Origin of the sequence: Mycobacterium sp. SMC-4 (assembly GCF_050205565.1) — a bacterium.
Taxonomy (GTDB): domain Bacteria; phylum Actinomycetota; class Actinomycetes; order Mycobacteriales; family Mycobacteriaceae; genus Mycobacterium.
Genome location: NZ_JBNMQU010000013.1, coordinates 1 through 115343, shown reverse-complemented (window position 1 = coordinate 115343; position 115343 = coordinate 1). Strand labels below are relative to the sequence as shown.

Here is a 115343-nt window from a genome sequence, read left to right as displayed (position 1 = left end):
AATCGTCTGTAGCAGTCATTTCGTCACATCCCGTCGTGAGATCTGGTATGACCTTATGTGCTCGCTGGATTCATTCCAGCGAATTTTGGGTTGCTCGCTAATTTGGACTGGCTCATTCGGGTTTAACAGCCAGAAAACCCATGTCAAACAGTATTGCCACCATGATAAGCGGGTGTTACTGTCGGCTTGTCTCACGGCTGGAGGGTCGCCAGCGGTCAGGCTAGCTAATAGTGAGGCATTCACTGTAGTAACAAATCTCTACTCGTCGGGGGAAACGACATGGCAGAGCACCCAACGTCTGACGGATCGGGCCTCGCGCCCCCGCCCGCGCAAATCGCGAACGGTTCTGTTCAGGTTGTCGATGCGGTTCCGCGTGCGGCCATGCGGGGCAAACGCGGCGTCGCGACCCGGCCGGCCTTGACGGTCAGCTTGGTCATTCCCGTCAAGAACGAGGCGCGGAACATCGCCTGGGTGCTCGAGCAGATTCCCGACGACATCAGCGAGGTCATCCTCGTCGACGGGAACTCGACCGACGCCACTCTGATCACCGCTCGCAGCTGCCGCCCCGACATCAAGGTGGTGGACCAGGAGGGCGCCGGGAAAGGCAGCGCCCTCCGAACGGGGTTCATGGCCGCTACCGGCGACGTCATCGTGATGATGGATGCCGACGGCAGCATGACTCCGGACGAGATCACCCACTACGTCCACTTCCTCGCCAACGGTTATGACTTCGTGAAGGGGTCCCGCTTCATCCCTGGCGGGGGATCGTTGGACATCACGAAGTTCCGGCGGTTCGGCAACCGCTTCCTCCTGGGTGTGTTCAACACTCTGTATCGCGCCGAACTCACCGACCTCTGCTACGGGTTCTGTGCCTTCCACCGCCGCTATCTCGATCTGCTCGCCCTCTCGGCCACGGGTTTCGAGATCGAGGCCGAAATGGTTGTGCGCTCGATGCAGGCGGGTCTACGCGTGGCGGAGGTCCCCAGTCTCGAACTGCCGCGACGGGCCGGTAGCTCCAACCTCAAATCCGTTCGCGACGGAATCCGGGTACTTCGTACGGTGCTCCGTGGGCACCGCAACGGAGTCAGCGGACGCGTCGTCCAGTCGATTCGCAAGCAGGTTCACGCCGGAGAGCGGCTCAGGGGCACTTTGTGACGGAGGAGCACGTCCGGGGGGACGACGGCTCACTGCCCGGACCTTTAGTTCTCGTTGTCGGCCCTGGGGACAGATTCCTCTCCGGTGTCAGTTACTACACGGCCTTGCTGAGTGCCGCACTCGTCGAGCGCGGCCCGGTTGCCATGCTGCTCCTGCGGCGGCTTTGTCCCCGTGTTTTCTATCCGGGCCGGTCCCGGGTCGGCGCCACCGACGGAGTCCTGTTTCTGCCGAGGGTCCCGGTGTTCAACGGCTTGGACTGGTTTTGGGGCCGTTCGGCGTGGGACGCCCTGCAGTTCTGGCGGCGTACTCGCCCCAGCGTGGTCGTGCTGCAGTGGTGGACGGGCACGGTGCTGCACAGCTACCTGGCCCTGGCATGGCTGGCCCGGCGATCGGGAGCGCGACTGGTTGTCGAGTTTCATGAGCTGCAAGACGTGGGCGAGGCCGGGTTGCCACTGGTGAGCCGCTACACCCGGGCAGCGATGCGGGTACTGCTGAGCCGAGCGGACGCGGCCGTGGTTCACTCCGAATTCGACAAGCGTGAATTCCAGAACACGTATCCACAGCTGAGAAATCTGCCGATCGCCGTGATCCCGCACGGGCCCTACGCGCACCACGCTCGGCTCGGTGAGCCGATTCTCGCCAATCTCGAGGTTCAGGGGCGACGGCACTGCCCGCCTGGATCGGTCGAGCCGATCCGCGTCCTGATCTTCGGAGTGGTGCGGCCGTACAAGGGGCATGCAGAACTCGCCGCTGCTGTCCGTCTGTTGCAAACCGCCGGGATCGACCTTCACGTGAGCGTGGTCGGTGAGGTCTGGCAGGGTTACCGCGAACCGTTGGACGAGTTGACGCGGATCCTGCCGGCCGACCGGCTGACCATCGTCGACCGCTACGTGTCCGACGACGAGGTTTCGGCGCATTTCGCCGCCGCCGATCTCGTCGTACTTCCGTATCGCCGTTCGTCGGCGTCCGGACCACTGCACATCGCGATGAGCCGTGGTCTGCCGGTAGTCACCACAGCGGTCGGAGGTTTGGTCGAAGCCGCCGCCGACTACACCGGTGCGGTCCTGGTGCCGCCATCGGATCCCGTTGCGCTCGCCGAAGGGATCAAGACGGCAATTCCGTTGATCGGCATCGCCCACCTGGACCCGCAGTCCTGGCGCCGCAGTGCCGCGCGATACGCAGATCTGTTGGGACGCATCAACATCGAGTGGGGGCAGGAGGTCGCGGCACCCCACGTTCATGCGGAACGCCCCAGTTTCCCGCTCGAGGTCGTATGAGGCACTCGACCCTTCGAATCGGGGTCCTCGCACCGCGTTTCGCACCATTTCGTGGGGGCCTGGAGACCTACGTGGCCGCGGCGGCTGCTGCGCTGAGCGCTCAGGGAATCGACTTGACCATCATCACCCAGGTCCCCCGGTCCACGGCGCTACCGCGCCGCGAAGCATGTGCCGGGTACACCGTCGAGCGCCACCTTCTGCCGGTCGGCGAGGTGTTCGACGTACCGTCACCGGCGGCAGTGCGTGCGGCCACCCGGCCTGGTCGTTTTGATGTGCTGTGGGTCCACAGCTACCACACCCCGCTGGCGTGGCTGGCGGCCGAAAAGGCGACCGTCCCAGTGGTGTTCACCCCGCACTATCACGGAGTCGGTCACACGCCCGTCCGCCGGATCCTGCACCGGGCCTATCGGCCTCTTGGCCGGCGCCTGATGGCGGCCAGCAGCCGAATCATCGTGGACACCGACGCCGAGGCAGAACTCGTGCTGCGTGACTTCCCCCGTGAAGTACAGCCCGACGACGTGGTGGTTGTTCCTCCGGTGATCAATGTTCAGCAGCGAGAGCAGCTGTGTACCACCGGCAACGCCGGTTTGGTCTTGACCGTGGCCCGCCAGGAAACGTACAAGCGCGGTGATCTGCTGGTGCGTGCCGCTGCCGCGCTGAAGGAACGCGGGGCCAGCGTCCAGCTCGCTGTTGTCGGAGACGGGCCTGCCCTGGCCGGGCATCGGGAATTGGCTGCGCAACTGGGAGTCGAGAGCACAGTCACATTCACCGGAGCTGTCGACGACGAGACGCTCGACCGCTTCTGGGCCAGCGCCGCGGTATACGCGACTGCGAGCCTGCAGGAGGCATACGGCATCGGACTCGCCGAGGCGTTGCTGACCGGATTGCCGGTCATCGCAAGCGATATCCCGGCACACCGGGAGGTCGTCCGTCGGGCCGGAGCCGACGCAGCGGCGCAGCTGTGTGACGTGCGAGGCACCGACGGCGAGGTGGCTGCCCGCTTCGCCGACGCCATCACCAAATCGCTTGCCGCGTCAGGATCCCGGGAAGAGCGCGCGGGGCGCTGTGCGCTTCCGAAAGCGGCGGAAGTGGCACGGCAGCTCGACGCAACGTTGGTCGCCGCGAGCAGGAACAAGGTGCGGACATGACCTCCGTTACCGACGCAGGGGTGCTCGACGACAGTGTCGATGAGAGCCACCTGCAATCTCCGGACTCGAACCTGCCGGCACCGCCACGCCGCCGCAACCCGAAGGTGATTCTGGCTTGTGTGTTGCCGCCCATCGGCGGTGCCCTGATCGTGCTGTCGCACCACCACGCCGCCGGGCTGGACGAACCCGACAATTTCCAGTTCGCGATCTACTGGATCGGTTTCCTGAGCGCGATGTTCTCGCTGGTGGCGCTTGCCTGCAGCCGCCAGATCGACGGTCTGACACGAGCCTGCGCACTGGCAGGTATCGGCCTGTTCGGGATGCTTCCCAGGCTGTTGCACCACAGCCCGACCGGCAGTGACGAATTTGTCCACCTGCGCCAGGCGATGGAGACATTCCTGGCCGGCGATGTCGGCCATACATTGCACCTGCTACCGATCACCAAAGAGTTCTTCGGGCTGCACCAGGTGATCAGCGCCGTTGCCCACCTATCCGGGTTTCCGCTCTGGCTGACCGGTTTGGCTGTCGTCGCGTTCGCCCACATCCTCTCCGTCCTGGCCGTGTATCAGCTGTGCCGCGCGGTGGGGATGCCCGCGGCAGGGGCGGCAGCCGGTGCGGTGCTGTACACCATGAACCCGTCCTGGATGTACTTCAACGTGGCGGTTTCCTACGAGAGCCTGGCCCTGCCGTTGGTGTTGTGGTGCCTGGCGGCCACGTTGGCCACGGGCCGCGCGACGGGACGGCCGCCCGTCCGCGCGTTGGCCGCAGCCCTGCTATGCGTGTTGGTACTGCCGACGATCCACCACCTCAGCACCATCATGCTGACCCTCATCCTGACGCTGATCATCGTTGTCCGCCTGGGTTTCTGGTTCCCGCGGGCGGCAGCCGGTCGACTCAGCAGCCATGACGAGCGCATATGGCCGATGGCGCTGATCTGGTTCGGTCTGCTCGGCTCCATCCATCTCTGGTGGCGGGAGAAGTATGACTGGTTACTCAACTACCTTGGCCCGGCATTGGCCGAAGGATTCGCGCAACTGGACAAGATCCTCAACGGCGTCGGACGCACGGGAGGACAGCGTTCGCTGTTCGCCAACTCGGCCAACCCGGTCTACGAACTCGTCTCGGGCTATCTGTTCCCTTTCGTGAACTTGGGCATCTACCTGTGGGCCGTCCTCATGTTGTGGCGCAACCGCGGCCGAATCGGTTCCGCTTCCTGGGCGTTCGCAGTGCTCGGCGGCATGTTCTTCGCGAGTATGCCGATGCTCTTGACCAGCGGAGGAGCCGAGGGGGCGCACCGGTCGTGGGGCTACAGCTTCATCGGACTGGCCGTCACGTTCGGTATGGCGTGGTCGCTGGCCCGAACTTCGCCTTCCGCCAAGCGTTCTCGCCTGCGGCCATTGTCGGCCCTGTTCGCCCGACCTGCTGTTCGGATGGCCGCCATCGGCACCATCTTCGCCGTACTGGCGTGCGGAAGCGCGGCACTCGGAGTCAATGTCTCACACCGTTTCCCGGGTAGTGCACATGTCGGTGACGATGCGCGATCGATGTCGTATGGCGGGGAGAAGGTGGCCGAGTGGCTGGCGGCCCATGCGCCGGTCGACACCCCGGTGATGGCGGACCGCTATGTGTCTTCTCAAGTGGGCTCGCTGGGGCGGATGTCCGCTCTGCGGCCGAGCCAGCGGTTCCCGATCTGGGAGATCTACATGAACGCTGAACCCGTGCGCCCTGAAGTGCTCAAGCAAATCTGGGATTCCCGGATCAGCTACTTTGTCGTCGATTCACGGATGGCGCTCACCCGGCCGAAAATGGGAACGTGGTTCACGCGAGAAGAGCCCGGCCGCGGCGGCACGAAACTCATTCCGCAAGCTGCGCTCGACCGCTTCAACTGCCTGCCGTGGCTGAGCGCCGTCTACGCGGCGGGTCCGCTGACCGTTTACCAGGTTGACCGTGAGGCCCTCGCCCGTACCGCGGCCGGCAGTTGCGAAGTGTCGACGCCATGACCGATTTCAAGAATCCCTCTGCCGCACCGGCTTTCGCCGATGGCTACGACGAGCGTCCCGACCCGGACGTCCCAGCTGGAGCATCGGCATCCGACGTCCCCGAAGTCGTCGGCAAGAACGCGCGTCATCGCCGGCCGTCCCTTCTCGAACGGTGGTTGGAACCGCTCCATCAGGCCGAACCGATCACGGCGCACTCGCAGACAGCCAGGAGCCAGGTGCTGGCCGGTTCAGTGCTCGGAGTCGGCTGCCTTCTGCTGGCACATTGGACCCAACCCGAACCGGGAGCCTTGTTCAGCCTGCCGACGAACCCGGTGGCGTGGCTGACGCTGGCTTGCGGGATCATCGGAATCTGGCTTGTCCCCGGACTGTGGCTGTGCGCACTGCTTGTTCGCACCGGTGGCGGTCCCGCTGCGTGGCTGGGATCCCGGATCGCGACGACGCTGGCCTGGTATGCCATGGCGGGACCCGCCATCCACTTCATGGGTGAGGGAGCACGGGTCACCGCCACCGGAATCATCATCGCGACAGTGGCAGCGACGTCCGCAGTGTGCGCTGGTGTGGTGCTTGGCCTTTCGCGTCGGCCGAGGCGTCTGTGGCAACGAGCTCTGGTATCGGCGATCATCGGTGCCATCTGCACTCAGGCGGCGATCTCAGCCTGGATGCACATCTTCAGCTTCGGGATGAACTACTCGCACATCCGGCGCCTCGATTGGATACTCGTGGTCGGATGCGCGCTACTGACGATGTTGGGTGCACTAAGCCGGCCGCGACTACCTCGAGTGTTCGTGCGCCGCAACGTAGGCAAACTGGCAGTAGCAGTCGCCGTGCTCGTGAGCACATTCGTGGTGGTGGCGGCGACCGGCGCAAAGTGGTCGCCGTCGCAACAAATGCCCTCGGCGTTCGGGATCGAGCAAGTGGCCACGCGTCCCGGATACGACCTGGCGTTCGGCATGACTGCCATCGGTCCCGGCGGTGCTCAACTGGTTCGCGACGCGGAATTCAAGGCTGCCGACAGCATCGGGCGAGCCATCTCGATCGACAGCCGGTTGGACGTCGCCGAAAGCGGTGAACGGGCAACGCTGTTGGTGACGGTGCACGACGAAAGTCGGCCGGCGCTCTGTGAACGGCATGCGGTCGCCACCGGGACGGACATCCCTCTGCGAGTGACCGTGCGTGACCAGCTGACCGGTGTGCTCGTGCAGGGCATCCTTCCTACCGGGTGGTGTGCGCAATGACCCTGTCTCCACCCCCCAAGGCGCGCGGTCTGGTAGGCAACAGCATGGCGCTGTTGGCGCTGTCGTACGCCACATCCTTTCTGGGATACGTGTTCTGGGTGATCTGCGCGCGCAGTGTGCCCCCCGGCGCGATCGGCATGGCCAACACCGTGATCTCGGCGATGACCCTCGTGGCGATCCTCGCGGTGGCCGGCTTCATTCCGCTGCTGACCCGCTTGCTTCCCGGCGCCGGCCCGGAAAAGCGCAACGGCCTGTTCAGCACCGCGTTGCTCGTCACGATCGTTGCGTCAGGAACGTTTGCCGTCGTTGGTGCGCAGCTGCTTCCGAGCCGTCTGCACGACAACATCGGCACCGGTTGGCTGTTGACACTGCTGACGCTGGGCACCGTGGGTACCGCGATCATGTTCGTCACCAACGCGGCACTGCTCGGTGTGCGCCGCGCCGACTTCTCCCTGCTCGGCACCATGGTGGGAAGCGTGTCGCGACTCGTCGCCATTGCGGCACTGCTGCTCTTGGGAGCAGCCACCGTAGGCGCCGATGCCTCCGCCACCCACACCATCCTCATCGTGTGGGTCGCCTCGCTGGCCATCACACTGACCCTGTCGATCCGTCTGCTGGCGCGCGCGACACCGAACTTCGCATTCCGACCCAGGCTGATCTGGTTGACGCAGCTGCGCCGATCAGTCGGCTGGGACCACATCGCCACCCTCGCGATGCGGGCACCGACATTCGTCATACCGATTCTCGCGGCCGCGGTATTCCCGACCGACGAACTCGGCTACATCACCGTCACCGTCATGGTGGCCACCGTGTTCTTCGCGATCGCGGCGTCGATATCCAATTCGCTGCTGGCCGATTGCGCCGATGATCCCACCCGCTTGCGAGCGCAGGCCAAGCGTGCCGCGCGAATGATCGCACTGTTGCTGTCGGTGCCGGTGACGATCACCTGCCTGTTCGCCAAACAGATCCTGAGCATCTTCGGGCCCGGCTACGCCGACTACAGCTTCCTGCTCATCATGCTCTTGCTGGCGACATTCCCCGACGCGCTGATCAACGTGGCGATGACGATCCTGCGGGTCCAGCAACGGCTCGCGGTCATCGCGCTGTTCACCGTGACGGGAGCGACCATCAGCATCGGCGGTTCCTGGCTCCTGATGCCGCATTTCGGGGCGCTCGGCGCCGGCGTCGCGGTGCTGACCGCACAGGTGGTCACCGCCATCTTGTTCACGGTAGGAGGCCTGTACCGGTTCCGTGCCGCACAGGGTGCCGACAAGTCGGCAGCACACACCGGCATCGGCCAGGGCACGACCGAAGCGGCGCGCTCATGACGGCCTCGACGCGTGATCGGTTGCATGGCTTGCGGATACTCCACGCCATCGACAGCTTCCTGCCGAACGTAGGTGGCCTGGAGCTCTCAGTGGGATCGCTGGCCCGTGCCCAGCGGAGACAGGGACGGACGGTAGCGGTAGCAACGGCACAGCATCCCGACGCCCCCAACCGCGAGAACATGGACGGAGTCGAGGTCCACCGGCTGCCGATGGCGATGGCCCACGTACCGGGTGCGTACGAATCGCAAACCCACTTGTTCTTCCCTCCCGTGCCGGACCCGTTGTTCGTGCGCGCGTTTGACGACCTGATCCGCAGCTTCCGTCCCGACGTCATCAACGTACGCGGCTGGATTCTCTACAGCGTGCTCGGTGCCGCTCGACGGCACGGCGTGCCGGTGGTCGCCAGCGCCCACGACCACAGTCAGGTCTGCGCGACCAAGGTGATGCTGCACCGTGGTCGCAATGTCTGCTCCGGCCCCGAGTTGGGCAAGTGTGTGGCGTGCGCGTACTCCCAATATGGCCTCAAAGGGATTCCGTTGGCGGCCGGCCTGCATCAAGTGGGTTCACGACGCCACCGCGACGTCGCCCAGTGGACGGCCACCTCCACAGCACTCGCAGCCCGTGGCTCGGCACCGCGACCGGCCGATCGCAGCGCGATCTCGGTGATACCGACGTTCATCGACGACGATCTGTTGGCTCTGGCCCGTGATGAGAGAACCGCCACCCGTCCGGACTTCGTGCCTGCCGAGGGACCCTACGTCTTCTACGCGGGCGCACTGGGCGTTCACAAGGGCGTCGATGTCCTGCTCGACGCTCACACCCGGCTCCGCGATGTCGGCATCGACGTTCCGCTGGTCCTCGCAGGTCTGCCTCGCGACGACTTTCCGATCAGTGACCGACCCGGTGTGGTTGTCGTGACCAACGTGCCACAGGCGTCGGTGGTGGCAGCGTGGCGCCACGCTGCCATAGGTGTCGTGCCGAGCGTGGTGCCCGAGGGATTCGGCCGCGTTGCCGTGGAATGTCTTGCGGCATCGACTCCTTGCGTGGTCTCGGCGCTCGGCGGTCTGCTGGATGTGGTGACCGACGGTGTGGAGGGATTGCACGTCCAGCCCGGTGACTCCGGACAGCTCACCGCAGCGATGCGCCGTCTCCTCGAGGACGAGCAGCTGAGGTCTCGCCTGGGTGCCGCCGGACCCGCCAAAGCAGCCCGATTCACGCTTTCGCAGGTGATGCCACAGCTCGACGCGGTCTACCTCCAGGTACTCGAAGACGCAGCTCGCGGAAGCACATCAGTTCCGCCGCAGCAGCGCATGACGAAAGAAGGGGTGTGGCCATGACGTCATCGACCTCCGAAGAGTCTTCGAAGGCTCATGAACTGGCGTCCATCCCACTGGTCTGGATGTATCACTCGATCGCACCGTACGACGAGGATCCCTACGAGGTGACGATGACTCCTCAGCGGTTCGAGAAGCAGATGCGCTGGCTGCGCCGCCGAGGTCTGCGGGGTGTGTCGATGAGCGAGTTGCTGGAAGCCAAGTCTGAGGGCCGGGCGCGCCGGATGGTCGGGCTGACCTTCGACGACGGCTACCAGGACTTCGTCACCAACGCGATGCCTGTCCTCCAGCGACATGGCTTCACCGCCACGTTGTTCGTGCTGGCAGGACGACTCGGAGGCGACAACGAGTGGAGTCGGCCCGGCCCGAGTAAGGCCCTGGTGACCTCTGACCACGTTCGCGAGATCGCACGGTCCGGAATCGAAATCGGGTCACACGGACTCAAACACGTCTCCCTGTTGAAGACCGATGATGCCCAGCTGGCCGAGGAGACGGTACGCAGCCGGGAAATCTTGGAGGACTTGCTCGGCGAACGGGTACGCGGGTTCTGCTACCCCTATGGATATCTCGATGAACGCGTCGTAGCGGCCTCGCGAGGGGCTGGGTACGACTATGCCTGTGCCGTAACGGCTTCCAAATCAATTGGACGTCAGGCAATTCCGCGAACATTGGTGCACGAGCGGGATACCTCCTGGCGGTTGGAAGCCAAGAGGGTCGTCTCCACGCTCACCGTCGGCAACCGCCTTGGTGTCCAGCGCTACCGGAAGGGTCAATGATGCGCGTCGTCGTCGTCGGTCAAGGGTATGTGGGCCTACCGCTTTCGGTCCGAGCAGCACAGGTCGGTCACCATGTGATCGCCTACGACATCGACGAAACCCGGGTGAAACGGCTGCTGGTCGGGGAGTCCTACATCGAGGACATCGCCGACGCCGAATTGAATGCGATCCTGGCCGACGGAACGTTTCATCCGTCGTCGGAGGCGCGTGCTTGTGCGGCCTTCGATGTCGCGGTCATCGCCGTGCCGACACCGCTGCGCGAGGGCGCCCCCGACCTTCGTTACATCGAGGAGTCAGCCCACACGTTGGCCCGATTCCTCCGCCCCGGAGCCACCGTCATCGTGGAATCCACGACCTACCCGGGAACCACACAGGAACTGGTGGCGCCGATCCTGGAAGACGTGTCAGGGTTGCTGGCAGGAACCGACTTTCACCTCGGTTACAGCCCGGAGCGCATTGACCCGGGCAATGTCACATGGACACTGGTCAATACGCCCAAGATCGTGTCGGGCGTCGACGAGGCTTCACTGGCCGCGGTGCGCGCGTTCTACGACTCCATCGTGGAGAAGACGATCCCCGTGGCCTCGCCGCGTGAGGCGGAACTGGCCAAGCTGTTGGAGAACACCTTCAGGCACGTCAACATCGCGTTGGTCAACGAGATCGCCATCTTCGCCCATGAGCTCGGCATCGACGTCTGGGACGCCATCGACGCAGCATCGACGAAACCGTTCGGGTTCATGCGGTTCACGCCCGGTCCCGGCGTCGGCGGGCACTGCCTGCCGATCGATCCGTCCTATCTGTCGTGGTGTGTGGAACGAACGCTGGGCCACAATTTCCGGTTCGTCGAGCTGGCCAATGACATCAACGAACACATGCCCGACCACGTGGTACGCCGAGTCACCATGGGACTCAACGAGCAGAAGCGATCGGTCAACGGATCCCGCATCCTGCTGCTGGGCCTGTCCTACAAGAAAAACACCGGTGACGCACGAGAGTCGCCGTCGGTGCGCGTCGCCCAGCTGCTTGCGGCGATGGGCGCCGAGGTATTGGGGGCCGACCCGCACATCGTCGAGACAACTCCGATAGACAGCCTGCTTCAGCGCGTCGACGTCACCCCAGAGGTACTGGCCTCCGCGGATGCGGTCGTGTTGTTGACCGACCACGACATCTTCGACTACGACGAAGTCGTCGCTCATTCGAAGTTTCTCCTCGACTGTCGTCACCGTGTGAAGGCACATCATGTCGAGCACCTGTGACGCAACCTCACGGGCGGACATCTGATGCCGGTACGTGCCGAGGACCGACGACCGCCTCTCCGCCGCGGGCGGTCGGGAAGCAACCGAACGCTCGGCCGGCCGGATGGGGCACGCCGTAGGGCGCTTTCGATCCGCTGCATCGCGTTTCTCGCGGTGTTCGCGGCGGCGGTCGGAGTGCGGTACTTCGACTCTGGACCCGCCACCGGGGTCGGGCACGCCGACACGTCCGTCCAGATACGGGGATTCGCCTTACCGAGCTGGGAAGTACATGGCTACGACGGTCCCGACGTCGAACAGTCCTTGCGCGAGGTCAAGGCGCTGGGCGCCAACTGGGTGCAGTTCACGCCCACCTGGTATCAGGAGACGCGAACATCGTCTGAGATCTACCGGACAGAGAAGTCGGTGAGCGACGCCGGCCAGGAGCGGGCGATCCAGATAGCCCACGGGCTGGGTCTGAAGGTCCTCTTGAAGCCGCACCTCAACTTGGCGGTACACGGCAGCAACAAGATTCGCCCTGACGATCGACCGGCGTGGTTTCGGTCCTACACCGACTTCATCACCCACTACGCGGCCATGGCGCAGCGATTGGGAGCCGAACAGTTCGCCGTAGCCACCGAGTTGTCCGGAACCACCGACGACCGACCGGGTTGGTTGGCGGTGATCCAGGCTGTTCGCGATCTCTACGACGGTGTGCTGACCTACGCGTCAGGCCCAGACTGGGAGCACGTCACCTTCTGGGACGCGCTCGACTACATCGGCGTGCACGCCTACGCCAAACTCAGCGATACCCCCACCACCGACGTCCAGGCGCTGAAGCGAGCGGCCGAGCCGTATGTGGAGCGTCTGGCCGCACTGTCGGCGACCTACAACCGCAAGATCGTGTTCACCGAGGCCGGGTACACCAGTCAGCGGGGAACGACGACGAATCCGTCGAGTTGGACCATCAGCAAGATCGAGGATCAAGCCGAACAGGCCGCCGGATACGAGACGTTGCTGAGCACCTTCGGTGACCAGCCTTGGTTCGGCGGCATGTTCTGGTGGGTGTGGATCAACCCTCCATACAGCGAACCGGACGTGTTCGACTTCTCGCCCAAGGGGAAGGCCGCCGAGGAGGTCATCCGTCGATGGTGGGGCGTGTGACGGTGACCAGATCGATCGAACTCAAGCCGGCGTCCGCGTTGCCGATGGCAAAAGGAGTGTGAATCCATGTCCGATCCGAAGTCCTCCTCAGGTGCGGCAGCGGGCACTGGTCGCATTCAGTGTGGTCATTCGGTCATGGTCGAACCGATCACCGCTGCGGACACCTGGTCGGTGGCAGAGTTCCTGCACGCGGAGTTCTCCCGGCAGGGACTCAGGCGAGCACGGGCAGCAGCGGAATGGCGACGAGCGATGTCCCCGCCATGGGATACCGAGCAGCCCAACCGTGGCTACTTCATGCACGACAACGGGCGCGTCGTCGGCGCCTACCTTGCGTTGTATTCGGAACGGAACATCGACGGTCAACTGCATCGCATCTGCAACCTCGGAGTGTGGTGTGTGGCCGAAGAACACCGGGCCACCGGCCTGAAAATGCTCAGAGCACTGCTTCGGCAACGTGGCTACACCTTCACCGACCTGACACCGAATCCTCACGTCAAGAATCTGAATACCCGTCTCGGATTCTCCGAGCTCGACACCACCACCTCGTTGGTGCCCAACGTTCCATGGCCGCTGTTGTCGCGGAAGGTGCGGGTCGTCGACGATCGCGACGACATTCTGAACTTGTTGTCCGGAAGTGACGCGCAGATATTTCGCGACCACTCTGCGACCACTGTGCACCATGCAGTGCTGACCGACGGCGAAAAGAGTTGTCATGTCATGTTCCGACGCGACAAGTACCGAGGGTTCCGTGTGTTCGGGACGGTCTTGTACGTCAGTTCGCATGAACTGTTCCGGCAGTTCCAGTCGCACTTCTACCGATACCTGTCGGTGCGGCTGGGCATTCCGGCAACCTTGGTCGAAACCAGAGTGGTGGGCCACCGTCCGGCCGGATCGGTCAGCGTACCGGGGCGACCCAAGATGTACATCAGCCACGATTTGGCGCCGGAGAACATCGACTATCTCTACAGCGAGTTGATGTGCCTCGATTGACCGGACTTCACATCGCAATGCTCATCGGAAAGGACTGATGTGGTCATGAAGACCAATCTGCACCACCTTGTCGAGGAGCGCGCCCTGTCCCACCCCGGTTCTCCTGCTTTGACGTTCAAGCAGCAGACACTGACCTATGCACAGCTGTGGAGGCAGGTCCGGCAGGCTGCAGCCGGGTTCGCCGAGATCGGTTTGGCTGCGGGACAACGAGTTGCGGTGTTTCTGGACAAGAGGATCGAGACCGTCGCTGCGATCTACGGCGCGACCGCCGCAGGAGGTGTCGCGGTGCCGTTGAACCCCCTGCTTCGGCCACACCAAGTCGCCCACATCCTGCGGGACTGTGGTGTGCGGGTACTGGTCACCACGGCGCAACGTCTGGAATTGCTGAGGAAGGAACTTGCATCGTGTCCTGCGCTGGAAGATGTCGTCCTCGTCGGTGTCCTGCCGGAGCGCGCGAATAGCTTTGCACCACTGCGGGTTCATGGCTGGGAGAAGCTGCTCGACGCGGACTGTTCGCGGCCGCTGCCCGCCACCGCCGCCACCGACGTCGCCGTCGTCATCTACACCTCGGGCAGCACCGGCCGGCCCAAGGGCGTGATGCTCAGCCATGCCAACGCGATCGCAACCAGCTTGCAACCCTATCTGGGCAACACCGAAAAGGACGTCATCCTCGTCGCGCTCCCGTTGAGCTTCGACGCCGGGTTCTGTCAGCTGACTCTGACCTTCGCCGTCGGTGCGCATGCCATCCTGATGAACTACCTGCTCCCCGGCGACGTACCCCGCCTGTGTGCCAAGCACCGCGTCACCGGCATCACGTGCGTGGCGCCGTTGTGGATTCAGATCGCCGAGCAGAAGTGGCCCGAGGAGTCGACAGCATCGCTGCGTTACTTCGCCACTACCGGCGGTCGCATGCCCAAGACCGTGCTGGAAAAGCTGCGGGAGGTATTCCCAGCGGCGACGCCCTTCCTGATGTACGGGATGACCGAGGCATTCCGGTCGACCTATCTCGACCCGGCAGAAATCGACAGGCGCCCGGATTCCATCGGCAAATCGGTACCCACTGCCGAAATCCTCGTCGTCCGGCCTGACGGATCACCGTGTGATCCCGGCGAGGAAGGCGAACTCGTCCATCGCGGCGGACCGCACATCTCCGTCGGCTACTGGAACGCTCCCGAACTGACCGCGCAACGCTTCCGGCCGGTGCCCGGGCGAGATCAACCGGGCGCTGCGCCCGAACTCGCGGTGTGGTCCGGAGACCGGGCCGTCACCGATGACGACGGCTTCATCTACTTCATCGGTCGACGCGACGAGATGATCAAGACATCCGGTTACCGGATCAGTCCGACGGAGGTCGAGGAAGCAGCGTACGCAACCAAACTCGTTCGAGACGCAGTGGCATTCGGCGTCGATGACGAGAAGCTCGGGCAGCGAATCCGTCTGGTGGTGGCACCAGCGGTGAACGACTTCGACACCGGCACGTTACTGGCGGAAATGAAGGCGAAAGTCCCGCAGTACATGATTCCGAGTGCCGTTGTGGTGCTGGATCAGCTACCGCGATCGCCCAACGGCAAATTCGACCGCACACTGCTACGCGAGGTGTACGCAACATGAATCAACGTTCCATGATCGCTGCATTCGGCAGCCTCGACGGCCAGCTTGCTGTCGGCGGTATGCCGTTGGATCGCTTGACAGCCCGAGTCGGTTCCACGCCGTACTTCGCCTACGATCGCCGTCTCCTGACAGAACGTGTCGGGCATCTGCGGGCCGTCCTTCCGCGGACGCTCAAGCTGAGCTACGCGGTGAAGGCCAACCCGATGCCGGCGGTGGTGCAGCACATTGCGGGCCTGGTGGATGCACTGGACGTTGCCTCGGCATTCGAAATGCAAACTGCGCTCGACACTCCGATGCCGGCGACACAAATATCTTTCGCAGGTCCCGGTAAGACCGAGGTGGAGATCTCGCAAGCTGTCGCGGCAGGGGTGACGATCGAGATGGAGTCGGCGACCGAAGCCCGTCGGGTGATCAGAGCCGGCGAAATTCTCGGAATACGTCCTCGGGTCGCGTTGCGCCTCAATCCCGACTTCCGAGTGAAGGGCTCGGGCATGAGGATGGGCGGCGGACCCCAGCAATTCGGTGTCGACGCCGAGGAGGCGCCTGACCTGCTCGCCGAGCTGGCCACCGCCGATCTGGACTTCGTGGGTTTCCACGTCTTCGCCGGAGCCCAGAACCTCAACGCCGAGATCTTGTGTGAAGCACAGCGCCAGACAGTGGAACTCATCCTCGCGCTCGCGGAGAAGGCGCCCGGCCCTGTTCGCTACGTCAACCTCGGTGGGGGATTCGGTATCCCGTACTTCGACAAAGACGTACCTCTCGATCTTGCGCCGATCGGGGAGAACCTGGCCGAATTGATGGAGACCACACTCGGGCCGACGCTCCCGGAGGCCGAGGTCATCATCGAGCTCGGCCGCTACATCGTGGGCGAGTGCGGCGTCTACGTGACCAGAATCGTCGACCGGAAGGTCTCGCGAGGCCGTACCTACCTGGTGGTCGACGGAGGTATGCACCACCAGTTGTCGGCGTCGGGGAATTTCGGTCAAGTCATCCGCCGCAACTATCCGATCGCGGTGGGCAATCGCATCACCGAGACCGCCGAATCATCGGCGACTGTCGTCGGCTGCCTCTGCACTCCGCTGGACCTGCTCGGTGATGACGTCCTACTGGCGGATGCACAGATCGGCGACTCGATCGTCTTGTTTCAGGCCGGCGCTTACGGCTTGACGGCCAGCCCAACGGCCTTTCTGGGACATCCCCAGCCTGTCGAGGTTCTGGTGTAGATGGCCGGAAACGTCAGTCAATCGGTGAACTTCGAACAGCGAGAGGAGTCGGGCTCGTGACAGGCTCTGGTACAAGGCGATTGTCGTCAATAGAACGCGTGCAGGGGACGCAGACCTACAAGTTCGCCGGCAGGATCTACCATGACTACCTTCTGGGGACCCTGGTCAGGATCCGATATCGCAGCATCAATCTGAGAAAGCGTCTGAGCGGTCAGAACCCGGTCAAGACGGTGCTCTTCTATCCTGACAAACCGGGCTACGCAGATGTGCTCTACAAGGTCTGCAACAGCATGGGTTACACGATGACTTCGGCCAGTGACTCACAGCCGGATCTCGTCATCGCCTACGAGGATGTGACCGAGCGGGCGCCCAGCCGTACTCTCACAGAACTCGCCGCCAGCCATTTCGTCCTGAATCGACGTTGCCACGATATTGGCAAAGTGAACGTGGAGCGCGCCTTCCAGGAGGTGTTCGGATACGGGACGTTCGTAGACCCCGCAACGCACCAGGGCCAATGCGTCGTGAAGTCGAACGAGAACGGCAGCCACGACGGTGAAATCATCGAGTGCCCTACACAATCGGAGAGAGAGGGTGCGGTTTTCCAACGGCTCATCAACAACGTCGTAGGTGACGAAGCGCTCGACATCCGAGTCCCCATCGTGGGCCAGGAGATACCTTTCGTGTATTTGAAGTACCGCAAATTGCGGTCGAGGTTCAGTAATCTGAATGCCCGGGTGTCCATGGATTCTGCGGCAGCCGTCTTCACCTCTGACGAGATCAAAGCCATCCACGGCTTCGTGGAAGAACTCGGCCTCGACTACGGCGAGCTCGACGTCCTCCGCGACCGCGACGATGGGCGAATTTACATCGTCGACGTCAACAACACCCCCTTCGGCCCGCCGAACCATCTACCAAAGGCAGATGGCAGAAGGGCGATCGGAATACTCAGCGAAGCCTTTGACAGGCAGTTCATGACCGACACCAACAAAGCCCGCGATGCCCGGTAGATCAAGAGGTCCGGTGTTCGCGCGGATCACGCAAACTCGTTGATAGAAGGAAGAATTAGTGAACTTCAGCCATGACACCTTCGAGCGTCTCAAGCTCATCCTCGTCAGGGTACTCGGTATCCAGGACCGAGCCCACAGCCTCGACGAGTCCACCGAATTGTTCGGGAGCCTACCCGAACTCGACTCCATGACGGTGGTGACGCTCGCGGTCAACCTGGAACGCGAGTTCGACTTCGAAATAGACGATGAGGACTTCACAGGTGAGGTCTTCGACACCATCGGAAGTCTCGCGGAGTTCGTCGAGAAGAATCGGCGGTGAACTCGTGATGACAAGGTCCTGCAGGATATTTCGTAGCGGAACCCGGCTATTGACGCCACTGACCTCGGGTAGGAACTGATGCGAGTTCGGGAAGGTGTCGAGGCGCTACGCACCACTCGTGGACGTCGCTGGCTGTACCAGAATGTGCGCAAAAGGCTTCGTTCGCGTCACGAGTCGGTCTGTCTGCGACGCGATCTGACCATCCCTTTCACGCCGCCACCGGCGAAGATTCCATTGGTCGTGCGTCAGCTGGAACCAGACGACGATCTGTCGTTCATCGCTGATGAGCCCGGATTGCCGATCGCCGTGGCGCAGGCCCGCGCGGACCAACGCTGGATGTTGGAGTCTGACCTACCGACACCGTGGGTGGCCATCGATCCTGATGGCGCTGTCTGCTTCATGGCGTATGTGTTCACTGCGCAGGACAATCCGCGTATCAAAGCACTATGGGGCGACTGGCTTCCGGAGCTGAAACCGGACGAGCTCATGTTGGAAGGACTCTTCACCTCGGCGAATCATCGAGGACTGGGAATAATGCCCGATGCAGGAACCCAGATGGTGGAACGAATGGTCGACAACGGTGTGCGGTACGGGATCGGCTTCATCCTCACTCGCAATACCTCATCCCTGAGAGCAGGGGAGAAGGGCGGCTGGATTCCCTACCTGAAACGCGAAGAGCGATGGTTCCTGTTCCGGCGTCGCGTCACCTTCACGCCGATTTCGGACAGTGACGATTGACCACCGACTCCCGACGATCCGCCACATGAGGTACGGCGCATGCGATATCGCGTGACCTGCGATCCCGATCTCCCGCCGATGGCGTGGTGTGTACGTCTACGGGAGGGCGCGGACATCGAGTTGTTGTGCGGAACCAGCGTGGAGCTTCGTGATGATGCCTTCTTCGAGGGCGCGTGGTCGGGAAGCATCGAAGCGTTCGACTTCGTCGACGCCACAGACGTGTTCGGCTCAGGCGGTCAAGTCTCAGGGGACGAGCTGATCATCGTGCCACCGAGTCACACGTTGGAGCGAATTCAGTTCATCCGCCGACAGGATGAGACGTTGATCTCGAACTCGCTGGTCTTCCTCTTGACAGCGGCGCGTGCTCAACTCGACCCGCGACATACCTCCTATGCGGCCGATTTCACGAACATCATCCACGACGGGCTGGCTTCTTTCGACACCGTGACCCCGATTCGGTTTGCCGACGCCGAGCTTCGGGGAGAAGCCCATATCGTCTATTACAAGAACGTGTGTTTTCACGCGGATGGTCGTATCTCGTTCATCGACAAACCAGTGGGTCCGCCGTTCGAGACGTTTGCGGACTATGTCGCACTGCTCGAGGAGTCTGTGTGTGCGACTGTCGCCAATGCCGGCTCGCCACATCGCGCTACGCAATACTCACCGCTGGCTTCCATTTCTTCAGGCTATGATTCGCCGGCTGTGGCGGCGCTCGCCCGAGACGTCGGTTGTACACGCGCTGTCACGTTCACTCACGCGCGCGGTCACGGGAGTGCCGAAGCCGAGGATGACTCGGGCACGCCCATCGCCGAACTTCTTGGCTGCCGGATCAAAGAGTTCCAAAGGGAGGCCTACCGCGACGTCCGCCCGTTTCCGGAGGCGGAGTTTCTCGCCACCGGCATGAGCGGCGAGGACCTCAACACGTTGCCTCTCGAGGACGACATCCACCACAGCGTCTTCTTCAGCGGGCACTACGGCGGGCGCGTGTGGGACGTCGACAGTGACCCAGACGATGCGCTACGTAGAAAGGACATGAGCGGTGCGTCGCTGAACGAGTTTCGCCTCCGGACCGACTTCGTGCATCTCGCGGTCCCGTTCATCGGGGCGCGTCGCCAGCCGAAGATCTTCGAAATCGGGACCAGCGACGCGATGAAGAACTGGTCCATCGGTACCGACTACGACCGTCCGGTTCCGCGGCGCATCGCCGAGGACGCCGGCGTGCCACGGCATCTCTTCGGTCAGAAGAAGCGTGCCACGTCCGCGCTGTTGCACACCGGCGGAGGCTCCGCATGGACAGAACAGACCCGCGCTGCTGTCGTCGAATATGCGAAACGGCTGCGGCTTTCGCCGCGGACGAGGCTGGCCTACGTGCTGGACAGCGGGACCGAGCTCTTGCGTGCTTTCGCCCAGCGCGTGTTACGAAGGCTGGGACTCCTTCGCTTCACCCCGGCCTTGGCGAAGCCCGTGGGGATTCATAGTCACACCCCGCTGGGCCCGTTACCGATATTCTGGGCGATCGAGAACATCAGCCCGCGCTATACAGAAGCGGTCAACGCATGGTCGCGGCCGGACCAGTAGCGGATCGACCGCAGGAAGCTGGCCGACAGATGCATCATCGTCGTCGTAGCCGAGGTGCTGATGGACGTGCGCTGATTGCTCTGACCATGTCGGGTCGGCATCTGTTGTTGATCCTCGTGTTGCTTCTGCCCTTGGTGGCAGTGAAGAACTTCGAGCCTCAGTTGCCGACGGCACCCGCACTGGCGCCGATCGTCATGCCGCTGCCCGATATCCCCGGCGATGTTTGGCAGCGGCGTGGAGAGGTCCTCCATCGCGAGGTATACGCCGATGCGCCGCTGGAAGACCGCGGTTCGGTGGTCGGAGAGGCCTGGCGTGCGGTGTACACGTCGGTGTCCGGAACCGACGGTCAGTCGCGAGAAGTGTCGGGTGCCTTCTTCGTACCCCGTGGAGTCCCTCCGGAGGCCGGTTGGCCGGTTATTTCCCTGGCCCATGGGACAACCGGCGTCGGGATCAACTGCGGTCCGACCCGCCAGCCAGACATGGAGGGCTACGGTCCGATAGTCGAATCTCTGCTCGCCAGCAAGTATGCCGTGGCCATGACCGACTACGAGGGCCTGGGTGACCAGGGGGTCCACCCGTACTTGGAACCGCGGACCGCGGCCTTCAACACCATCGATGCGGTGCGAGCGATGCGGGAGATCGCGCCGAATGTGTCCACCCGATGGATCGGTGTCGGCTACTCCCAAGGCGGGCAAGCCGTGTGGGCGGCAAACGAACTGAACGACTTCTACGGCGCCGATCTGGAATTGCAGGGCAGCGTGGCGCTGGCTCCGGCGGCCAACGTAACCGGCGCTGTCGATCTGGCGTTGTCCCGTTCCATGACCGACGAGCAACGAGCGCTCTTCCCGCTGATGATCGTTGGTCTGCTCAGGTACTCACCGGATCTGGATGAAGATGCCTTCCTGCGCGGAGATGCACAGTCCGAAGCGGCGGGACTGCGACAGTGTGGAGTCAGCACCGGTCAATCGCCATATGACAAACCCAGAATGTTCCCGTGGCAACGCTTCATCGATCGCATCCGGGAATCGAACGACGTACGACCAGAGACAGCCGAAGACGCCGACGCGTTACGTGAGGCTCTACGCAAAGTTGCTCTGCCCCAACGTCCCCTGCAGGCACCCATGTTGGTCGTCACCGGGCTGCTCGACGCCCTTCTGCTGGCGAGTTGGGTGGAAACGGCCGTCGAACAGAGTTGCGCATTGGGGGGAAGGATCGAGTACGTGGAAGTGCCGAACGCCGGCCACCAGGACATCTTGTGGAGGCGGTCGGACCTGGTTGCGCACTGGATCGCCGACAGGTTCGCAGGCCTTGCCGCGCCCACGAATTGCCCCGCCGACGACGAGTAGCCGCAGAGTCAGGACGTGGCCCCGAGACCGGATGGTTCGGCGTCAGAGGCCGTTGACCACCCTGCCGGTCCCCGGCGCAGCGGGCGCCGGCAGGCTGCTGTCACAGCGCAGTTGCAACACTCTCGAAGACGCCGTCGGGACTGCCCAGAACGACATCCCCGAGCCGATTGTCAGTCAAGGTGTTTCCGACGATCTCGTAATCGGTGACACCCGCGTTGGTCCATATCCCGTATCGGCCGTTGTCGCGAATGATGTTGTCCTCCAAGACCGCTTCGCTGACATCATGCAGAGTTATTCCATTGCCCTTGTTGTTGTAGATCTCGTTGCCTGAGATGTACAGATTTTTCAGCGGTGCCAGGTCGGCGAGGATCCCGCTTCCCCAGTTGTCGTAGAAGACGTTGTCCTCGATGTAGGTGTGGTTGCTGTTGTTCACCACCCGCACACCGCAGGCGCAGTTGTAGACCACGTTGTGGTGGATCCAGTTCATCGGCCCGGAGTTGTCGTGCTTGGTCGTGGAACCGATGACGCCGCTGAACTCGCCGACCTCGATTCCCGCTCCGTTCGGGCTGATGGACGTGCCATTGGGCACGCAATCGGAAATGGTGTTGTACCGGATCTCGTTGCTGTATTCGTCCTCACCGTGCAGGTCGATCGCGCCCGAGACGGCTCCGGTGATTCGGTTGTGCTCGATCAGATTGTGATGCGCGCTCTGCACCAGGATCGCGTGGCGGATGACAGGGCCGACCTCGTTGTTGCGGATCCAGTTGTTGCTCGACCGGCTCTGATCGATCATGATGCCGTAGCCCGAGCCACCGCCGCCCAGTGCCGTCGCGTTCCGGACCACGTTCCCGTCGACGAGCACCTGGTAGGCATTCTGCAGTTGGATGCCGAACCGCTGGAACTTCTCGACGAACAGATCCTTGACCACAATGCGCGAAACCAGGGCACCGTCGCCCTCCGAGCCCAGTCGAACGCCGGCCTTGAACGACATGCCCGACGCCTTGGTGATGGTGAACGACGAGATCGTCAGGTTGGTGACCCCAGGGGGCGCGTAGATCATCGCGTGCGGACTCGACCAGAGCGAGTTGCCGGCCAGGACCGTGTCCTCCCGGGATTCGCCGATGAGGGAGACTCCCGACTTGAGTTTGATCGTCGATCGAATGTGATAGGTGCCCTTGGGGATATACACGGTGTCGCCTGCCTGGGCGGCATTCACGGCTCGCTGGATGGCGCTGCCATCGTCGTCGGAAGACCTGCCGGACGTCGCCCCGTAGTCACGCACGTTCAACTTCTTGCCGGTGCTCGCATCCGGCAACTGGAACGGGTCCGACAGACCGGCGTCGTACTTGTTGGGCGGCGTGGCGCCCGGATCGCCGGGCGGCAGCGTCCCTGTGGGCGGATTCTGTTCCCCCTCACCGGGATTCGGCGTCACGACGTTGGTTGCCTTTGCGATCGTGACGGTGATCTTCTGCACCACTGTGCCGCTGTCGTCAGGTTTCCCCGCGGCACCGGTCAGTGACCGGACCATGGTGCTGAGCAGATCGTTGAGGCCGTGGTAATGCGAGTCGGCGTTCGTCTCACGGATGGTGACAGTGAATGTATCGGTGCCACCGGCGGCGGCCAGGTCGGCCGACGGGGTGTAGGTGTACGTGCCGTCGGGATTCACCTGAACGCTGCCCGCTTTGGGGCCCTCGGACAGTTCGACCTCCACTGGATCGTCGTCGGGGTCACGTGCACCCACCGTGCCGGTGACCGTTGACCCACTGGACTGGCCCGGGTTCTGAACAGGCTTGGCGGTAGGCGGTTTATTGAAGTAGGTGCGCTGAATCCGGAGCATGAACTCGCGCAATATGTCCGCCAACGTGCTCGGAGCCGCCGGCTCGAGAGCCACTGCCGCCGAGGCCAACTCGACTTCCTGGGTGGTGGTACCGGGCACGACCGTCGATGGTGCTGTCAGGTTTGTGGCGGCGGCACCGGTGGACGAGACGACCTCAGCACGCGCAGCAGCTGCTCGTGGTGTCGCGTCTGCCTCTACCGACTTGGGTGTGTCTGCGGCGAGGTCCTCGTCCGGCTCGGGGGTGTCGCGGATGGTCGCCGTCGCACGCTCTTTTGTACTCGAGGCGTCATCGATGTCGGCATCTTCGACTGAGGTGGCGTTCCGCGCGGCACGCGACGATTTGGCCTTGGAGCCATTCGCTGCTGCCGCAGTCGGTGCCTGGGGCGAGTCGACTGCATTCTCCGAGGCTGCTTCGTCCTCGGCCTTCACATCTTCATCGGCTTCGTCGACGGACTCGGCGCGATCGGAGGCATCGCCGACAACCTGCTCGGACTTGGGATCGTCGTCGGTTGTGACGCTGCCGGCGGCCTCGCCGTCATCGACGGTGCCACTGTCGGCGGTCGCGTCGCCTGCGGAGGTTCGTTGGGGACCCTTCGACGCATCGCTGGATTCACCCTCAGAAGACTTCGAGTCTCTGGCGGTAGCGGTGGTTGAAGTGCGATCCGCTGAAGCGCTACTGGTTGTTCTGGAACTGCCGACGGAGTCATCGGCATAAGCCACTCCAGAACCCGCCAGTGCAGCGGCGATTCCGACGCTGACCGCCCCTGCGGTCAGCCACGCATACGGTTCGATCCTGTGATGCTTCTTGCGCGAACCTCGCTTGGATCTGCGCGCCTCTGGGCGAGAAGCTTCGTCTGGTGTGCTTGCTGCGCCAATGGTGGATTCCATGTGCGACCCCCGGTCCTGACTGAGCCGGTCGATATCCGGCAGGTTCATGTTGGGGCATTCAGGTAATTGATGCAGCTATTTCTGGCGCGCCGCCCATACTCGCAATTATGGCAAATCTGTTACACATTGCTGTAAGCCACTTACCGTGCGGGCCCTGCTGTATCTCGCAAATCAGAACTCGTGGGACGATCACGTCGATTGCCTGGGTGAACGGGTAAGAATCTCATGGGGAGCCAGAGCGGTGGCCTGCCATAAGAATGCAGACATCTAAGCCGATGTGGCCTGTAGCAAACTCTACTCGGGCTCTTAAGGGTTGGATTAACATTCTGCAGCAATCGCTCGGAGTTGAACCGTACAAGCCGCGAACGGGGCGCGTTGACAGTCGAGCTTTCCGCGTCCATGCCCCAGAGGCCCGCGCCGACGGGGGGCATCAAAAAGTTGCTGTATTGGCTTCTTGTGCCGCTTTTCGGTGGTGCGTGGCGGAGGAAGCGGTGCGACTACTCGTAGCTGTGTTCACACAGCCGGGCGTAGGTGGGTGAGGTCCCCGGCGGACACCGTCACCGTGGCATTCCCATCGTCGATCAGCAGTCGCCCGCTGTCGTCGATTCCGAGTGCGGTTCCGACAATCTCCGAACCGCCGGGTAGCACGGCGCGTACTCGGGCGCCGATCGTGGCGCTCACCCTGCGGTAATCGCGGATCGTCGCGGCATCGGCGCCGCCGGCGTCACGCCATCGCATCAGGCGCCGGCTCAATGCGGTCAGCAGTGCGATTGCCAACGTCGTGCGTTCCGGTTTGATCCCGAGCATGCTCAAGGACACCGCTCGTGGATCGGGCAACTCTTCGGGTGTCAGGCTTACGTTCACCCCGACCCCGACGACGATTACGTGGCCGGACACCTCGGCCAGGATTCCCGCCAACTTCTCAGAACCCACCAACACGTCGTTGGGCCACTTCAAGACTGCCTCGACGCCGAGGTCGCGTACCGTCTCGACGACGGCCAGGCCGGTCAGCAGCGGCAGCCAGCCCCATGTCTCGGTCGCTACACCGGTCGCGTCGACGCCCGCCGACATCGCGATCTGGGAGCGAGGCGGCGCAGACCACGTTCTGCCGTGACGGCCGCGGCCGGCGGTCTGATGCTCGGCGAGCAGCACCGTCCCCGCGATGTCCTCACCGCGGCCCTTCCGTGCGATCAGATCGGCATTCGTCGATCCCGTTTCCGGTACGACATCGACGCGGTGCCATTCGGGCGGAAGCGACTGACGTAGTGCCTCAACATCGATGGGGGAGCGATCCACGCCCCTGAGTAGATCACGTCAGCGCGGTGTCCCACGCAGCCGCTGCGCGGCGGCGCGGACCCTGCACAACGCGATCCACGAGTACTCCAACGACAGTGCCTGTACGGTGCGCATCGGTGACGGTGGCGGGACACGTCGCCCGAGGCCTTCGTCCCGGGTGTAGCGGCACGGATTGCACCGACTACACGGCTCGCCACGCAGTGTCGGATTGAAGCAAAACCATGTTTCTTCCAGAACGTCAGCGAAGCCGCCTGCTTCTGCCGCACACTGCATTTCGCGCTTTGTGGTGTCGAAGAGCGGGAAGACGAACGGAGCAAAGACCGTCAGGTCACCGTTTGTGCCACTGGACAATCGGTACATACCGAGGTCATCGCGCTCGACGGCCTCCTCGAGGAAGCCGTGTGCTTTGTCGTCGCGATGAATGCACAGTTCCAGAGTGATCCCTTGCCACTGCGCAAACCGTGACAACCAATCGTACTGATTGCCAAGGAAACTGCGTTCGACCAGGCTTCTGTGTTTGCGTGTCACCTCGTCGTCCGCGGGAATGTCGGCCATCTCGAACACCTTGGTCGGTAAGAGCCGCTCACGCACCGACGCATCGCGCTGCTCCAGCAGCGACCGCAACGATTCCATCGTTCGCAGTTCGGTCTTGGTCGATCGGCGCCCTGAGTCCTTCACGTACCAGGGTTGAACGACGCAGCCTTCGGTCAGCACCAGCGTCGCGACGCGAAACGTGGAATCCCAACCGGACGTCCACAAGACATTCCGGGGCTGGGCGTCTCCCATCGACACAGATTACTTGCCGACCAGCGAGTGCGGTGGGTTGTCATCGCGCGGTCCGTCGTCGGCGTTCGACAGAATGGGCGCGGGACCCAGCGGGGCAGGCACGCCTAGAGGCTGGTGCTCGACCCCTCCAGGGACTCCATGGCCTGGGCCGCGACCGCATGCTCGACGGTGACGCGGTTGAGGGCACCGAACCCGGAGACGAACGCCATCATCGCGCCGAGCGCCCACAGATTGCCGACCATCCACTCCCACGTCGTCGCCGTCGGCGCGGTCTGCAGCCAGTACACAGCCATCGCAACCAGCGCATACCCGCAGTAGATGAAGAATCGGCCCTCTGAGCTGGCACGCCAGCCCGCGTGGCGACGGTTGAACACATGCCAGACAGCAAGCACGCTGACGACTGCGATGGCCGTGAAGGTCGACTCCATCGGCGCCCCTCCTCGAAGGTGGGGTCCTCTGCTTGCTGAAAGGGCCCAAACTTTGCCGAAACTGTAACAGGTAAGTATCTGAGAGTCTGCAACCCAAACCTGAGAACAGCGTATGACTACCGAAACAATAAGGTCACAGTATCGTCCGCGTCAATTTCTCTGTTTGACGTCGGCGTTCCAAACCATCGGGCGCGAAATTCGCCACCTGTACAAGTGAGGCGCCAATTACATAAACCGCGAGCAGCCGATCGACGATGTCCTCGGCGGTCTCCCACGGGAGGGCCGACAGCACCCGGTCGGCCGCAGTGAAGGCCTGCGCACTCGCCGAGGCACGCGCCGCGGCCAGCACCTCGTCGACCGACCGGCCCTCCAAAGCCGGACCGGGCGCCGTCTCCGGCACGATCTGATCGCCGTGCACCCGCACCGACGTCGCGTAATCGGTCACGCCGACCGGCAGATCCGGCACCGGCCTACCGAACGGATCCAGCGACAGCACCGCGACCTCGCCCACGCCGACCGCGGCGTCGGCCTCGTCGAGCCGGTCGATCGTGCACAGTGCCACGTCGGCGTCGCTGGAACCGCCACCGAGCACCACTTCACTGCCGATCCACCACGCCCCGAACAACACCGCCGCGGTCTGCCAATGCGCGGGCAGCAGAACCGCCACCCGGCTGCCCGGCCCGGCGCCCAACTCGTCGCGCAGCAGGTTGGCCGTCTTGGCCGCCCAGTTGGCCAGCGTCACCGTCGAGCACTCGATGCGCTCACCGGTGGCGTCGTCGTAGTACGTGATGCGCGGACCGGCGGGGTTGACCGCCAGCAGCGGATCCAGAATCGCCGAGCTGAGGTTCGTCACGTCAGTTCACACACTCGGGGTCATCCGACCCGGCGGTGATGATCGGCGACGCCGCCGGCAGCGCCTCACCGCCCGCCTGCGCGGTCACCGGCGCCGACAGCATCACGTCGGTGCCGTCCAGCCCCGAACCCGGACCGGTGTAGTCGTCGGCCAGGACCACCCGCACCACACCCTCGGGGACCGCGCCGTTCTCCACGATCTTCAACCCGCCGAGCTCGGTGGCGACCGCCTGCGCGCCCAGATCTTCGATCTTGGCGGCCTGCACCTGCGTCGTCGCGACCTTCGCACCCTCGTTGTTGCCGACCGGCCCGGGTTTGAAGCCCTTCGTGGTCACCACATGCGAAACCGCCGCGGCCAACCCGTTGACGTCGGTGTCGTTGACCACCTCGACGGTCGTCTTGTCCGGGCTGTAGGTGATCTCCTCGGTGTTGCCTTCTTCCTGCTCGTTGAGCAGGCCGTCCACCCACGCGCGCACCGCGCTCGGATCCACCCGCACCACGCTCTGCATACCGTCGTCGCTCCAGCCCGCCTCCTCGACGATCGGAATGGTCGCGAACGCGACATTCCCGCCGGCGAGCTTCTGCAGATGCTCGGCGAACTCCATGATGTTCCAGCCGTCCGACAGCACCACCGAACGCTGCACCGCTTCCTCGAGCCGGTTGAGCGTCGCGGGACTCGACAGCGTCTTGCTCGAGATCACCGCATGCGCCAGCGACGCCATGAACGCCTGCTGGCGGGTCACCCGGTCCAGATCGCCGCGCGGCAGATCATGGCGCTGACGCACGAAACTCAACGCCCGCGGACCGTCCAGCTTCTGCCACCCCGCGGGGAAGTCGGCACCCGAAAGCGGTTCGTAGACAGCCTGTTTCAAGCAGACATTCACGCCGCCCAGTGCGTCGGTGATCAACGCGAAACCGAGCAGGCCGATCTCGGCGTAATGGTCGACCGTCACCCCGGTCAGATTCGCGACGGTCTTGATGAGCTCTTCGCGACCCGCCTCGGCGGCTTCCTGCTGCGCGACGGCCGGATCCTCGCCCTGCTGCTCGACGAGGTCCTTCATCGTCTCCAGATGCACCGAGCCGTAGACGCCGTTGATCTTCATCTTGCCCAGGCCCGGCGCCTCCACATACGAGTCGCGGGGAATCGAGATGGCCGTCGCGGACTTCCCGTTGTTCGGGATGCGCACCAAGATGATGGTGTCGGTGTTGGTCGACACATCGTTGCCGGCGCGCAGCGTGGCGAGCTCGTGCTCGCTGAGCGGGTTGCCGTGCGCATCGGTGCGGCTGTCCATGCCGACGAGCAGAACGTCGATCGCGCCGTCGTCGCCGCCGTCGCCGAGCGCGACCGGGCTGATGTGGTTGATGCCCGACTCGAACGAGCGCAGCTTGCCCCACGCCACACCCGTGCCGATCACCACCACCAACGCCACGACCACCGACACGACACGGGCCATGTGAGCAGCAGGCATTGACTCAGGCTATCTGCGGGCAGCCTCGATGCGGGGTAGCCGAGACCGGCGTGCCAATATCGTGACGTGACCGGCCGAATGGTGATCACCGGCGCTGCCGGCCTGGTAGGACGCGTGTTGGCAGGTCAGGCCCGCCGGCACGGCTACGACGTTGTGACGCTCACCTCAGCGCAGTGGGACATCACCTCCTCCGATGCGGGCGCGTCCGAGGTGCGCGCCGGCGACGTCGTCGTCAACTGCGCCGCCTACACCCAGGTCGACGCCGCCGAAGCCGACGCGCAGCGCGCCCACCTGGTCAACGCCGTCGGCGCCGGCAACGTCGCACGCGTCTGCGCCGACGCCGGAGCCGCGCTGATCCATCTGTCCACCGACTACGTCTTCGACGGGACACTACGACGGCCCTACGACATCGACGACGCGGTCGGACCCGTCAGCGTCTACGGACGCACCAAACTCGCCGGCGAACAGGCCGTGCACGCCGCACTGCCCGACGCGTGCGTCGTCCGCACCGCCTGGATCTATGAAGGTCGCGACGGCACCGACTTCGCCGCCGCCATGCGGCGCGCCGCGCTCGGGGACGGGACCGTCGACGTCGTCGCCGACCAGATCGGCTCACCCACCTACGTCGAGGACCTGTGCGCGGCGCTGTTGCAGATCGCCGACGGCGACGTGCGCGCCCCGCTGCTGCACGCCGCCAACGTCGGCGCCGTCAGCCGGTACGAACAGGCCCAGGCCGTGTTCAGCTCGGTGGGCGCCGACCCGTCGCGCGTGAAGCCCGTCGACAGCTCCCGGCATCCGCGCCCCGCGCCGCGCCCGGCCTACTCCGCGTTGTCGCCCGCGAAGTCCGCCGCTGCAGGGCTGACCCCGCTGCGACCATGGCGGGAAGCGGTGGCGGCGGCGATGGCCGTTACCCTCTAGCCCGTGAGAAGGGCAGAGCGCCGGTGAGCGACGAACTGTTTGTCGTGACGGTGACGTACTCGCCCGGCCCGCACCTGGACCGTTTCCTCGCCTCCCTGGGACACGCCACCGAGCGGCCGGTCACCGTCGTGATGGCCGACAACGGCTCTGTCGACGGTTCGCCCGAGGAGGCCGTCGCGCGCTACCGCAACGTCCGTCTGCTGCGGACCGGCGCCAACCTCGGCTACGGCTCGGCGATCAACCGCGCCGTCGCCGAATACGACCTGACGTCGCGCGACATGTTCATCATCGCCAACCCCGACGTCCAGTGGGGGCCGCGCAGCATCGACCTGATGTTGGAGGCCGCCGCGCGCTGGCCGCGCGCCGGATCTCTGGGGCCATTGATTCGCGATGTGGATGGCTCGGTGTATCCGTCGGCGCGGCACCAGCCGTCGATCATCCGAGGCGGCATGCACGCCGTCGTCGGACCGGTGTGGCCGTCCAACCCGTGGACCGCGGTCTACCGCCAGGAACGCGAAGACCCCAGCGAACGCGCTGTCGGCTGGCTGTCCGGATCGTGCCTGCTGGTGCGCGGGGCGGCGTTCGCCGAGATCGCCGGATTCGACGAGCGCTACTTCATGTACATGGAAGACGTGGACCTCGGCGACCGGCTCGCCAAGGCCGGCTGGCAGAACATCTACGTGCCCTCGGCGGAGGTGCTGCACGCCAAGGGGCACTCCACCGGCCGCGACCCCGCCCGCAACCTGGCCGCCCACCACGTCAGCACCTACACTTTTCTCGCCGATCGCTACCCGCGGCGGTGGCAGGCACCGTTACGGTGGGCGTTCCGGGGGGCACTGGGGGCTCGGTCGCGGATTGTGGTGCGAAGTTCGTTGAAGTCCCGGGGTGCGCAAGCGAAAGGGCGACGTTGATGGTCAATCCAGCCGAAGTCGATGCAGTCATCCTGGTCGGTGGCATGGGGACACGGCTGCGGCCGCTGACACTGTCGGCGCCCAAACCGATGCTGCCCACCGCCGGACTTCCGTTCCTGACGCACCTGCTGTCGCGGATCGCCGAAGCCGGCATCGAGCACGTCATCATGGGCACGTCCTACAAGGCCGGCGTGTTCGAATCCGCCTTCGGCGACGGCTCGAAGTTCGGTCTGGAGATCGAATACGTCGTCGAGGACGAGCCATTGGGCACCGGCGGCGGCATCGCCAACGTTTCGTCCCGGCTGCGGCATGACACCGCGGTGGTGTTCAACGGCGACGTGCTGTCCGGATGCGACCTGCGTGCGCTGCTCGACTCGCACGGGGAAAACGATGCGGATGTCACGCTGCACCTGGTGCGCGTCGGCGATCCCCGCGCATTCGGTTGTGTGCCAACCGATTCCGACGGTCGGGTGACAGCGTTCCTGGAGAAGACCCAGGACCCGCCGACCGACCAGATCAACGCCGGCTGCTACGTGTTCAAGCGCTCGGTGATCGACTCGATTCCCAAGGGGCGAGCCCTGTCGGTGGAGCGTGAGGTGTTCCCGCGTCTGCTCACCGACGGCTTGAAGGTGTGCGGCTACGTCGACGCCACCTACTGGCGCGACATGGGCACGCCCGAGGACTTCGTGCGCGGCTCGGCGGATCTGGTGCGGGGCATCGCGCCCTCGCCGGCGCTGGGTGGCCAGCGCGGTGAATCGCTGGTGCACGACGGCGCGTCCGTGGCGCCGGGTGCGCTGCTGATCGGTGGCACGGTGATCGGCCGCGGTGCCGAAATCTCCGGTGGCGCAAGGCTTGACGGTGCGGTGATCTTCGACGGGGCGACCGTCGCGGCCGGTGCGGTGATCGAGCGTTCGATCATCGGCTTCGGTGCGCGCATCGGGCCGCGGGCGCTGATCCGTGACGGCGTGATCGGCGACGGTGCGGAGATCGGGGCGCGCTGCGAGCTACTGCGTGGCGCCCGCGTCTGGCCCGGTGTGGTGCTCCCGGATGGCGGAGTCCGTTTCTCGACAGACGTGTAGTTTCGCGGGGGTTCTTTCGGGGGTTTCGCGGGGTCTTCGCGAGCGCGTTTCGCGAGCGATTTTCGCGAGAGTGCCTTCACGGTAGTCGCGGCCGCGCCGCCACTACGCGGAGCGCACTTTCGGCTGGGTCGCTGTGGATAACCCATGTTCAGCGCGCGGACTTGTCGGTCGAACGTCGCACGCTTTGAGCGTGAAGATACTTGTGGGGACCGAAGCGATTGCCACTGGCGCAGCCACGCCCGGCGAGCTGCGCTACAGGTATCGTCGTCTGTTCCCGAACGTCTATGTCACGCGAGACAGGGAGCCGTCGCTCATCGAGCGCACTGTCGCCGCGACCTTGTGGAGCGGAAGACAAGGGATCATCACCGGAGAAGCCGCAGCAGCCTGGCACGGGTCGCGGTGGGTCGATGCGAACGTGCCCATCGAGCTGATCTACGACTGTAAGAGACCGCCGTCGGGAATCGTCACCCGCAACGAGCGGATCGCAGAGGACGAGTACGTCGTCCGGGGTGCGATGTCCATCGCCACCGTGGAGCGGACAGCCTTCGATCTGGGGCGGTTCCTGCCGCCGGACCGTGCGGTCGAGCAACTGGATGCTCTGGCCAACAGGACCGGGGTGACGGCGGAGGACGTCCGGCCGCTCGTCGAGCGTTACAAGGGAGCCCGAGGCACTCGACAGCTGCGGAAGGCGCTGGACCTGATGGACAGCGGGGCTCAATCGCCGAAGGAAACGTGGTTGCGACTGCTGCTGATCGGAGAGGGGTTCCCGCGCCCGGAAACCCAGATTCCCGTGCGCGACGAATCCGGCTGGCCCTTCGCCTACCTCGACATGGGGTGGGAAGATCTCATGATCGCGGTGGAGTATGACGGCGATCATCATCGCAATCGCACTCAGTATCAGCTGGACATCCAACGGCTGCGAGAAATCGAGCAGCGCAACTGGATGCACATCAAGGTGATCAACGAAGACAAAGACGACGAGATCATCGCGCGCGTAAAGCGGGCGTGGGAGTTGCGCGAGCGTGCGCTCAAGGTAGTGCGGCGCGCTGCCTGACTACCGTGAGGGCACTTTCGCGGGGCGGCGGGGGACTCTTCGCTGGATGGTATGGGCGCTTTTGCGTGGGAGTTGCGCGGGACGGTAGGGGGACCCCTTCGCTGGATGGCGGGGGCGTTTTCGCGTGGGAGTTGCGCGAGCGTGCACTCAGGGTAGTGCGGCGCGCTGCGTGACTACTGTGGGGGCACGTTCGCGGGGGAGTTGCGCGAGCGTGCACTCAGGGTAGTGGGCCGCGCTTCGTGACTACTGTGAGGGCACTTTCGCGGGAGCCAGGGCACTTTCGCGGACGCCCAGGGCACTTCGCGGACGCCCGAGGGCACTTCGCGGGAGCCGCGGGAGGCGCACCTCAAGTAAGCGCAACGGCGGCGCGGGCCAACTGCGCCAGACCGAAGTCGGTGTCGTCGGGCAGTTCGTCCAGCGGCCACCAGCGCAGGTCCAGAGACTCGTCGCTGCGTTCCATCTCGGCGCCCTCGGGTGCGTACACCACGAACTGCACATCGAGATGGCGCGTCGGCACGCCGAGCGAGCAGGTCACCGGATGCACGTGCACCGCCGCGGGCACCGGGTTGATCGTCAGACCGGAAATACCGGACTCTTCGGTGGCTTCCCGCAATGCCGCCGCGATCAGCGTCTCGTCGTCAGGCTCGCAATGGCCCCCGAGCTGCAGCCAGCGCCCGAACCGTGGATGCAACGTCAACAGCGCATGCCTGCGGGTGTGGTCGAGCACCAGCGCCGAGGCGGTGATGTGCCCGGGCTCGCACGCGCGCAGACACGCATCCCGCCGCGCATCGAGAAACGCCAACAACGCGTGGCGCATCGAATCCATCGCCGGGTCAGGCGGATTCCACCCGCTGAGCACGTCGATCGCCGACTGATGCAGCGTCATCGCCGCACCAACAGATCGTCCACAGACACCGGCTCCCGCGGTTCCAGCGGCTCTGCCGGATGCCCTATTGCGATCGCGCCCAACGGTTCCCAATCCTCGGCCAAGTCCAGCGCCGCGCGCACCAGATCCGGCGCGAAGATCGTCGACCCCACCCAGCAGCTACCCACACCGCGCACCGCCAAGGCCACCAGCAGGCCCTGCACCGCCGCGCCGACCGCGACGGTGAACATGGTGTGCTCGGCGGCGGTGCGACGCGCATCGGGGTAGTCGTGCACACCGTCAGGCACGAGGAACGGGATCACCAATTCCGGTGCGTCATAGAGGATCTGCCCACGCGTCACGCGGCGCTCGACGGCCTCGGGATCCCGACCGTCAGCCAGCAGATCCGATCGCCACTGGTCTTTCATCCGGTCCAGCAGATCCGTGCGCACGGCCGGGTTACGCACCCACACGAAGCGCACCGGCCGCGTGTGATGCGGCGCGGGCGCCGTCAGCGCCTCGCCGACAGCGGCTTCGATCACTGCGGGGTCGACGGGTTCGTCGCTGAACGTCCGCACCGAACGGCGCATCAGCAGGGCCTGCGAACGCCCCAGCGCGATGGCCTCTTCGGTGCCCAGCCAGAACAGATCCTCCTCGCCGGCGCGTACCAGCGAACGGCCCGACGACCCGTCGTCGCGCAGCGTCAGCCCGCGCACCACCGCGACCGGAACCGCGGTCAGCTTCCCCTTCACCAGATCGGCTGCCGCGGCGATCTCGTCGGCCACGGCGATCTCGGTGACGATCAACTCGTTGCCGTGCTGGTCGTGTTCACCGGCGTACGCGTGCAGCACCGCCAAACCCGCCGCGCCGATCGCGACATCGGTCTGACCGGTGCGCCACGCCCGGCCCATCGTGTCGGTGACGAGGACGCCGACGGTCACCCCCAACCGCTCCCGCAGCGCGGCCACCAGCGCCGCCGCGCTGCCGTCGGGATCGACCGGCAGCAGCGCCAACTCGTTGGAGTCGACGTTCGAGCCGTCCACCCCGGCAGCCGCCTGCACCAGTCCCAACGCGTTCTCGGTGATCAGCGTGCGACCCTTGCGGGCCAGCACCCGCACCGCCTCGGCATCGATGAGCTTGCGGCGCAACGCGTCCCGCTCCTCGGGATCCGACGGCGCCACCACCATCCGGCCCTCGCACTTGGACAGCACTTTGCTGGTGACGACGACGACGTCGTTGTCGGCCAGCCAGGGCGCGGCCTCGGCGATCGCCGCGGCCAGGTCGTCACCCGGCCGGAACTCCGGCAACCCCGGCACCGGAAGGATTTCCACCGGCGCCGACGTCCCGTGATCGATCACAACGCAACCCCGGCCAGTTCCAGCCCGGCGCGCACCATCTTCGCGGTCACCGCCGGTTCCTTCATCAACAGCGGCACCGAGCGCACGTCGATACCGTCGACGGCGGCGTCGTCACCGGTGTGCACCAGCCACCCGTCGAGGATGCCGGTGCCCGACCGCGCGCCGTAGTGGGCGGCCACCGCCTCGGAGGTACTGGCCACCCCGACGACCGACAGGCACGCATCGGCCATGCCGCGTAACGGCTTTCCGCCGATGATGGGGGAGTAGCCGACCACCGGCGCAGCGGTCGAACGCAGCGCTGCGCGGATCCCACCCACCGCGAGGATGGTGCCGATGCTGACCACCGGGTTCGACGGCGCGATCAACACCACATCGGCGCCCTCGATCGCCTCGGTGACCCCGGGTGCGGCCTTGGCGTTGTCGGCGCCGATGAACGCGAAGCTCTCCGTCGGCACCTGCGCGCGATAGCGCACCCACCACTCCTGGAAGTGGATGGCCTTCTTCTCGCCGGTCTCCGGGTCGGTGATCACCACATGGGTCTCGCTGCGGTCGTCGCTGGCCGGCAACAGCCGGGCGCCGGGATTCCACCGCTTGCACAGCGCCTCGGTGATCGCCGAGAGCGGATAGCCGGCCCGCAGCATCTGCGTGCGCACCAGATGCGTGGCCAGATCGCGGTCGCCCAGACCGAACCAGTCGGGTTGCACACCGTAGGCGGCCAGCTCCTCCTTGGCGTGCCAGGTCTCGTTGCGATGTCCCCAGCCGCGCTCCTCGTCGATGCCGCCGCCGAGGGTGTACATGCAGGTATCGAGGTCCGGGCAGATGCGCACACCGAACATCCACGCGTCGTCGCCGACGTTGACGACAGCCGTCAATTCGTGGTCGCTATCATCTGTGCCGAACTGGCCCAAGCCGAGCAGGTGCTGCACGCCGAGCAGAAATCGTGCGCCGCCGACGCCGCCGACCAGAACCGTCACCTTCACAGGGAACGAGGGTAAGCCGTGTGAAAGAAGTTGTGACGGGTGGGGCGTGACAGACACGCCACAGCGCGACGCGCCGATTTGTCGTCACAAAATGGTATGCATTCCTGTTCTAGCGCTTGACCGGGGTTGGCTTCGCGTGTGTAATCACACCAGTGTCATTCGCGGTTTCCCACCGGTTCCGGTGTCGCAGACCGAGATTCGATCACTTGTTCGAATTGGGTGGCCGCACATCGCATAGTGGGGCTGGCATTAACGGATCTACGAGACTGTGGAGGAGGGGAACATGGCTTTTGAACAGGCCGATTTCGGCGAATCGGCACGTTTTGACAACAGGCTCCTCGGCTCGGTGGGAAGTGCGCCGCACATCCAAACCGGACCGACACCTGCAACCAATGGGCGACCGAATTTGAGCTTGGTGCCCGATCGAATCGAAGATTTCACCGAGGATTCGGATCTCACCGAAGATCAGTGGCAGGAACGCGCCCTGTGCGCACAGACCGACCCTGAGGCGTTCTTCCCGGAGAAGGGCGGCTCCACCCGCGAGGCCAAGCGCATCTGCATGGGCTGCGAGGTGCGCGACGAATGCCTCGAGTACGCACTGGCCAACGATGAGCGCTTCGGCATCTGGGGCGGCCTGTCCGAACGCGAGCGTCGTCGCATCAAACGCGGGATCATCTGACCCGCACGCCGGCTCACCCGGCGCACTGACCCAACAGATCCTCTAGTCGTCCTCGATCGTGGGATCGATGACCGACGGCTCCACCCCCAGATAGGTGGCCACCTGCGCCACCAGAAGTTCGTGCAACAGATCGATCAGCTCGACGGTGTCTTTCGCCCGTCGCTCGATCGGCTTGCGGAACAACACAATTCGTGCCCGCGTCGAGTTGCCGCGGACGTCCACCCCCGCCGGGATGAGACGCGCCAGCGCAATCGGACCGTCAGCCACCACCTCCGGTGGCCACTGCACACTGTCGGGATCCTTCGGCGCGATCCGCGGAATCTCATCGACCGCGACGTCGAGAGCAGAGACCCGCTCATGCCAACGCCGCTCGATCGGCTCGTAGGCCTCCAGCACCGCCATGTCGAAGCGTTCGGCGCGGCTGCGCCACCCCGGAACGGTCGGCGGGAGCAGCGGTCCGCGCATCTCCCGACCCCGCCGCGACCCGCGATGCCTGCGCACGGTCACGAAAAAGATCGTAACGGTTGGGCTTCGGCCGCATCCCGGCTGCGCGTGTCCGGCGCGAACCCGGCGACCGGTCACGATAACCTTCCCAGCGTGAATGTTCCCCGTCGCTGCTGCCGGCCTGGGTGCCCTCACTATGCGGTCGCGACGCTTACCTTCGTCTACTCCGACTCGACCGCGGTGGTCGGTCCGCTGGCCACCGTGTCGGAGCCGCATTCGTGGGACCTGTGCGTGATGCACGCCGGCCGGATCACCGCGCCGCGCGGCTGGGAGCTGGTCCGCCACGCCGGCCCGTTGCCGTCGCACCCCGACGACGACGACCTCGTCGCCCTCGCCGACGCCGTCCGGGAGGGCCGGGAAACCGCCGCCCCCGCGCACGGCTTCACCTCCGGGTTCAGCGACCCGGTCACCGGGGCGCACGGCGGCGCGCTGATGGCGCCGCCCACCCGGAAGCCAGAGACGAACGGGCGTCGCCGCGGACACCTGCGGGTGCTGCCTGATCCCACGGACTGAGTCCGGGTTCAGCCGCGTAGTCGCCGTGCGTCAGGCGCGCGACAGCTAGGCTGGACGCCAACCAGTCTGGAGTCCCAAGGAGCACTATGTCCCGGCCCGCCGAGGCAGTACAGCGCGTCATCAAGGCCTATGACGTGCGTGGTCTCGTGGGCTCCGAAATCGACGAAGAATTCGTCCGCGACGTCGGCGCCGCGTTCGCGCGGCTGGTCCGGAGCGAAGGCGCCAACCAGGTGGTCATCGGCCACGACATGCGGTCCAGCTCGCCCAGCCTCTCCAACGCGTTCGCCGACGGGGTGACCGCTCAGGGACTCGACGTCGTGCGGATCGGCCTGGCCTCGACCGACCAGCTGTACTTCGCCTCCGGCATGCTCGACTGCCCGGGCGCGATGTTCACCGCCAGCCACAACCCGGCCGCCTACAACGGCATCAAACTGTGCCGCGCCGGCGCCAAACCCGTCGGCAAAGACACCGGCCTGACCACCATCAGCGACGAGGTCATCGCCGGTGTCCCGAGCTTCGACGGGCCCCACGGCAGCGTCTCCGACCGCGACGTGCTCGACGACTACGGCCAGTTCCTGCGCTCACTGGTCGACATCGGCGACGGCCACCCGCTGCGCGTGGCCGTCGACGCCGGCAACGGCATGGCCGGCCACACCACACCCGCGGTGCTCGGCGCCATCGCATCGATCCGGCTCGAGCCGCTGTACTTCGAACTCGACGGCACCTTCCCCAACCACGAGGCCAACCCGCTGGACCCGGCCAACCTCGTCGACCTGCAGTCGTTCGTGCTCGAGACGGGCGCCGACATCGGATTGGCCTTCGACGGCGACGCCGACCGCTGCTTCGTCGTCGACGAGAAAGGCCAGGCCGTGTCCGCGTCGGCGGTCACCGCGCTGGTGGCGGCGCGCGAACTCACCCGCGAGATCGGTGCGACCGTCATCCACAACCTGATCACCTCGCGCGCGGTGCCCGAGCTGGTCGCCGAACGCGGCGGCACCGCGGTGCGCGCCCGCGTCGGCCACTCCTACATCAAGGGCCTGATGGCCGAGACGGGCGCGATCTTCGGTGGGGAGCACTCGGCCCACTACTACTTCCGCGACTTCTGGGGCGCCGACTCCGGAATGCTGGCCGCACTGCACGTACTGGCCGCGCTCGGCGAACAGGACCGTCCGCTGTCGGAGATGATGGCCGACTACCAACGCTACGAATCCTCCGGCGAAATCAATTACACCGTCACCGACGCGCCCGCCGTGGTCGACTCCGTGCTACGGACGTTCAGCAGCCGTGTGCACGCCATCGATCACCTCGACGGCGTGACCGTCGACCTCGGCGACGGCAGCTGGTTCAACCTGCGCATGTCCAACACCGAGCCACTGCTGCGGCTCAACGTCGAAGCCCGTACCGCCGAAGAAGTTGCCGCCCTGGTCGACGAGATCGGTGCCCAGATCACCTCGGGGACAAAGGAACTGACGTGAGCGCCAGCCCGCTGTCGGCTGCGGTCGTGGATCTCGACGATACCGACGGCCTACTGGCCGCCGACCGTCTCGGTCTGCTGCGCGCTGCCTCGATGGCGGGCGCGCAGGTCCGTGCCACCGCAGCGGCGCTCGCCGAAGGCGAACTCGATCCGGTGCGTTCGGACGCCCCGCCGCGCACCGTCGTCTGGATAGCCGGCCGCGGCACCTCCGAGGCCGCGGCGACGATGCTGTCCGCACTGGTGGGTGGATCTGTCGGCGCGCCGATCGTCGTCGCCGCCGAGGCGCCGCCGTGGCTGGGGGCGCTGGACGTTCTCGTCGTCGCCGGCGACGACCCCACCGACCCCGCACTGGTCAACGCGGCGGCGGCCGGGGTCCGACGCGGCGCGCGCGTCGTCGTGGTCGCCCCCTTCGAAGGACCGCTGCGCGACGTCACCGCCGGCCGCGCGGTGCCGCTGCCGCCGCGGCTGCTCGTACCCGACGACTTCACGATGGTCCGGTTCCTGGCTGCCGGGTTGGCCGTGCTGGCGGCCACCATCACCGGATTCACCTTCGACCTCGACGCACTGGCCGACGAACTGGACAGCGAAGCCTTCCGAAACAGTGCTGCGCGTGAGGTTTTCACCAACCCCGCCAAAGAACTGGCGCAGCGGCTTGAGGGTCGCGACGTCGTGTTCGCCGGGGACACCGCCGCGATGCGGGCGCTGGCCCGCCACGCCGCGACCGTGATGCTGCGCGTCGCCAACCAGACCGTCGCCGCCGCCGGACTATCCGACGTGCTGGCCGCGCTGCGCACCGGATGGGGTCGCAGCGGCGGTGTCGCACCGTCGATCTTCCACGACGAAGAGATCGACGGGCCGCTGCCCGCGCGTACCCGGACGCTGGTGCTGACCTCCGACGCCGATCGGCCGGAAGTATCGGCGCGGCTGCGGGGATTCGACGACGTCGACGTCATCAATGCCTACGATGTCCCAGACGTCGAGGCGACGAGGGGGAGTCAGGAGGCGGCGGGCTCAACAGCGATGCCCGTGTCCGCGCGTCCTGAACAGCAACTGGCGCTGTTGGCTGTCCGCCTGGAGATGGCGGCGGTCTACCAGCGGTTGATTCGAGGTTGAAACGAGTGCATCTGCTGAGGGGTGCGGTGCGGACCTACGCATGGGGTTCGCGGACCGCGATTGCCGAATTCACCGGAAAGCCCAGCCCGACCGCGCACCCGGAAGCCGAACTGTGGTTCGGCGCGCACCCGCAGGATCCCGCGTACCTGCTCACCGACGACGGTGAGCAGTCACTGCTCGACGCGGTGCGCGCCGATCCCGAAGGCGAGCTGGGACCACAGTTGCGTGGCCGGTTCGGTGATGCGCTGCCGTTCCTGGTGAAGGTGCTGGCCGCCGACGAGCCGTTGTCGCTGCAGGCCCACCCGAGCACCGAGCAGGCCGTCGAGGGATTCGAACGCGAGGACCGCCTCGGCATCCCGGTCACCGCGCCCAACCGCAACTACCGGGACCGCAGCCACAAGCCCGAGATCATCGTTGCCCTCAGTCAATTCGAGGCGCTCGCCGGTTTCGCGCCCGCCGCCCACTCGGTCGACCTGATGCAGGCGCTGGGCGTGGCCGAGCTCGACCCCTACATCAACCTGCTGTCCGGTCAGAGCGACGCCGACGGGCTACGGGCGTTGTTCACCACCTGGATCACCTGCCCGCAACCCGATCTCGAGGTGCTCGTGGCCGCGGTCATCGACGGCGCGATCAACTACGTCCGGTCCGGGGCCACCGAATTCGCGCGCGAAGCCAAGACCGTGCTCGAACTGGGGGAGCGGTACCCCGGCGACGCCGGCGTGCTGGCCGCGATGCTGCTCAACCGGTTGTCGCTGCAGCCCGGCGAGGCGATCTATCTGCCCGCCGGCAACCTGCACGCCTACCTGCACGGCATCGGCGTGGAGGTGATGGCCAACTCCGACAACGTGTTGCGCGGCGGGCTGACACCCAAGCACGTCGACGTTCCGGAGCTGTTGCGGGTGCTCGATTTCGAACCGGTCCACGATCCGCTGGTGCCCATCGAAACCCTGCGGGAGGGCGCCGAATACCTCTATCGCACACCGGCACCCGAGTTCGCGGTGTCGGTGACGAAGATCGACGGCGAGCAGCTCGGCCACGAGATCGATGCCCCCACCGGCCACGACGGGCCGCAGATCCTGCTGTGCAGCCAGGGCTCGGTGACGGTGTACGCCAAAGGAAGTTCGGTCACCATGCAGCGCGGCGCCGCGGCGTGGGTCCCCGACGACGAGGGTCCGATCCGGCTGACGGCGCACGAACCGACGTGGCTGTTCCGGGTGACCGTCGGGTTCTAGACCGTCGCCCGTCTACGCTCGGCTGCCCACAGTCGCAGGTTGTGCCGGACGGTGCGGCCGATCAACCTGGCCGAAGGCACCATGTAGAGACTGTCGAGCAGGCTGAACCGGCGCAGAAACCATTCGGCGAGAACAGGATCGGTTTCCGCGGCGCCGAGGAACTGGTCGAACAGCGAGCCGACGGGCCGGTACCACCAGGGCGCGTCGCCCTCCGCCCGGTGCAGTGTCAGGTCACCGATCGCGTTCATCATCCATACCGGGTACGTCGTTTTCGCGGTGGCCCGCAGGAACGTCGGGGCCAGCTCGTCACGCGGTCCGCGCAAGGCCTGTTGTAGATGACGTGCCTGCAACGACGTCATCGTCATGCCCTGCCCGAACGTGGGATTGAAGCTGGCCACCGCGTCACCGAACGGCAGGATCCCGTCCGGGAAGTGCTCGAGTTTCTCGTAGCGGCGCCACCGGCTGGTGGGGTACTTGTGCAGGGCGACGTCCGACAGCGGTTGTGCCTGCCCCAGCGCGGCGACGATGTGCGCCGGCAGGTGCTGCCGAGCCAGCTCCCGCATGCCGTCGAAGTCGTTGGGCGGTGGCACTTTTCCCACACCGAATGTCGTGAGGCCCCAGGTGCCGTCCTCGTAACACAACATGCCCAGACCCAGCGGCTGCTCCCGCGACGCCCCGGCGACCACCACTTTCTCCGCGATCAACCCGTCCGGAATCTGCAGCGCGACACTGGCGTAGCCGATGCCGACCTGGACCGTCTCCTCCTGCGGGCGCGCGAAGCCCCACTGCTGCAGCCAGCTCGGCAGTCGGGTGCCGCGCCCTGTCGCATCGATGACGAGATCCGCCTCCAGCGTGCCGCCGTCCTCGGTGCGCACCCCGGTGACGCGGTGCCCGGCGAAGACCGGCTGCTCGACGCCGCGGTGGACGACCGTCACGTTCGGCAGGGCGGTCACGCGTGTTCGCAGCTGCCACTCCAGATGCGGCCGGCTCGGCACGTACGCGGTGAATTCGTCCCGCAGTCGGTGACGGGTGCCCAGCACGTGGCCGGCCGCACCGAAATGGATGCAGTCGGGCCGGTTCTCCAGAATCGGCACTCCGGCGGCGACCATGTCGTCGAGCAGGCCGGGGAAGAGCGCCTCGAACTCCTGCGCACCGCGGGCCATCAGCAGATGCACGTGCCGTCCCTGCGGCACCGCCGCGCGTTGCATCGGCCGGTCGGGGAGAGCATCACGGTCCAACACGCTGACGTGATCTGCGAAATCCGACAGCACCCGCGCTGCGCACGACCCGGCCAGGCTGGCGCCGATCACGATTGCGTGTTTAAGAGTGGCCCCCATGGGGTCACGGTAGTCGGTACATTCCGCAGGAACCAGAGCGAAAAGAGGACGGCCGTGACCGCTGAGCCGACGGCGCCGAACAACGGCAGATGGCGCACGAAATCGGTGGAGCAGTCGATCGCCGACACCGACGAACCCGACACCAAACTGCGCAAAGACCTCAGCTGGTGGGATCTGACGGTTTTCGGCGTCTCGGTCGTCATCGGCGCCGGCATCTTCACGATCACCGCGTCCACCGCGGCCAACATCACCGGCCCCGCGATCTCGGTGTCGTTCATCCTCGCCGCGATCGCGTGCGGTCTGGCTGCGCTGTGCTACGCCGAGTTCGCCTCGACCGTCCCCGTCGCCGGCAGCGCCTACACCTTCTCCTACGCGACGTTCGGTGAGTTCGTCGCCTGGATCATCGGCTGGGATCTGATCCTCGAGTTCGCAGTCGCTGCGGCCGTCGTGGCCAAAGGGTGGTCCAGTTACCTCGGCACCGTGTTCGGCTTCGGCGGCGGGGTCGCCGATATCGGTGGGCTGCAGGTTGATTGGGGCGCGTTGGTCATCATCGCGTTCGTGACCGCGATCCTGGCCTTCGGGACGAAGCTGTCCGCCGGCGTCAGCCTGGTCATCACGGTCGTCAAGGTCGCAGTGGTGCTGCTGGTCGTGATCGTCGGCGCGTTCTACGTCAAGGCCGCCAATTTCACTCCGTTCGTGCCGCCCGCCGAGGCCGGTGAAGGTGTCGGCAGTGCCGGTGCCGAACAGTCGCTGTTCTCGCTGCTGACCGGCGCCGAAGGCAGCAACTACGGCTGGTATGGCCTGCTGGCCGGCGCGTCCATCGTGTTCTTCGCGTTCATCGGCTTCGACATCGTCGCGACCACTGCCGAGGAAACCAAGAACCCGCAGCGCAACGTGCCGCGCGGCATCATCGCGTCCCTGGCCATCGTCACCGTCCTCTACGTCGCCGTCGCGATCGTGCTGACCGGCATGGTCAGCTACAAGGACCTGCGCGAAGAAGAGACTCAGAACCTGGCCACCGCGTTCGCCATGAACGGCGTGGAATGGGCGGCGATCGTCATCTCGATCGGCGCGCTGGCCGGTCTGACGACCGTGGTGATCGTGCTCGTACTCGGTCAGACCCGGGTGTTGTTCGCGATGTCGCGTGACGGGCTGCTGCCGCGTCGGCTGGCGCGCACCGGGTCACGCGGCACGCCGGTGCGGATCACGGTGCTGGTGGGCTTTGTGGTCGCGGTGACGGCGACGGTGTTCCCGATGGGCAACCTCGAGGAGATGGTCAACATCGGCACCCTGTTCGCGTTCGTGCTGGTGTCCGCCGGTGTGATCGTGCTCCGGCGCACCCGGCCCGACCTCGAACGCGGCTTCCGCGCGCCGGGCGTGCCGCTGCTGCCGATCCTGTCGATCATCGCGTGCGTCTGGCTGATGCTGAACCTGAGCGGAGTGACGTGGATCCGGTTCGGTATCTGGATGGCCATCGGCGTGCTGGTGTACTTCGCCTACGGCCGCCGGCATTCGCTGCTCGGCAAGCGGGGAGCGCTACAGCGCTGAAGCGCTGACGGCTCCGGCGGCGGTGCCGAACGCGTCGGCTGACGGCGTCGCTCGGGTGAACTGAGCAGCATACGGGCTGCACACGTGGCACAGGCAAGCGTTCAACGTGGGGTAGCCGCAGGCGGGACAGCACGATGTGCGTGCCATCCCCGAGGAGAAGGCGGGCATTTGCTGCTCCTTTCCGAACCGATGTCGTTCTGTTACCCACTGCCGACGTATTTACTCCTTCTTCAATTCTCGGGATCGTGGTTTTACAAATAGGCGGTCCGTGTCTAGACAGGCGACAAAAGACTCCCTATAGTCAACCTCGACGAGTGATCGCACTCACAGCGAGGAGGCACACGGTGACCACGCAAGATGCACCGCAGATCGACGTCGAACAGTGGCGCGACAACAAGCGCTACCTGTGGCTGATGGGGCTGATCGCTCCCACCGCACTGTTCGTGATGATGCCGCTGGTCTACGCGTTCAATCAGTGGGGTTGGCACGGCGCCGCACAGGTGCCGTTCTGGATCGGCCCGATCCTGCTCTACATCCTGCTGCCCGCGCTCGACCTCAAGTTCGGTCCCGACGGGCAGAACCCGCCCGACGAGGTGATGGAGCGGCTGGAGAACGACAAGTACTACCGCTACTGCACCTACCTGTACATCCCGTTCCAGTACGCCAGCGTGGCGTTCGGCGCCTACCTGTTCACCGCGTCGGATCTGGGCTGGCTCGGGTTCGACGGCGGACTGGGCTGGCCGGCCAAGATCGGCCTGGCACTGTCGGTGGGCCTGCTCGGGGGCGTCGGCATCAACACCGCGCACGAAATGGGCCACAAGAAGGACTCTTTGGAGCGCTGGCTGGCGAAGATCACTCTGGCGCAGACGTTTTACGGCCACTTCTACATCGAGCACAACCGCGGCCACCACGTGCGCGTTGCGACCCCGGAGGACCCGGCGTCGGCGAGGTTCGGCGAGACTTTCTGGGAGTTCTTGCCGCGCAGCGTGTTCGGGAGCCTGCGCTCGGCGTGGGAGCTGGAGGCCAAGCGGCTGGAGCGCGCCGGCAAGCCGACGTGGCACCCGTCCAACGATGTGCTCAACGCGTGGGCGATGTCGGTTGTGCTCTACGGCGCGCTGATCGCGGTGTTCGGTTGGGCGCTGATTCCCTACATCGTCATCTCGGCGGTGTTCGGGTTCACGCTGCTGGAGACGGTGAACTACCTCGAGCATTACGGTTTGCTGCGGCAGAAGACCAACAGCGGTCGCTACGAGCGTTGCGCACCGGTTCACAGCTGGAACTCCGACCACATCGTCACCAACCTGTTCCTGTACCACCTGCAGCGCCACAGTGATCACCACGCGAACCCCACGCGGCGCTACCAGATACTGCGCAGCATGGAGGGTGCGCCGAATCTGCCCAGCGGGTACGCGTCGATGATTGCGCTGACGTACTTCCCGCCGCTGTGGCGCAAGGTGATGGACCACCGTGTGCTCGACCACTACGACGGCGACCTGAGCCGCGTCAACATCCATCCCCGGGTGCGCGATCGGGTACTGGCCCGCTATGGCGCCGGCGATGAGCGCTCGCGCGAAGAGCGGAGCGCTTGAGCATGGGTGCCTACCGCTGCCCGGGATGCGACTACGTCTACGACGAAACCAAAGGTGCACCGCGCGAAGGCTTTCCGACCGGCACCTCGTGGGACGACATACCCGAGGACTGGTGCTGCCCGGACTGCGCGGTCCGCGAGAAGGTCGACTTCGAACCGACAGGAGCGTGAGTGATGGACTACAAGCTGTTCGTGTGTGTGCAATGCGGCTTCGAGTACGACGAAGCCAAGGGATGGCCGGAGGACGGCATCGCCCCGGGCACCCGCTGGGACGACATTCCCGACGACTGGAGCTGCCCGGACTGCGGGGCGGCGAAGTCCGATTTCGACATGGTCGAGATCGCGCGGTCGTGAACGTCGCGCTCGCTGGCGCCGAGCGCGCGCAGTTGTCGGCGACACGCCGGTGCGGGACCGGCAGACACGCGCGCTCGGCAAAACGGGTGGGGCACTAAGGTCACGCGGGTGAGCAAGCGCGCCGGCCAGCGCACCTCCTACGCCGAGGCGTCGCGGGCGCTGCTGCGCGACTCGATCCTCGACGGCATGCGCGAGCTGCTGCTGACCCGCGACTGGTCGGCGATCACCCTGTCCGACGTCGCCAAGGCAGCCGGCATCAGCCGCCAGACCATCTACAACGAGTTCGGTTCCCGGCAGGGCCTCGCCCAGGGCTACGCGCTGCGGCTGGCCGACCGCCTGGTCGACCAGATCAACGACGCCATCGACAACAACGTCGGCGACGTCTACGCCGCATTCCTGCAGGGCTTCCGTGACTTCTTCACCGAGTCCGCCGCCGACCCGCTGGTCATCTCGCTGCTCACCGGCTCGTCCAAGCCCGACCTGCTGCAGATCATCACCACCGACAGCGCGCCGATCATCACCCGCAGCTCGGCGCGGCTCACCGAGTCCTTCATGGGCAGCTGGGTGCGTGCCAGCGAGGAGGACGCCGGAGTGCTCGCCCGGGCCATCGTCCGCCTGGCCATGAGCTACGTCTCGATGCCCCCGGAAGCCGACCATGACGTGGCCCGTGACCTGGCCAGATTGATGACTCCGTTCGCCGAACGCTACGGTGTCATCGATACCCCGTAGCTGTCAGTGCGCTTGCGATTCCGCCTGAGCGCCTGTCCCGCGAGCCCGCAGGCTACCGGTGTCGCCACGCACAGCTGTGCGCTCACTGGCAATGACGAACGACATACGAGGGACTCTCCATGACTGGACCCACACTGACCGCTGATGTCCGCAACGGCATCGACTACAAGGTCGCCGATCTGTCGCTGGCCGAATTCGGCCGCAAGGAGATCGGCCTGGCCGAACACGAAATGCCCGGCCTCATGGCCCTGCGCCGCGAGTACGCCGAGGTGCAGCCGCTCAAGGGCGCACGCGTCTCGGGCTCGCTGCACATGACCGTGCAGACCGCGGTGCTCATCGAAACCCTCACCGCGCTCGGCGCCGAGGTTCGCTGGGCGAGCTGCAACATCTTCTCCACCCAGGATCACGCCGCCGCGGCCATCGTCGTCGGCCCCCACGGCACCCCCGAGGAGCCCAAGGGCGTCCCGGTGTTCGCGTGGAAGGGCGAGACCCTCGAGGAGTACTGGTGGGCCGCCGAGCAGATGCTGACCTGGCCGAACGAGCCGGCCAACATGATCCTCGACGACGGTGGTGACGCCACCATGCTGGTGCTGCGCGGCGCCCAGTTCGAGAAGGCCGGCGTCGTGCCGCCCGCCGAGGACGACGACTCCGCCGAGTACAAGGTCTTCCTGAACCTGCTGCGCGAGCGGTTCGAGACCGACAAGGGCAAGTGGACCAAGATCGCCGAGTCGGTCAAGGGTGTCACCGAGGAGACCACCACCGGCGTGCTGCGCCTGTACCAGTTCGCCGCGGCCGGCGAGCTGGCCTTCCCGGCGATCAACGTCAACGACTCGGTCACCAAGAGCAAGTTCGACAACAAGTACGGCACCCGCCACTCGCTGATCGACGGCATCAACCGCGGCACCGACGTGCTGATCGGCGGCAAGAAGGTGCTGATCTGCGGTTACGGCGACGTCGGCAAGGGCTGCGCCGAATCGCTGGCCGGTCAGGGCGCCCGCGTCACGGTCACCGAGATCGACCCGATCAACGCGCTGCAGGCGCTGATGGACGGCTTCGACGTCAAGACCGTCGAGGAAGCGATCGGCGAGGCCGACATCATCATCACCTCGACCGGCAACAAGGACATCATCACCCTCGAGCACATGAAGGCGATGAAGCACCAGGCCATCCTCGGCAACATCGGCCACTTCGACAACGAGATCGACATGGCCGCGCTGGAGCGTTCGGGCGCCAAGCGGATCAACATCAAGCCGCAGGTCGATCAGTGGATCTTCGACGACGGCAAGGCGATCATCGTGCTGTCCGAAGGCCGTCTGCTCAACCTGGGCAACGCCACCGGGCACCCGTCGTTCGTGATGAGCAACAGCTTCTCCAACCAGGTCATCGCGCAGATCGAGCTGTGGACCAAGAACGACGAGTACGACAACGAGGTCTACCGCCTGGCCAAGCACCTCGACGAGAAGGTCGCGCGCATCCACGTCGAGGCCCTCGGCGGCACGCTGACCAAGCTCACCAAGGAGCAGGCGGAGTACATCGGCGTCGACGTCGAAGGCCCGTACAAGCCGGAGCACTACCGCTACTGATGAAGCATGGTTTGAGGGCGGTGGCGCTCGGTGTACTGCTGACGTTGACGGCTTGCCAACAACAACAGCAGGACGACACCGAGGTCACCGCCACTCGGCCGGCCATGGAAGTCCGTCACGACACCGAGCCGCTCGCGCGCGCGTTCCCGGCGCTGGGCGCTCCGCGGTCGGCGTCGTGGATCGAATGGGACAATTCCTCCGAGGAATCCGCCAAGACAAAAGTCGTGTGGATCGACGCCGTCGTCGAAATCGCGCCGGAGACCATGACCGAGCTCGTCGAGGACAACTTCACCGAGGAATCCGGGCAGCGGCCCGCGGTGCAGAAGGTGCTCGAACCGGCGCTGCCGCCGGGCCCGTTCCGCACCGGCGTGGACCTCAACATGATCTTCGGGGCCAGCCAGGCCAGCACCCGGGCGTTCCTCGATCAGCAGCACAACACCGTGGTGCTGCAGTCCTATCGCATGGAACCGCTTCGCTAGGACCTGTGCGGCCTGCGGCCGGGCTGGCGAACAGGGTCCGCAGGAGTCAGCATGTGGGCGGCACGGCTTAAGCTCACCGGCGTGCTCATCGTCATCGAGGGAGTCGACGGAGCGGGCAAGCGCACGCTCACCGACGGACTGCGTGCCGGATTCGAAGCCGACGGGCGCTCGGTGGCCAGCCTGGCATTCCCGCGCTACGGAGTGTCGGTGCACGCCGACCTGGCCGCCGAAGCCCTGCACGGCAGCCACGGTGATCTGGCCGACTCCGTCTACGGCATGGCGGTGCTGTTCGCGATGGACCGGGCCGGCGCCCGCGACGACATCGACCGGCTGCGCGCCGAACACGACGTCGTCATCCTCGACCGCTACGTGGCCTCCAACGCCGCCTACAGCGCCGCGCGTCTGCACCAGGACGTCGACGGCGACGTGGTGGCGTGGGTCAAGGAGCTCGAATACGCGCGGCTGCGACTGCCCATCCCGGACTGGCAGGTGCTGCTCGACGTGCCCACCGAGCTGGCCGCCCAGCGCGCGGTGAACCGCGCTGCGCAGGACGCCGAGCGAGCCCGCGACGCCTACGAACGCGACGACGGGTTGCAGCGCCGCACCGGCGCGGTCTATGCCCAGCTCGCCGCCGCACACTGGGGTGGCCGCTGGCAGGTGGTGCCGCCCGACGTCTCCGCAGGTGAGCTGGCCCACCATCTGACGGTCGAGGCGTTCTGAGCGCACAAGTGGTTGCGGTCCCAGGCGAAGAGGACGGCGGTCTGGCGCCCAAGTGTCCACACGCGGTGCTGACGCTGACTGTAGCTACTGATTCGCGTGCGCCCGGCTGAACGCCGGGCGCACGCGGATGTCCGCCGTCCTCAGTGGTCGGTTGGGATCAGACCTGGAGGCGCGAGCTTGGTCATGAACACCGCGAGCGGGTTTGGGCGCCGCTCGTTGTCTTCAGCCCGCTCCTTGAGCCCGACAGCTTCCTTGATCAGAGTGCCCCCGATGAAGCGGAACGGCTCGGGTGGGACACCGCGCGGGGGTTCCCGGACCAGTCCGCAAGACGACCATTCATCATCTCGGTCCAGCGCCATCGATGCCAGGATCTTGCCTCCGAGGACGCTGGGGCCGACACCGTTGCCCGAGTAGCCCAAACCGGCCACAATGTCTGGGCGCCCGAGCCTGGAGAAGAAGGGTAGCCCGTCCATTGATCGGTCCACGGGACCCGACCACGACGCGGTGATAGGTACGTGGGCCATCTCCGGGTAGAAGCGCAACATCGAGTTTCGAACCCAGTCCGCACGACGTGACGGGCCTTCGTACTTGGTGCCGACGCTGTTGCCCGGGCGCAGAGTTCCGCCTGCCTTTCCGAACGCCAACCGTCCGTCCGGGGTGACGTGGAAGTAGTGCACAAGCAGACGCGAATCGGAGATGAGCAGGCCAGGCTCGATGCCGATGCGTTCGATTAGCTCTGGCACCGGATCGGTGATGAACATATCGCCCCCGAGCGTGAGGAAGCGCCCCTTCAGCTCTGGCAGCTTCCCGGACCACGCGTTGAGCGCCATGACGACGCGGCCGGCGGTGACGCTACCGCGTGCCGTCCGCACCACGGGTGTCTCTGATCTGTCGAGCTGCGTCATCGGGCTGTACTCGTGGATCCGCACCCCGTTCTCAAGGGCGGCCAAACGAAGTGCGCGTGCGACCGCGGCTGGTTGGACTGAGGCCAAACCAGGCTCGAATACGCCGTCGATATTGCTCTTCGACCCTGTTCGTCGAGCAACGTCTGCAGGGGTGAGCTGTTCGAACAGTTTGACGCCGTGACTCTCCAGTCGGTCGACCGTGGCCCGCCACATGCCTTGCTGGGATCGGTTGCTTGCCGTCCAGATCCACCCATGCTGCCGAAACCCGACATCCATCCCACTCGCTTCGCACACCTCACCGATCTCCGTGATGGCATCGGTCGATGCTTGTGCTATCCGCAGCGCTTGTGCTGTGCCGCAGAGGTTTTCAAGGAGCAGGAAGTGGTGCCACATCGTCATGGCGAATCCGCCGTTTCGGCCGCTTGCTCCGCTGCCGCAAACCTCGCGCTCCAGCAACACGACATCTGCGTCAGGCGCGTGCTTCTTGATGTTCAGTGCCGTCCACAAGCCGGTGAAACCGCCGCCGACAATGCATACGTCAGCCCGCGTGTTGGCTTCGAGGGCGGGGGTGCGGCCGTCGTCGCGTACTGCGTCATCGAGCCACCAACATGCGCGGAATGCCTCACGACCGTTCACGATGTGAAACTCCTCTTAGTCAGAGTTGTAGGGGTACTGACGAGAATTAATGGGGTGCAACCGTGTTGGGTCCTCTGCCCACTCATCGGGGTCGTTGTGGACATAGTGTTGATTCCTTTCGATGGCGACGAGGCGATCCTCGCCTCGTCGCAGCTGAGTCGATGGCCTCCCTTGTGGCAGGGACGTTTCCCATCAGCCCGAATTGTGTTATGGGAGAGAGTGTTTCGCGCAGTCAACGACTGTCACCTGCTGGGTCGCAACGGCTTCGCCATTACGGTCACGCTGTGGCGAAGATCCTGATGTACGCCTTCTGCAGCGGCTCTTCGATCTCCCACTCACCGTTGAAGCCCTTGGGAAGGACGAACATCGTTCCGGGTTCCAGTCTCATGCTGTCGCCGTCTGTCTCGTGCAGCCATCCCTGGCCCGATTGAATATGGACGAACTCGTCGGGGCCCTCGCTGTGGATGGTGAAACGGCCAGGCGTGACCTCCCACAACCCATACTCGTAGCTTTGGTCTCGACTGGCCACGTTGATCCGGCATACAGGAGCGCCAGAGGTAACCCTGTGCTCGGCGACCGGCTCCCAATCGGACCATTCCGGATGTGCTGTTGTCATGCTGTGCTCCTCGCGGTCGCTGTGGAAGTGTTACTTCGCGGCCGCGCGATGCCTCTGAATCGCCGCGCAGTTCGTGATCAGCCGACAGCGCTGGACGGCACCGTGCCGGCCCGGGAAGTCGTTTCACACGCTATGGCGTGGGTCACCCGTCCGCTATTGAGCGGTCGTATGAACATCGGTGCCAATTCATACACGTGCACAGAGGTCAGCTGGGCTTCTCGCTGATCCTCCCTGTCAAGGACGTCACCACGGCGCGGAATCTGAGCCGATCGGCGCAGATACAGACGCCGCAGTCCTGCAGATCCGCAAAGCGGTGGTCGGCGACGCGTACGTCGAAAAGTAGCTAGGCCGGCGCGACCGAGTCCGCCAAGCCGATGCAGGGACTGGTCACCCCGTGCTGTGGGGTGACGCGTGGAACGGCCCGGTCTTGACCGTGTAAGCAGCGGAGTTTGATCAATCTCGCGATGCTCACGGCTCTCAAACAGGTCGCATGAACTCGGTGTGCTTGTCCGAGGCGCGACCGACAAGGTGTTGCTCGGGTTGCGGGGTGGGCGCAGCACGACGTCCCCTCAGTGTTTGATGGGGTTGATCAGATGTACGTAGTGGGCTGCCGAAGGTAGCAGTGGCTATCGCGGCAGTGCCGCAATGCTCACTCGGTTGCCGCCAAGATCAGTTGTCAATCATCGCAAAAACTTTCGCATGTTTATACGGCAGTTCAATGGGCGTACCGCCTGCACACCCTTAGCGTGGGCCACATCACTAAATAACTCCCAAGGAGATCTGTGTCCGCCTTCGATGTGATCGACGACGCGCCCGTCACGCGTTTCCACCGCAAGCTCCTGTTTGCCTGTTGCGGCGGGCCCTTCCTCGACGGCTACATACTGAGTCTCATCGGCGTCGCAATGGTCGGCATCATCAAGGACATCCCTGCCACTTCGTCCGAGTTGGGCATGGTTGGAGCGGCGTCTCTGGTCGGAATGTTCTTCGGGGCAACTCTTTTTGGGGCGTTGACCGATAAGATCGGCCGCGAGAAGATGTACGCGCTCGACTTGGCTGTGCTGGTAATCGCGTGCGGTCTCACGGCGCTGGTGGACTCGATCTGGCAGCTGATCGTTCTGCGGTTCATCATCGGTCTCGCGATCGGGGCGGACTACCCGATTGCGACGTCGCTTCTTACCGAATTCACCCCGAAGAAGCGGCGTGGATTCATGATCGGCGTTTCCGCCTTGGCGTGGGCGCTGGGCGCGATGACCGCGTTCCTCGTTGGGTTCATACTGGTCACAGTGACTGACGGACACCCATGGCGTGTCATGTTGGCCAGCGGGGCAGTACTGGGTGTGATTGTGGTGTTGATGCGCAGGGGCATCCCGGAATCACCGCGTTGGTTGGCGAGCAAAGGCCGTTTCGACGAAGCTCGTTCCGTTGTCGAGCAGGTCTACGGGCGTGAAGCGGCGGCCCAGGTTGACCTGGCGCCGGCAGAGGAGAACAAAAGCTCCTTCTGGCAGAGTCTGCCGCTAGTGGTCCGGGACGGAAACTGGAAACGCACGGTCATGTGTTCTGTGCTGTACCTGGCCCAGGTCACCCCGCTCTACGCGATCTACACCTTCGGTGGCGTGATACTTGGCGCGACGGGAGTCTCCGGCGGTGGCTCCGAGATTCTGGGCGAGTTGTTGTTCGCGATTCTGTTCGCCCTCGGCGTCTTGCCTGCCCTGCGGCTTGTCGAGACGTGGGGACGGCGACCAATGACACTGGTGCCTTTCGCGCTGATGGCGTTGTCGCTTGGTGGGTTGGCAGTGTGGGTAGATGCGCCGGGGTGGTTCGTCATCACCGCATTCCTCTTCTACGCTGTCACCTCCGGTGGCCCACAAATCATGGAATGGGTCTACCCGAACGAGCTTTTCCCGACGGAAGTCAGGGCGACCGCGGTCGGTATTGCGGTCGGTGTCAGCCGTATCGGTGCCGCTATCGGTACCTATATGGTTCCGATCGGAATTGCATCCATCGGCGTGAACGCCACCATGGCGATCGCGGCGGGCCTGACTTTGTTCGGCTTCCTGGTCTGCTTCGCGTGGGCCCCGGAGACCAAGGGTCGCTCACTCGCGGAAGTCTCCGCATCGCCTGTCGTGAGTCGCAAAAAGCCTGCAGCAACGTCGCTGCCGGAGTAGCGCATCAGAAGTCGATCCGCGAGGGGTGGAGAAGTCAGTCTCGAGCCGTTAGAAGCCCGATACTTCTCCACCCCAGCCGGTTTCAAAGCATCTATAGCAGTCATCCCAGAGCGGAGTCACCCATCATGCTGTCGCAACTGAACAACTGGATTGATGGCAAGTCGGTCGCCCCTAGGGCGGGAAACTACGTGCCTGGCGTTGACCCGGCGACGGGCCGCGACACTGTCGATATCGCGGCCAGTGACGCATCGGACGTAGACGGTGCGGTTCAGGCGGCGAAGCGTGCTGCCGACGCCTGGCGTCGGTACCCGTCGGCGGACAGATTGCGGGTGCTCAACAGGATCGCTCACGAGATCCGGCGGCATGCCGACGAACTGGCAACCCTGGAGATCCAGGAAACGGGCAAGCCGAGGAAGACCGCGCTGACCGAGATCGAGAACTCCGCAGCGTACTTCGAATTCTATGCCGGGCTCGTGAATGTGCCGGTGGGCGAAGTCCTCGACGTGGACCCTGATCAACACGTCTTCACCACACGGGAGCCGTTCGGTGTGGTCGGCGTCATCACACCGTGGAACGTCCCGTTGAATCAAGCAGCTCGGGCCACAGCCCCCGCCTTGGCAACCGGAAACGTTGTCGTCGTCAAGCCTGCCGAGACGACCTCGCAGACAACGGTTTTCCTCGCCAAACTGGCGACGCAGGCCGGTCTCCCTGACGGCGTTTTCAACGTGGTGCTCGGCTCAGGCTCGGTGGGCGCGGCCATCGTCAGTCATTGTGATGTTCGGAAGGTCGCGTTCACAGGGTCCGTGCGGACTGGTAAAGCGATCGGCATGGTTGCGGCTGAGCGAATAATCCCGTTGACGCTGGAACTTGGTGGGAAATCTGCGAACATCGTCTTTGCCGACGCAGATTTGGACTTTGCGGCGTCGGAAACCGTGCGAGCGTTCACCAGCAATGCAGGTCAGGTCTGCTCGGCAGGTACGCGTTTGCTCGTCGAAGCTTCGATCCATGACGAGTTCGTCACTCGCGTCACTGAACGAGCAGCGGCATTGCGGGAAGGCGTCGAGGTCGGCCCGCTGATCACGAGAACCCAGTACGAGCAAGTACAGCGCTATTTCGAAGTGGCCCGAACCGAGGGGGCACAAGCGACTTTAGGGGGGTCGGTCAGCCAGAATCCCGCTCTCGCAGGTGGATTCTTCGTTCAGCCCACCATCTATCCCCGAGTCTCGAAAGATATGCGAATAGCCCGTGAGGAGATCTTCGGGCCGGTACTTGTAACGCTGCCGTTCGAGCACGAGCGCGACGCCATCGCTCTGGCAAATGATTCCGATTTCGGGCTGGTGGCCGGCGTCTTCACGCGCGACATTGGTCGCGCCCTTCGGGTGGCGAGCGCAATCGAAGCCGGTCAGGTTTTCATCAACTCATGGTCGACGGGGGCTGTGCAAACCCCGTTCGGGGGACACAAGAGCAGCGGATACGGGCGCGAGAAGGGCGTGGAAGCACTGCTGCACTACACCCACACGAAGTCAACCATCGTCGTCTACTGACAGTTGCGACGTTGGGCGAGCACAATTCCGCGGCTGCTACGCGTCTGCGCGGCCGATGCCGGGTGCCTGATACTTGGGATTCAGCAGCATCCACGCCTGATACGCGATCCACAGGCTGGCGATATCGGCCGTCCGGGATAGATCCACCCCGATGAGGTCTTGAATGCTCTTCAATCGATATGCGACCGTCTGACGGTGCACGGCGAGTTCACTTGCGGTGTCGGTCCATCGCCGGTCGTTTCGCAGGAACGTGAACAGTGTTTCGCGTAGCTCATCAGTACGCGGATCACTTCTCGTCAACGGGCCGAGTACTCCATTCACAATGTTGGACGCCTCACGATGTGATCGGGCCAGGACGGATATTGTCGTCCCCTCGTACTCAGCCCAATTTTGTAGGCCGTGATTTGCCGTCAGGACTCGGGTCGCCTCGTCTGACGCCGACCGCGTGTCGATGTAGTCAAAAAAGGTCGAGGACACTCCGACTGATACCCCCAGCATCTCAATGAGACTGCGGAAGTCGGGGATTGCCTCGACTGGGATCAGGGCGAGTTCCGTCGAACGCCCTGTTCCGACAAGCGCGGGTATGCGCTTTATCGCGACAGCGCGTGCTACGACGGCGGCAGCATCTCGGGGAAATGCAGCAACCACGAAATCGGTGCTCTGGTTTTGCACGCCCAGAAAACGTGACGCTTGGAGACCGACTTGCCCGCCGAATCCATTGAGCAATGCTGACATCAACTTGGCCGATGCCTCTTGTCGACTGTCGGCACGGTCGAGCATTCTGTCGACGAGGACTTCGAGGATTTTGAGCAGACTCGTCAAGATCAGGCTTTCGAGCTCCTCACCGGGGTGTTCCCGCAGCAGCAGGGTGGCCGGCTGGAGTCCGTTGAGTGGATAGCTACGTTGCCGCATGGCCGAGGTTGTCGAGGGCTGTTGTGAAGTACTTGATGACAGAATTTCCAACTGCGTCGTACCGTCGAGTATCTGCATTTCAACGCGCAGCAGCACCGCTGCCTTGTCCAAGAATGCCGATGCGTCGTCGCCGGCGGACGCCGCCAGGTGATAGAGCTTGCCCAATTTGGATACTTCTTCAATCCGCGAAGAACTGTTGGCGCTGGCAACATGGCGGGCAATTGCGGTGAAGAATCCGGTCGCGGGGGATATCAGGATGGGGAATGAACGGTCGTTGCCGGCCTGCAGCATCTCCGGGGAGATTGGCGGCAGCATCGCTTGATCGCCGAGAATCACACCCGCCAGACCGGCGTCGTCCAGTCGCTGGATGAACTGAACCTGTGCGTCTGGGGGAGTGGGTATGGAAACTCCAACGGTCATCAAGATCTCCCCGGGCCCCAGTGATTCCGTCGGTTCGGCCAACTCACAGACGTGTGCCCACAGCACAGTTCTGTCGAGTCCGCCAGATCCGGCGAGGACCCGGAGTCCGAGGCTCGCGGTGGACACGATGTCCGCTACCGTCGTCGTTGTCTCGATCGCGCGACTCCCTCGTCTGATGGCGCGAGCGGCCTGTGGAAATCGGTATAAGTCGATGATAGAACGCTGATCGGCACCAGTGCCGGTGCAGTTGGGGAGTCGTCCGCATAGCGTTGTCGGACGCCCGATCGCCCGGCAACACTCCCCGGACCGGTATGCGCAATCAGTTCAGCGCGTAGTTCTCCAGGAGACGACGGCCGATAATCATGCGTTGGATGTCCGCCGTGCCCTCGCCGATCAACAGCATCGGTGCCTCCCGATAGAGTCGTTCGATCTCGTACTCCTTGCTGTAGCCGTATCCGCCGTGGATGCGAAACGATTCTTCGACGACATCACGACAGAACTCTGAGGCGAGATACTTGGCCATACCTGACTCCAGATCGTTCCGATGCCCGGCATCCTTCTTGCGAGCGGCTTTGACGACCATGCTGTGGGCGGTTTCCACCTTGGTTCCCATATCGGCCAACCGGAACAGTACGGCTTGATGATCGGCGATGCGTTTGCCGAAGGTTTCGCGCTGTTGCGCATATGTGATGCCGAGTTCGAACGCGCGGTTCGCGACTCCAACAGCCCGGGCAGCGACGTTCACGCGGCCGACCTCGACGCCGTCCATCATCTGATAGAAGCCGCGTCCAGGTGCGGCGCCGAGGATTTGGTCGGCTGAGATGAGGTGATTGTCGAAGATCAGCTCGGTGGTGTCGACTCCCTTATAGCCCATTTTGTCGATTTTCCCAGGGACCGCCAAGCCTGGGGCCACGTCGCCGAATCCCGGCTCCTTGTCCACTAGGAACGTGGTCATGTTCCTGTATGGAGTTTCCGCATCCTCATCTGTCTTCACCAGTGTCGCAACGAGATTAGAACTACCGCCGTTGGTGAGCCACATCTTCTGGCCACTGATGCTGTAACCGCCGTCGGCGAGTCGGGTGGCTTTGGTGCGGATTGCTGCAACATCAGAGCCGAGCCCGGGCTCGGACATCGAGAAAGCCGCTCGAGTCCTACCTGTGGCCATGGAGGGCAGGTACCGCTGTTTCTGGGCATCAGTACCGTGGTGCGCAATCATATGCGCCACGATGAAGTGCGTATTGATCACCCCAGACACGCTCATCCAGCCGCGGGCGATCTCTTCGACCACGAGTGCGTAGGTCAGCAGGGACTCGCCGAGGCCACCGTACTGTTCAGGAATGGTGAGTCCGAAAACGCCGAGCTCCTTCAGGCCTTCGACGATATCTGTCGGGTACTCGTCCCGATGCTCCAATTCTGTTGCAAAGGGCAGTATTTCCTTGTCTACGAACGTACGCACGGTCTGCAGGATCTCCTGCTGAACGTCGGAGAGACCATCGGTTTCCATTAAGCGGCGGCTCATCGAGACTCCTCGTGATGTCGGCGGACTGGCCGTGGGCGGAACGCGGGCGAATGGCGCCGGACCGCAGCACCGCACGACCGGTCACTGGCGGACGTGCTGTGGGTACGGTAGCACATTTGGCAGGCCAAATGTCGACGATGGTGTCGAAACTGGGTCTCGCCAGCTGAGGCGGTGATGGACAAGACCGCCGGCGGTGCGACGTCGGGAATCGTCAGCCGTTGCGGCGGAGGCTGATGCGATAGGAGTACTGCTCCGGCAGAAAATGACTGATGGCGAGCTCGACGGGTTCCGCGCCGTCGTCCATGTACAGCCGGTCGATGCGCAGAAGGCTGTGGTTCACCTCGCAGCCGAGGCGTTCGGCTTCGGCGCTCCGTGCGGCCTCAGCGGTGATCGATTGGCGAGCCTGGCCGATAGGTAGGCCCAGCTGTCTGTCGATGAGGCCGATGATGGTGAAGTTGCTCTGGGTGCCTGTTGCCGCCAGCTCCTGGACTCCGACAAGAGCCTTGCCGACATGGGGCGGCAGAAAGACCTTGGTCACACAGAAGCGGACATTGTCGTGGAGACGGGCGAATTCGACGTAGTACACGACATCATTGGAGAGACGGAGCCGATCTGCGGCAGTCATGTCGACGCGGCGTGCAAGAGGGGTGAGGATCTCCATCTGGGTGTCTTCGGAGAGGCCCATGAGGTCATCGACGGACCCGACCTGGCGGACGTATCCGTCACGGCGGGGACTGTGGGCGAAGGTTCCTCGCCCGGGGGTCCGGTAGACGAGCTCATCGGCAACGAGGTCCTGGAAAGCGCGGCGAATGGTCTGCCGACTGACGCCGTATTGTTCGGCGAGCTGTGCTTCAGTAGGAAGCTGCCGACCGTCCTCGAACTCACCCCGCTGGATTCGGACTTTGAGCTCGCGGGCGATGGTTTGGTAGCCGGCTTCGGGCCTACTGGCCACCTGGGCTCCCCACTCGGCGTTTGGTCCAATCGGCGCGGGGGGTTCGCGAAACGGTCTGGTTGCTGGCGAAGCGGGCGCGTGCCGGTTGGATTTGTTCGGCCATAAGGTGCAAGCGTACACGCAGGTGTACGCGCCGATCGGGTCGCTGGCCTGTTCGCTATGCTGCCGCTCGACGCATTTGGACCGAAAGGGTTTGACGAACCGGGCCGAGGGCGCTTAATCTGACCAAGCCATTTGGCCGCACAAATGTCCCAACCGCGGGTAGTTGCGCCGTTGCGAGTAGCCCACACCGTCTGGCCGAGCGCTGCCGGTCAGGAACCCGACCCGCGGCCGCAGGCGTGCCGCTGTGCATCTTGATAACCCAATTTTGCTGATTCGGAGTTGACTTTGGCTGGTAATGCATTTGGTGAAGCAGGCTTTCGTGCGCTCGACGGTGTGCGTGTCATCGATTTCACGCAGGCGCTCTCTGGACCGTACTGCACCATGATGCTGGCCGATCTCGGCGCCGACGTGATCAAGGTGGAGAGACCAGATGGCGGGGACGACGCACGTCACTGGGGTCCTCCGTTCCTCGGTGCCGACGCCGCGTACTTCATGTCCGTAAACCGCAACAAGCGCAGTGCCACATTCGATCTCAAGGACGCTGGCGACGTCGAAGCCGTACGGCGACTGTGCGCTTCAGCCGACGTCGTGGTCGAGAATTGGCGTCCGGGTACCGCCGAACGGATCGGTCTCGGGGCAGAGACCTTGCGCGCCTTGAACCCTCGGCTGATCGTCTGTTCCATTAGTGGCTTTGGACAGGACCGAGGAACTCGCTCCGGCTATGACCAGATAGTCCAGGGCACCTCCGGCGTCATGTCTTTGACGGGTCCCAAGGGCCAGCCGACAAAGTGGGGTGTACCTGTCGGAGATATCGCGGCAGGGATGTTCGCCGCCACCGCCGTCATCGCAGCACTGCACCGTCGCCACAGCACCGGTACCGGCGCCGCGATCGATATCGCCATGCAGGATTGCCTGGTGTCCATGCTGACGCACCAGGCCACTCGCTACCTGGCCACGGGGTCCTTGCCTCCCAATGACGGAAACGGGCACTCGACGATCGCTCCTTACGGCCTGTTCGCGACCTCCGACGGCTTCGTCAACATATGCGTGGGCAACAACTCCCAGTTCCAGCGGATGTGTGATGTCCTCGGATTCGAGGAACTTGCGCGTGATCCACGGTACGAGACGAACCCACTCAGGTTGGAGAATCGCGAACGTCTCTTGTCAGACTTGACGAGGCGGCTTCAAAGCTTCAGTACCCATCAAGTGATCACCGCGCTCGAGTCATGCGGAGTCCCGGTCGGCCCTGTGCGCAGTCTCGATCAGGTGTTCTCAGACGAAGATGTGCTGGCCCGCAACATGGTGGCCGTCGTATCGCGGGAAGACACCGGGGAGATCAGATTGCCCAATGGGCCGTGGCGATTCGATGGGGAGTCGATCCTTCCACGGACCGCTCCACCGACTCTGGGGCAGCACACTGCCGAAGTACGGGCTGAGATCGACCGCTGCAGTCCTGCAACTACCGATTGAGCGGGTCCGGTTCTCGATCGATACGCGGGGGCGAGGTTCGCTGTCGCCATCAAATCCTAGAAATGAGTGCAGATGTCAATCGTCTCGACGGCTCCGCTTGCGGGCCTACGCATCGTTGAAGTTTCGAGCTTTGTGGCCACCCCGCTGTGTGGACTGACGCTGTCTGAGCTGGGTGCCGAAGTGATCAGGGTGGACCCCCTCGGCGGCGCTGCTGACTACCAGCGCTGGCCGGTCGCGGAGACGGGGCGCTCCATCTACTGGACAGGCCTGAACAAGGGCAAGCGGTCCGTGGCCTGTGATCTACGTAGCGAAGAGGGCCAACTGCTTGTGCAGAACCTGGTCGCAGCATCCGGCGAGCACGGCGGAATTTTGGTGACCAACTCCGCGGGCCGTCCATGGCTGAGCCACGATGCCCTAGCAGCCATTCGGCCCGACATCATCACCGTAGAGGTCTTGGGCAACCGGGACGGATCGGCGGCGGTGGACTACACGGTCAACGCCGGACTCGGATTCCCGGCTGTGACTGGGTCGGGTGACAGCAATGTGGTTCACAACCATGTGCTACCGGCGTGGGATGTGGCGTGTGGGTTGTACGCCGCGTTGGCTGTAACCGCTGCGGTGCGCCGTCGCGAACGTACGGGCGCAGGAGCGCGCGTCACGCTTCCCCTCGATGACGTGGCCCTAGCAGTCAGTAGCACTCTCGGCTACCTGACGGAAGTCCAGATCAACGGTAGTCAGCGGGAACGCGACGGCAACTACCTTTATGGCACATTCGGCTCTGATTTCCTCACCAGAGACGGGGAGCGGGTAATGATCGTCGCACTCACCGCTCGGCACTTCCGTGATCTCGTCGCAGTAACAAGGACTTCGGAAGTCATTGATGCAGTGCAGGAAGCGTTGCGAGCAGACTTTTCGACGGAATCCGATCGTTTCAGGCACCGGCAACTGCTCACCGCGCTGTTCGCCCCGTGGTTCGCGGAACGCTCGATGGCGGAGGTCCTCGACCTGCTGGCTGGCACCTCCGTCTTGCATCGTCGCTACCGGACGTTCACAGAAGTCGCCAGATCAGCGGACGTACACGACAACCCACTTTTCTCGCCGCTTGCTCAGCCTGACGTCGGAACTTTCCTCGCAGCAGGTCATCCGGCCTGTTTCGACGGAGAACACTTCCGCTCCGGACCCGCGAGTTCCGTTGGGGCTGACACCGACGAGGTCATGCGGCAACTGCTTCTGAATCCGAGCGCTGACTAGCGCCAGTCATTACTCGATATCCAGCTTCCGACAACCACTTTGAGAGATAAGATGACCGCGGCACGATCCCCGTCCCTGGTTCGCTACGTCGATCGATGGGCTCCCGACCCTGTCACAGCTGAGGACGATCTCGCTCCGACTTCTGCCAATCGTCTTGCTGCCACCCTCGACATAAACCATCTCTTCAACGCGGGCGACGAGTTGCCCTTGTTATGGCACTGGGTCTACTTCACCGAATGGGCGTCCGCATCATCGTTGGGTGATGATGGGCATCCTCAATCCGGTGCATTTCTGCCGCCCATACCCGCCCGCCGACGCATGTTCGCCGGCGGGCGGGTTGCGGTCTCCATGCCACTCGTCCTCGGAACACCTACGATTCGGCAGTCCAGCATCGCTGCCGTGACCCCGCGACTCGGTCGTTCTGGAGAGTTGCTCTTCGTGACGGTGCGGCACCATTACATACAGCACGGTACGACCGCGGTGGTCGAAGAACAGGACATCGTCTACCGCAGCGATGCCGGCGCGACGAGCAACCACAGCCGCTGCTCCGTCCCTCTCGGTGAATCCGCCGGTGAATGGTCGATTCGGCCGGTCACCAATGCGCCGTTGTTGTTTCAGTTCAGTGCGCTAACTGCCAACGCACACAGGATTCATTACGACGCGCCATACGCGACGACCGTCGAAGGCTATCCAGGGCTGGTTGTCCATGGTCCGTTGCTCGCCATCTATATGGCCGAGGTTCCGCGACGCCACCTAGGTGGCGAGACCATCAAACACTTCGAGTTCAAACTGACCAGGGCGGTCTTCGTCGGGGATCCGATCGACGTGCACGGCACCCGAGAGGGTGACGACATCACGCTGGGCGTTGTCGGTGGAGGTAACGCGGTGTACGCATCAGCGCGGGCGGTACTGCCATGACGGCGTACACGATCTCAGCACTGAGGCAGGCGCGCACCTTTCTTTTTGTACCGGCTAATCGTCCCGATCGGTTTTCGAAAGCTGTTGCCAGCCAAGCGGACGTTGTCATTCTCGACCTCGAGGATGCTGTGCCGGAAAGTGAGAAACTCATTGCCCGCGAGCATGCGCGAACTTGGCTTGCCGCCGGCAACGCCGCTGTTGTGCGCGTCAACGCGGCCGGAACGAAGTGGCATGAAGACGATATCCGTATGGTCGCCAGCAGCTCTGCGGCCCTGATGCTGCCGAAGGCGGATGACGTCGGGGCAATTGAGAGCTTCGCTGAAATCGGTCCGCAGTCTCCGATCATCCCGTTGATCGAGACATCTAGGGGAATTCTGACGGCGTCATCCCTTTGTATGGTGACTGCGGTGGTCCGGGTGGCGTTGGGGCACATTGATTTAGCAGGCGAGCTCGGAGTGAACCCCGATGATCGGGAAGCGTTGCTTTTCGCACGCTCGACGCTGATCGCAGCGTCCGCGGCGGCGAACTTGGCACCACCAGTTGATGGCGTGACGACGTCCTGGTCGGATGCCGCGCGTCTCGCCGATGATGCTCGCTACGCGAAGAAGTTGGGAATGAGCGCGAAGCTGTGCATACACCCAGCGCAGGTGATACCAGTGGATACGGCCCTAGCCCCTTCTCGTGATGAAGTCGCTTGGGCGAAACGGGTGGTCGGGGCGGTCTGTGAGGATCGTGGTGCGGTCGCCATCGACGGGGCCATGGTTGACCTACCGGTGGTGAACAGAGCACGCCGAATCCTCGCCGAGCGACCGCGATGCTGAGAACTCTGCCGCGGCAGAGCAGCAGTGACAAAGAAATTTTGATGAACGCACGAACCGCGGCGACTTGCTGCCGACGTGTCTCCGTTCCTTCAGCCCAACCAGATTCCGACTTGCAGGAGCATGTCAAATGGCGTTCGTGAAGCTCTTGGTGGCCAATCGTGGCGAGATCGCGATCCGTGCATTCCGCGCGGCGACCGAGATGGGCATTTCTACGGTGGCGGTGTACCCGTTCGAGGATCGCAATTCGCTGCACCGGCTCAAGGCCGACGAGTCGTACCAGATCGGTGAGGCCGGTCATCCGGTGCGCGCCTACCTGTCGGTCGAGGAGATCATCCGGGTCGCCAAGCACGCCGGTGCGGACGCGGTCTACCCCGGGTACGGATTCCTGTCGGAGAACCCGGGATTGGCCTCCGCGTGCGCAGCCGAGGGCATCACCTTCGTCGGTCCGTCGGCCGATGTGCTGGAACTGACCGGCAACAAGTACCGCGCGATCGCGGCGGCCAAGGAGGCCGGGCTGCCGGTGCTGGCGTCCTCGGAACCCTCGGCCTCGGTCGACGAACTCGTGCGCGTGGCCGAGTCGATGGACTTCCCGCTGTTCGTGAAGGCGGTCTCCGGCGGCGGTGGGCGCGGCATGCGCCGGGTCGTCGACGCCGCCTCGCTGCCGGAGGCGATCGAGGCCGCCAGCCGGGAGGCCGAGTCGGCGTTCGGGGACGGACGCGTCTATCTCGAGCAGGCGGTGATCAACCCGCGCCACATCGAGGTGCAGATCCTGGCCGACGGCGCCGGCAACGTCATCCATCTGTTCGAGCGTGACTGCAGCCTGCAGCGGCGTCATCAGAAGGTCATCGAATTGGCGCCGGCGCCGAATCTGGATCCGGCCGCGCGAGAGAGAATCTGCGCGGATGCGGTCGCGTTGGCGCGCCATATCGACTATTTCTGTGCCGGCACCATCGAGTTCCTGTTGGATGAGCGCGGTCATCATGTGTTCATCGAGTGCAATCCGCGTATTCAGGTGGAGCACACGGTGACCGAGGAGGTCACCGATGTGGACCTGGTGTCCTCGCAGTTGCGGATCGCGGCGGGGGAGAGGCTGGAAGACCTCGGGCTGGGCCAGGATTCGATCCACATCCGGGGGGTGGCGATGCAGTGCCGCATCACCACCGAGGATCCGGCCAACGGTTTCCGCCCCGACACCGGGCGCATCACCGGGTACCGCTCGCCGGGCGGGGCGGGCATCCGACTGGACGGCGGAACTCACACGGGTGCGGAGATCAGCGCGCATTTCGACTCGATGTTGGTCAAGTTGACCTGTCGCGGTAGGGATTTCGGCATGGCCGCGGCGCGGGCCCGGCGCGCGCTGTCGGAGTTCCGAGTGCGCGGGGTGAGTACCAACATCCCGTTTCTGCTCTCGGTGGTCGACGACCCCGATTTTCGGGCCGGGCGGGTGACGACGGCGTTCATCGACGAGCGTCCGCAGCTGCTGACCTCGCACACCCCGGCCGACCGCGGCACCAAGATCCTGAATTATCTGGCCGACGTCACGGTGAACAAACCGCACGGGCAGCGCACCTCGACGGTCTACCCGCACGACAAGCTGCCGTCCCTGGACCTGCGGATACCGCCGCCGGCCGGGTCCAAGCAGAAGCTCGAGGAGCTCGGCCCGGTGGGATTTGCCGGGTGGCTGCGCGATTCGCCTGCGCTGGGCGTCACCGACACCACGTTTCGGGATGCGCACCAGTCGCTGCTGGCGACCCGGGTGCGCACCAACGGGTTGCTGCTGGTGGCCCCCTATGTCGCCCGGCTGACCCCGCAGCTGTTGTCGGTGGAGTGCTGGGGCGGGGCGACCTATGATGTGGCGCTGCGCTTCTTGAAGGAAGACCCGTGGGAGCGGCTGGCTGCGCTACGGGAGGCGATGCCCAACATCTGTCTGCAGATGTTGTTGCGGGGACGCAACACGGTCGGCTACACCCCCTACCCGGAGACGGTCACGCAGGCATTCGTCGAGGAAGCAGCCGCCACCGGTGTCGATATCTTCCGGATCTTCGACGCGTTGAACAACGTCGAGTCGATGCGCCCGGCCATCGATGCGGTGCTCGCGACCGGGACCGCGGTGGCCGAGGTGGCGATGTCCTACACCGGGGATCTGAGCAATCCGGCCGAGGATCTGTACACGCTGGACTACTATCTACGGCTGGCCGAGCAGATCGTCGAGGCCGGCGCGCACGTGCTGGCGATCAAGGACATGGCCGGGCTGCTGCGCCCGCAGGCCGCCACGAAACTCGTTGGCGCCCTGCGTGAACGGTTCGGCCTGCCGATCCACGTGCACACCCACGACACCCCGGGCGGGCAGCTGGCCACCTACCTGGCGGCCTGGACCGCAGGGGCTTCGGCGGTGGACGGGGCGTCGGCGCCGATGGCGGGCACGACTAGTCAGCCGTCCCTGTCGGCGATCGTGGCAGCGACGGCGCACACCGAGTTCGACACCGGCCTGGACCTGGCCGCGGTCTGCGACCTGGAGCCGTACTGGGAGGCGCTGCGGAAGGTGTACGCACCCTTCGATGTTGCCGCGGCGGGTGCCTCGTCCCCGACCGGGCGGGTCTACACCCACGAGATCCCGGGCGGGCAGCTGAGCAATCTGCGCACCCAGGCGGTGGCGCTGGGGCTCGGGGACCGGTTCGAGGAGGTGGAGAACGCCTACGCCGGGGCCGACCGGGTGCTGGGCCGGCTGATCAAGGTCACCCCGTCGAGCAAGGTGGTGGGGGATCTGGCGTTGGCGCTGGTAGGTGCCCGGGTCGATGCCAGCGAGTTCGCCGCCGACCCCACCCACTTCGACATCCCCGACAGCGTGATCGGTTTCCTGCGCGGAGAATTGGGCGATCCGGCCGGTGGCTGGCCCGAAGCGCTGCGCAGCAAGGCCCTTGCTGGGCGCGGCCCGGCCAAGTCCGAGGTCCAGTTGACCGCCGAGGACGAGGCGGCACTGGCCCAGACCGGCACCAAGCGCCGAGCGGTGCTCAATCGGTTGCTGTTCCCCGGGCCCACCAGGGAGTTCGAGGCGCACCGCGAGCAGTACGGCGACACTTCGATGCTCAGTGCCAACCAGTTCTTCTACGGCCTGCGCCAGGGCGAGGAGCACCGGGTGCTCCTCGAGCGCGGGGTCGAACTGCTGATCGGGCTGGAGGCGGTCTCCGAGGCCGACGAGCGCGGCATGCGCACGGTGCTCTGCATTCTCAACGGGCAACTGCGCCCGGTGCTGGTGCGGGATCGCAGCATCGCCAGTGAGGTCGCGGCGGCGGAGAAGGCCGACAGGGCCAACGCCGACCACGTCGCTGCCCCGTTCGCCGGTGTGGTCACGGTCGGGGTCCAGACCGGCGACAAGGTCGAGGCCGGCCAGGCCATCGCCACCATCGAGGCGATGAAGATGGAGGCCGCCATCACCGCCCCCAAGTCCGGCACCGTCGCCCGGATCGCGGTCACCGGTACCGCCCAGGTGGAGGCAGGTGACCTGCTCGTGGTCGTGGGCGTCTGATCTGTACTGCGCCAGGGGCGGTCACCGGCATCCAGTAGTCCGGTCCGGTCCGATCGGCGGGTATGGCTCCCGGCCAAGCTAGCTGGATGCTCACGTGATCGAAGGCCTCGACGGGGCCGGTAAACGAACGTTGGTCGAGGAACTGCGCGCGGCGTTCGAGGTCGACGGGAAGACGGTCACCACACTGGCTTGCCTGCGCTGCGGCGCCTCGGTGCACACCGCGCCGCGCAGGACGCCGAGCGAGCGCGCGACGCCTACGAACGCGACGACGGGTTGCAGCGCCGCACCGGCGCGGTCTATGCCCAGCTCGCCGCCGCACACTGGGGTGGCCGCTGGCAGGTGGTGCCGCCCGACGTCTCCGCAGGTGAGCTGGCCCACCATCTGACGGTCGAGGCGTTATGAGCGCACAAGTCGCCGGCAACGCCTATGCTTCTGTGCCAAGGGGGTCACCGCTTCGGTGACATGGGCAAATGGGGGATTACGGATGGCATTCCGCTACGAACTTCTCGCTCGACTCGACGACGCCGTCGACTGTCTGGAATCGGCGGGGGAGCGATTCGACCAGGGCAGGGTCGGGGCGTTGGCCGTGCTCGCCGCGCAGATCCGCGACCTGCTGTGCGGCAGCGGCGGGTCGCCGGCACTGATCGACGAGCTCGGCGTGGCCGATGAGCTCACCTGGGTGGACACCGCCGGGGTGCTCAACCCGAACATGCAGTGTCCGACCGCGTGCCTGACGCTGATGAAGGTCGGTAACCGGGCGCAGCCAGGCGGGGAGTTCGTGCCGAAGATGAGCCTGTACCCGCCGGCACCGATCCGGACCCGCAATGGCGACCACATCGACCGAGGCTCACGGATCCCGTTCGAGCACTGGTGGACCAACCCCGTGCTGCGCGACGTGGACGGCGTCGAGTACAGCCGCGAGCAACTGGTGCTCGCCGTGGCCGGACGTCAGACGCTCACCTTCAGTGCGTCACTCGGACCCGGCAACCCGGTAGCGGCCAGCGTCCGCCAGATCGCCTACGAAGTGCTGCAGTCGATTCGGCAGCAGCAGGAGATCATCGGCGGGATCACCACCCGGCTAGCCGGCTGACGAGGCCGCCTCGAACAGCCACGAAACCACCAGGGCCCGAGGGTCGATCACGTCCTTGCCGGCCTCGCCGACGTAACTGGCGCGGCCTTTGCGGGCCACCCGATCTTTCGTCGACTCGGCGCCCTCGGTCGCCGCTTCGGCGACCTGCTGCAGCGAATCACCGCGCTGCAACGCCTCTTTCGCCGGATGCAGTGCGTCGACGACGGTGTTGTCGCCGACCTGCGCGCCACCCAGATCGACGATCGCGTCGAGGCCGGACCGGATTCCCGCCGCGAATGTCGCGGTGAAATCGTCGTCGTGGTCGGCGAAGCTCTTCGACAGCTCCCGGAACAACGTGCCGAACACCGCCCCCGAAGTGCCGCCGGCCCGCACGAAGTAGGACTGCGCGATCGCGGCGAGCACGTCGGCGTCACTGCCGCGCAACGGCAGCGAGAAGTGCTGCAACGCCGCGGACATGTTCACCCCGAAATCGCCGTCGCCGGCTTGGCGGTCCAGCGCGGTCAGGTCGTCGATGCCGCCCTGCACCCGCTCGACGAACGTCGACAGCCAGCCGCATTCCGGGCCCGAGTCGGCGGCGTCGTGCGGGGCGGCGAACGTGGTGTCGGTCAGCGCGCTCGGCGCCGCGTCGACCAGCCGGGGCCAGGCCGGCGCGGCGGTCGGCGCGTCCCACAGACGCACCATTTCGTCGTCGGCCCGCACCACCGTCACCGACGCACCGCGCATGTCCAACGCGGTGACCATGGTGCCCACCAAGCTGCGGATCACCCGCACCTCGAGCGCGGCGAGTTCCTCGAGGACGTGCCCGAACAGCAGGTGCAACTCCAGGGGATGCGTGCCGCCGAGACCGTTGACCACCACGATCACGTCGTCGCCCGCGGACAGTTTCAGCGAGGCGTTGATCCGCTCCATCAAGGCTTCGACGATCGCGCCGGCCGGACGCCACTGCGTGCGGTCGGCGCCGGACTCGCCGTGGATGCCGATTCCGAGTTCCATCTCGTCATCACCGAGATCGAACGACGGTTCGTCGGCGCCCGGCACGGTGCACGCCGTCAACGCCACCGACATGCTGCGCGCGTGGTCGGCGACCCGGCGGCCCAGAGCGGCGACGTCCGCCAGCGCGGCGCCCTCGGCGGCCGCGGCCCCGCAGATCTTCTCCACGACGATGGTGGCGCCGGTCCCGCGCCGGCCGGGGGCGTCGTCATCGGCTTCGGTGGCCACGTCGTCGGCGACGACGACGTACTCGGTCTCGATGCCGTCGTCGCGCGCCATGTCACGCGCGATGCGGAAGTTCATCATGTCGCCGGTGTAGTTCTTCACGATGTGCAGCACCCCGGCATCGGAATGCACGTGCTTGGTCGCCGCCGCGATCTGAAGCGCATTCGGTGAAGTGAAGATCAGGCCCGGGCACACCGCGTCGAGCATCCCCTCGCCGATCAGGCCGCTGTGCATGGGCTCGTGGCCCGACCCGCCGCCGGAGACCAGCGCCACCCGTCCGGGCGGAGTCGCGGTGGTGCGCGCCAGGAAACCCGGATCCCGGTGCCAGGCGATACCCGGCTGCGCCGCGACGAAGCCGCGCAAGGCGTCGGTGAGGAAGGAATCGACCGAATTGAGGAAGTACCGGTGCGCCATGCACCCGACTGTATGGGGGCAGGCAGTGGACCGTCGGGGCCGTTTGCCGAGGACTTTGCGTCTGCCTCGTGAAACGCCCGGTGTGGTAGCACCAGTTTGTCGCGATTCGGTGCCACCATGGACACCATGAGGCAAAGGATCCTGGTCGTCGACGACGACCCTTCGCTCGCCGAGATGCTCACCATCGTGTTGCGTGGTGAGGGCTTCGACACCGCGGTGGTCGGCGACGGCACCCAGGCGCTGACGGCTGTGCGCGAACTGCGCCCCGATCTGGTGCTGCTGGATCTCATGCTGCCCGGCATGAACGGTATCGACGTGTGCCGGGTGTTGCGCGCGGATTCCGGCGTACCGATCGTGATGCTGACGGCCAAGACCGACACCGTCGACGTCGTCCTCGGACTCGAGTCGGGCGCCGACGACTACGTGATGAAGCCGTTCAAGCCCAAGGAGTTGGTGGCGCGAGTTCGGGCCCGTCTGCGCCGCAACGAGGACGAGCCCGCCGAGATGCTGTCCATCGCCGACGTCGACATCGACGTGCCCGCACACAAGGTGACCCGCAACGGCGAGCAGATCTCGCTGACGCCGCTGGAGTTCGACCTGCTGGTGGCGCTGGCACGGAAACCACGCCAGGTGTTTACTCGTGATGTGCTGCTCGAACAGGTGTGGGGCTATCGGCATCCCGCGGACACCCGTTTGGTGAACGTGCATGTCCAGCGCCTGCGGGCCAAGGTCGAGAAAGACCCGGAGAACCCGCAGGTGGTGTTGACCGTTCGAGGAGTGGGATACAAGGCCGGACCTCCGTGATCGGACGGCTCGCCGTCGTCGTGATCTCTCCCTCACGGCGGCCGTCGTGATCTTCGGTTCACGACGGCGCATCCACCGCCGATCGGCACCGCTGGTCCGCGGACTGGGCGTCCTGGGCCGCGCCCTGAGCACGGCCTGGCGGCGCTCCCTGCAGCTGCGAGTGGTGACGTTGACCTTGGGTCTGTCGCTGGCCGTCATCCTGGTGCTCGGCTTCGTGCTGACCTCCCAGATCACCGACCGCATCCTCGAGGTGAAGGTCGGTGCGGCGACCGAGGAGATCGAGCGCGCACGCACCACCGTCGGCGGGATCGTCGGCGGCGAGGAAACCCGATCTCTGGACAGCAGCCTGCAACTGGCGCGCAACACCCTGATCGACCGCAAGGCCGACGCCGGCGCAGGGCTGGCCGGGACGTTCGACGCGGTGCTCATCGTCCCCGGCGACGGTCCGCGCGCCGCGACCGCGGCCGGACCGATCGGGCAGATCCCAGAATCGCTGCGCGAATTCGTCAAGGCCGGGCAGGTCAGCTACCAGTACGCGACCGTGCACACCGACGGGTTCTCCGGCCCGGCCCTGATCATCGGAAGCCCGACGTCGTCAGCGGTGACCAACCTCGAGCTGTACCTGATCTTCCCGCTCAACAGTGAAGAGTCGACGATCGCGCTGGTGCGCGGAACCATGGCCACCGGCGGTGTGGTGCTGCTCGGGTTGCTGGCCGCGATCGCGTTGCTGGTGGCGCGTCAGATCGTGCTGCCGGTGCGCTCGGCGTCGCGGATCGCCGAGCGGTTCGCCGAAGGACACCTGACCGAACGGATGCCGGTGCGCGGCGAGGACGACATGGCGCGGCTGGCGGTGTCGTTCAATGACATGGCCGAAAGCCTGCACCGCCAGATCACCCAACTCGAAGAGTTCGGCAACCTGCAGCGGCGCTTCACCTCCGACGTCAGCCACGAACTGCGCACACCCCTGACCACGGTGCGCATGGCCGCCGACCTGATCCATGACCACTCCGACGATCTCGAACCCTCGCTGCGGCGCTCGATCGAGCTCATGGTCAACGAACTCGACCGGTTCGAGTCGCTGCTCAACGACCTGCTCGAGATCTCCCGCCACGACGCCGGTGTGGCCGAACTGGCCGTCGAAGCCGTCGATCTGCGCAACATCGTGCAGAGCGCCCTGGACAACGTCGGCCACCTGGCCGAGGGCGCCGGCGTCGAGCTGATCTTCGACCTGCCCGGCGACGAGGTGATCGCCGAAGTCGACCCGCGCCGCGTGGAGCGAATCCTGCGCAACCTGATCGCCAACGCGATCGACCACGCCGAGCAGAAACCCGTGCGCATCCGGATGGCCGCCGACGAGGACACCGTCGCCGTGACCGTCCGCGACTACGGCGTCGGCCTGCGCCCCGGCGAGGAGAAACTGGTGTTCAGCCGATTTTGGCGCGCCGACCCGTCGCGCGTGCGCCGCTCCGGCGGCACCGGACTCGGTTTGGCCATCAGCATCGAAGACGCGCGGCTGCACCAGGGCCGGCTGGAAGCCTGGGGCGAACCCGGAAACGGTGCCTGTTTCCGCCTGACGCTGCCGCTGGTGCGCGGACACAAGGTGACCAGCAGTCCGCTGCCGGTCAAGCCGATCGAAAAGCCCGCTGCTGCAAAGCGGTTGCGGGAGCATGCGGGGGAGAGCGTGTGATGCGCGCCCTGGCCGCACTGTGCGTGGCGGCCGTGATCCTTGCGCTGAGCGGGTGCGCCGGGGTGCCCAGCTCGTCGTCACCGCAGGCCATCGGCACCGTGGAGCGCCCCGCACCCCCGAGCCTGCCCAAACCCACGCCAGGCATGGACCCCGATGTGCTGCTGCGTGAATTCCTCAAAGCCACCGCGGACCCGTCCAACCGGCACCTCGCGGCACGCCAGTTCCTCACCGAGTCGGCGTCCCGCGGCTGGGACGACGCCGGCAGCGCGCTGCTGATCGACAACGTGGTGTTCGTCGAAACCCGGACACCGCAGCGTGTCTCGGTGACGATGAAGGCCGACATCCTGGGGTCGCTGTCCGACATGGGCGTCTTCGAGACCGGCGAAGGAGAGCTGCCCGACCCGGGGCCCATCGAACTGGTCAAGACCCCGGACGGCTGGCGCATCGACCGTCTGCCCAACGGCGTCTTCCTGGACTGGCAGCAGTTCCAAGCCACCTACAAGCGGCACACGCTGTACTTCGCCGAACCGACCGGCAAAACAGTGGTGCCCGATCCGCGCTACGTCGCGGTGTCCGAACCTGACCAGCTGGCCACCGAATTGGTCAGCAAGCTGATCGCCGGGCCGCGCCCGGAGATGGCGAAGACAGTGCGCAACCTGCTCGCGCCGCCGCTGCGACTGCGGGGACCGGTAACCCGCGCCGACGGCGGCAAGACCGGGGTGGGGCGCGGCTACGGTGGCGTGCGCGTGGACCTGGAGAACCTCTCGACCACCGACCCGCACAGCCGCCAACTGCTTGCCGCGCAGATCATTTGGACGCTGTCGCGCGCGGGTCTGAACGGACCGTACGTCATCAACGCCGACGGCGCCGCCCTCGATGATCGCTTCGCCGAAGGCTGGGACACCGTCGACGTCGCCGCCACCGACCCGGGTGCCGCCGACGGCGCCGCGGCCGGACTGCACGCGCTGGTTGGCGGATCACTGGTGTCGCTGGACGGGTCCCGGGCGCCCCGGGTGCCGGGATCATTCGGGCAGATCCCCGACCAGACGGCGGCGTCGCTGTCGCGCAGCGGGCAGGAGGTCGCGTCGGTGATGACGCTGCGGCCCGGCGCACCCGACGTGGCGTCGTCGCTGTGGGTGGGACCCCTGGGCGGCAACGCCGCCCAGGTGATGGACGGACGCACACTGAGCAGACCGTCGTGGGCGCTCGACGAGGCAGTGTGGGTCGTCGTCGACGGCATCAACGTGGTGCGTGTGATTCAAGACGCCTCGGGGCAGCCGGCGAGAATCCCGGTGGACTCCTCGCTGGTGTCGACGCGCTTTCCCGGCGTGATCACCGAATTGCAGCTTTCCCGCGACGGCACTCGCGCGGCGCTGATCATCGACGGCCGCGTCATCCTCGCCGGAGTGGAGCAGCTCCCCGGCGGCGGTTATGCGCTGACTTATCCGCGCCGGCTCGGGTATGGGCTGGGCAACTCTGCGGTGTCTTTGTCGTGGCGGACCGGTGACGACATCGTCGTCACCCGCACCGACCCGGCCAGCCCGGTGTCCTACGTCAACCTCGACGGGGTGAACTCCGATGGGCCCAGCCGCAACCTGCTGATGCCGGTCAAGACGGTCGTGGCCAATCCGTCGTCGATATTCGTGGCTGATCAGCGCGGAGTGCTGCAACTGACGGCCGCCGGAGTCGAAGGCGAGCCGGGCTGGGTGGAAGTGCGACCGCTGATGGTGCAAGGCGCGCTGCCGGTACTGCCGGGGTGAGTTCGGATCGGAATTGGCGTCGAGTATGGCCGTGGACGCGCGGTAGCGTCATTGATCATGAGACGCGGGCCTTGGGCTAACCGGGCCGGATAAGCGCATGTCAATGCCCGCGGGTGGCCCACAGCCCTGGCCGGTGGAGCCTCGTCATCCGAACCGCCGCGCGTGGATCATCGTCGGTATCTCTTTCGCCGCTGTGGTGGCGCTTGTTGTCGGCTTTCTGGTGTGGCAGTCGGGGTCCGGCGATTCGGGCGTGCCGTCGGCTGATGAAGGTGTGGACCGGACAGTGGGCCTGCTGACCGAGAAGGATCCGGTCTGCGACGACTGGATTCGGTACGCGGATGAGTTGGCGGAGCGCACAAAGGAATGGAGTGAGATCGACAAGACGATCTCCGCTGCGAATTGGAGTTCTGAGCAGCGCCTCATCGCCGAGGATGCCGCTGACGCGATGTCGACTGCCGCGGACCAGTTCGAGTCGATTCTGCCGATGGCAGCTAACGTCGTACTGCGCGAACTAATCGCGCAATCGATAGTCTTCTCGCGCGCTTTCGTTGAGCGGATGCCCGAGTATGAATACGCAGACGCGATGCTTGCGGGGGTAGCAGGCAACTTTGGCACTGCAACCACTTTCATGTGCACAGCTATGCCGATAGTGCTAGCCAGAAAACTCACGGGTGAGTCATCAATATCGTCTACTGATAACCCTGCTAGGCTAACTCCCTTTCTCGCTGACGAGCGTGAGGGTTGCGACACGCTTGTGGCGTTATTAGATCGCCAAAACAGCGTGCTACGAGGATGGGCATCAGGCGATCCGTCTGTGCCCGCATCGAAATGGACTGCCGAAGACCGAAAACTCAACGAGGCAGCTATTCCGGTATTGGAGGAGGATGCGAAGCAAGCCCGTTTGATCGCAGATAAGGCAGAAAATTCTGTTCTCTCCGACCTGCTTCACACATACGCGTCTTACCTCTTGGCGTTCGCTCAGGCGCTACCGAGCTATGAGCCAGACGACGATCAGTTGTGGAAGGTTGTTATTTCTCTCGGCGGTGGTCTGGGGGCCGCGTGCGAGGCTCGTTTATGAGTTGGTGGAATACAGACCGTCATAGAGGTCAATATGGTGGGCGTACGGTTCTTCCGCCCGCGTGGCCGGAAGTTGACGAAGAGGTCCTCGGCCAAGCGGCAGCCACTTTCGAGAATCTTAGAGACCAGATTCGTCTTTCAGTCATTCCGCGACTTCGTTCGCAGATGATGTCTTTAACTGATGTGTGGGAGGGTGGGTATCCTTCGTGAAGCGAGCGCAATTATCGATCAGTATGAAGCGAACTCGACCTTGGCAGATGGGATCTCGAGAAAGATCCGCAACATGGAGCCCTCTGTCATAAAAACGAAGATCGCCGCAAATGGTAACGCCGTCGCAGAATCCGCCGGATTCTGCTGGCTCCCCTGAGGCGTCCTAAATAGCGCACAACCTCCTTTGCATTCGTTGGCGCCAAGCGAATCCCCCGCCGTACCCCTTCGACTCGCGCTTCATTAGTGATTGGGCGATCGATCGCTCGCCACTCGCCGCATTTGTCCTCTCTCAGTCATCTCCTCGCTGGTGTCGACGCGCTTCCCCGGCGTGATCACCGAACTGCAGCTTTCCCGCGACGGCACCCGCGCGGCGCTGATCATCGACGGCCGCGTCATCCTCGCCGGAGTGGAGCAGCTCCCCGGCGGCGGCTATGCGCTGACTTATCCGCGCCGGCTCGGATACGGGCTGGGCAACACTGCGGTGTCGCTGTCCTGGCGCACCGGTGACGACATCGTCGTCACCCGCACCGACCCGGCCAGCCCGGTGTCCTACGTCAACCTCGACGGGGTGAATCCGACGGGCCCAGCCGCAACCTGCTGATGCCGGTCAAGACCGTCGCGGCCAATCCGTCGTCGATATTCGTGGCTGACCAGCGCGGAGTGCTGCAACTGACGGCCGCCGGAGTCGAAGGCGAGCCGGGCTGGGTGGAAGTGCGACCGCTGATGGTGCAAGGCGCGCTGCCGGTACCACCGGGGTGATGTCGCGGTCAGTTCTAGAAAATTAGCGTCAGTCTGTGCCATGGATGCCCGGTAGCATGACCGATCATGGGGTTCGGGCTGAGGGCTGACCGGGTCGGGTAATCGCATGTCAATGCCCCCGATGCCGCCCGCAGGTGGCCCGCAACCCTGGCCGGCGGAGCCTCGCCATTCGAACCGACGCCCATGGATCATCGTCGGTATCTCTTTCGCCGCTGTGGTGGCTCTCGTTGTCGGGCTGCTGGTGTGGCAGTCGAGATCAAACGGCGGCGATTCAGGGATGCCCTCTGCTGATGACGGTGTAGATCGGACCGTGGGGCTGCTGACCGTGAGGGATCCGGTCTGCGATGAGTGGACCAAGGCCGCGAATGAGTTGTCGGATAAGACTCGCGCATGGAGTGAAGCCGATAAATCGAGGCCCGCTTCAGAATGGGATGATGAGCAGCGGCAAATGTTCGACGAGGCTGCCGCTGCAATGACAACCGCGGCGGACCGATTCGAATCGGCACTGCCTAACGCGTCTCACGTTGTGTTGAAAGAACTAATCGCGCAGACGATCATTCACTTGCGAGCCTACGTTGCGGGTCTTCCGGGTTATGAGGAGTCTGATGCGTTGGTCCTGGGTGTTGCGACGAATTTCGGTAGTGCAGTTACTTTCATGTGCACCGCGGTGCCATTGGTGCGTCAGCTGACTGGAATCCCGAACGAGATCAGCAGGATCGACCTCGATGCGGACTTATTGCAGCCGTTGCTCAGTAAAGGTGACGCTGTGTGCGACGCATTCCTAAGCCTTGTCGACCGTCAGAACACCGTGCTTAGGGGTTGGGACGCAACGGATCCGGCAATCGCGGCAACGGATTGGACTCCTGAACAACGTCGCCTGAATATGGCAGTTCAGAAGGTGCTAGACGAAGATTCGGAGCAAGCTGGTCGATTGGCTGCACAGTCATCTGACCCGGTCATGCGGGATCTTCTCTTCACATACGGTGTGTACGTCGAGGCGTACGCCACGAAACTCCCTGGGTACGAGCCTGATGACAATCACATGTGGAGGGTAGCGACCTATATTGGCGGCGGAGTTGCGGCCGCGTGTGAGGCACGATGAACTGGTGGAACACTCAACCCCACACTGGGGAGTATGGGAGTCGAACCGTCTTTCCGCCTGCGTGGCCGCAGGTTGATGAAGAACTTCTCTCCCAGGCCGCGAAATCATTCGAAGTGGTGCGCGACCATCTCCGGCAGACCGTAATTCCGCAATTGCGTAGGCAAATGATGAGCCTTGCCGACGGGTGGGACGGGGCCGGTTCAGACGCGGCTCTGAGAGAAGCTAGCGCGATTATCGATCAGCATGAAGCGAACGCAGCCTTGGCGGATGGGATCTCGAGAAAGATCCGCAACATGGAGTCCTCTGTCGTGAAGACCAAGATCGCTGCGAATGGTAACGCCGAGTCGACTCAGGAGGACTGTGAGAGGACGAATGCAGCGGGTTATGAGCCATCGATCGCCCAGACGCTCAACGAAGCGCGAGTCGCGAAGGGGTACGGCGACAATATTTCGCTCGTGTCAACGAACACGAAGGAGCTAGCGGCAAATATTGGAGCTCCCCCCGGTACGCCAGGCGCTGATGGTAAGACGCCCGGGGAACGTACTGCGTCGGATCCTAGAAGCGAAAAGCAAGGCGAGGCCAATTCGACCTCGCAAAGTGCAGGACAAGGGGGAGCGAATTCGCGTGTGAGCCTAATGGCGGCGGAGAAGCCCTACGCTGATCCTGCGCACTACGCTCCAGACGCAGGCGGTGGAGGCGGCCTTAGTACCGGCACTGGCTCCCACGGCCAGGCGCCTCAGCCGCCAAGAGCTGTACCGGCTCAACCGCCTCCGAACGGCGTGCATGCGGGACAACCAGTTCAGCAGGGCGGACCGAGTAACCCAGTCGGGAGTTCTGGGTCCGCCGGCAGCGGCGGGTCCTCGGGTTTTGGGGGAGGCAGCAGCGGGGGTTCGGCCGGCTCTTCGTTGGGATCGTCTTCCGGTTCATCGTCCGGCAGCAGTTCGAGCTCTGGATCCGGCGGCGGGGTCAAGGCGGACGGCGCCGCCGGCGCGGGCTCGCCCGCGTCCACCTCGCCGGCTGCCGCTACCACGGCCAGCGGTGACAAGTCCGCTGCCAGTGCCGCTCGAACCACGGGCGGCGGAATGCCTGCGGCTCAGCCGGTTTCCCAACCTGCGGCTCCGCTGAGTGCACCCGCGCCCGCAGCGCAACCTGTACCGCCTCCCGCGCCCGCCCCGTCAGCCCCGGCCGCATCCTCAGGCGGCTCCGCCCCGGGCATCTCCGGCGGCGGCTTCGGGGGCGCACCGGCCGGTGCCGCTCCCGTCGGCGGGGCGCCGGCGCCCCCGGTGCCACTCGGCCCGCCGACCACCCCGGCGCCGCCGGCGCCCGTGCCTCCCGGTGCGCCGGCTGGCGGCGCCGCTCCCGCGGTCCCGGCGGGCGGACCCGGCGTCGCACCGGCAGCCACAAGCGCGGCATCGTCCACCGCCGGTCCCGCGCCCGTCCCGGTCTCCGCGGCGCGCGCCGAGCGCGACGCGGTGGCGACCGCAGCCACAGCCGGCGCGCTGCGTCGTCAGCACCAGGGAAACGACCCCACGCAACTGGCACGCCGTATCGCTGCGGCGCTCAACGTCAACATCTTCGACTTTGGCTTCTACTGGGTCACCGGGCTCACGACCGACGGAACCATCGTCGTCGCCAACAGCTACGGCATCGGCTACATCCCGGCGAATGTCCGCCTGCCGCAGGGCGTTCAGATGGCTACTGCCGACGAGTCGATACCCGCAACGGACCGCGCTCGCTGGGCGACGTACCCGATTCTCGCGGTGCAGGGCTGGACGCAGCACCACAATCAGCGGCTTCGCGTCGTGATCGCCACCGAAGACCAGTTCCAGGGATTCGACGCGGGGGTCGCCAAGATCGTGCTGCAGCCCGACGACATGCCCGAGGACGGCACGATGCAGGGCCGGACTCGACTGGAGATCCTCGCACCGGGCGCGGCGTCGACACTGAGCGCCACGCGTGACGACGAACTCTCAAAGTTGTTGCCCGTCGCACAAACTGATTCGACCGCCCCCGAGGACAAGTCGGCAGCGCTGTGGTTCGAAGTCTGCAAGCCACTGATGAGCACCTCGACTGCTCGGGTGAACGCGCACCTGGAGGCCATGCGCACTTACAGTGACCACGCGATGCAACTGGCACTCCACAAGGCGCAGACGGCCACCGATGCCACCGAGCAACGAGCGGCCATCGCCGATTGGGTCTACTGGCAACACGAGAGCAGCATCATCGCCGAAGCGATGGAGACCGCGACAGCCAGCAGCTGAAAACTGCTCTGCTACAGGTCAATCGGATTCGGGCGGTCTTCCTCGCGCTCGCGCTCATCGTCTTCCGACGTCTGCTCTGGAGCGCGTTCGACTGCGGACGCCCCCGCGTCGGCCCCTTCCTCAGCAGGCGGTTGCTGCTCTGCGTCGATAGAGCCGCCGTCCAGCCCGAGTGCCTGATCAACCGGCGGCACCGCCGCGGCGTCGCCCTCCGGTTTCTCGAACTGACCAGCCACCTGCGATATCTGCTGCACCGCACCCTGAGCGCCCTGCATCACCGCCTGCGGCGCTGCTGCCACCATGCCCGCCAGCTGAGCCGGTGCCTGCGCCACTTGGCCACCGATCTGCATGGCGGTGCTCATCAGCTGTCCGAACTGGCTGCCGGCTCCTCCGCCACCGGATGCGGCCGGCGCGGTGGTCGACGGGGCCAATTGCGTGTTGGCCACCGTCTGGATCTCTTCTCCGCCGCTCTGATCGGTGGACTGATACGCAGCGCGTGCGCTGGTGAGGTTCGCGGCGAACTGTTGTTCGCGGGCGTGCGTGTTGGCCACCGCAGTCGTGAGCTCCGTCGCGATACCCGGCATGACCGCGGAGATCAGCGCGCTCATCGGGTCGCCACCTGCGGGGATGACAGGAACCGGGGGCACGTTGACGACTGCAGGGTCCCAAGTCAGAGCGTTGGGATCGACCTTCAAGGGTGGCGGATCAGCCATGCGGCCCCTTTCCTCGCGGCAGTCAGCGTCGAGATTACCGGAGCCCAGGCGACCCTCGCAGCACCAATTTCATGGTCGAAAAGCTGTCGGTCCTCGGCTGCACACTTCGGCCATGACCGAGCCGTTCCTTGGTAGCGAAGCCCTCAAGGCGGGCCGCCTGACGCGGCATCGGCTGCGTTCCGACTTCCGCGCCGTCTACCCCGACGTCTACTTCCGTCCCGACGAACCGTTCACAGCAGTCACGCGGGCCAAGGCCGGCTGGCTGTGGACGGGCCGCCTAGGCGTCGTCGCAGGTCGGTCGGCGGCCGCGCTGCACGGCGCGAAGTGGGTCGACCGTAGGTGGCCGGCCGAACTCATCTGGGCCAACCGGCGTCCTCCGCCTGGGGTGCGCGTCTGGTCAGACGCGTTGGCCGACGACGAGGTGCAGACGCTCGGCGGAATCAAGGTGACGACCCCTGAGCGCACCGCGTTGGACATCGCGTGCCGCTACCCACAGCTTCAAGCCGTGATGGCGATCGACGCGCTTGCGCGGGCAACGCATCTGACGATGGCCGATGTCGAACTCCTGGCCGAGCGTTACAAGGGCCGCCGTGGCATCCGGCAGGCACGCGAATCGCTTGACCTTGTCGACGGGGGAGCGGAGTCGCCCCAGGAGACGCGTATTCGACTCATGGTGATCCGCAACGGCTTTCCGCGTCCGCAGACCCAGATCCCGGTCTATGACGACTACGGTGCGCTGGTCGCCGTGCTGGATATGGGCTGGAAGGACCCGAAAATCGCCATCGATTACGAAGGTGATCACCATCGGCAGACGCGGGAAGAGTTCAACAAGGGCATTCGTCGGCACGATGCGGTCACCGCACTCGGGTGGGACGACATCCGAGTGACGACGCTCGATGCCGAAGGCGGGATCATGGCGCGCCTGCACGCGAGTTGGCGGGAGCGAGTGTGCGGTGAGGGCGGGATTTCGGGCGGTTTGTCGCCGTGAGCGCACGTTCGGGGGAGGGGGTCGCCGTGAGTGCACGTTCGGGGGAGCGGGTCGCCGTGAGTGCACGTTCGGGGGAGCGTGTCGCCGTGGGCGCACGTTCGGCGGAGGAGGACGCCGTGAGTGCACGTTCGGCGACGACGAACGCCCTGAATGCACGTTCGGCATGCGAGCTGAAGGGCAACAGCAAGCGCGAACCGAGTGCGGCCGAGCGCAACGGTTGAGCCGAAAGCATGTCCGACCCCGACTCCACACTGACCTCATGCTCGACCTGATCCTGCCGATGCAGTGCGGCGGCTGCGGCTCCTCGGGGACCAAGTGGTGCCCGATCTGCGCCAGAGAACTCGCCGTCAAGCCCGACGAACCTCACCTGGTGACCCCGAGGGTCGACCCCGGCGTGCCGGTCCTGTCGTTGGGGCGCTACGCCGGCGCCCGCCGACGGGCCATCGTCGGGGTCAAGGAGCACGGGCGCGTCGACCTGATCCCGGAGCTGGCCGATGCACTCAGCCGGGCCCTTGATCACCTGCTGACATGGAACGTCCTCGACACGCCGCTGACCGTGGTGCCCGCCCCGACCCGCCGCAGCGCCGCCCGCCGCCGCGGCGGAGACCCCGTCGCCCGTATCGCCCGCGCGGCAGTCGAAAACCTGCCCGGTCTGACGGTGGCCCCGGCCCTGCACCTCAAAGCGTTCACCCGGGACTCCGTCGGCCTGTCCAGCGCGGATCGTCAGCGCAACATCGCCGGGCGCATCCGGCGCAGCGCAGTGGTCACCGGGCACGCCATCGTCGTCGACGACATCGTCACCACCGGCGCCACGGCCGCGGAATCCGTCCGCGCCCTGCAAACCTCCGGCGCCCGCGTTGCCGCCGTTGTCGCGCTCGCCCACGCGTGACGAGTTACCCCGGGATCACCCCGTCGTGAAGAACTGAAAACACATAGGTCGAATTAGTGGCCGAGTTGCGAACTACGGGCTACCGTCGGCACTAACAGTCCGTGAACATCACACGGCGGCGTTCATGACGCGAGACGCCGGTATCGCGATAGCGATAGGAGGTGAATAGTCGACACCTTGCACCGGCGAGCGGCGAGACCAGATATGCCCCGTCGGTGCGATTTCGTATCTGAATCAAATTGCACGCGTAGTCGTGCACGGGCGAAAGAGGATCGAGTTGCCAAGCATGTCAAGGTATTCCGCCGAATCCAGCAGCACCATGGTGGCCGACGAAGAACCATCGCAGTCGACTCCCAGCGCCGAAGTGGTGGTGAAGGGACGCAACGTCGAGATCCCCGACCACTTCCGCGTGTACGTGTCCGAAAAGTTGTCCCGACTGGAACGGTTCGACCGCACCATCTACCTCTTCGACGTCGAGCTCGACCACGAAAAGAACCGCCGCCAGCGTAAGAACTGCCAGCATGTCGAGATCACCGCGCGCGGCCGCGGACCCGTGGTGCGAGGAGAAGGCTGCGCCGACAGTTTCTACGGCGCCTTCGAATCTGCCGTCAGCAAACTCGAAGCCCGGCTCCGCAAAAGCAAGGACCGCCGCAAGATCCACTACGGCGACAAGACCCCGGTCTCGCTGGCCGAGGCCACGTCGCTCGACCACCTGGAACGCGCCTTCGCGCCGCCGGCGCAGGACCCCGCGCCCGCCGAGGCGCAGGCGGACCTCGACGACCACACACCCGGCCGAATCGTCCGCGTCAAGGAACACCCGGCAACGCCGATGACCGTCGACGACGCGCTCTACGAGATGGAGCTCGTCGGCCACGACTTCTTCCTGTTCCACGACAAGGAGACCGACAAGCCGACGGTGGTCTATCGACGCCATGCCTTCGATTACGGCCTGATTCGACTGGCCTGACCTTCTGGCCCGACGGCCACCGCGAGTCCCCCGGAGCACGAATCCGGGGGACTCGTGCCGTGTATGACCAGCGTTTTCGCGCGGTCCCCTACGATGGTGTCGGTCTGGAACCGGACGAATCCACGAAGTTAAGAGGATCAAGCACGTGCTCTCGAAGTTGCTCCGACTCGGCGAAGGCCGCATGGTCAAGCGCCTCAAGGGGGTCGCTGACTACGTCAACACCCTGTCCGACGACGTCGAGAAGCTTTCCGACGCCGAACTGCGCGGCAAGACCGACGAGTTCAAGGCGCGCGTCGAGAAGGGCGAAAGCCTCGACGACCTGCTTCCCGAAGCGTTCGCCGTCGCCCGCGAGGCGGCCTGGCGGGTGCTCAACCAGCGCCACTTCGACGTCCAGGTGATGGGCGGCGCGGCGCTGCACTTCGGCAACGTCGCCGAGATGAAGACCGGTGAGGGCAAGACCCTGACCGCTGTGCTGCCCTCCTACCTCAACGCGCTGGCCGGCAAGGGCATGCACATCGTCACGGTCAACGACTACCTGGCCAAACGCGACGCCGAACAGATGGGCCGCGTCCACCGCTTCCTCGGCCTCGAGGTCGGCGTGATCCTGTCCCAGATGACGCCCGACGAACGTCGCGCCGCCTACAACGCCGACATCACCTACGGCACCAACAACGAGTTCGGCTTCGACTACCTGCGCGACAACATGGCGTTGCGGCTCGAAGACTGCGTGCAGCGCGGCCACAACTTCGCGATCGTCGACGAGGTCGACTCCATCCTCATCGACGAGGCGCGCACCCCGCTGATCATCTCCGGCCCGGCCGACGGCGGCTCCAACTGGTACACCGAGTTCGCCCGCCTCGCGCCGATGATGGAAAAAGACGTCCACTACGAAGTCGACATCAAGAAGCGAGTCGTCGGCATCCACGAGGTCGGCGTCGAATTCGTCGAGGACCAGCTCGGCATCGACAACCTGTACGAAGCCGCCAACTCGCCGCTGATCAGCTACCTGAACAACGCCATCAAGGCCAAGGAGCTGTTCGAGCGCGACAAGCACTACATCGTCCGCAACGGCGAAGTGCTCATCGTCGACGACTTCACCGGCCGTGTGCTGGTCGGCCGCCGCTACAACGAAGGCCTGCACCAGGCCATCGAGGCCAAAGAGCACGTCGAGATCAAGGCCGAGAACCAGACCGTCGCCACGATCACGCTGCAGAACTACTTCCGCCTCTACGACAAGCTCGCCGGCATGACGGGCACCGCCGAGACCGAGGCCGCCGAGCTGCACGAGATCTACAAGCTGGGCGTGGTGCCGATCCCCACCAACAAGCCGATGATCCGCGCCGACCAGTCCGACCTGATCTACAAGACCGAAGAAGCCAAGTTCATCGCGGTCGTCGACGACGTCACCGAGCGCTATGAGAAGGGCCAGCCGGTGCTGATCGGCACCACCAGCGTGGAGCGCTCGGAGTTCCTGTCGCGCCAGTTCCAGAAGCGGCGCATCCCGCACAACGTGCTCAACGCCAAATACCACGAGCAGGAAGCCGGCATCATCGCCGAAGCCGGTCGCCTGGGCGCAGTCACCGTGGCCACCAACATGGCCGGCCGCGGCACCGACATCGTGCTCGGCGGCAACGTCGACTACCTGCTCGATCGCCGGTTGCGTCAGCGCGGACTCGACCCGATCGAGACCCCCGACGAGTACGAACAGGCGTGGCACGAGGAACTGCCGCACGTCAAAGCCGAGGTCGAAGCCGAAGCCAAGGACGTCATCGCCGCCGGTGGCCTGTATGTGCTGGGCACCGAACGCCACGAGTCGCGCCGTATCGACAACCAGCTGCGCGGCCGCTCGGGTCGCCAGGGCGACCCCGGCGAGTCCCGGTTCTACCTGTCGCTGGCCGACGAGCTGATGCGCCGGTTCAACGGCGCCACGTTGGAGACGCTGCTCACGCGGCTGAACCTGCCCGACGACGTGCCCATCGAAGCCAAGATGGTCTCCCGCGCCATCAAGAGCGCCCAGACCCAGGTCGAGCAGCAGAACTTCGACATCCGCAAGGAAGTTCTCAAGTACGACGAGGTGATGAACCAGCAGCGCAAGGTCATCTACGCCGAGCGCCGTCGCATCCTCGAAGGCGAGAATCTCGCCGAGCAGGCCCACAAGATCCTGCGCGACGTCATCACCGCCTACGTCGACGGCGCCACCGCCGAGGGCTACTCCGAGGACTGGGACCTGGAGAAGCTCTGGGAGGGGCTCAAGCAGCTCTACCCGGTGGGCATCGACCACCACGATCTGCTCGACTCCGACGCCATCGGCGAACCCGGCGAACTGACCCGCGAAGAGCTGCTCAACGCGCTGCTCGAAGACGCCGAACGCGCCTACGCCGAGCGGGAACGCCAGATCGACGAGATCGCCGGCGAAGGCGCCATGCGCCAGCTCGAACGCAACGTGCTGCTCAACGTCCTCGACCGCAAGTGGCGCGAACACCTCTACGAGATGGACTACCTGCGCGAAGGCATCGGCCTGCGCGGCCTGGCCCAGCAGCGGCCCGAAGTCGAGTACGCCCGTGAGGGCTACGACATGTTCATCGGCATGCTCGAGGGCATGAAAGAGGAGTCGGTCGGCTTCCTGTTCAACGTGCAGGTCGAGGCCGCGCCTCAACCGGCCGTCGCCCCGGTGGCGCCGCCGTCCGGTCTCGCCGAGTTCGCCGCCGCGGCCGCCAAGCAGGGCGGCGGCGTGGCGACCAAGGAGCGGCCCGCCGGTCCGGCGGTGCGCGCGAAGGGCATCGACGACAACCAGCAGCCGCTGACCTACTCGGGCCCGTCCGAAGACGGCGGCGTGGAGGTCAAGCGCACCGGAGGCGCCAAGCCGTCCGGTGGCTCGCGTCGCGAACGGCGCGAAGCGGCCCGTCAGCAGAAGGCCGGCGGCAAGCACGCCAAGCGGCGCTGACGCGTCTCACCCGATCTGCAGCGCCACGATGCGCCAGCCGTCGCGGTGACGCTCGATGCGCGCCGCGATGGCGTGCACCCGCCCGGCGCGGCGGAACGAACCGAACACCTCCGCCGCGGCGACCTCACCGTCGGCGGTGTCGACGGCGCGGGTGCGTACCCGCAGCATCGAGGTACTGCCACTGCGGGTGGCCGCAGCGCGCGCGATCACCCGCTCCACCAGCACCGGCGTCATCAACGGCCGTAGCTGCGCGACCGGACGTCGACGGTCGATGACCTCCAACAGTTGACGCAGCGCGGTCTCGGCGAAGGTCACCGCCGAGCGCGGCGGGACCGGTTCGCACCGACCGGGACGTCGCCGCGCCGGCCGCGGCGCCAGCGCGTGCAGAACCGACCCGGTCGGGGTAAGCAGGGACCGGTCGGACGGCAGCGGCTCCGGTTCGTAGTCGACGACCGGTGAAACGGTGAAATGCTCGGCGACAGGGGATGAAACGGGCATGAACTCTCCAGCGAGGCGACGACGGACAGGAAAATCTGCTGGAGAGTGGCAGACCATCTCATGATGGCACGGACATCTGACCCGTCCTTGCACGGACTTCTGCGCGGCCGGCGCCGTTGCCCGTAACGTGTCAGGGTCTGTCAGAGGCGTTTCCCGAGGAGGGCTGCGAAACCGGTGGTGACGAGATTGTCGGCGGCCGATGCGTCGTTCTACCGGCTCGAGAACTCCTCGACGCCGATGTACGTCGGGTCGCTGCAGATCCTGCGCAAGCCGCGCAACGGGCTGAGCTACGAGACGCTGCTGCACACCGTCGAGCAGCGCCTGCCGCTGATCCCGCGCTACCGGCAGAAGGTGCGGGAAGTGAAGTTCGACCTGGCACGTCCTGTCTGGGTCGACGACCGCGACTTCGACATCACCTACCACATCAGGCGCTCGGCGCTGCCGTCCCCGGGCAGCGACGCCCAACTGCACGACCTCGTCGCGCGGCTGGCCGCGCGACCGCTGGACAGGTCGCGGCCCCTCTGGGAGATGTACCTGGTCGAAGGGCTGGAGAAAAACCGCCTCGCGATCTACACCAAATCCCACCAAGCGCTGGTCAACGGCATGACCGCGCTCGAGATCGGGCACGTCATCGCCGACCACAGCGCCAAACCGCCGGAATTCGGCGAGGACATCTGGATTCCGGCGCGCGAACCCAGCGACCGCCAGCTGATGATCGGGGCGCTCGGTGAATGGATCACCCGACCCACCGCACAAGCCGCGGCGCTGCGCTCGGCGGTCGCCGAAACCGTCACGAACACCGGCGAACTCGTCGACCTCGGCCGTCGCGTCGTCGACGCCGCACGCACCGTCGCCCGCGGCACCGCACCCAACAGCCCGCTGAACGCCACCGTCTCGCGCAACCGCAGGTTCTCGGTGGCCTCCGGTTCCCTCGACGAATTCCGGCGCGTGAAAAACCGCTACGACTGCGACATCAACGACGTCGTCCTGGCGGTGGTGACCGGCGCGCTGCGCAACTGGCTGCTCTCGCGCGCCGAACCCGTCACCCCGACCTCAGCCGTACGGGCCATGGCGCCGATGTCGGTCTATGCCGACGCCGAACTGGAATCCACCGCCCCCGGCCAAGCCATCAACGACGTCGCACCGTTCCTGGTGGACCTGCCGGTCGGGGAAGCCAACCCGGTGGTGCGTCTGTCCCAGATCGCCCACGCCACCGAAACCCACCCGACCGCAGCCAGTCTGGTCGATGCACGCTCGATCGTGACGCTGTCGGGTTTCGCGCCGCCGACGCTGCACGCCATGGGGATTCGCGTCGCGACCAGCTTCTCGGCGCGGCTGTTCAATCTGCTCATCACCAATGTGCCCGGCGCCCAGAAACAGATGTATGTGGCCGGGACCAAACTGCTCGAGACCTATGCCGTGCCGCCGCTGCTGCACAACCAGGCGCTGGCCATCGGCGTGACGTCCTACAACGGGATGCTGTACTTCGGTATCAACGCCGACCGCGACGCGATGAGCGACGTCGACATGCTCCCCAGTCTGATGCGTGAATCGCTCGACGAACTCGTCGGCGCAGCCCGCTGACACCCCGGTAATGCCGGGTCATTGACGCCCCGCAGTTACCGGGGTCGAATGGTCCGGATGGCTAAATCTGAGAACAACCCGATAGCGCAGCCCGCCGTGAGCCCGGTCCCGCACCCGGTACTCGACGTCCCCATCGAAGAAGAGCGGATCACCCGCCCCCGCAGCGTCGACTGGGTGGTGTTCGGCGTCACCGCCGTGATTGCCGTGGCCTTTCTGGCGTGGGGATTCATCAGCACCGACAGCCTGGCCAGCGCCTCCGGCGCGGCCCTGACCTGGGTGATGGACACCACCGGCTGGCTGTTCGTGCTCACCAGCACCGGCTTCGTCGTCTTCGTGTTGTGGCTCGCAATCGGCCGTTACGGCACCATCCCGCTCGGTCGCGACGGTGAGGACCCCGAGTTCAACGGCGTCTCCTGGGTGGCGATGATGTTCAGCGCCGGCATGGGCATCGGCCTGATGTTCTTCGGTGTCGCCGAACCCCTGTCGCACTTCACCGACCCGCCCCCGGGCGCGGCCATGGACGCCGAACCCAGCGTGGAGGCCGCCATGGCCACCACGCTGTTCCACTGGACCCTGCATCCCTGGGCGATCTACGCCGTCGTCGGCCTGTCCATCGCCTACGGGGTCTACCGCAAAGGACGGCTGCAACTGATCAGCGCGGCGTTCGAGCCGCTGCTCGGCGACCGCGCGAACGGGCCGTGGGGCAAGATCATCGACATGCTGGCGATCTTCGCCACGCTCTTCGGATCGGCCGCTTCGCTGGGCTTGGGCGCGCTGCAGATCCGTAGCGGCATGCAGATCGTCGGCGGCATCGGGGAGACCGGCAACGCCATTCTGATCCTGACCATCACTGTGCTGACCATCGGCTTCGTCCTGTCTGCGGTCTCGGGTGTGGCGCGCGGCATCCAGTGGCTGTCCAACATCAACATGGTGCTGGCGGTGGTGTTGGCGTTGTTCGTCTTCGTCCTGGGCCCAACGATTTTCATCCTCAACCTGCTGCCCACTTCGCTGGGGAGCTACGCCGCGGACCTGGCCGAGATGTCGGCGCGCACGGGCGCCGAAGGTCTCGCCGTCAACGAGTGGCTGCAATCCTGGACGATCTTCTACTGGGCGTGGTGGGTGTCGTGGACGCCGTTCGTCGGCATGTTCATCGCGCGGATCTCCCGCGGCCGCACCATCCGTCAGTTCGTGGCCGGCGTGCTGCTGGTGCCGAGCGTGGTGTCACTGATCTGGTTCGCGGTGTTCGGCGGCGCGGCCATCAACGTCCAGCAGAACGGCACCGACCTGGCCGGCGAAGGCGGTGTCGAAGAGCAACTGTTCACGCTGCTCGAGCAGTATCCCATCGCGCCCGTCGTCAGCGTGCTGGTGATGATTCTGGTTGCGATCTTCTTCGTGTCGGGCGCCGACGCGGCTTCGATGGTGATGGGTTCGCTGTCCCAGCGCGGCACCATCAAACCCAGCCGGGGGACGGTGGTGTTCTGGGGTGTGGCCACCGGCGCCGTCGCGGCGGTGATGCTGCTGGTCGGCGGTGAGGACGCGCTGACCGGGCTGCAGTCCATCACGATCATCGCCTCGCTCCCGTTCCTGCTGGTGATGATCGGCATGGCGGTCGCGCTGGTGCGGGACCTGCGCCGCGATCCGAAGGTGGTGCGCCGCGAATACGCGGTCGAGGCGGTCAACAGCGCGGTGATCGCCGGCGTCACCCGCCACGGCGACAACTTCATGCTGGCGGTGGAGCGGGATCCGAACCCGACACCGCCGGATTCGGACGGACTGACGGGGCAGCCGCGCGGCTAGTCTCACCTGGTGCGCGTCTACGTCCCCGCCACCTTGGCGATGTTGCAACAGCTGGTCGCCGACGGATCCCTTCGTCCGGTCGGCGGCACCGCGTTCGCGGTGACGCCCACCCTGCGCGAGGCCTACGCCGAAGGCGACGACGAGGAACTCGCCGAGGTCGCGCTGCGTGAGGCGGCGCTGGCGTCGCTGCGCCTGCTCGATGACGCCGGTGCTGAGCTGCCGCCGCGGCGCGCGGTGCTGGAAGTCGAGGTCGACGACGCCGCGGTGAAGCACCGCCCGGACCTCGACGATGCGGTGGTGCGCCTGTCCGGCGAGATCGCGCTGACGCACGTGATCGCCGCCTACGTCGACAATGCCGCCGCCGAGGACGCCGTGCGAGCCGCCGTCGAGGTGATCGATGCGGCGGATCTGGGGGATGAGGACGCCGAACTGACCGTCGGCGACGCGCAGGACCACGACTTGGCGTGGTACGCGCAACAGGAGCTCGCGTTCCTGCTTGACCTGCTCTGAGCTGGGTACGGTACCGTAAGTTACGGTACCGTAGGTAGGCATCTGCGGGTAGTGAGTCGTTACCCAACCCCAGGCAGGAGCCCTCATGGCCAAGAACACCGTCAAAAAGTCGGCCAGAGTGGTCGACACCGTCCGGCCCACCGTCGCCGGCGCCAAAGACCATCCCGGTCTGCACTTCCTGCGGACCGTCGTGAGCCGTGTCACCACGCCGTTGCTGCCCGACGACTATCTGCAGTTGGCCAATCCGCTGTGGTCGGCTCGTGAACTGCGCGGCAAAGTCGTCGAGGTCCGCCGCGAGACCGTCGACTCCGCGACCCTGGTGATCAAACCGGGCTGGGGTTTCTCGTTCGACTACCAGCCCGGTCAGTACATCGGCATCGGTCTGCTGGTCGACGGGCGATGGCGGTGGCGGTCGTACTCACTGACTGGTGTCCCTGGCGAGCATCGCGGTGGTAGCCGCAGCTCCCGCACCATCACCATCACGGTCAAAGCCATGCCCGAGGGGTTCCTGTCGACCCACCTGGTCGGCGGGGTAGCGCCTGGCACGATCGTGAGGCTGGCGGCGCCGCAAGGCAACTTCGTGATGCCGGACCCGGCGCCGCCGTCCGTGCTGTTCCTGACCGCAGGCTCCGGGATCACCCCGGTGATGTCGATGCTGCGCACCCTCGTGCGTCGAGAGCAGCTCGGCGGCCCAGGCCACATCGTCCACCTGCACTCCGCGCCCACCGAGGCCGACGTTTTGTTCGCCGCGGAGCTGGCGGACCTGCAGGAGAAATATGCCGGTTACCGACTGTCGATCCGGGCTACCCGCTCAGAAGGCCGGTTGGACCTGTCCCGTCTCGGCGAGGTGGTCCCCGATTGGCGGCAACGCCAGACGTGGGCCTGTGGACCTGCGCCGATGCTGGAAGCGGCCGAACGCACCTGGGCGGCGGCGGGGCTGGCCGACCAGCTGCACCTGGAGCGGTTCGCCGCGGTGCGCGCCGCCGGTCACGGCAGTGGCGGCACCGTCGAGTTCGCGCGGTCGGGTAAGACCGCCACCATCGACGGCGCGACGTCGCTGATGGAGGCCGGCGAGGAGGCAGGCGTGCAGATGCCGTTCGGCTGCCGGATGGGCATCTGCCAGTCCTGCGTCGTCGGCCTGGTCGACGGGCACGTACGTGACCTGCGGACCGGCGTCGAGCACGAACCGGGGTCGCGGGTGCAGACCTGCGTCACCGCAGCATCGGGCGATTGCGTCCTCGATGTGTGAGGTTTACTGCCTAGTAACCTACGGGAACGTAGGTTACGGTAGCGTAGGTAAGCGAGAGGAGGGCTGAACCTATGGCAGTCACCGACGTACCCGAATTCGCGCATCTGACTGATGCCGACATCGAGAGCCTGGCCAACGAACTGGACGCGATCAGGCAAGACATCGAAGACTCCCGCGGAGAGCGCGATGCGCGCTACATCCGCCGCACCATCGCCGCCCAACGCGCGCTGGAGATCACCGGGCGGCTACTGCTGGCCGGAAGCTCCAAGCGGACGTTCTGGTGGGCCGGCGCCACCACGCTGGGCGTGGCCAAGATCATCGAGAACATGGAGATCGGGCATAACGTCATGCACGGTCAATGGGATTGGATGAACGATCCCGAGATCCACTCCTCGACGTGGGAATGGGACATGAGTGGCGCGTCGAAGCACTGGCGCTTCACCCACAACTTCATGCACCACAAGTACACCAACATCCTCGGCATGGACGACGACGTGGGCTACGGCCTGCTGCGCGTCACCCGCGACCAGAGGTGGAAGCCGATCAACCTGTTGAACCTGCCGTTCAACACGATGCTCGCGACCCTCTTCGAGTGGGGAGTCGGCTTGCAGCACTTGGAGATCGGCAAGATCTTCAAGGGTCGCGATGACCGCAAGGCCACGCTGGTGCGGATTCGCGAGTTCCTCGTCAAGGCCGGCGCGCAGGTCTTCAAGGACTACGTCGCATTCCCGGCGCTGACGTCGTTGTCGCCCGGCGCGACGTTCAAGTCGACGGCCAAGGCCAACGCCGTGGCCAACATCATCCGCAACCTCTGGTCCAACGCGGTCATCTTCTGCGGCCACTTCCCTGACGGCGCAGAGAAATTCACCAAGACCGACATGGTCGGTGAGACCAAAGGCGAGTGGTACCTGCGTCAGATGCTGGGTAGCGCGAACTTCGACAACGGCCCGGTGCTGCGTTTCATGAGCGGCAACCTGTGCCATCAGATCGAGCACCACCTGTATCCGGATCTGCCGAGCAACCGGCTCTACGAGGTCTCGCTGCGGGTGCGCGAACTGTGCGACAAGTACGACCTGCCCTACACCACCGGCTCGTTCCTGGTGCAGTACGGCAAGACGTGGCGCACCATCGCGAAACTGTCGCTGCCGGACCGCTTCCTGCGGGACACCGCCGACGATGCTCCCGAAACGCGCAGCGAGGCGATGTTCGCCGAGCTGCCCGAAGAAGAACGGCGCGGCCTGAAATCGGCCATCGCCGCTGTGCGCGCGCGACGTCGCGCCAAGCAAGCTGAGAAGGCCGCGCTGCGACTGGCGGCCTGACGCGCCGAAGGCTGCGTTGAGGACGGGCTCCGCTCTTCCGCCCTCAACGCAGCCTTTGCTTTATTCGGGCACGTAGTCGAAGGTGTCCGGGTTCGGGCCGAAGCGCCCGGCCTCACCCTGGTCGAGCGCCGAGATCGCCGCGAAGTCGTCGTCGCCGAGCTCGAAATCGAACAACTCGAAGTTGTCCCGGATGCGTTGGGCGGTAACAGATTTCGGGAACACGATGTCGCCACGCTGGATGTGCCAGCGCAGCACCACCTGAGCCGGGGTCTTTCCGACCGACTCGGCGACGCGGGTGACCGCCGGATCGTCGAGCACCCTGCCCTGGGCGATCGGTGCCCACGCTTCGGTCGCGATGCCGTGCTCGCGGCCGTAGGCCCGCACCTCGTCGTTGCCGAAGTACGGATGCACCTCGATCTGGTTGACCACGGGCACCGTGTCGGTCTCCTCGGCGAGCCGCTGCAGATGCGCGACCTGAAAGTTGGACACACCGATGCTGCGGGCCCGACCGTCGTTCTTGAACTCCTCCAACGTTTTCCACGTCGAGACGTAGTCGCCGTCGTACAACGTGGGCAGGGGCCAGTGGATCAGGAACAGGTCGACATAGTCGAAGCCGAGCTCGGACAGGGTCCTGTCGAAGGCGCGCCGGGCGTCGTCGGGCCGGTGGAAGCCGTTGTTGAGCTTGCTGGTGATGTACACCTCCGACCGGTCGATGCCGAAGTCGCGGACGCCCTGGCCGACGCCCTTCTCGTTCTGGTACATCTCCGCGGTGTCGATGTGGCGGTAGCCGATCTCGAGTGCGGTCCTGACCGTCGCGGCGGTGTCCTCCGGGGGCACCTGATAGACGCCCAGACCCAACTGCGGGATACGGGTGCCGTCGTTCAATTCGATTGCAGGTACGTCAGTCATTTCCACAGCGTGCCACACATGTGGGGGACGCAAACATGACGTCATATGCGCGCTCGCGGGCCGTGAGCGCGCTGATAATGCCCCCGAATTACGGCGTGTCGGCCGGCAGACCCGCACGGTCGCGCAAACTGAGGGCGGCCAGGAGACGGCGGGCTGCGGCCACCCGGGCCGCGGCGGGACCGATCAGCTCGTCGAGCGCACACTCCGGGTCGGCCGGCGGGCCCATGTGCCCGCACCCGCGCGGGCAGTCGTCGATGGCCTCGGCCAGATCGGAGAACGCCAGCACCACATCGTCGGGTTCGATGTGCGCCAGACCGAACGAGCGGATACCCGGGGTGTCGATCACCCAGCCTCCGGAATGCAGCGGCAACGCCACCGACTGCGTGGAGGTGTGCCGGCCGCGCCCGATGTCGGTCACCGCGCCGGTGGCCCGCTCCGCTTCGGGGACAAGACGATTCACCAACGTGGACTTGCCGACGCCCGAATGCCCCAGCAGCGCGGTCACCTTGCCGGTCAACAACGGCTCGACGTTGGCCAGCGGATCGTCACGACCGGCGGTGGTGACCACCAGATCCAGATCGGCGAACTGTGCGGCGAACTCGTCGGCCGGGGCCAGATCGGTCTTGGTCAGACACAGGATCGGCGCCAGCCCACCCGCATACGCCGCGATCAGCGCACGCTCCACCAGACCGGAACGCGGGGGAGGGTCGGCCAATGCCACCACGATCATCAACTGGTCGGCGTTGGCCACCACCACACGCTCGGTCGGGTCGGTGTCATCGGCGGTGCGGCGCAACACCGTTCGCCGCTCACCGCGGCGCACGATGCGGGCGAGCGTGTCGGTGCGGCCCGACAGGTCGCCGACCACGTCGACGTCGTCACCGACCACGATCGGGGTGCGGCCCAGTTCGCGCGCCCGCATCGCGGTGACCCGGCGCTGCGGGTCGCGGCCCAGCACGCAGCCCCAGCGGCCGCGGTCCACGGTGACCACCATGGCCTGCTGCGCGTCGGCGTGCTCCGGGCGGGTCTTGGTCCGCGGCCGCGTGCCACGGCCCGGCCGCACCCGGACGTCGGACTCGTCGTACTCGCGGCGGCCCAAGGATTCAGCCCCGGACGTCGCCGGTCTGGCCGGACAGCATGTCAGTCCACATCGCGGTGAACCGCGGCAGCGTCTTGGCGGTCGTGCCGACGTCCTCGACCTCGATGCCCGGCGTCCGCAACCCCACGATGGCTCCGGCGGTGGCCATCCGGTGGTCGGCGTAGGAACGCCACATCCCGCCGTGCAGTGGGCGGGCGGTGATCGTCAGCCCGTCGTCGGTCTCCTCGCACTGACCGCCCACGCGGTTGATCTCGGCACTGAGCGCGGCCAGCCGGTCGGTCTCGTGCCCGCGCAGATGCGCGATGCCGCGCAGCCGGGACACCGATCCGGGTGTCGCCAGCGCCGCCAGCGCAGCCACCGACGGAGCCAACTCGCCGACGTCACGCAGATCGATGTCGATGCCGTCGTACGTCGTCGCGCCCTGCACCTCGAGATGGTCGCGGCCGGTGCGCACGGTCGCGTTCAAGCTCTTCAGGATCCGGATGATCGCGTCGGCCGGCTGGGTGCTCACCCTGGGCCAGCCGGTGAGACGGATCAGGCCGCCGCTGACCACCGCCGCGGCGAGAAACGGCACCGCGTTGGACAAGTCGGGCTCGATGACCCATTCGCGCGCCGCGATCGGTCCCGCCGACACCTGCCAGCGATCGGGCTGGGAGTCGTCGATGTCGACGCCGGCCTCCCGCAGCATCGCGACCGTCATCGCGACATGCGGGGCCGAGGGCACCGCGCCGCCGGTGTGCACGACGGTCAGCCCCTCGTCGAACGCGGCGCCGGACAACAGCAAGCCGGACACGAACTGCGACGATCCGGACGCGTCGATCTCGACCGTTCCGCCGCGCACGCCGCCGGTGCCACGCACCGTGAACGGGAGACCGTCGCCGTCGACGTCCACTCCCAGCGCACGCAGACCGTCCAACAGCGGGGCGATCGGGCGCGCCCGGGCCTGCTCGTCGCCGTCGAACGTCACCGACTGGCCGCCCAGCGCCGCCAGCGGCGGGACGAAGCGCAGCACGGTGCCGGCCAGACCGCAGTCGATCCGCGCCCCGGCCGAGGCGCTCAGCTGCCCGCTCACGGTCAGCTCGGTTTCGTCGTTGGCCGCGGCAGCCACCTCCACACCCAACTCCTGCAGCGCCGCGATCATCAGGTCGGTGTCGCGGCTGCGCAGCGCGCCGCGCACCGTCGACGTGCCCGTCCGCGTCCCGAGCGCGGCCAACACCAGCGCCCGGTTGGTCTGCGACTTCGAGCCGGGGACCGTCACGGTCGCATGAATGGGCGTGGACGTCGACGGGGCCGGCCAGGTGGTCACCGGTTCATTCTTCCCTGTCGCGAACTCGGCCCCGGAATGCCCGCCCGCTTTCTGCCACGATGGGAGGCATGTGTGGGCGATTCGCGGTGACGACCGACCCGGCGCTACTGGCCGAGAAGATCAAGGCCATCGACGAGACCAACGCCAAGGACTCGCCGGCCCCCAACTACAACGTCGCACCCACCACGACCGTCGCCACCGTCGTCAAACGGCACACCGACCCCGACGACGAGTCGACACGACGCCTGCGTCTGATGCGCTGGGGGCTGATCCCGCCCTGGACCAAGGCGACCGAGGACGGCAGCCCCGACAACAAGGGCCCGCTGCTGATCAACGCCCGCTCGGACAAGGTGACCACGTCGCCGGCGTTCCGCAGCTCGGCCAAGGCGAAACGCTGCCTGGTGCCGATGGACGGGTGGTACGAGTGGCTCAAGAAGGACGCGGCGAAGGGTCCGAAAACCCCCTTTTTCATGTATGCGGGCGACGGCGAACCTCTGTTCATGGCCGGACTGTGGACCACCTGGCGGCCCAAGGACGCGCCGAAAGACAGCACGCCGCTGCTCAGCTGCACGATCATCACCACCGACGCGGCCGGCCCGCTCGCCCAGATCCACGACCGGATGCCGCTGACCATCAGCGCCGAGGACTTCGACCGCTGGCTGGACCCGGATGCGCCGATCGACGAAGGCCTGCTGCGCGGCCACGGCGACCTCGACCGCATCGAGATCCGCGAGGTGTCCCGCCTGGTCAACAGCGTGCGGAACAACGGCCCCGAACTGATCGAGCCGGCTGAGCCGCAGGCCGAGCAAGGCACGCTGCTTTGACCGACCTGCCCGACGCGCTGGTCGATGCGCTGGCCGCCGACATGCGCGCCGCCGGATACACCACCGACGGTGTCGCCGACCTGCTCGGCGGCGACGCCAGCGCCGCGTTCAGCCGCGGACTGTGGTGGTCGGCGCTGCGCGCCACCGAGCGCGCGTCGTCGCAACCGCTGGCGGTGCTGGTTCGGCTGTTCCTGCTCGGCACCGAGGAAAGCCCCGAGCGGGTGTCAGCCGCGCTGCCGACCGCGGGCGCCGACGCGCTGCTCGCCGGCGGTGTCGTCGAACCCGGCGCCGATGGAACGCTGCGCGCAGCCCTCGACATCCGCCCGCACAGCGACGGCGCCCGCGACTTCCTGGTGGTGTCCGACCAGGACGCCGCACTCCGCCCGGGACCGGTGCGCCACGACCACGTCCTGGGCATCGGCGGCGCCTCGGTGTCGCTGGCCCACGCCGTCATCCGCACACCGGTCGAACGGGCGCTCGATCTGGGCACCGGTTGCGGCATCCAGGCGCTGCACCTCGACGCACACTGCGACCAGATCGTGGCCACCGACACCAACGCGCGGGCCCTGTCACTGGCCGCGGCCACCGCACGACTCAACGACATGTCCTGGGATCTGCGTCGCGGCAGCCTGCTCGATCCCGTCGACGGCGAACGCTTCGACCTGATCGTGTCCAACCCGCCGTTCGTCGTGGGCGCCGGCAGCCTGGACTACCAGTACCGCGACTCCGGTATGGCCGGAGATGCGTTGTGCCAGAAGCTGATCGAGCAGGTCGGTGACCATCTGCAGCCCGGTGGCACCGCGCAGATCATGGCCAACTGGATCGTGCGTGACGGGCACGACTGGCGTGAGCGGGTCGGCGGCTGGCTCGCCGACACCGGGCTGCACGCGTGGGTGGTGCAGCGCGAGTTCGCCGACCCGATCAGCTACGTGTCGCTGTGGACGTCCGACGCCGGCGAACTGCCGTCCGACGCCGCGCGCCGCGGCGGGCAGTGGCTGGACTGGTTCGCCGACGAGGGCATCGCCGGGGTCGGGATGGGCATGATCAACCTGCGGGCGCCGCGTTCGGGGGAGACGCGACCGCCCGACGTGGTCTGCGAGGAGATCACCGGTGCGGGGGAGGCTCTGACGGGACCCGAGGTGGACGCGTTCTTCGCGCGCCGCGAATACCTGCACGACACCAGCGACGGCCGGCTGCTGGCCGCGCGGCTGACGACCGCGCCGGTGTTCCTCGAGGAGCAGTCGCTGCCCGGACCCGAAGGATGGCAGGTCGTCGGCGCAGCGGTGCGCCGCCCGGGCGGACCCGGTGCCGTGCTGGGTGTCGACGAGGTGTCGCGGGCGCTGCTGGCCGGCTGTCGCGGTGAGGTGCCGCTGGGCACGCTGATCGAACTACTGGCCGCACACCACGGTGTGGACGCCGACGCCTTGGCCGTCGCGGCGCTGCCCGTGGTGCGCGAGGCGATCGGCCGCGGAATTCTCTACGAGGCCCGGTAGATCGCGCTGACCACGACATACGGAGCGGTGAACGCCACCGCACCGGACCCCTGCGTGTGCTGGGCCAGCGTCGTCTCGAACTCCGCGGCCAAGCGGTCCCGCAGTGGCGGGTCGGCGCGGCGGAAGGTCTCCACGTGCACCGGCGACTCCTCGCGCAGAAAGCGCAGGGCGGCAGTCAAGGATGTGAACTCCCAGCGGTGCTCGCCGCGGTGGATGGTGAGGTCGTCGAAATGCGGTGCCAGCCGAGCGGTCAGCACGTCCGCGTCGCCCCACTGATCGGGCGAGAAGCCCGACGCTGCCGGCGCTCCGAGCACCGCCACCACCGGATCGAACAGCGGATTGCTGGTGTCACGCACCCACGCGGAAAAGGCAAGCACGCCAGCGGGTTTCAACAGTCGGGTGATCTCGGCGACCTGGGCGGACGGGTCGACGAAGATGATGCCCATGTTCGAGACGACCGCGTCGAACGCCCCGGCGGGCAGGCCGGTGTCAGCGGCGTCGCCGACGCGCCAGGTGACCGCGTCGGCGCCGCGTCGCTGCTCGGCGATCGCTATGAGTTCGGGGGTGTAGTCGACGCCGGTGACCCGGGCGCCTCGTGCAGCGGCCGTCAGCGCGGCGCTGCCGGTGCCGCAGGCCAGATCGACCACCGCGGCGTTCTGCAGTGGTCGTTGCCGCGCCGCGGCGTCGACGACCTGCGCTGCGATCGGTGCGATGCGGTCGCCGACGGCGTCGTAGCGACCCGAGGACCAGATGGTCATGCAGGGGAGGATAAGTCGTCTGCGCGCGAAGGTGCAGTGTCCGTAGTCCGAGCCGCCCGACCACTACCGTCACGGCACTCTCGGCGAAAGCTACGGCCCGGCACCGCCGCGGTGGCGACCGCACACAACGTCATTCCGAACTTTGCCATCATGTGCGGCGTGGGCCGGAGCCACTTGGACTCCAGCAGGATGGGCGGCGACAGCGTCAGGATGTGCGGGTTCTCGCGGCCTTCAGGTGCGGGATGCAGGCCTGCGACACCGCCTAGGTGCCGCGCCGGCGTGCCAGGATGGCGGTGTGGATGCGCCACCGCTGCCGAAGCCCGTGATGATGACCCAGCACTGGGCCGACGTCACGTTCGTGCACTGGCCGGTCGAGCCGGCCGCCGTCGCGCATCTGTTTCCGCCCGGAACTCGCCCGGACGTTCTCGACGGCCGCACCTACGTGGGGCTGATCCCGCTCGTCATTCGGCGTTCGGAACTCGGCAGCGCCGTATCGCTTCCGTATGTGGGGTCCTTCGCCGAGACCAATGTGCGCCTCCACTCGATCGACACCGACGGCAGGCACGGGGTGCTGTTCTTGTCGCTGGAAACCGAACGGTTAGCGGTCGTGCCGGTGACCCGTATCGGTCTCGGCGTTCCGTACAGATGGGCCAAAATGCGCGTCAGCCGTTCCGGCGGTGAGATCTCCTACGACAGTGTCCGCCGGTGGCCCGACCGTGGCCTGCGCAGTCACCTCACAGTCGACGTCGGAGCGCCGGTGGAACCGACGCCGCTGGAGCTCTGGTTGACAGCGCGCTGGGGTGCGCATACCCGCAAGGCCGATCGGACTTGGTGGGTGCCGATCGCGCACCCGATGTGGCCGTTGTGCTCGGCGCAGGTCACCGCGATCAGCGACGAATTGATCACCGCCGCAGGTGTCGAGGAGGTCGGCGAGCGGTTGCCCGGCCTGTTCTCGCCGGGAGTGCCGGTCCAGTTCGGGCGACCGGCTCCGGTCGGGTAGGACAAGTTCGGGCGCGAGCCATCTCAGGGACCCGTGTAACCCGGCGGGTTGGCGCCCTCGACCCAGAAGTCCACGCCCAGTTCGGCGCCGGGCATGCAGTTGTACACCGACAGATCGGTGACCCCGGCGTCGAGCAGCACGTCCTCGCACAGCAGCGTGTTGCCGGTGAAGGTCGCCGGCTTGGTCAGCACCGCGTACGCCGCATCCGAGTACACCTCCGGTTTGCGCGAGCGGGCCATCGACTCGTCGCCGCCGAGCAGGTTCTGCACCGCGGCGGTGGCGACCATGGTGCGCGGCCACAGCGTGTTCGACGCGATCCCGGCGTCCTTGAGTTCCTCGGCAATACCCAGGGCGCACAACGTCATACCGAACTTCGCCATCATGTACGGGGTGGGCCGCAGCCACTTGGACTCCAGCAGGATCGGCGGCGACAACGTCAGGATGTGCGGGTTCTCGCGGCCCTTCATGTGCGGGATGCAGGCTTGCGACACCGCGTAGGTGCCGCGCACCTGGATGCCGTTCATCAGGTCGAAACGCTTGAGCGGCACCTCCTCGATCGATCCGAGGTTGATCGCCGAGGCGTTGTTGACGCAGATGTCGATGCCGCCGAACTGCTCGACGGTCTTGGCCACGGCCGCGGTCACCGAGTCGCCGTCGCGGATGTCGCCGACGATCGGCAACGCCTGCCCGCCGACCTCCTCGATCTCCTTGGCCGCGGTGTAGATGGTGCCGGGCAGCTTCGGGTGCGGTTCGGCGGTTTTGGCCACCAGCGCGACGTTGGCCCCGTCAGCGGCGACTCGCTTGGCGATGGCCAGGCCGATGCCGCGGCTGGCGCCGGAGATGAACATGGTTTTTCCCGCGAGCGACATGGGCTCAGCCTAGTTCGCGCGAATGTCGGCGACGGTCGCGTTGGTCAACCGCACCAGGTCGTGAGGGTCGAGGCTCACGTCCAGGCCCCGCTTGCCGGCGCTGCACAGCACACGGTCCCACTGCAGCGCCGACGCGTCGACGACCGTCGGCAGCGCTCTGCGCTGCCCGAGCGGCGAGATGCCGCCGACGACATATCCGGTGGCGCGCTGGGCGGCCGCCGGGTCGGCCAAGGTGGCCTTCGGGCTGCCCAGCGCCGCCGCTGCGGCTTTCAGGGACAGTTTCGCCGGCACCGGCAGCACCGCGACGCCCAACCCGGTCGGCAACGCGACGACGAGCGTCTTGAAGATCTGGTCGGCCACCACACCGTCGCGGGCCAGCTCGTCGACGGCCTCGTCGCCGAAGGAGTCGCTGCGCGGATCGTGGCGGTACTGCAGCACCGAATGCGCCACCCCTGCGCTCACCAGCGCGGCAATCGCCGGTGTCGCCGCTCGTGCCACCGCCACAGACTAGACCGGGCGGGGAACAACGACCCTCCACGCCGGTGTTGTGACCTCTGCACGACGCACACGGCGTCGGTGGCAGCCTCTAGGATCGGCAGAAGGGGATTGATGGTGCCAGTGACGGCCTTGATGGCCCCGGACGTCTCGGCGATATGGCCGAGGCTTCACGGTGGCGCCGCGACAGAAGGGACGGTGTTCCCCACGATGACCGACACCGACGGGCTCGCCCCGAAGGCAACGCTGGACGATGACACGAACCGGGCACCCGAAGAGACCGACGCCGAGCTGACGGCGCGCTTCGAACGCGACGCCATCCCGCTGCTCGACCAGCTCTACGGCGGTGCGCTGCGGATGACGCGCAACCCGGCCGATGCCGAGGATCTGCTGCAGGAAACGATGGTCAAGGCCTATGCCGGCTTCCGGTCCTTCCGCGAAGGGACCAACCTCAAGGCGTGGCTGTACCGCATCCTGACCAACACCTACATCAACAGCTACCGCAAGAAGCAGCGTCAGCCCGCGGAGTATCCGACCGAGGAGATCACCGACTGGCAGCTGGCCGCCAATGCCGAGCACTCCTCGACCGGGTTGCGTTCTGCCGAGGTCGAGGCGCTGGAGCTGCTGCCGGACAGCGAGATCAAGGAAGCGCTGCAGGCTCTGCCCGAGGACTTCCGGATGGCGGTGTACTACGCCGACGTCGAGGGCTTCCCGTACAAGGAGATCGCCGAAATCATGGACACGCCGATCGGAACGGTGATGTCGCGGCTGCACCGCGGCAGGCGCCAGCTTCGTGAGTTGTTGAGCGGGGTGGCCCGCGACCGCGGGTTCCTCCGCGGCGAGCCCGAAGGGGTCACGTCATGAGCGAGAGTGAATTCTCGGCAGATGGAGAGCGGTGGCGCCCACCGGTCGGGCCCATCGACCCGGAGCACCCCGAATGCGCCGCGGTGATCGCCGAGGTATGGACGCTGCTGGACGGTGAATGCACCCCGGAGACCCGGGACAAGCTGCGTCATCATCTCGAAGAGTGCCCGACGTGCCTGAGGCATTACGGCATCGAGGAACGCGTCAAACGGTTGATCGCCACCAAATGCAGTGGTGAGAAGGCTCCCGAAAGTTTGCGGGAGCGGTTACGCATCGAGATCAGCCGCACCACGATCATCCGCGGCTGACCAGCCCGGCTGCGATCCCGCAGGATCGCAGCCGCAGCGGAAAGTCAGGCGTTGGGCCGCTTGCCGTGGTTGGCCTTCGAGTGCTTGCGGTCGCGCTTCTTACGGCCACGCTTGGCCATGGTGAACCTCCAACAGGTCGATGGGTGTGAACCCGCGCGCTGCGGGTCGGTTGCAGCCCATTGTCGCACGAACCTCGGACAACATTTTCGTCGCGCCAGCAGCCATGCAGGACCACCGCAGGCCGTTGTGGTTCGATAGACGCTCAAGCACCAGTGGCAAAGAGAGTGGGGTGAAGATGGCCGAGGACGTTCGCGCGGAAATCGTGGCCAGTGTGCTCGAGGTCGTGGTCAACGAGGGCGATCAGATCGGCGAAGGCGACACCCTGGTGCTGCTCGAGTCGATGAAGATGGAAATCCCCGTGCTCGCCGAGGTCGCCGGCACCGTCAGCAAGGTCAACGTGTCGGTGGGTGACGTCATCCAGGCCGGTGACCTCATCGCCGTCATCAGCTAGCCGCACTCTGCGCCGGCTCCCCGTCCCGCACCAGCTGGTTCGCCATGTCGACTCTCGGTGATCTGCTCGCCGAGCACACCGTCCTGCCCGGCAACGCTGTCGACCACCTCCACGCGGTGGTGGGCGAGTGGCAGCTGCTGGCGGACATGTCGTTCGCCGACTATCTGATGTGGGTCCGCCGCGACGACCAGATGCTCGTCTGCGTGGCCCAGGTGCGCCCGAACACCGCGCCGACCGTCCTGCTGGCCGACGCCGTCGGCAGCACCGCCGAACCCGAGGACGTCCCGATCGTGGCCGACGCGTTCCGGTCCGGGACCATCGGCCGCCTCATCGTCGCGGGCCAGAATGGCGCTCACGGCCAGCGCGTCGAAGCCGTACCGGTGCGCCACGAGAACACCGTCGTCGCGGTCCTGACCCACCAGACGTCCCTGGCGCCGCGTCAGGTCAGCCCGTTGGAAGCGGCCTACGTCGATTGCGCCGAAGACCTGTTGCACATGCTCTCCGAGGGCACCTTCCCCAACATCGGGGATCTGCCCATGTCGCGCTCCAGCCCGCGGGTCGGGGACGGATTCATCCGCCTCGACGAGACCGGCGAGGTCACCTTCGCCAGCCCCAACGCGATCTCGGCCTACCACCGCATGGGATTCACCGCGGAACTCGAGGGGCACAACCTCGTCGCCGTCACCCGCCCCCTGATCTCCGACCCGTTCGAGGCCCAGGAGCTCGCCGATCACGTGCGCGACTCCCTGACCGGCGGATCGAGCATGCGCATGGAAGTCGACGCCAACGGTGCGGCCGTGCTGCTGCGCACCTTGCCGCTGGTGGTGCACGGCGATCCCGTCGGGGCGGCCGTACTGATCCGGGACGTGACCGAGGTGAAGCGCCGCGACCGCGCGCTGCTGTCCAAGGACGCCACCATCCGCGAGATCCATCACCGCGTCAAGAACAACCTGCAGACCGTCGCCGCGCTGCTGCGGTTGCAGGCCCGCCGCACCACCAACCCGGAAGGTCGCGAGGCGCTGATCGAATCCGTGCGCCGGGTGTCGTCGATCGCGCTGGTGCACGACGCCCTGTCGATGTCGGTGGACGAAGAGGTCAACCTCGACGAGGTCGTGGACCGGATCCTGCCGATCATGAACGACGTCGGCACCGTGGACGCGCCGATCCGGATCAACCGTGTCGGGGAACTCGGCGTCTTCGACGCCGACCGCGCCACCGCGCTGATCATGGTGGTCACCGAACTGGTGCAGAACGCGATGGAGCACGCGTTCGACGCCTCCACCAGTCAGGGTTGCGTGACGATCCGCGCCGAGCGTTCGGCGCGCTGGCTCGACGTCGTCGTCCACGACGACGGCCGCGGCCTGCCCGACGGATTCAGCTTGGAGAAGTCCGACCGACTCGGACTGCAGATCGTGCGCACGCTCGTCTCGGCCGAACTCGACGGCTCGATCGGCATGCACGAGGGGGAGTCCGGCGGAACCGATGTGGTGCTGCGGGTCCCGATAGGGCGGCGGCCCCGCGCAACCCAATACTGATCGAATTCGCCATTTGCTGAATCCGAATCAGTCAGCCTGTGTCACATTTCTGCAAATGAAGCGAATGTCACAGAATTGCGCAGACAAAGCGACGGCCCCGACTTGCGTCGGGGCCGTCGCTTTATCGTGCGGAGGGGGTCAGACCCCGGTACGAGCCTTGGTCCGCGCGTTGCGGCGCTTGAGCGCGCGACGCTCGTCCTCGCTCATCCCGCCCCACACGCCGGCGTCCTGTCCGGACTCCAAAGCCCAGCTCAGGCACTCCGCGGTGACGGGGCAACGAGCGCATACCAACTTGGCATCGGCGATCTGCGCGAGCGCCGGTCCGCTGTTTCCGACCGGGAAGAACAGCTCCGGATCCTCGTCGCGACAGACGGCCTTGTGGCGCCAATCCATGACTATGACTTCCTTTCGTATGCGCAGCGGGGCGCATGAGCTTTACATTGGCTGTTAACACGAGCGCACAGAATGTTTCTGCGCTGTTGCATCCGATGCTTTCACAGGCTCGACGGATGTCAATAGAAGTTGCGTAACTCGTGTTCTATCTCACTGTGGTGGTCCGTTAAGGGACCTATAACCCCGTTGTACTACGCTAAACCCCGGGTGCGCCCAAAAACCTCGTGTGACATGGGTTGCACTCACTTCCTGTGCTGGTCAGCGGCGTTCCAAGACGGATTTCGGTGGCGGCGCGATCACGGCCAAGGCGTTCGATACGGCCACGAAGCGCATGGTTTCGCGCACACCGACGTAATCCCCGTCGATCTGGCACGCCACCGGCGTGGTGCTCGTCACTTCCAGCCACGGCAGGTCGTCGTCGCGCACCAGATGCGTGGCTTTGATGTCCGGCTTGCGCGACAGCATCCGCCGCACCAGCCGCAGGTTGGCCCACACGCCCATGCTGGTGGTGGCGAATACGCCCAGCCCGGTCTCGAAGGTGGTGTCAGGGTTCGTCCACACCGGACGCGCGTTGGCGTACGTCCACGGGCTGGAGTTGGACACGAACGCGAAGTGCACACCCGTCACCGGTTCACCGTCCGGTAGCCGCAATGTCAGGGTCGGCTCCTTGCGCACGCTGGCCAACACCTCGCGGATCGCGACCCGGATGTACCGCGACGCGGTGACCTTGCGACCGCGCGCGCGTTGCGCCTCCACCGCGGCCACCACGTCCCCGTCGACACCCATCCCGGCGGTGAACACGGCCCACCGCTCGCCACAGTCCATCAGGCCGATGCGCCGCCACGACTGCGCGCGCCGGTACTCGCCCAGCAGGTCGACGAGCTGGTTGGTCGCCTCGATCGGGTCGGGACTGATGCCCAGCGCGCGGGCGAACACATTGGCCGAGCCGCCCGGCACCACCCCGACGGCCGGGCCGGCACCCGTCGGGCCGCATTCGCCGACGACGCCGTTGACGACCTCGTTCACCGTGCCGTCCCCGCCGTGCACGATCAGCACGTCCACGCCGTCGCGGGCCGCGTCCCGCGCCAGTTCGATGGCATGGCCGCGATGGTCGGTGTGCGCGACGGTCAACTCGACGCGACTCTCCAGCGCATGGGCCAGCAGGTCGCGGCCTGCCGGCGTCGTCGACGTCGCGTTGGGGTTGACGATCAGCACGGCACGCACGGGGCCTGAGCCTAACGGGCCGGGCGATCGCGCCGGTACCGTACAACGGTGACCGAACGCCGACTGCTTCTCGTCAACGGGCCGAACCTGAACCTGCTCGGGACCCGTCAGCCCGAGGTCTATGGCACCACCACGCTCGCCGAGATCGAGGCGCGCGTGACCAAGGTGGCCGCCGAAGCCGGGTTCGCCCTGCGGACCGTGCAGAGCAACCACGAAGGCGTGCTCATCGACGCGATCCAGGAAGCGCGCGCCGACTGTGTCGGCATCGTGATCAACCCGGCCGCCTACAGCCACACCTCGGTGGCGATCGCCGACGCGCTGCGCTCGGTGAGCCTGCCGGTGGCCGAGGTGCACCTGAGCAACATCCACGCCCGCGAGCCGTTCCGGCACCACTCGTATGTGTCGGCCGTCGCCGAGGTGGTCATCGCCGGTGCGGGCCCGCTCGGTTACGACTTCGCCGTGCAGTACCTGGCCGACCGGCTGGCCCCCTGATGCCGCCCGCGGTACGCGTCGCCGGCGGAATCGTCGCGCTGCAAGGGTTTCTCGGGCTTGTCATGGCCGTGGTGCTGATCGTGCGCGAAGCCGGCGGCCACCACGAGGAGGCGATCAGCGGCTACGGCACCGCCGGCTGGTTCGTGATCATGGGCTCGGGCGTGCTGGCCGCGGGCTGGGCCCTGCTGACCGGTCGGCGCTGGGGCCGCGGCATCGCGGTGTTCGCCAACCTGTGCCTGCTCGGGGTGGCGTGGTACGTCTACAGCTCCGGGCAACTGTCGTACGCGCTCCTCGTCGGCGGCGCCTCGATCGCAGTGTTGGGCCTACTGTTCACGCCGTCCTCGCTGCACTGGCTGACTCAGCCCGGGCCGGGCGACGATTCGGCGGCCAACTCGGCCAGCCGCGGTCCGGAGACGCGGTAGGTGGTCCACTCGGTCTGTGGCCGCCCGCCGACGCTGTCGTAGAGCGCGATGGCATCGACGTTCCAGTTCAACACCGCCCACGTCAGGCGGCTGTAGCCGCGGTCCACGCACTCGCGGGCCAGCGTCGCCAGCAGACGGCGCGCCAGCCCGCGCCGGCGGTACTCGGGGCGCACGAACAAATCCTCGAGGTAGACGCCGGCCACGCCGTCCCACGTCGAGAAGTTGCGGAACCACAACGCGCAGGCGGCCATCCGTCCGTCCACTTCCGCGACATGTCCGTACACGGTCGGGTCGGGACCGAAAAGCGCTTCACGCAACCGGTTTTCGGTGACGGTGCACTCGTCGGCGGCGTGCTCGAACTCGGCGAGCTCATGGATCATCGCGGTCAGCTCGGCCTCGTCGCCGGGACGCGCCGTGCGGATGGTCTCAGTCACTGCTGCACTCCCAACGCCGACAGGATGGTCTTGAATTTGGTTGTGGTCTCGGCGACTTCCTCGTCCGGATCGGATCCGGCGACGATGCCCCCGCCGGCATGCGCGAGCGCCGCGCGACGGTCGGCGGACAGTTGCGCGCCGCGGATCGACACCACCCAACGGCCGTCGCCGCGCTGATCACACCAGCCGACAGCGCCGGCGTAGAACCCGCGGTCGCCCTCCACCTCGGCGATCAGTGCCGTCGCCTGGTCGGTCGGGGTGCCGCCCACCGCCGGGGTGGGATGCAGCGCGACCGCCAGATCCAGTGCGGTTGTGGAGCTTTGCCGCAAGACGCCGGATATCGGGGTCGACAGGTGCCACACCGCGGCGGTTCTGCTCACCTCGGGCTGCGGCGCGATGGACACCTGCGCGCACAGCGGCTCGAGTGCCTCGCGCAGCGCGTCGACCACCAACTGGTGTTCGTGCCGGTTCTTCGCCGAATCCGCCAGGGCGGCACCGTTTTCCGCATCCTCGGCGGGGTTGGGGGAGCGGGGTGCCGAGCCGGCGAACGGTCGGCACCACACCTGTTGTCCGCGGCGAGCCACCAGCAACTCAGGGCTCGCACCGACCATCACCACACCGGAATAGCCCTCCCCGGCGGCCGACAGGTCGACCAGATACTTCGTGGCCTCCGCATCGGCGCCGTGCAGGCGGTGCAGCACAGTGCGGGCGTCGACCGGCGCGTCGGCGGTCAGCTGCAACGCCCGCGCCAGTACGACTTTCTGCAAACCTGCCGACGGGTCGGACAGCCGCTCGACGGCGCGCGCGACGCGCCGGCGGTGCTCATCGGCGTCAGGTGACATACCGGCCACCCGCATCGTCGGCAGTTCGCGCAGCGGCCAATCCGGTAGCGCATCGGTGAACCGCACACTCTGCGGCCGGATCAGTGCCGCGGGCGTCGACAGGTCAAAAGGCAACGCGCCCACGATGATCGGAGCGCTGTGCGATGCCAGCGCGGCGCGCGCCTCGGCGACGTTCGGGAACGTCGTCTGCACGCCCTCACCGACGACCACCCCGTCGGGGCCGGCGAACACGAACGACGGTTCCCGGGTCACGACGGATCCGGATGGCCGGTCAACGCCAGCGCGCTGAGTTGCCGGACACCGTGTTCGAAGCCGCACACCGCGATCGACACCGCCGGCATCGCAAACCGGATGCCCTCGTAGACGGGTTGTTCGATCCAGCGGGTGATCACCGCGCGCGAGAAGTGCCCGTGCCCGACGAACACCACGTCGCGGGTGTCCATGTGTTCCAGTGCCATCGCGATGGCCCGGTCGGCGCGCGCGCACACCTGCGCCGACGTTTCCCCGCCCGGGCAGCCGTGCGTCCACACCAGCCAGTTCGGCACCGTCTCACGGATCTCTTCGGTGGTGACGCCCTCGTAGTCGCCGTAATCCCATTCGTCGATCAGCGGATTCACCTCGTCGATGCGCAGACCGGCCAACTCGGCCGTGTTGCGGGCTCGGTGGCGGGGACTGCTCACGACGTAGGGCTGCTGCAGATCGAGCTGCTGCAGTGTGTCGCCGGCGGCGCGGGCCTGACGACGGCCGCGTTGGGTGAGATCCAGTTCGGTGCGGCTGGTGTGCCGGCCCGTCATCGACCATTCCGTCTCGCCATGGCGGAGCAGGATCAGCCGGTGCTGCAGAAGGCCCACGCCCACCGATTCTGCCGCACCTGCGAAACGCCGCGCGCCACGCGGGTCTGTAGCCGGACAGCTTTTGACAGGGCATGTCAAGATGGTCGGTGTGACGCGAGTACTTGCGGTCGCCAATCAAAAGGGTGGGGTCGCCAAGACGACGACGGTGGCCTCGCTCGGCGCGGCGATGGTGCAGTTGGGTAACCGCGTCCTGCTGGTCGACCTCGATCCGCAAGGATCGCTGACGTTCTCGCTGGGTCAGGATCCCGACAAGTTGCCGGTTTCGGTGCACGAGGTACTGCTCGGCGAGGTGGAGCCCGACGTCGCGCTGGTCGAAACCCCCGAAGGCATGACGCTGCTACCGGCCAACATCGATCTGGCCGGCGCCGAGGCGATGCTGCTGATGCGCGCGGGCCGCGAACACGCGCTCAAACGCGCATTGGCCAAACTCGGCGACGCGTACGACGTGGTGATCATCGACTGCCCACCGTCGCTGGGGGTCCTCACGCTCAACGGGCTCACCGCCGCCGACGAGGTCATCGTCCCGCTGCAGTGCGAAACCCTCGCGCACCGCGGGGTGGGACAGTTCCTGCGGACCGTGTCCGACGTGCAGGCGATCACCAACCCCGACCTGAAGCTGCTCGGTGCGCTGCCGACGCTCTACGACGCGCGCACCACGCACAGCCGCGACGTGGTCCTCGACGTCGCCGACCGCTACAACCTGCCGGTGCTCGCGCCGCCGATCCCGCGCACCATCCGGTTCGCCGAGGCCAGCGCCTCGGGCTCATCGGTCCTGACCGGCCGGAAGAACAAGGGCGCGCTGGCCTACCGCGATCTGGCCACCGCGCTGGTCAAGCATTGGAAGAGCGGCAAGGCGCTGCCCACGTTCACCCCGGAGATCTGACCGGGCCGGCTCAGCCCAGCGCGACGATCTCGTCGCCGCGCTGTTCCAACAACGTCTCCCCGGCAACCGCCGGGACCACCGGACCGTCGATGTGCGGCCGCTGCAACGGAATGTGGCGGTCCCCGGCGCCGGTCAGCGCATCGAACACGTCGTACCCGCCGGTGACCGGCACGAGCAGCCGGCCCGCCATCATCGTCGCCGGCCCGATCGGCGCATTGTCGCCTGCGGCGGCGACGCTGTACTTGTACTGCAGGTCCTTGCCGGAGAACACCATCAGCGTGTCGCCGGTCCACCAGGTGATCAGGTCCCCGACGCGCGAGGTGACGGCGTCCGGGGCGGCCGGCGTCGTCACCACCGTGCTGGCAATCGTGGTTCCGGTGTCGTCGATGATGTCCACGCGCGGAGCCGGCGTCGACACGTACACCGCCGTCGTCGTCCCGGCGACCGCGACCACCCGGGCACCGCTGCCGTCGGACACGCCGTTCTGCTGGACGTACTGGACCTCGGGCACGTCCTCCTCGTCGGAGGGCCGCAGCAGCGTCAACCGCAGATCGGACTGGTTGCCGCACGCCTCGAACACCGACACGGCCGACGAACTCGCGGCCGCGGAGACCAGCCGGCACAGCGGCGTGGCCGGCACGTCGGGCTTGATGGGCGCGTCGAGTGCGCCGTAGCTGAGCATCCGCACCATGTCGGAGCGCCACAGTTCCAGCCGGGTCGACCCCCACGACAGCACCGTGGTGCCGTCGGCCGCCAGTTGCACCTCGCGGTCGGCGTAGCTGGTGCGAGACGGTCCCCGCGACCCGGTCTCGGCGTCGATGGTGCTGACCTGTCCGCAGCCGCGCCGGTCCGGATACACCGCCACCGCGTAGCTGTAGACCCAGCTCACGCCGCACAGCTCGAGATCACGCGCGTAGGTCCAGAGCACCTCACCGGTGACCGGGTCGCGGCCGTCGACGCTGCTTCCCTGGCCGGTCACCACGGCACCGGCGACGACCAACGGTTGAGTGGTTGCCGCGCTCGGGGCCGTCCACAGCTGGGTCAGCGAGGCGGGGACCGTCGTCGCGTCCTCCAGGGACGGAACCGCGGAGGCGGCGGGGCGGCTGACCGTCGCGCGGACGTCGCTGTTCCACCAGACCACGACGGCGACCAGCACGACGACCGCGGCGATCGCCGCTGCCGCCACCAGATCTGCCCGGGTGCGGCGTTCAGGTTTGACCATCGAGGCCGGGACGGGCTAGCTGGTCGGCGCGGTCGCGGTCTTGCTGGGGCGGCGACGCCGACGCCGACGACCCGACGAGGAGCGCGCCTCGGTGGCCTCGCCCTCGGTGGTGTCGCTGTCGGCGGGTTTGGCGGCGTCCGCGCTGTCCGGGTGCCCGGCGACCGGCTTGCCGCCACGGGTGCGACGGCGGGCGCGGTTGCGGGCCGGACGCTCGCTGCGCTCGCGCGGTTCCCGCGGAGGCTTGTCGGCGGTGCGCGCCGGCTTCCCGATCGAACCGCCCGCGTCGGTGGGGATGTTGAGCTCCTCGTAGAGATGCGGGGAGCTGGAGTACGTCTCAGCCGGATCCGGGGTGCCCAGACCGAGAGCCTTGTCGATCATCGACCAACGGGGCAGTTCGTCCCAGTCGACCAGCGTGACCGCGATACCGGTCTTGCCGGCGCGGCCGGTGCGGCCGATGCGGTGCACGTAGGACTGCTCGTCCTCGGGGATCTGGAAGTTGATGACGTGGGTGATGTCGTCGATGTCGATGCCCCGCGCGGCCACGTCGGTGGCCACCAGCACGTCGACCTCGCCGGTGCGGAACGCCTTGAGCGCCTTCTCGCGGGCACCCTGACCGAGATCGCCGTGCACGGCGCCGACCTTGAAGCCGCGCTCACCGAGCTCGTCGGCGACCTTCTGCGCGGTGCGCTTGGTGCGGGTGAAGATCATCGTCGCGCCGCGGCCCTCGGCCTGCAGGATGCGGGCCACCATCTCCACCTTGTCCAGCGCGTGCGCCCGATAGGCGAACTGCTGGGTGGTGTCGTGGGTGGCCGCCGAGTGCGGGGCCTCGGCGCGGATGTGCGTCGGCTGCGTCATGAACGTGCGGGCCAGCGTGATGATCGGGTCCGGCATGGTCGCCGAGAACAGCATCGCCTGACGCTGCGCCGGGATCTGCTTGAGGATCCGCTCGATGTCGGGCAGGAAGCCCAGGTCGAGCATCTCGTCGGCCTCGTCGAGGACCAGGGTGGACAGTCCACCGAGTTGCAGATGGCCCTGCTGAGCCAGGTCGAGCAGGCGGCCCGGCGTGCCGACGACGACGTCGACGCCCTTCTGCAGCGCCTCGATCTGCGGCTCGTACGGCCGTCCGCCGTAGATGGCGGTCACGGTGAGCTTGCGGTTCTCGTCGGCTCGCAGGTACTTCGACGCGGCGACGAGGTCGCCGTGGACCTGGATGCACAGCTCACGGGTCGGCACGACGACCAGCGCGCGCGGAATTCCGGTCAGGGGACGCTCGCTGTCGGTGGTGATCCGGTGCAGCAGCGGGACGCCGAACGCGTAGGTCTTGCCCATGCCGGTGCGGGCCTGACCGATCAGATCGTCGCCGGCCAACGCCAGCGGCAGGGTCAGTTCCTGGATCGCGAAGGCGTGTTCGATGCCGTTTTCGGCGAGGGCGCGGACGATTTCGTCACGGACGCCGAGTTCGGCGAAGGAGGGAGTGGTTTGCGGTGTAACGGGAGTCATGCTCGGTGGACGAAGCCTTTCACTGATTGTCCTCATGCGGTTCACGCGCGCACGAGTTGTGAAGAGAACTTCGCCGGGCCCAGCGCTGAGGGGGCGGGCCGCCGCGTGCACGCACATTGCCAAGGTGTCTGCGACAAGAGCTCGTCGAACGTGACCTGGTCTGTGATCTGTCGACTCGCGTGCCGACACCGTTGTCCATGGTAACGGGTCGAGGCCCCGAAAGCCGCACGCGACGGTCGCGGTGCCGCCGGCGTCTAAAGTTGGACCATGACTACGAGGCCGACTTCGCCGCCGATCTCGCCGCCGTCCGCGTCGGCCTCCGGGGACGGGGAGGTCTACCGGATCACCGTCGACCATCCCGGCATCACCGAGCTGTTCGCGCTGCTGGCCTACGGCGAGGTGGCCGCGTTCTACCGGTTGACCGAAGAGGCCCGCATGGCCCCCAACCTGCGGGGACGAATCAACATGGCCAGCATGGCCGCGGCCGAGATGAACCATTACGAGCTGCTGCGCGACGCGCTGGAGCGTCGCGGCGTGGACGTGGTGCCGGCCATGACGAAGTACGCGCCCGCGCTGGAGAACTACCACCGGCTCACGACGCCGAGCACGTGGCTGGAGGCTCTGGTCAAGACCTACATCGGCGATGCGATGGCGGCCGATTTCTACCTCGAGATCTCTGATTCGATGCCGGCGGAAGCCGGTGATGTGGTGCGTTCGGTGCTGTCGGAGACCGGGCACTCGCAGTTCGTGGTCGCCGAAGTGCGCGCGGCCGTGACCGCCAGCGACAAGCAGCGGCATCGGTTGGCGTTGTGGTCGCGGCGGCTGCTCGGCGAGGCCATCACCCAGGCCCAGTACGTGCTGGCCGACCACGATGAGCTCGTCGACCTGGTGATGGCAGGCGGCGGGCTGTCGCAGATGACCGAGTTCTTCGACCGGCTGCAGCAGACCCACAGCACCCGCATCCAGGAGCTGGGCCTGGCGTAACCCTCTCCGCCGAAATTGCATTCCACGCGCGTCAAGTCGGCGTTGACGCGCGTGGAATGCAAATTCGGCGGGGTGTTCGGCGGGGGTGATCAGCGAGTGCAGTTCGTGATCATCGAGTTCGCGTTCTGCGCCGCGATCAGCGTGCCGTTGGCGTCGGTGATGCTGCAGTTGAGCTGACCGCCGACGCTGGTGGCCGTCACCGAGCTCAATGTCACGCCCGGATCGAGCACCACGGTCTTCGTCCACGGCAGGGCGACGTTGACCTCGGTCTGCAGCGCGCCCTGCTGGTCGGTGTAGATGACGGTGACCAGGTCGAGCAGTGCCCGGTTGCCGGTGACGTGGTAGGTGACCGCACCCGGGACCGCAGGGACAGGCGGCGGTGCCGCCTGCGGGGCGGGCAGCACCGGGGCGGGGACCGCAGCCGTCGGGGCCGGTGCTTCGGCGGTCGGCGTCACGGTGGTCACGGTTTCGGCGGGCAGCGACTGCGTCGCCGGGG

At 65.9% G+C, this 115343-nt stretch carries 103 protein-coding genes and 3 pseudogenes; 71 read left to right on the top strand and 35 right to left on the bottom strand.

Annotated features, from left to right (window positions below):
* Positions 1 to 381: 381 nt before the first annotated feature.
* From ACQI46_RS21610 to ACQI46_RS21525, 18 genes are all read left to right on the top strand, one after another.
* Positions 382 to 1155 (top strand): glycosyltransferase family 2 protein, encoded by a 774-nt coding sequence (locus tag ACQI46_RS21610; protein ID WP_427096091.1) that lies wholly within the window; start codon positions 382 to 384, stop codon positions 1153 to 1155.
* Positions 1152 to 2432 (top strand): glycosyltransferase family 4 protein, encoded by a 1281-nt coding sequence (locus ACQI46_RS21605; RefSeq protein ID WP_427096090.1) that lies wholly within the window; start codon positions 1152 to 1154, stop codon positions 2430 to 2432. The genes ACQI46_RS21610 and ACQI46_RS21605 overlap by 4 nt, the downstream gene beginning before the upstream one ends.
* Entirely contained in the window at positions 2429 to 3580 is a 1152-nt protein-coding gene (locus ACQI46_RS21600) for a glycosyltransferase family 4 protein (protein WP_427096089.1), read from the top strand. Before ACQI46_RS21605 ends, ACQI46_RS21600 begins: the two co-directional genes overlap by 4 nt.
* Positions 3577 to 5580 carry a hypothetical protein gene (locus tag ACQI46_RS21595; RefSeq protein WP_427096088.1) on the top strand — a complete coding sequence of 668 codons (2004 nt, stop codon included), beginning with the start codon at positions 3577 to 3579 and terminating at the stop codon, positions 5578 to 5580. The genes ACQI46_RS21600 and ACQI46_RS21595 overlap by 4 nt, the downstream gene beginning before the upstream one ends.
* Positions 5577 to 6815, top strand: coding sequence for a hypothetical protein (locus ACQI46_RS21590; RefSeq protein WP_427096087.1), 1239 nt, complete (start codon positions 5577 to 5579; stop codon positions 6813 to 6815). The genes ACQI46_RS21595 and ACQI46_RS21590 overlap by 4 nt, the downstream gene beginning before the upstream one ends.
* Positions 6812 to 8143 carry a hypothetical protein gene (locus tag ACQI46_RS21585; RefSeq protein ID WP_427096086.1) on the top strand — a complete coding sequence of 444 codons (1332 nt, stop codon included), beginning with the start codon at positions 6812 to 6814 and terminating at the stop codon, positions 8141 to 8143. Before ACQI46_RS21590 ends, ACQI46_RS21585 begins: the two co-directional genes overlap by 4 nt.
* Positions 8140 to 9480, top strand: coding sequence for a glycosyltransferase family 4 protein (locus tag ACQI46_RS21580; protein ID WP_427096085.1), 1341 nt, complete (start codon positions 8140 to 8142; stop codon positions 9478 to 9480). Before ACQI46_RS21585 ends, ACQI46_RS21580 begins: the two co-directional genes overlap by 4 nt.
* Positions 9477 to 10253: a polysaccharide deacetylase family protein gene (locus ACQI46_RS21575; RefSeq protein ID WP_427096177.1), complete on the top strand. Its 777-nt coding sequence runs from the start codon at positions 9477 to 9479 to the stop codon at positions 10251 to 10253. The genes ACQI46_RS21580 and ACQI46_RS21575 overlap by 4 nt, the downstream gene beginning before the upstream one ends.
* Positions 10250 to 11509 (top strand): nucleotide sugar dehydrogenase, encoded by a 1260-nt coding sequence (locus ACQI46_RS21570; RefSeq protein ID WP_427096084.1) that lies wholly within the window; start codon positions 10250 to 10252, stop codon positions 11507 to 11509. Before ACQI46_RS21575 ends, ACQI46_RS21570 begins: the two co-directional genes overlap by 4 nt.
* Positions 11510 to 11662: 153 nt before the next feature.
* Positions 11663 to 12649 (top strand): glycoside hydrolase family 113, encoded by a 987-nt coding sequence (locus tag ACQI46_RS21565; RefSeq protein ID WP_427096083.1) that lies wholly within the window; start codon positions 11663 to 11665, stop codon positions 12647 to 12649.
* Positions 12650 to 12784: 135 nt separating this feature from the next.
* Positions 12785 to 13639: a hypothetical protein gene (locus tag ACQI46_RS21560; RefSeq protein WP_427096082.1), complete on the top strand. Its 855-nt coding sequence runs from the start codon at positions 12785 to 12787 to the stop codon at positions 13637 to 13639.
* Positions 13640 to 13684: 45 nt separating this feature from the next.
* Positions 13685 to 15250: an acyl-CoA ligase (AMP-forming), exosortase A system-associated gene (locus tag ACQI46_RS21555; protein ID WP_427096081.1), complete on the top strand. Its 1566-nt coding sequence runs from the start codon at positions 13685 to 13687 to the stop codon at positions 15248 to 15250.
* Entirely contained in the window at positions 15247 to 16473 is a 1227-nt protein-coding gene (locus ACQI46_RS21550; protein WP_427096080.1) for a pyridoxal-dependent decarboxylase, exosortase A system-associated, read from the top strand. Before ACQI46_RS21555 ends, ACQI46_RS21550 begins: the two co-directional genes overlap by 4 nt.
* Positions 16474 to 16571: 98 nt before the next feature.
* A complete protein-coding gene (locus ACQI46_RS21545) occupies positions 16572 to 17480 on the top strand; it encodes a hypothetical protein (protein WP_427096079.1) in 909 nt (302 codons plus the stop codon).
* A 58-nt stretch (positions 17481 to 17538) separates the two neighbouring features.
* Entirely contained in the window at positions 17539 to 17799 is a 261-nt protein-coding gene (locus ACQI46_RS21540) for an acyl carrier protein (protein WP_427096078.1), read from the top strand.
* Between the two features lie 78 nt (positions 17800 to 17877).
* A complete protein-coding gene (locus tag ACQI46_RS21535) occupies positions 17878 to 18537 on the top strand; it encodes a hypothetical protein (RefSeq protein ID WP_427096077.1) in 660 nt (219 codons plus the stop codon).
* Between the two features lie 39 nt (positions 18538 to 18576).
* The gene (locus ACQI46_RS21530) at positions 18577 to 20115 is read left to right on the top strand and encodes a hypothetical protein (RefSeq protein WP_427096076.1); all 1539 of its coding nucleotides are present in this window, start codon (positions 18577 to 18579) and stop codon (positions 20113 to 20115) included.
* Between the two features lie 29 nt (positions 20116 to 20144).
* A complete protein-coding gene (locus ACQI46_RS21525; protein ID WP_427096075.1) occupies positions 20145 to 21461 on the top strand; it encodes a lipase family protein in 1317 nt (438 codons plus the stop codon).
* Positions 21462 to 21561: 100 nt separating this feature from the next.
* Here the strand turns inward: ACQI46_RS21525 and ACQI46_RS21520 are convergent, their stop codons facing one another.
* The 6 genes from ACQI46_RS21520 to ACQI46_RS21495 form a co-directional block, all read right to left on the bottom strand.
* A complete protein-coding gene (locus tag ACQI46_RS21520; RefSeq protein ID WP_427096074.1) occupies positions 21562 to 24018 on the bottom strand; it encodes a right-handed parallel beta-helix repeat-containing protein in 2457 nt (818 codons plus the stop codon).
* 681 nt (positions 24019 to 24699) lie between these two features.
* Complete coding sequence (locus ACQI46_RS21515; protein WP_427096073.1) at positions 24700 to 25482, bottom strand: biotin--[acetyl-CoA-carboxylase] ligase; 783 nt, start codon at positions 25480 to 25482, stop codon at positions 24700 to 24702.
* Between the two features lie 18 nt (positions 25483 to 25500).
* Positions 25501 to 26268, bottom strand: coding sequence for a 7-cyano-7-deazaguanine synthase (locus tag ACQI46_RS21510; RefSeq protein ID WP_427096072.1), 768 nt, complete (start codon positions 26266 to 26268; stop codon positions 25501 to 25503).
* Between the two features lie 104 nt (positions 26269 to 26372).
* Positions 26373 to 26696 (bottom strand): hypothetical protein, encoded by a 324-nt coding sequence (locus tag ACQI46_RS21505; protein WP_427096071.1) that lies wholly within the window; start codon positions 26694 to 26696, stop codon positions 26373 to 26375.
* Between the two features lie 133 nt (positions 26697 to 26829).
* On the bottom strand, positions 26830 to 27549 hold the full coding sequence (locus tag ACQI46_RS21500; RefSeq protein WP_427096070.1) for a TIGR03089 family protein: 720 nt from the start codon (positions 27547 to 27549) through the stop codon (positions 26830 to 26832).
* Between the two features lies 1 nt (position 27550).
* On the bottom strand, positions 27551 to 29017 hold the full coding sequence (locus ACQI46_RS21495) for an LCP family protein (RefSeq protein ID WP_427096069.1): 1467 nt from the start codon (positions 29015 to 29017) through the stop codon (positions 27551 to 27553).
* 78 nt (positions 29018 to 29095) lie between these two features.
* Between ACQI46_RS21495 and rfbD the strand changes: the two genes are divergently transcribed.
* From rfbD to ACQI46_RS21475, 4 genes are all read left to right on the top strand, one after another.
* The gene (gene rfbD, locus ACQI46_RS21490; protein ID WP_427096176.1) at positions 29096 to 29935 is read left to right on the top strand and encodes a dTDP-4-dehydrorhamnose reductase; all 840 of its coding nucleotides are present in this window, start codon (positions 29096 to 29098) and stop codon (positions 29933 to 29935) included.
* Positions 29936 to 29958: 23 nt separating this feature from the next.
* A complete protein-coding gene (locus ACQI46_RS21485) occupies positions 29959 to 30846 on the top strand; it encodes a glycosyltransferase family 2 protein (RefSeq protein WP_427096068.1) in 888 nt (295 codons plus the stop codon).
* Entirely contained in the window at positions 30846 to 31925 is a 1080-nt protein-coding gene (locus tag ACQI46_RS21480) for a sugar phosphate nucleotidyltransferase (RefSeq protein WP_427096067.1), read from the top strand. The genes ACQI46_RS21485 and ACQI46_RS21480 overlap by 1 nt, the downstream gene beginning before the upstream one ends.
* A gap of 190 nt (positions 31926 to 32115) precedes the next feature.
* Positions 32116 to 32979, top strand: coding sequence for a hypothetical protein (locus tag ACQI46_RS21475; protein WP_427096066.1), 864 nt, complete (start codon positions 32116 to 32118; stop codon positions 32977 to 32979).
* Positions 32980 to 33325: 346 nt separating this feature from the next.
* Here the strand turns inward: ACQI46_RS21475 and ACQI46_RS21470 are convergent, their stop codons facing one another.
* The 3 genes from ACQI46_RS21470 to cofD are packed head-to-tail and all read right to left on the bottom strand — an operon-like array spanning position 33326 to position 36182.
* A complete protein-coding gene (locus ACQI46_RS21470; protein ID WP_427096065.1) occupies positions 33326 to 33865 on the bottom strand; it encodes an NUDIX hydrolase in 540 nt (179 codons plus the stop codon).
* Positions 33862 to 35202 carry a coenzyme F420-0:L-glutamate ligase gene (locus ACQI46_RS21465; protein WP_427096064.1) on the bottom strand — a complete coding sequence of 447 codons (1341 nt, stop codon included), beginning with the start codon at positions 35200 to 35202 and terminating at the stop codon, positions 33862 to 33864. Before ACQI46_RS21465 ends, ACQI46_RS21470 begins: the two co-directional genes overlap by 4 nt.
* Positions 35199 to 36182 carry a 2-phospho-L-lactate transferase gene (gene cofD, locus ACQI46_RS21460; protein WP_427096063.1) on the bottom strand — a complete coding sequence of 328 codons (984 nt, stop codon included), beginning with the start codon at positions 36180 to 36182 and terminating at the stop codon, positions 35199 to 35201. The genes ACQI46_RS21465 and cofD overlap by 4 nt, the downstream gene beginning before the upstream one ends.
* Positions 36183 to 36597: 415 nt before the next feature.
* Here cofD and ACQI46_RS21455 point away from each other — a divergent pair, with 415 nt between their 5' ends.
* Positions 36598 to 36861, top strand: coding sequence for a WhiB family transcriptional regulator (locus ACQI46_RS21455; protein ID WP_427096062.1), 264 nt, complete (start codon positions 36598 to 36600; stop codon positions 36859 to 36861).
* A 42-nt stretch (positions 36862 to 36903) separates the two neighbouring features.
* Here the strand turns inward: ACQI46_RS21455 and ACQI46_RS21450 are convergent, their stop codons facing one another.
* Positions 36904 to 37326: a metallopeptidase family protein gene (locus tag ACQI46_RS21450; RefSeq protein WP_427096175.1), complete on the bottom strand. Its 423-nt coding sequence runs from the start codon at positions 37324 to 37326 to the stop codon at positions 36904 to 36906.
* 132 nt (positions 37327 to 37458) lie between these two features.
* On the opposite strand from ACQI46_RS21450, the gene ACQI46_RS21445 reads away from it, so the two are divergent.
* The 4 genes from ACQI46_RS21445 (at position 37459) to manA (ending at position 41697) form a co-directional block, all read left to right on the top strand.
* Positions 37459 to 37878 (top strand): DUF3499 domain-containing protein, encoded by a 420-nt coding sequence (locus ACQI46_RS21445; protein WP_427096061.1) that lies wholly within the window; start codon positions 37459 to 37461, stop codon positions 37876 to 37878.
* 86 nt (positions 37879 to 37964) lie between these two features.
* Positions 37965 to 39353, top strand: a complete 1389-nt coding sequence (locus tag ACQI46_RS21440; protein ID WP_427096060.1) for a phosphomannomutase/phosphoglucomutase — start codon at positions 37965 to 37967, stop codon at positions 39351 to 39353.
* Positions 39350 to 40465 (top strand): TobH protein, encoded by a 1116-nt coding sequence (locus ACQI46_RS21435; protein ID WP_427096059.1) that lies wholly within the window; start codon positions 39350 to 39352, stop codon positions 40463 to 40465. Before ACQI46_RS21440 ends, ACQI46_RS21435 begins: the two co-directional genes overlap by 4 nt.
* 5 nt (positions 40466 to 40470) lie before the next feature.
* Complete coding sequence (manA, locus tag ACQI46_RS21430; RefSeq protein WP_427096058.1) at positions 40471 to 41697, top strand: mannose-6-phosphate isomerase, class I; 1227 nt, start codon at positions 40471 to 40473, stop codon at positions 41695 to 41697.
* Here manA and ACQI46_RS21425 read toward each other — a convergent pair.
* Positions 41694 to 43034 carry an FAD-dependent oxidoreductase gene (locus ACQI46_RS21425; protein WP_427096057.1) on the bottom strand — a complete coding sequence of 447 codons (1341 nt, stop codon included), beginning with the start codon at positions 43032 to 43034 and terminating at the stop codon, positions 41694 to 41696. The genes manA and ACQI46_RS21425 overlap by 4 nt on opposite strands.
* Before the next feature lie 54 nt (positions 43035 to 43088).
* Between ACQI46_RS21425 and ACQI46_RS21420 the strand changes: the two genes are divergently transcribed.
* From ACQI46_RS21420 to ACQI46_RS21385, 8 genes are all read left to right on the top strand, one after another.
* Complete coding sequence (locus tag ACQI46_RS21420; protein WP_427096056.1) at positions 43089 to 44582, top strand: amino acid permease; 1494 nt, start codon at positions 43089 to 43091, stop codon at positions 44580 to 44582.
* 413 nt (positions 44583 to 44995) lie between these two features.
* On the top strand, positions 44996 to 46171 hold the full coding sequence (locus tag ACQI46_RS21415; protein ID WP_427096174.1) for an alkane 1-monooxygenase: 1176 nt from the start codon (positions 44996 to 44998) through the stop codon (positions 46169 to 46171).
* Positions 46172 to 46173: 2 nt separating this feature from the next.
* Complete coding sequence (locus tag ACQI46_RS21410) at positions 46174 to 46341, top strand: rubredoxin (protein WP_427096055.1); 168 nt, start codon at positions 46174 to 46176, stop codon at positions 46339 to 46341.
* A complete protein-coding gene (locus ACQI46_RS21405) occupies positions 46342 to 46524 on the top strand; it encodes a rubredoxin (RefSeq protein WP_427096054.1) in 183 nt (60 codons plus the stop codon). It begins immediately after the preceding gene.
* Between the two features lie 108 nt (positions 46525 to 46632).
* The gene (gene alkX / locus ACQI46_RS21400; protein WP_427096053.1) at positions 46633 to 47253 is read left to right on the top strand and encodes a TetR family transcriptional regulator AlkX; all 621 of its coding nucleotides are present in this window, start codon (positions 46633 to 46635) and stop codon (positions 47251 to 47253) included.
* A 119-nt stretch (positions 47254 to 47372) separates the two neighbouring features.
* Positions 47373 to 48836 (top strand): adenosylhomocysteinase, encoded by a 1464-nt coding sequence (ahcY, locus tag ACQI46_RS21395; RefSeq protein WP_427096052.1) that lies wholly within the window; start codon positions 47373 to 47375, stop codon positions 48834 to 48836.
* The gene (locus ACQI46_RS21390; protein ID WP_427096051.1) at positions 48836 to 49315 is read left to right on the top strand and encodes a hypothetical protein; all 480 of its coding nucleotides are present in this window, start codon (positions 48836 to 48838) and stop codon (positions 49313 to 49315) included. The genes ahcY and ACQI46_RS21390 overlap by 1 nt, the downstream gene beginning before the upstream one ends.
* Before the next feature lie 81 nt (positions 49316 to 49396).
* Positions 49397 to 50035, top strand: a complete 639-nt coding sequence (locus tag ACQI46_RS21385; protein ID WP_427096050.1) for a dTMP kinase — start codon at positions 49397 to 49399, stop codon at positions 50033 to 50035.
* A gap of 140 nt (positions 50036 to 50175) precedes the next feature.
* Here ACQI46_RS21385 and ACQI46_RS21380 read toward each other — a convergent pair whose 3' ends face one another.
* Entirely contained in the window at positions 50176 to 51576 is a 1401-nt protein-coding gene (locus ACQI46_RS21380; protein WP_427096049.1) for an NAD(P)/FAD-dependent oxidoreductase, read from the bottom strand.
* A 277-nt stretch (positions 51577 to 51853) separates the two neighbouring features.
* On the bottom strand, positions 51854 to 52192 hold the full coding sequence (locus ACQI46_RS21375) for a cupin domain-containing protein (RefSeq protein ID WP_427096048.1): 339 nt from the start codon (positions 52190 to 52192) through the stop codon (positions 51854 to 51856).
* 782 nt (positions 52193 to 52974) lie between these two features.
* Between ACQI46_RS21375 and ACQI46_RS21370 the strand changes: the two genes are divergently transcribed.
* Both ACQI46_RS21370 and ACQI46_RS21365 read left to right on the top strand, forming a co-directional pair.
* Positions 52975 to 54357, top strand: a complete 1383-nt coding sequence (locus ACQI46_RS21370; protein ID WP_427096047.1) for an MFS transporter — start codon at positions 52975 to 52977, stop codon at positions 54355 to 54357.
* Positions 54358 to 54482: 125 nt separating this feature from the next.
* Positions 54483 to 55901: an aldehyde dehydrogenase family protein gene (locus ACQI46_RS21365; protein WP_427096046.1), complete on the top strand. Its 1419-nt coding sequence runs from the start codon at positions 54483 to 54485 to the stop codon at positions 55899 to 55901.
* Between the two features lie 36 nt (positions 55902 to 55937).
* Here ACQI46_RS21365 and ACQI46_RS21360 read toward each other — a convergent pair whose 3' ends face one another.
* The 3 genes from ACQI46_RS21360 to ACQI46_RS21350 all read right to left on the bottom strand — a co-directional run bounded on the left by ACQI46_RS21360 (position 55938) and on the right by ACQI46_RS21350 (position 59704).
* A complete protein-coding gene (locus tag ACQI46_RS21360) occupies positions 55938 to 57359 on the bottom strand; it encodes a PucR family transcriptional regulator (RefSeq protein WP_427096045.1) in 1422 nt (473 codons plus the stop codon).
* A 193-nt stretch (positions 57360 to 57552) separates the two neighbouring features.
* Positions 57553 to 58752 carry an acyl-CoA dehydrogenase family protein gene (locus tag ACQI46_RS21355; protein WP_427096044.1) on the bottom strand — a complete coding sequence of 400 codons (1200 nt, stop codon included), beginning with the start codon at positions 58750 to 58752 and terminating at the stop codon, positions 57553 to 57555.
* A gap of 211 nt (positions 58753 to 58963) precedes the next feature.
* Entirely contained in the window at positions 58964 to 59704 is a 741-nt protein-coding gene (locus ACQI46_RS21350) for a GntR family transcriptional regulator (RefSeq protein ID WP_427096043.1), read from the bottom strand.
* A gap of 387 nt (positions 59705 to 60091) precedes the next feature.
* On the opposite strand from ACQI46_RS21350, the gene ACQI46_RS21345 reads away from it, so the two are divergent.
* The 7 genes and pseudogenes from ACQI46_RS21345 (at position 60092) to ACQI46_RS21315 (ending at position 68882) form a co-directional block, all read left to right on the top strand.
* A complete protein-coding gene (locus ACQI46_RS21345; RefSeq protein WP_427096042.1) occupies positions 60092 to 61276 on the top strand; it encodes a CaiB/BaiF CoA transferase family protein in 1185 nt (394 codons plus the stop codon).
* 72 nt (positions 61277 to 61348) lie between these two features.
* Positions 61349 to 62527 carry a CoA transferase gene (locus ACQI46_RS21340; RefSeq protein ID WP_427096041.1) on the top strand — a complete coding sequence of 393 codons (1179 nt, stop codon included), beginning with the start codon at positions 61349 to 61351 and terminating at the stop codon, positions 62525 to 62527.
* 51 nt (positions 62528 to 62578) lie between these two features.
* A complete protein-coding gene (locus ACQI46_RS21335; protein WP_427096040.1) occupies positions 62579 to 63445 on the top strand; it encodes a hypothetical protein in 867 nt (288 codons plus the stop codon).
* Positions 63442 to 64266: an HpcH/HpaI aldolase/citrate lyase family protein gene (locus ACQI46_RS21330; protein WP_427096039.1), complete on the top strand. Its 825-nt coding sequence runs from the start codon at positions 63442 to 63444 to the stop codon at positions 64264 to 64266. The genes ACQI46_RS21335 and ACQI46_RS21330 overlap by 4 nt, the downstream gene beginning before the upstream one ends.
* A 127-nt stretch (positions 64267 to 64393) precedes the next feature.
* Complete coding sequence (locus tag ACQI46_RS21325) at positions 64394 to 67792, top strand: pyruvate carboxylase (protein WP_427096038.1); 3399 nt, start codon at positions 64394 to 64396, stop codon at positions 67790 to 67792.
* 219 nt (positions 67793 to 68011) lie between these two features.
* Positions 68012 to 68194: pseudogene (locus ACQI46_RS21320) on the top strand (dTMP kinase); the annotation flags it as partial.
* Positions 68195 to 68276: 82 nt separating this feature from the next.
* A complete protein-coding gene (locus tag ACQI46_RS21315; RefSeq protein WP_427096037.1) occupies positions 68277 to 68882 on the top strand; it encodes a hypothetical protein in 606 nt (201 codons plus the stop codon).
* On the opposite strand, the gene ACQI46_RS21310 is transcribed toward ACQI46_RS21315, so the two are convergent.
* Positions 68871 to 70511, bottom strand: a complete 1641-nt coding sequence (locus ACQI46_RS21310; RefSeq protein WP_427096036.1) for a dihydroxyacetone kinase family protein — start codon at positions 70509 to 70511, stop codon at positions 68871 to 68873. The genes ACQI46_RS21315 and ACQI46_RS21310 overlap by 12 nt on opposite strands.
* Positions 70512 to 70628: 117 nt before the next feature.
* On the opposite strand from ACQI46_RS21310, the gene mtrA reads away from it, so the two are divergent.
* The 7 genes and pseudogenes from mtrA (at position 70629) to ACQI46_RS21275 (ending at position 80171) form a co-directional block, all read left to right on the top strand.
* Positions 70629 to 71315, top strand: a complete 687-nt coding sequence (gene mtrA, locus ACQI46_RS21305; RefSeq protein WP_098005155.1) for a two-component system response regulator MtrA — start codon at positions 70629 to 70631, stop codon at positions 71313 to 71315.
* A gap of 46 nt (positions 71316 to 71361) precedes the next feature.
* Complete coding sequence (mtrB, locus tag ACQI46_RS21300; protein ID WP_427096035.1) at positions 71362 to 73002, top strand: MtrAB system histidine kinase MtrB; 1641 nt, start codon at positions 71362 to 71364, stop codon at positions 73000 to 73002.
* Entirely contained in the window at positions 73002 to 74762 is a 1761-nt protein-coding gene (gene lpqB, locus ACQI46_RS21295) for an MtrAB system accessory lipoprotein LpqB (RefSeq protein ID WP_427096034.1), read from the top strand. The genes mtrB and lpqB overlap by 1 nt, the downstream gene beginning before the upstream one ends.
* A gap of 133 nt (positions 74763 to 74895) precedes the next feature.
* On the top strand, positions 74896 to 75840 hold the full coding sequence (locus tag ACQI46_RS21290) for a hypothetical protein (RefSeq protein ID WP_427096033.1): 945 nt from the start codon (positions 74896 to 74898) through the stop codon (positions 75838 to 75840).
* Positions 75841 to 76356: 516 nt separating this feature from the next.
* A pseudogene (locus ACQI46_RS21285) lies at positions 76357 to 76808 on the top strand (LpqB family beta-propeller domain-containing protein); the annotation flags it as partial.
* 217 nt (positions 76809 to 77025) lie between these two features.
* Positions 77026 to 77910 (top strand): hypothetical protein, encoded by an 885-nt coding sequence (locus tag ACQI46_RS21280; protein WP_427096032.1) that lies wholly within the window; start codon positions 77026 to 77028, stop codon positions 77908 to 77910.
* A gap of 1283 nt (positions 77911 to 79193) precedes the next feature.
* Positions 79194 to 80171, top strand: coding sequence for a secretion protein EccK (locus ACQI46_RS21275; protein ID WP_427096031.1), 978 nt, complete (start codon positions 79194 to 79196; stop codon positions 80169 to 80171).
* Between the two features lie 11 nt (positions 80172 to 80182).
* On the opposite strand, the gene ACQI46_RS21270 is transcribed toward ACQI46_RS21275, so the two are convergent.
* On the bottom strand, positions 80183 to 80881 hold the full coding sequence (locus tag ACQI46_RS21270) for a PE domain-containing protein (RefSeq protein WP_427096030.1): 699 nt from the start codon (positions 80879 to 80881) through the stop codon (positions 80183 to 80185).
* A 112-nt stretch (positions 80882 to 80993) separates the two neighbouring features.
* On the opposite strand from ACQI46_RS21270, the gene ACQI46_RS21265 reads away from it, so the two are divergent.
* The 4 genes from ACQI46_RS21265 (at position 80994) to secA (ending at position 86669) form a co-directional block, all read left to right on the top strand.
* A complete protein-coding gene (locus tag ACQI46_RS21265) occupies positions 80994 to 81869 on the top strand; it encodes a hypothetical protein (protein WP_427096029.1) in 876 nt (291 codons plus the stop codon).
* Positions 81870 to 82128: 259 nt separating this feature from the next.
* Positions 82129 to 82758: a ComF family protein gene (locus ACQI46_RS21260; protein ID WP_427096028.1), complete on the top strand. Its 630-nt coding sequence runs from the start codon at positions 82129 to 82131 to the stop codon at positions 82756 to 82758.
* 319 nt (positions 82759 to 83077) lie between these two features.
* Entirely contained in the window at positions 83078 to 83725 is a 648-nt protein-coding gene (gene hpf / locus ACQI46_RS21255) for a ribosome hibernation-promoting factor, HPF/YfiA family (protein WP_427096173.1), read from the top strand.
* A gap of 145 nt (positions 83726 to 83870) precedes the next feature.
* Positions 83871 to 86669 (top strand): preprotein translocase subunit SecA, encoded by a 2799-nt coding sequence (secA, locus tag ACQI46_RS21250; RefSeq protein WP_427096027.1) that lies wholly within the window; start codon positions 83871 to 83873, stop codon positions 86667 to 86669.
* A gap of 6 nt (positions 86670 to 86675) precedes the next feature.
* Here the strand turns inward: secA and ACQI46_RS21245 are convergent, their stop codons facing one another.
* Positions 86676 to 87167 (bottom strand): Rv3235 family protein, encoded by a 492-nt coding sequence (locus tag ACQI46_RS21245; protein WP_427096026.1) that lies wholly within the window; start codon positions 87165 to 87167, stop codon positions 86676 to 86678.
* A 174-nt stretch (positions 87168 to 87341) separates the two neighbouring features.
* Between ACQI46_RS21245 and ACQI46_RS21240 the strand changes: the two genes are divergently transcribed.
* The 5 genes from ACQI46_RS21240 to ACQI46_RS21220 all read left to right on the top strand — a co-directional run bounded on the left by ACQI46_RS21240 (position 87342) and on the right by ACQI46_RS21220 (position 93626).
* On the top strand, positions 87342 to 88751 hold the full coding sequence (locus tag ACQI46_RS21240; RefSeq protein WP_427096025.1) for a WS/DGAT/MGAT family O-acyltransferase: 1410 nt from the start codon (positions 87342 to 87344) through the stop codon (positions 88749 to 88751).
* Between the two features lie 57 nt (positions 88752 to 88808).
* Positions 88809 to 90548: a BCCT family transporter gene (locus ACQI46_RS21235; protein WP_427096024.1), complete on the top strand. Its 1740-nt coding sequence runs from the start codon at positions 88809 to 88811 to the stop codon at positions 90546 to 90548.
* Between the two features lie 6 nt (positions 90549 to 90554).
* Positions 90555 to 91058 (top strand): DUF6912 family protein, encoded by a 504-nt coding sequence (locus ACQI46_RS21230; RefSeq protein ID WP_427096172.1) that lies wholly within the window; start codon positions 90555 to 90557, stop codon positions 91056 to 91058.
* Between the two features lie 85 nt (positions 91059 to 91143).
* The gene (locus ACQI46_RS21225) at positions 91144 to 92307 is read left to right on the top strand and encodes a ferredoxin reductase (protein ID WP_427096023.1); all 1164 of its coding nucleotides are present in this window, start codon (positions 91144 to 91146) and stop codon (positions 92305 to 92307) included.
* Between the two features lie 71 nt (positions 92308 to 92378).
* Entirely contained in the window at positions 92379 to 93626 is a 1248-nt protein-coding gene (locus tag ACQI46_RS21220) for a fatty acid desaturase family protein (RefSeq protein ID WP_427096022.1), read from the top strand.
* Positions 93627 to 93686: 60 nt separating this feature from the next.
* Here the strand turns inward: ACQI46_RS21220 and ACQI46_RS21215 are convergent, their stop codons facing one another.
* The 3 genes from ACQI46_RS21215 to aroA all read right to left on the bottom strand — a co-directional run bounded on the left by ACQI46_RS21215 (position 93687) and on the right by aroA (position 96940).
* A complete protein-coding gene (locus ACQI46_RS21215) occupies positions 93687 to 94535 on the bottom strand; it encodes an aldo/keto reductase (protein WP_427096021.1) in 849 nt (282 codons plus the stop codon).
* Between the two features lie 88 nt (positions 94536 to 94623).
* Positions 94624 to 95634, bottom strand: a complete 1011-nt coding sequence (gene rsgA, locus ACQI46_RS21210) for a ribosome small subunit-dependent GTPase A (protein WP_427096020.1) — start codon at positions 95632 to 95634, stop codon at positions 94624 to 94626.
* A gap of 4 nt (positions 95635 to 95638) precedes the next feature.
* Positions 95639 to 96940 (bottom strand): 3-phosphoshikimate 1-carboxyvinyltransferase, encoded by a 1302-nt coding sequence (gene aroA / locus ACQI46_RS21205; protein ID WP_427096019.1) that lies wholly within the window; start codon positions 96938 to 96940, stop codon positions 95639 to 95641.
* A 68-nt stretch (positions 96941 to 97008) separates the two neighbouring features.
* Here aroA and ACQI46_RS21200 point away from each other — a divergent pair, with 68 nt between their 5' ends.
* Together ACQI46_RS21200 and ACQI46_RS21195 are read left to right on the top strand one after the other, a co-directional pair.
* Entirely contained in the window at positions 97009 to 97764 is a 756-nt protein-coding gene (locus ACQI46_RS21200; RefSeq protein WP_427096018.1) for an SOS response-associated peptidase, read from the top strand.
* A 41-nt stretch (positions 97765 to 97805) separates the two neighbouring features.
* Positions 97806 to 99257, top strand: coding sequence for a DUF7059 domain-containing protein (locus ACQI46_RS21195; protein WP_427096171.1), 1452 nt, complete (start codon positions 97806 to 97808; stop codon positions 99255 to 99257).
* Here ACQI46_RS21195 and ACQI46_RS21190 read toward each other — a convergent pair.
* Both ACQI46_RS21190 and ACQI46_RS21185 read right to left on the bottom strand, forming a co-directional pair.
* On the bottom strand, positions 99242 to 100015 hold the full coding sequence (locus ACQI46_RS21190) for a class I SAM-dependent methyltransferase (RefSeq protein WP_427096017.1): 774 nt from the start codon (positions 100013 to 100015) through the stop codon (positions 99242 to 99244). The two genes, ACQI46_RS21195 and ACQI46_RS21190, sit on opposite strands and share 16 nt — an antisense overlap.
* 107 nt (positions 100016 to 100122) lie before the next feature.
* Positions 100123 to 100277 (bottom strand): annotated as a pseudogene (locus ACQI46_RS21185) (SDR family oxidoreductase); the annotation flags it as partial.
* Positions 100278 to 100340: 63 nt separating this feature from the next.
* Between ACQI46_RS21185 and ACQI46_RS21180 the strand changes: the two are divergent.
* A complete protein-coding gene (locus ACQI46_RS21180; protein ID WP_427096170.1) occupies positions 100341 to 101015 on the top strand; it encodes a DUF2071 domain-containing protein in 675 nt (224 codons plus the stop codon).
* 23 nt (positions 101016 to 101038) lie between these two features.
* Here ACQI46_RS21180 and ACQI46_RS21175 read toward each other — a convergent pair whose 3' ends face one another.
* Positions 101039 to 101884: an SDR family oxidoreductase gene (locus ACQI46_RS21175; RefSeq protein WP_427096016.1), complete on the bottom strand. Its 846-nt coding sequence runs from the start codon at positions 101882 to 101884 to the stop codon at positions 101039 to 101041.
* 9 nt (positions 101885 to 101893) lie between these two features.
* Complete coding sequence (locus ACQI46_RS21170) at positions 101894 to 102382, bottom strand: aminoacyl-tRNA deacylase (protein ID WP_427096015.1); 489 nt, start codon at positions 102380 to 102382, stop codon at positions 101894 to 101896.
* Positions 102383 to 102589: 207 nt separating this feature from the next.
* Here ACQI46_RS21170 and ACQI46_RS21165 point away from each other — a divergent pair, with 207 nt between their 5' ends.
* Positions 102590 to 103243 (top strand): sigma-70 family RNA polymerase sigma factor, encoded by a 654-nt coding sequence (locus ACQI46_RS21165; RefSeq protein ID WP_427096014.1) that lies wholly within the window; start codon positions 102590 to 102592, stop codon positions 103241 to 103243.
* The gene (rsrA, locus tag ACQI46_RS21160; RefSeq protein ID WP_427096013.1) at positions 103240 to 103551 is read left to right on the top strand and encodes a mycothiol system anti-sigma-R factor; all 312 of its coding nucleotides are present in this window, start codon (positions 103240 to 103242) and stop codon (positions 103549 to 103551) included. Before ACQI46_RS21165 ends, rsrA begins: the two co-directional genes overlap by 4 nt.
* Before the next feature lie 44 nt (positions 103552 to 103595).
* Here the strand turns inward: rsrA and ACQI46_RS21155 are convergent, their stop codons facing one another.
* The gene (locus ACQI46_RS21155; protein WP_011728008.1) at positions 103596 to 103670 is read right to left on the bottom strand and encodes a 50S ribosomal protein bL37; all 75 of its coding nucleotides are present in this window, start codon (positions 103668 to 103670) and stop codon (positions 103596 to 103598) included.
* Positions 103671 to 103846: 176 nt separating this feature from the next.
* On the opposite strand from ACQI46_RS21155, the gene ACQI46_RS21150 reads away from it, so the two are divergent.
* Positions 103847 to 104062 (top strand): biotin/lipoyl-binding carrier protein, encoded by a 216-nt coding sequence (locus ACQI46_RS21150; protein WP_046753285.1) that lies wholly within the window; start codon positions 103847 to 103849, stop codon positions 104060 to 104062.
* Positions 104063 to 104106: 44 nt separating this feature from the next.
* On the top strand, positions 104107 to 105597 hold the full coding sequence (locus ACQI46_RS21145; RefSeq protein WP_427096012.1) for a sensor histidine kinase: 1491 nt from the start codon (positions 104107 to 104109) through the stop codon (positions 105595 to 105597).
* Positions 105598 to 105735: 138 nt separating this feature from the next.
* Here the strand turns inward: ACQI46_RS21145 and whiB1 are convergent, their stop codons facing one another.
* Both whiB1 and ACQI46_RS21135 read right to left on the bottom strand, forming a co-directional pair.
* Positions 105736 to 105990, bottom strand: a complete 255-nt coding sequence (whiB1, locus tag ACQI46_RS21140) for a transcriptional regulator WhiB1 (protein ID WP_152516228.1) — start codon at positions 105988 to 105990, stop codon at positions 105736 to 105738.
* A 258-nt stretch (positions 105991 to 106248) separates the two neighbouring features.
* Entirely contained in the window at positions 106249 to 107214 is a 966-nt protein-coding gene (locus tag ACQI46_RS21135) for a diacylglycerol/lipid kinase family protein (protein WP_427096011.1), read from the bottom strand.
* A 48-nt stretch (positions 107215 to 107262) separates the two neighbouring features.
* On the opposite strand from ACQI46_RS21135, the gene aroQ reads away from it, so the two are divergent.
* Positions 107263 to 107706: a type II 3-dehydroquinate dehydratase gene (gene aroQ, locus ACQI46_RS21130; protein ID WP_427096010.1), complete on the top strand. Its 444-nt coding sequence runs from the start codon at positions 107263 to 107265 to the stop codon at positions 107704 to 107706.
* On the top strand, positions 107706 to 108128 hold the full coding sequence (locus tag ACQI46_RS21125) for a hypothetical protein (protein ID WP_427096009.1): 423 nt from the start codon (positions 107706 to 107708) through the stop codon (positions 108126 to 108128). Before aroQ ends, ACQI46_RS21125 begins: the two co-directional genes overlap by 1 nt.
* Here ACQI46_RS21125 and ACQI46_RS21120 read toward each other — a convergent pair.
* Genes ACQI46_RS21120 through ACQI46_RS21110 form a run of 3 tightly spaced genes read right to left on the bottom strand, consistent with a single transcriptional unit; the run spans position 108065 to position 110255 of the window.
* Positions 108065 to 108562 (bottom strand): N-acetyltransferase family protein, encoded by a 498-nt coding sequence (locus tag ACQI46_RS21120; RefSeq protein ID WP_427096008.1) that lies wholly within the window; start codon positions 108560 to 108562, stop codon positions 108065 to 108067. The two genes, ACQI46_RS21125 and ACQI46_RS21120, sit on opposite strands and share 64 nt — an antisense overlap.
* The gene (locus tag ACQI46_RS21115; protein WP_427096007.1) at positions 108559 to 109656 is read right to left on the bottom strand and encodes an isochorismate synthase; all 1098 of its coding nucleotides are present in this window, start codon (positions 109654 to 109656) and stop codon (positions 108559 to 108561) included. Before ACQI46_RS21115 ends, ACQI46_RS21120 begins: the two co-directional genes overlap by 4 nt.
* A complete protein-coding gene (locus ACQI46_RS21110; protein ID WP_427096006.1) occupies positions 109653 to 110255 on the bottom strand; it encodes an acid phosphatase in 603 nt (200 codons plus the stop codon). The genes ACQI46_RS21115 and ACQI46_RS21110 overlap by 4 nt, the downstream gene beginning before the upstream one ends.
* An 82-nt stretch (positions 110256 to 110337) precedes the next feature.
* Here ACQI46_RS21110 and ACQI46_RS21105 point away from each other — a divergent pair, with 82 nt between their 5' ends.
* Positions 110338 to 111141: a ParA family protein gene (locus ACQI46_RS21105; RefSeq protein ID WP_427096005.1), complete on the top strand. Its 804-nt coding sequence runs from the start codon at positions 110338 to 110340 to the stop codon at positions 111139 to 111141.
* A 10-nt stretch (positions 111142 to 111151) separates the two neighbouring features.
* On the opposite strand, the gene ACQI46_RS21100 is transcribed toward ACQI46_RS21105, so the two are convergent.
* Positions 111152 to 112363: a hypothetical protein gene (locus tag ACQI46_RS21100; protein WP_427096004.1), complete on the bottom strand. Its 1212-nt coding sequence runs from the start codon at positions 112361 to 112363 to the stop codon at positions 111152 to 111154.
* Positions 112364 to 112378: 15 nt separating this feature from the next.
* Positions 112379 to 113863, bottom strand: a complete 1485-nt coding sequence (locus tag ACQI46_RS21095; protein ID WP_427096003.1) for a DEAD/DEAH box helicase — start codon at positions 113861 to 113863, stop codon at positions 112379 to 112381.
* 267 nt (positions 113864 to 114130) lie between these two features.
* Between ACQI46_RS21095 and ACQI46_RS21090 the strand changes: the two genes are divergently transcribed.
* Positions 114131 to 114847: a ferritin-like fold-containing protein gene (locus tag ACQI46_RS21090; RefSeq protein WP_427096002.1), complete on the top strand. Its 717-nt coding sequence runs from the start codon at positions 114131 to 114133 to the stop codon at positions 114845 to 114847.
* Positions 114848 to 114936: 89 nt separating this feature from the next.
* On the opposite strand, the gene ACQI46_RS21085 is transcribed toward ACQI46_RS21090, so the two are convergent.
* The coding region (locus ACQI46_RS21085) for an MmpS family transport accessory protein (protein ID WP_427096001.1) at positions 114937 to 115343 on the bottom strand (407 nt) is incomplete at its 5' end.

What these genes read in the sequence shown, in the direction of transcription:
- ACQI46_RS21610 (WP_427096091.1), top strand. Translation starts at nt 382, where the DNA reads ATGCGGGGCAAACGCGGCGTCGCGACCCGGCCGGCCTTGACGGTCAGC.
- ACQI46_RS21600 (WP_427096089.1), top strand. Translation starts at nt 2,429, where the DNA reads ATGAGGCACTCGACCCTTCGAATCGGGGTCCTCGCACCGCGTTTCGCA.
- ACQI46_RS21595 (WP_427096088.1), top strand. Translation starts at nt 3,577, where the DNA reads ATGACCTCCGTTACCGACGCAGGGGTGCTCGACGACAGTGTCGATGAG.
- ACQI46_RS21590 (WP_427096087.1), top strand. Translation starts at nt 5,577, where the DNA reads ATGACCGATTTCAAGAATCCCTCTGCCGCACCGGCTTTCGCCGATGGC.
- ACQI46_RS21585 (WP_427096086.1), top strand. Translation starts at nt 6,812, where the DNA reads ATGACCCTGTCTCCACCCCCCAAGGCGCGCGGTCTGGTAGGCAACAGC.
- ACQI46_RS21580 (WP_427096085.1), top strand. Translation starts at nt 8,140, where the DNA reads ATGACGGCCTCGACGCGTGATCGGTTGCATGGCTTGCGGATACTCCAC.
- ACQI46_RS21575 (WP_427096177.1), top strand. Translation starts at nt 9,477, where the DNA reads ATGACGTCATCGACCTCCGAAGAGTCTTCGAAGGCTCATGAACTGGCG.
- ACQI46_RS21570 (WP_427096084.1), top strand. Translation starts at nt 10,250, where the DNA reads ATGATGCGCGTCGTCGTCGTCGGTCAAGGGTATGTGGGCCTACCGCTT.
- ACQI46_RS21560 (WP_427096082.1), top strand. Translation starts at nt 12,785, where the DNA reads ATGGTCGAACCGATCACCGCTGCGGACACCTGGTCGGTGGCAGAGTTC.
- ACQI46_RS21555 (WP_427096081.1), top strand. Translation starts at nt 13,685, where the DNA reads ATGAAGACCAATCTGCACCACCTTGTCGAGGAGCGCGCCCTGTCCCAC.
- ACQI46_RS21550 (WP_427096080.1), top strand. Translation starts at nt 15,247, where the DNA reads ATGAATCAACGTTCCATGATCGCTGCATTCGGCAGCCTCGACGGCCAG.
- ACQI46_RS21535 (WP_427096077.1), top strand. Translation starts at nt 17,878, where the DNA reads ATGCGAGTTCGGGAAGGTGTCGAGGCGCTACGCACCACTCGTGGACGT.
- ACQI46_RS21530 (WP_427096076.1), top strand. Translation starts at nt 18,577, where the DNA reads ATGCGATATCGCGTGACCTGCGATCCCGATCTCCCGCCGATGGCGTGG.
- ACQI46_RS21525 (WP_427096075.1), top strand. Translation starts at nt 20,145, where the DNA reads ATGCATCATCGTCGTCGTAGCCGAGGTGCTGATGGACGTGCGCTGATT.
- ACQI46_RS21510 (WP_427096072.1), bottom strand. Translation starts at nt 26,268, where the DNA reads ATGGGAGACGCCCAGCCCCGGAATGTCTTGTGGACGTCCGGTTGGGAT.
- ACQI46_RS21505 (WP_427096071.1), bottom strand. Translation starts at nt 26,696, where the DNA reads ATGGAGTCGACCTTCACGGCCATCGCAGTCGTCAGCGTGCTTGCTGTC.
- ACQI46_RS21495 (WP_427096069.1), bottom strand. Translation starts at nt 29,017, where the DNA reads ATGCCTGCTGCTCACATGGCCCGTGTCGTGTCGGTGGTCGTGGCGTTG.
- rfbD (WP_427096176.1), top strand. Translation starts at nt 29,096, where the DNA reads ATGGTGATCACCGGCGCTGCCGGCCTGGTAGGACGCGTGTTGGCAGGT.
- ACQI46_RS21480 (WP_427096067.1), top strand. Translation starts at nt 30,846, where the DNA reads ATGGTCAATCCAGCCGAAGTCGATGCAGTCATCCTGGTCGGTGGCATG.
- ACQI46_RS21470 (WP_427096065.1), bottom strand. Translation starts at nt 33,865, where the DNA reads ATGACGCTGCATCAGTCGGCGATCGACGTGCTCAGCGGGTGGAATCCG.
- ACQI46_RS21450 (WP_427096175.1), bottom strand. Translation starts at nt 37,326, where the DNA reads ATGCGCGGACCGCTGCTCCCGCCGACCGTTCCGGGGTGGCGCAGCCGC.
- ACQI46_RS21440 (WP_427096060.1), top strand. Translation starts at nt 37,965, where the DNA reads ATGTCCCGGCCCGCCGAGGCAGTACAGCGCGTCATCAAGGCCTATGAC.
- ACQI46_RS21425 (WP_427096057.1), bottom strand. Translation starts at nt 43,034, where the DNA reads ATGGGGGCCACTCTTAAACACGCAATCGTGATCGGCGCCAGCCTGGCC.
- ACQI46_RS21415 (WP_427096174.1), top strand. Translation starts at nt 44,996, where the DNA reads ATGGGGCTGATCGCTCCCACCGCACTGTTCGTGATGATGCCGCTGGTC.
- ACQI46_RS21410 (WP_427096055.1), top strand. Translation starts at nt 46,174, where the DNA reads ATGGGTGCCTACCGCTGCCCGGGATGCGACTACGTCTACGACGAAACC.
- ahcY (WP_427096052.1), top strand. Translation starts at nt 47,373, where the DNA reads ATGACTGGACCCACACTGACCGCTGATGTCCGCAACGGCATCGACTAC.
- ACQI46_RS21390 (WP_427096051.1), top strand. Translation starts at nt 48,836, where the DNA reads ATGAAGCATGGTTTGAGGGCGGTGGCGCTCGGTGTACTGCTGACGTTG.
- ACQI46_RS21375 (WP_427096048.1), bottom strand. Translation starts at nt 52,192, where the DNA reads ATGACAACAGCACATCCGGAATGGTCCGATTGGGAGCCGGTCGCCGAG.
- ACQI46_RS21365 (WP_427096046.1), top strand. Translation starts at nt 54,483, where the DNA reads ATGCTGTCGCAACTGAACAACTGGATTGATGGCAAGTCGGTCGCCCCT.
- ACQI46_RS21355 (WP_427096044.1), bottom strand. Translation starts at nt 58,752, where the DNA reads ATGAGCCGCCGCTTAATGGAAACCGATGGTCTCTCCGACGTTCAGCAG.
- ACQI46_RS21340 (WP_427096041.1), top strand. Translation starts at nt 61,349, where the DNA reads ATGTCAATCGTCTCGACGGCTCCGCTTGCGGGCCTACGCATCGTTGAA.
- ACQI46_RS21335 (WP_427096040.1), top strand. Translation starts at nt 62,579, where the DNA reads ATGACCGCGGCACGATCCCCGTCCCTGGTTCGCTACGTCGATCGATGG.
- ACQI46_RS21330 (WP_427096039.1), top strand. Translation starts at nt 63,442, where the DNA reads ATGACGGCGTACACGATCTCAGCACTGAGGCAGGCGCGCACCTTTCTT.
- ACQI46_RS21325 (WP_427096038.1), top strand. Translation starts at nt 64,394, where the DNA reads ATGGCGTTCGTGAAGCTCTTGGTGGCCAATCGTGGCGAGATCGCGATC.
- ACQI46_RS21315 (WP_427096037.1), top strand. Translation starts at nt 68,277, where the DNA reads ATGGCATTCCGCTACGAACTTCTCGCTCGACTCGACGACGCCGTCGAC.
- ACQI46_RS21310 (WP_427096036.1), bottom strand. Translation starts at nt 70,511, where the DNA reads ATGGCGCACCGGTACTTCCTCAATTCGGTCGATTCCTTCCTCACCGAC.
- mtrA (WP_098005155.1), top strand. Translation starts at nt 70,629, where the DNA reads ATGGACACCATGAGGCAAAGGATCCTGGTCGTCGACGACGACCCTTCG.
- lpqB (WP_427096034.1), top strand. Translation starts at nt 73,002, where the DNA reads ATGCGCGCCCTGGCCGCACTGTGCGTGGCGGCCGTGATCCTTGCGCTG.
- ACQI46_RS21270 (WP_427096030.1), bottom strand. Translation starts at nt 80,881, where the DNA reads ATGGCTGATCCGCCACCCTTGAAGGTCGATCCCAACGCTCTGACTTGG.
- ACQI46_RS21265 (WP_427096029.1), top strand. Translation starts at nt 80,994, where the DNA reads ATGACCGAGCCGTTCCTTGGTAGCGAAGCCCTCAAGGCGGGCCGCCTG.
- ACQI46_RS21260 (WP_427096028.1), top strand. Translation starts at nt 82,129, where the DNA reads ATGCTCGACCTGATCCTGCCGATGCAGTGCGGCGGCTGCGGCTCCTCG.
- hpf (WP_427096173.1), top strand. Translation starts at nt 83,078, where the DNA reads ATGGTGGCCGACGAAGAACCATCGCAGTCGACTCCCAGCGCCGAAGTG.
- ACQI46_RS21245 (WP_427096026.1), bottom strand. Translation starts at nt 87,167, where the DNA reads ATGCCCGTTTCATCCCCTGTCGCCGAGCATTTCACCGTTTCACCGGTC.
- ACQI46_RS21235 (WP_427096024.1), top strand. Translation starts at nt 88,809, where the DNA reads ATGGCTAAATCTGAGAACAACCCGATAGCGCAGCCCGCCGTGAGCCCG.
- ACQI46_RS21225 (WP_427096023.1), top strand. Translation starts at nt 91,144, where the DNA reads ATGGCCAAGAACACCGTCAAAAAGTCGGCCAGAGTGGTCGACACCGTC.
- ACQI46_RS21220 (WP_427096022.1), top strand. Translation starts at nt 92,379, where the DNA reads ATGGCAGTCACCGACGTACCCGAATTCGCGCATCTGACTGATGCCGAC.
- ACQI46_RS21215 (WP_427096021.1), bottom strand. Translation starts at nt 94,535, where the DNA reads ATGACTGACGTACCTGCAATCGAATTGAACGACGGCACCCGTATCCCG.
- ACQI46_RS21200 (WP_427096018.1), top strand. Translation starts at nt 97,009, where the DNA reads ATGTGTGGGCGATTCGCGGTGACGACCGACCCGGCGCTACTGGCCGAG.
- ACQI46_RS21195 (WP_427096171.1), top strand. Translation starts at nt 97,806, where the DNA reads ATGCGCGCCGCCGGATACACCACCGACGGTGTCGCCGACCTGCTCGGC.
- ACQI46_RS21190 (WP_427096017.1), bottom strand. Translation starts at nt 100,015, where the DNA reads ATGACCATCTGGTCCTCGGGTCGCTACGACGCCGTCGGCGACCGCATC.
- ACQI46_RS21180 (WP_427096170.1), top strand. Translation starts at nt 100,341, where the DNA reads ATGATGACCCAGCACTGGGCCGACGTCACGTTCGTGCACTGGCCGGTC.
- ACQI46_RS21175 (WP_427096016.1), bottom strand. Translation starts at nt 101,884, where the DNA reads ATGTCGCTCGCGGGAAAAACCATGTTCATCTCCGGCGCCAGCCGCGGC.
- ACQI46_RS21165 (WP_427096014.1), top strand. Translation starts at nt 102,590, where the DNA reads ATGACCGACACCGACGGGCTCGCCCCGAAGGCAACGCTGGACGATGAC.
- rsrA (WP_427096013.1), top strand. Translation starts at nt 103,240, where the DNA reads ATGAGCGAGAGTGAATTCTCGGCAGATGGAGAGCGGTGGCGCCCACCG.
- ACQI46_RS21150 (WP_046753285.1), top strand. Translation starts at nt 103,847, where the DNA reads ATGGCCGAGGACGTTCGCGCGGAAATCGTGGCCAGTGTGCTCGAGGTC.
- ACQI46_RS21145 (WP_427096012.1), top strand. Translation starts at nt 104,107, where the DNA reads ATGTCGACTCTCGGTGATCTGCTCGCCGAGCACACCGTCCTGCCCGGC.
- whiB1 (WP_152516228.1), bottom strand. Translation starts at nt 105,990, where the DNA reads ATGGATTGGCGCCACAAGGCCGTCTGTCGCGACGAGGATCCGGAGCTG.
- ACQI46_RS21125 (WP_427096009.1), top strand. Translation starts at nt 107,706, where the DNA reads ATGCCGCCCGCGGTACGCGTCGCCGGCGGAATCGTCGCGCTGCAAGGG.
- ACQI46_RS21105 (WP_427096005.1), top strand. Translation starts at nt 110,338, where the DNA reads ATGGTCGGTGTGACGCGAGTACTTGCGGTCGCCAATCAAAAGGGTGGG.
- ACQI46_RS21100 (WP_427096004.1), bottom strand. Translation starts at nt 112,363, where the DNA reads ATGGTCAAACCTGAACGCCGCACCCGGGCAGATCTGGTGGCGGCAGCG.
- ACQI46_RS21095 (WP_427096003.1), bottom strand. Translation starts at nt 113,863, where the DNA reads ATGACTCCCGTTACACCGCAAACCACTCCCTCCTTCGCCGAACTCGGC.
- ACQI46_RS21090 (WP_427096002.1), top strand. Translation starts at nt 114,131, where the DNA reads ATGACTACGAGGCCGACTTCGCCGCCGATCTCGCCGCCGTCCGCGTCG.